Annotated in this window: 85 protein-coding genes and 3 tRNA genes (1 of these 88 running past the window's edge); 47 read left to right on the forward strand and 41 right to left on the reverse strand. The window is 51.1% G+C overall.

Translation table 11 applies throughout. The features are described from left to right. Positions 1–5 carry the 5' portion of a YajQ family cyclic di-GMP-binding protein gene (locus ACS5NO_RS26495; RefSeq protein ID WP_138991838.1) on the reverse strand. It extends 487 nt beyond the left edge of the window, so 5 of the gene's 492 nt are visible here — the first part of the coding sequence; it begins with the start codon at positions 3–5; its stop codon lies off the left edge, out of view. A gap of 153 nt (positions 6–158) precedes the next feature. On the opposite strand from ACS5NO_RS26495, the gene ACS5NO_RS26500 reads away from it, so the two are divergent. Both ACS5NO_RS26500 and ACS5NO_RS26505 read left to right on the forward strand, forming a co-directional pair. Next, a complete protein-coding gene (locus ACS5NO_RS26500) occupies positions 159–935 on the forward strand; it encodes a 3-hydroxybutyrate dehydrogenase (RefSeq protein WP_439417926.1) in 777 nt (258 codons plus the stop codon). A 126-nt stretch (positions 936–1,061) separates the two neighbouring features. Then, positions 1,062–2,327, forward strand: a complete 1,266-nt coding sequence (locus tag ACS5NO_RS26505) for a T9SS type A sorting domain-containing protein (protein WP_439417927.1) — start codon at positions 1,062–1,064, stop codon at positions 2,325–2,327. A 182-nt stretch (positions 2,328–2,509) separates the two neighbouring features. Here the strand turns inward: ACS5NO_RS26505 and ACS5NO_RS26510 are convergent, their stop codons facing one another. The 4 genes from ACS5NO_RS26510 to ACS5NO_RS26525 form a co-directional block, all read right to left on the reverse strand. Beyond that, the gene (locus ACS5NO_RS26510; protein WP_439417928.1) at positions 2,510–4,603 is read right to left on the reverse strand and encodes a ComEC/Rec2 family competence protein; all 2,094 of its coding nucleotides are present in this window, start codon (positions 4,601–4,603) and stop codon (positions 2,510–2,512) included. Further along, the gene (locus ACS5NO_RS26515; protein WP_439417929.1) at positions 4,603–5,052 is read right to left on the reverse strand and encodes a GNAT family N-acetyltransferase; all 450 of its coding nucleotides are present in this window, start codon (positions 5,050–5,052) and stop codon (positions 4,603–4,605) included. Before ACS5NO_RS26515 ends, ACS5NO_RS26510 begins: the two co-directional genes overlap by 1 nt. Before the next feature lie 186 nt (positions 5,053–5,238). Beyond that, a complete protein-coding gene (locus tag ACS5NO_RS26520) occupies positions 5,239–6,567 on the reverse strand; it encodes a M43 family zinc metalloprotease (protein ID WP_439417930.1) in 1,329 nt (442 codons plus the stop codon). Further along, positions 6,548–7,495: a PhoH family protein gene (locus ACS5NO_RS26525; RefSeq protein ID WP_439417996.1), complete on the reverse strand. Its 948-nt coding sequence runs from the start codon at positions 7,493–7,495 to the stop codon at positions 6,548–6,550. The genes ACS5NO_RS26520 and ACS5NO_RS26525 overlap by 20 nt, the downstream gene beginning before the upstream one ends. A gap of 368 nt (positions 7,496–7,863) precedes the next feature. On the opposite strand from ACS5NO_RS26525, the gene dnaB reads away from it, so the two are divergent. Beyond that, complete coding sequence (gene dnaB, locus ACS5NO_RS26530) at positions 7,864–10,521, forward strand: replicative DNA helicase (RefSeq protein WP_439417931.1); 2,658 nt, start codon at positions 7,864–7,866, stop codon at positions 10,519–10,521. Positions 10,522–10,614: 93 nt separating this feature from the next. Here dnaB and rlmD read toward each other — a convergent pair whose 3' ends face one another. Further along, entirely contained in the window at positions 10,615–12,060 is a 1,446-nt protein-coding gene (rlmD, locus tag ACS5NO_RS26535; RefSeq protein WP_439417932.1) for a 23S rRNA (uracil(1939)-C(5))-methyltransferase RlmD, read from the reverse strand. A gap of 68 nt (positions 12,061–12,128) precedes the next feature. Between rlmD and ACS5NO_RS26540 the strand changes: the two genes are divergently transcribed. After that, a complete protein-coding gene (locus ACS5NO_RS26540; protein ID WP_439417933.1) occupies positions 12,129–14,375 on the forward strand; it encodes a T9SS type B sorting domain-containing protein in 2,247 nt (748 codons plus the stop codon). A gap of 61 nt (positions 14,376–14,436) precedes the next feature. On the opposite strand, the gene ACS5NO_RS26545 is transcribed toward ACS5NO_RS26540, so the two are convergent. Beyond that, positions 14,437–14,892 (reverse strand): CHRD domain-containing protein, encoded by a 456-nt coding sequence (locus tag ACS5NO_RS26545; protein WP_114406586.1) that lies wholly within the window; start codon positions 14,890–14,892, stop codon positions 14,437–14,439. Positions 14,893–15,070: 178 nt separating this feature from the next. Between ACS5NO_RS26545 and ACS5NO_RS26550 the strand changes: the two genes are divergently transcribed. Continuing rightward, positions 15,071–15,886 carry an SDR family oxidoreductase gene (locus tag ACS5NO_RS26550; RefSeq protein WP_439417934.1) on the forward strand — a complete coding sequence of 272 codons (816 nt, stop codon included), beginning with the start codon at positions 15,071–15,073 and terminating at the stop codon, positions 15,884–15,886. Positions 15,887–15,988: 102 nt separating this feature from the next. On the opposite strand, the gene ACS5NO_RS26555 is transcribed toward ACS5NO_RS26550, so the two are convergent. Then, on the reverse strand, positions 15,989–16,681 hold the full coding sequence (locus tag ACS5NO_RS26555; protein ID WP_439417935.1) for an SH3 domain-containing protein: 693 nt from the start codon (positions 16,679–16,681) through the stop codon (positions 15,989–15,991). Positions 16,682–16,840: 159 nt separating this feature from the next. Here ACS5NO_RS26555 and ACS5NO_RS26560 point away from each other — a divergent pair. The 3 genes from ACS5NO_RS26560 to ACS5NO_RS26570 all read left to right on the forward strand — a co-directional run bounded on the left by ACS5NO_RS26560 (position 16,841) and on the right by ACS5NO_RS26570 (position 17,762). Next, positions 16,841–16,916: transfer RNA gene (locus ACS5NO_RS26560), tRNA-Lys, on the forward strand. A gap of 82 nt (positions 16,917–16,998) precedes the next feature. Further along, positions 16,999–17,074: transfer RNA gene (locus ACS5NO_RS26565), tRNA-Lys, on the forward strand. 145 nt (positions 17,075–17,219) lie between these two features. Beyond that, positions 17,220–17,762: a DUF4136 domain-containing protein gene (locus ACS5NO_RS26570; protein WP_439417936.1), complete on the forward strand. Its 543-nt coding sequence runs from the start codon at positions 17,220–17,222 to the stop codon at positions 17,760–17,762. A gap of 51 nt (positions 17,763–17,813) precedes the next feature. On the opposite strand, the gene ACS5NO_RS26575 is transcribed toward ACS5NO_RS26570, so the two are convergent. Beyond that, positions 17,814–18,209, reverse strand: a complete 396-nt coding sequence (locus tag ACS5NO_RS26575; RefSeq protein WP_439417937.1) for a DUF3127 domain-containing protein — start codon at positions 18,207–18,209, stop codon at positions 17,814–17,816. A gap of 136 nt (positions 18,210–18,345) precedes the next feature. On the opposite strand from ACS5NO_RS26575, the gene elbB reads away from it, so the two are divergent. The 3 genes from elbB to ACS5NO_RS26590 all read left to right on the forward strand — a co-directional run bounded on the left by elbB (position 18,346) and on the right by ACS5NO_RS26590 (position 20,214). Further along, positions 18,346–19,035, forward strand: a complete 690-nt coding sequence (gene elbB / locus ACS5NO_RS26580; protein WP_439417938.1) for an isoprenoid biosynthesis glyoxalase ElbB — start codon at positions 18,346–18,348, stop codon at positions 19,033–19,035. 367 nt (positions 19,036–19,402) lie between these two features. After that, positions 19,403–19,485 (forward strand) — tRNA-Leu (locus ACS5NO_RS26585). 102 nt (positions 19,486–19,587) lie between these two features. Further along, on the forward strand, positions 19,588–20,214 hold the full coding sequence (locus tag ACS5NO_RS26590) for a histidine phosphatase family protein (protein WP_439417939.1): 627 nt from the start codon (positions 19,588–19,590) through the stop codon (positions 20,212–20,214). 103 nt (positions 20,215–20,317) lie between these two features. Here ACS5NO_RS26590 and ACS5NO_RS26595 read toward each other — a convergent pair whose 3' ends face one another. Further along, entirely contained in the window at positions 20,318–24,496 is a 4,179-nt protein-coding gene (locus ACS5NO_RS26595) for a hybrid sensor histidine kinase/response regulator (protein WP_439417940.1), read from the reverse strand. A 287-nt stretch (positions 24,497–24,783) separates the two neighbouring features. Between ACS5NO_RS26595 and ACS5NO_RS26600 the strand changes: the two genes are divergently transcribed. Both ACS5NO_RS26600 and ACS5NO_RS26605 read left to right on the forward strand, forming a co-directional pair. Continuing rightward, on the forward strand, positions 24,784–25,002 hold the full coding sequence (locus ACS5NO_RS26600) for a hypothetical protein (RefSeq protein ID WP_439417941.1): 219 nt from the start codon (positions 24,784–24,786) through the stop codon (positions 25,000–25,002). 28 nt (positions 25,003–25,030) lie between these two features. Further along, complete coding sequence (locus ACS5NO_RS26605; protein WP_439417997.1) at positions 25,031–25,342, forward strand: SOS response-associated peptidase; 312 nt, start codon at positions 25,031–25,033, stop codon at positions 25,340–25,342. A gap of 5 nt (positions 25,343–25,347) precedes the next feature. On the opposite strand, the gene ACS5NO_RS26610 is transcribed toward ACS5NO_RS26605, so the two are convergent. Beyond that, positions 25,348–25,959 (reverse strand): deoxynucleoside kinase, encoded by a 612-nt coding sequence (locus ACS5NO_RS26610; protein WP_439417942.1) that lies wholly within the window; start codon positions 25,957–25,959, stop codon positions 25,348–25,350. A gap of 85 nt (positions 25,960–26,044) precedes the next feature. Here ACS5NO_RS26610 and trhO point away from each other — a divergent pair, with 85 nt between their 5' ends. Continuing rightward, entirely contained in the window at positions 26,045–27,001 is a 957-nt protein-coding gene (trhO, locus tag ACS5NO_RS26615; protein WP_439417943.1) for an oxygen-dependent tRNA uridine(34) hydroxylase TrhO, read from the forward strand. Here trhO and ACS5NO_RS26620 read toward each other — a convergent pair. Then, a complete protein-coding gene (locus tag ACS5NO_RS26620) occupies positions 26,984–27,493 on the reverse strand; it encodes a GNAT family N-acetyltransferase (RefSeq protein WP_439417944.1) in 510 nt (169 codons plus the stop codon). The two genes, trhO and ACS5NO_RS26620, sit on opposite strands and share 18 nt — an antisense overlap. A gap of 109 nt (positions 27,494–27,602) precedes the next feature. On the opposite strand from ACS5NO_RS26620, the gene surE reads away from it, so the two are divergent. Continuing rightward, on the forward strand, positions 27,603–28,448 hold the full coding sequence (gene surE, locus ACS5NO_RS26625; RefSeq protein WP_439417945.1) for a 5'/3'-nucleotidase SurE: 846 nt from the start codon (positions 27,603–27,605) through the stop codon (positions 28,446–28,448). A gap of 12 nt (positions 28,449–28,460) precedes the next feature. Next, positions 28,461–30,032, forward strand: coding sequence for a GH3 auxin-responsive promoter family protein (locus ACS5NO_RS26630; RefSeq protein ID WP_439417946.1), 1,572 nt, complete (start codon positions 28,461–28,463; stop codon positions 30,030–30,032). A 68-nt stretch (positions 30,033–30,100) separates the two neighbouring features. Here the strand turns inward: ACS5NO_RS26630 and ACS5NO_RS26635 are convergent, their stop codons facing one another. Next, complete coding sequence (locus ACS5NO_RS26635) at positions 30,101–30,742, reverse strand: LysE family translocator (RefSeq protein WP_439417947.1); 642 nt, start codon at positions 30,740–30,742, stop codon at positions 30,101–30,103. A 4-nt stretch (positions 30,743–30,746) separates the two neighbouring features. Beyond that, the gene (locus ACS5NO_RS26640) at positions 30,747–31,295 is read right to left on the reverse strand and encodes an NUDIX domain-containing protein (protein ID WP_439417948.1); all 549 of its coding nucleotides are present in this window, start codon (positions 31,293–31,295) and stop codon (positions 30,747–30,749) included. 70 nt (positions 31,296–31,365) lie between these two features. On the opposite strand from ACS5NO_RS26640, the gene ACS5NO_RS26645 reads away from it, so the two are divergent. Next, entirely contained in the window at positions 31,366–32,370 is a 1,005-nt protein-coding gene (locus ACS5NO_RS26645) for a cation diffusion facilitator family transporter (protein WP_439417949.1), read from the forward strand. 286 nt (positions 32,371–32,656) lie between these two features. Here ACS5NO_RS26645 and ACS5NO_RS26650 read toward each other — a convergent pair whose 3' ends face one another. Continuing rightward, complete coding sequence (locus ACS5NO_RS26650; protein WP_439417950.1) at positions 32,657–35,026, reverse strand: ABC transporter permease; 2,370 nt, start codon at positions 35,024–35,026, stop codon at positions 32,657–32,659. A 228-nt stretch (positions 35,027–35,254) separates the two neighbouring features. On the opposite strand from ACS5NO_RS26650, the gene ACS5NO_RS26655 reads away from it, so the two are divergent. Then, a complete protein-coding gene (locus ACS5NO_RS26655; protein WP_439417951.1) occupies positions 35,255–36,190 on the forward strand; it encodes a sugar phosphate isomerase/epimerase family protein in 936 nt (311 codons plus the stop codon). Positions 36,191–36,270: 80 nt separating this feature from the next. Here ACS5NO_RS26655 and folE read toward each other — a convergent pair whose 3' ends face one another. Both folE and ACS5NO_RS26665 read right to left on the reverse strand, forming a co-directional pair. After that, a complete protein-coding gene (gene folE / locus ACS5NO_RS26660; protein WP_439417952.1) occupies positions 36,271–37,005 on the reverse strand; it encodes a GTP cyclohydrolase I FolE in 735 nt (244 codons plus the stop codon). After that, on the reverse strand, positions 36,968–37,384 hold the full coding sequence (locus tag ACS5NO_RS26665; protein WP_150874779.1) for a 6-carboxytetrahydropterin synthase: 417 nt from the start codon (positions 37,382–37,384) through the stop codon (positions 36,968–36,970). Before ACS5NO_RS26665 ends, folE begins: the two co-directional genes overlap by 38 nt. 410 nt (positions 37,385–37,794) lie before the next feature. On the opposite strand from ACS5NO_RS26665, the gene ACS5NO_RS26670 reads away from it, so the two are divergent. The 7 genes from ACS5NO_RS26670 to ACS5NO_RS26700 all read left to right on the forward strand — a co-directional run bounded on the left by ACS5NO_RS26670 (position 37,795) and on the right by ACS5NO_RS26700 (position 44,918). Then, positions 37,795–39,075 carry a Gfo/Idh/MocA family protein gene (locus ACS5NO_RS26670; protein ID WP_439417998.1) on the forward strand — a complete coding sequence of 427 codons (1,281 nt, stop codon included), beginning with the start codon at positions 37,795–37,797 and terminating at the stop codon, positions 39,073–39,075. 119 nt (positions 39,076–39,194) lie between these two features. Continuing rightward, on the forward strand, positions 39,195–40,427 hold the full coding sequence (locus ACS5NO_RS26675; RefSeq protein ID WP_439417953.1) for a sugar MFS transporter: 1,233 nt from the start codon (positions 39,195–39,197) through the stop codon (positions 40,425–40,427). After that, the gene (locus ACS5NO_RS26680) at positions 40,427–41,503 is read left to right on the forward strand and encodes a GHMP family kinase ATP-binding protein (RefSeq protein ID WP_439417954.1); all 1,077 of its coding nucleotides are present in this window, start codon (positions 40,427–40,429) and stop codon (positions 41,501–41,503) included. Before ACS5NO_RS26675 ends, ACS5NO_RS26680 begins: the two co-directional genes overlap by 1 nt. Before the next feature lie 154 nt (positions 41,504–41,657). Beyond that, entirely contained in the window at positions 41,658–43,676 is a 2,019-nt protein-coding gene (gene ispG / locus ACS5NO_RS26685; protein WP_439417955.1) for a (E)-4-hydroxy-3-methylbut-2-enyl-diphosphate synthase, read from the forward strand. Between the two features lie 90 nt (positions 43,677–43,766). After that, positions 43,767–43,955 carry a DUF6728 family protein gene (locus tag ACS5NO_RS26690; RefSeq protein WP_150874784.1) on the forward strand — a complete coding sequence of 63 codons (189 nt, stop codon included), beginning with the start codon at positions 43,767–43,769 and terminating at the stop codon, positions 43,953–43,955. Beyond that, positions 43,952–44,305 carry an MmcQ/YjbR family DNA-binding protein gene (locus tag ACS5NO_RS26695; protein WP_439417956.1) on the forward strand — a complete coding sequence of 118 codons (354 nt, stop codon included), beginning with the start codon at positions 43,952–43,954 and terminating at the stop codon, positions 44,303–44,305. Before ACS5NO_RS26690 ends, ACS5NO_RS26695 begins: the two co-directional genes overlap by 4 nt. Before the next feature lie 64 nt (positions 44,306–44,369). Next, positions 44,370–44,918, forward strand: coding sequence for a tetratricopeptide repeat protein (locus ACS5NO_RS26700; RefSeq protein ID WP_439417957.1), 549 nt, complete (start codon positions 44,370–44,372; stop codon positions 44,916–44,918). A gap of 3 nt (positions 44,919–44,921) precedes the next feature. Here the strand turns inward: ACS5NO_RS26700 and ACS5NO_RS26705 are convergent, their stop codons facing one another. The 3 genes from ACS5NO_RS26705 to ACS5NO_RS26715 form a co-directional block, all read right to left on the reverse strand. Beyond that, the gene (locus ACS5NO_RS26705; RefSeq protein ID WP_439417958.1) at positions 44,922–46,115 is read right to left on the reverse strand and encodes a DUF255 domain-containing protein; all 1,194 of its coding nucleotides are present in this window, start codon (positions 46,113–46,115) and stop codon (positions 44,922–44,924) included. 127 nt (positions 46,116–46,242) lie between these two features. After that, positions 46,243–46,593 (reverse strand): gliding motility protein GldC, encoded by a 351-nt coding sequence (gene gldC, locus ACS5NO_RS26710; protein WP_114406560.1) that lies wholly within the window; start codon positions 46,591–46,593, stop codon positions 46,243–46,245. A gap of 164 nt (positions 46,594–46,757) precedes the next feature. After that, positions 46,758–47,510, reverse strand: coding sequence for a DUF4197 domain-containing protein (locus ACS5NO_RS26715; RefSeq protein WP_114406559.1), 753 nt, complete (start codon positions 47,508–47,510; stop codon positions 46,758–46,760). Between the two features lie 194 nt (positions 47,511–47,704). Here ACS5NO_RS26715 and ACS5NO_RS26720 point away from each other — a divergent pair, with 194 nt between their 5' ends. The 4 genes from ACS5NO_RS26720 to ACS5NO_RS26735 all read left to right on the forward strand — a co-directional run bounded on the left by ACS5NO_RS26720 (position 47,705) and on the right by ACS5NO_RS26735 (position 51,551). Further along, positions 47,705–48,958, forward strand: coding sequence for a competence/damage-inducible protein A (locus ACS5NO_RS26720; protein ID WP_439417959.1), 1,254 nt, complete (start codon positions 47,705–47,707; stop codon positions 48,956–48,958). An 11-nt stretch (positions 48,959–48,969) separates the two neighbouring features. Next, positions 48,970–50,286: a dihydrolipoamide acetyltransferase family protein gene (locus ACS5NO_RS26725; RefSeq protein WP_439417960.1), complete on the forward strand. Its 1,317-nt coding sequence runs from the start codon at positions 48,970–48,972 to the stop codon at positions 50,284–50,286. 123 nt (positions 50,287–50,409) lie between these two features. Continuing rightward, a complete protein-coding gene (locus ACS5NO_RS26730) occupies positions 50,410–51,027 on the forward strand; it encodes a hypothetical protein (protein ID WP_439417961.1) in 618 nt (205 codons plus the stop codon). Beyond that, a complete protein-coding gene (locus ACS5NO_RS26735; protein WP_439417962.1) occupies positions 51,024–51,551 on the forward strand; it encodes a 5' nucleotidase, NT5C type in 528 nt (175 codons plus the stop codon). Before ACS5NO_RS26730 ends, ACS5NO_RS26735 begins: the two co-directional genes overlap by 4 nt. A 146-nt stretch (positions 51,552–51,697) precedes the next feature. On the opposite strand, the gene ACS5NO_RS26740 is transcribed toward ACS5NO_RS26735, so the two are convergent. From ACS5NO_RS26740 to ACS5NO_RS26765, 6 genes are all read right to left on the reverse strand, one after another. Beyond that, positions 51,698–52,510: an acyl-CoA desaturase gene (locus ACS5NO_RS26740; protein WP_439417963.1), complete on the reverse strand. Its 813-nt coding sequence runs from the start codon at positions 52,508–52,510 to the stop codon at positions 51,698–51,700. Positions 52,511–52,635: 125 nt separating this feature from the next. After that, positions 52,636–53,307 carry a DUF4159 domain-containing protein gene (locus ACS5NO_RS26745; protein WP_421830884.1) on the reverse strand — a complete coding sequence of 224 codons (672 nt, stop codon included), beginning with the start codon at positions 53,305–53,307 and terminating at the stop codon, positions 52,636–52,638. A 2-nt stretch (positions 53,308–53,309) separates the two neighbouring features. Beyond that, positions 53,310–54,011 (reverse strand): 16S rRNA (uracil(1498)-N(3))-methyltransferase, encoded by a 702-nt coding sequence (locus tag ACS5NO_RS26750; protein WP_439417964.1) that lies wholly within the window; start codon positions 54,009–54,011, stop codon positions 53,310–53,312. A 29-nt stretch (positions 54,012–54,040) separates the two neighbouring features. Continuing rightward, positions 54,041–54,610, reverse strand: coding sequence for a hypothetical protein (locus ACS5NO_RS26755; RefSeq protein ID WP_439417965.1), 570 nt, complete (start codon positions 54,608–54,610; stop codon positions 54,041–54,043). A 93-nt stretch (positions 54,611–54,703) separates the two neighbouring features. Next, complete coding sequence (locus ACS5NO_RS26760) at positions 54,704–55,900, reverse strand: M28 family metallopeptidase (protein ID WP_439417966.1); 1,197 nt, start codon at positions 55,898–55,900, stop codon at positions 54,704–54,706. Between the two features lie 215 nt (positions 55,901–56,115). Next, the gene (locus ACS5NO_RS26765; protein WP_439417967.1) at positions 56,116–58,305 is read right to left on the reverse strand and encodes a glutamine synthetase III family protein; all 2,190 of its coding nucleotides are present in this window, start codon (positions 58,303–58,305) and stop codon (positions 56,116–56,118) included. Positions 58,306–58,624: 319 nt separating this feature from the next. On the opposite strand from ACS5NO_RS26765, the gene ACS5NO_RS26770 reads away from it, so the two are divergent. Then, positions 58,625–60,457, forward strand: a complete 1,833-nt coding sequence (locus ACS5NO_RS26770; protein ID WP_439417968.1) for an LTA synthase family protein — start codon at positions 58,625–58,627, stop codon at positions 60,455–60,457. A 154-nt stretch (positions 60,458–60,611) separates the two neighbouring features. Continuing rightward, the gene (mtaB, locus tag ACS5NO_RS26775) at positions 60,612–61,961 is read left to right on the forward strand and encodes a tRNA (N(6)-L-threonylcarbamoyladenosine(37)-C(2))-methylthiotransferase MtaB (RefSeq protein ID WP_439417969.1); all 1,350 of its coding nucleotides are present in this window, start codon (positions 60,612–60,614) and stop codon (positions 61,959–61,961) included. 220 nt (positions 61,962–62,181) lie between these two features. On the opposite strand, the gene ACS5NO_RS26780 is transcribed toward mtaB, so the two are convergent. The 3 genes from ACS5NO_RS26780 to ACS5NO_RS26790 form a co-directional block, all read right to left on the reverse strand. Next, the gene (locus tag ACS5NO_RS26780) at positions 62,182–63,510 is read right to left on the reverse strand and encodes an ammonium transporter (RefSeq protein ID WP_150874800.1); all 1,329 of its coding nucleotides are present in this window, start codon (positions 63,508–63,510) and stop codon (positions 62,182–62,184) included. Positions 63,511–63,578: 68 nt separating this feature from the next. Then, positions 63,579–64,796 (reverse strand): porin, encoded by a 1,218-nt coding sequence (locus tag ACS5NO_RS26785; RefSeq protein WP_114406545.1) that lies wholly within the window; start codon positions 64,794–64,796, stop codon positions 63,579–63,581. 360 nt (positions 64,797–65,156) lie between these two features. Then, positions 65,157–65,510, reverse strand: a complete 354-nt coding sequence (locus ACS5NO_RS26790; protein ID WP_114406544.1) for a 4Fe-4S binding protein — start codon at positions 65,508–65,510, stop codon at positions 65,157–65,159. A 184-nt stretch (positions 65,511–65,694) separates the two neighbouring features. Here ACS5NO_RS26790 and ACS5NO_RS26795 point away from each other — a divergent pair, with 184 nt between their 5' ends. Continuing rightward, the gene (locus tag ACS5NO_RS26795) at positions 65,695–66,714 is read left to right on the forward strand and encodes an acyl-CoA reductase (protein ID WP_439417970.1); all 1,020 of its coding nucleotides are present in this window, start codon (positions 65,695–65,697) and stop codon (positions 66,712–66,714) included. 78 nt (positions 66,715–66,792) lie between these two features. On the opposite strand, the gene ACS5NO_RS26800 is transcribed toward ACS5NO_RS26795, so the two are convergent. Beyond that, on the reverse strand, positions 66,793–67,524 hold the full coding sequence (locus ACS5NO_RS26800) for a hypothetical protein (protein WP_439417971.1): 732 nt from the start codon (positions 67,522–67,524) through the stop codon (positions 66,793–66,795). A gap of 128 nt (positions 67,525–67,652) precedes the next feature. On the opposite strand from ACS5NO_RS26800, the gene ACS5NO_RS26805 reads away from it, so the two are divergent. Both ACS5NO_RS26805 and ACS5NO_RS26810 read left to right on the forward strand, forming a co-directional pair. Beyond that, positions 67,653–68,234 carry an RNA polymerase sigma factor gene (locus ACS5NO_RS26805; protein WP_439417972.1) on the forward strand — a complete coding sequence of 194 codons (582 nt, stop codon included), beginning with the start codon at positions 67,653–67,655 and terminating at the stop codon, positions 68,232–68,234. Continuing rightward, positions 68,231–68,956 carry a tetratricopeptide repeat protein gene (locus ACS5NO_RS26810; RefSeq protein WP_439417973.1) on the forward strand — a complete coding sequence of 242 codons (726 nt, stop codon included), beginning with the start codon at positions 68,231–68,233 and terminating at the stop codon, positions 68,954–68,956. Before ACS5NO_RS26805 ends, ACS5NO_RS26810 begins: the two co-directional genes overlap by 4 nt. 27 nt (positions 68,957–68,983) lie before the next feature. Here ACS5NO_RS26810 and ACS5NO_RS26815 read toward each other — a convergent pair whose 3' ends face one another. Then, positions 68,984–69,358 carry a response regulator gene (locus ACS5NO_RS26815; RefSeq protein WP_138991895.1) on the reverse strand — a complete coding sequence of 125 codons (375 nt, stop codon included), beginning with the start codon at positions 69,356–69,358 and terminating at the stop codon, positions 68,984–68,986. A 314-nt stretch (positions 69,359–69,672) separates the two neighbouring features. Here ACS5NO_RS26815 and ACS5NO_RS26820 point away from each other — a divergent pair, with 314 nt between their 5' ends. The 3 genes from ACS5NO_RS26820 to ACS5NO_RS26830 are packed head-to-tail and all read left to right on the forward strand — an operon-like array spanning position 69,673 to position 74,707. After that, positions 69,673–70,383, forward strand: a complete 711-nt coding sequence (locus ACS5NO_RS26820; RefSeq protein ID WP_439417974.1) for a tetratricopeptide repeat protein — start codon at positions 69,673–69,675, stop codon at positions 70,381–70,383. Between the two features lie 19 nt (positions 70,384–70,402). Next, on the forward strand, positions 70,403–71,893 hold the full coding sequence (locus ACS5NO_RS26825; protein WP_439417975.1) for a S8 family serine peptidase: 1,491 nt from the start codon (positions 70,403–70,405) through the stop codon (positions 71,891–71,893). A 12-nt stretch (positions 71,894–71,905) separates the two neighbouring features. After that, positions 71,906–74,707 carry a CHAT domain-containing protein gene (locus ACS5NO_RS26830; protein ID WP_439417976.1) on the forward strand — a complete coding sequence of 934 codons (2,802 nt, stop codon included), beginning with the start codon at positions 71,906–71,908 and terminating at the stop codon, positions 74,705–74,707. Here ACS5NO_RS26830 and ACS5NO_RS26835 read toward each other — a convergent pair. After that, positions 74,701–75,498: a glycoside hydrolase family 16 protein gene (locus ACS5NO_RS26835; protein WP_439417977.1), complete on the reverse strand. Its 798-nt coding sequence runs from the start codon at positions 75,496–75,498 to the stop codon at positions 74,701–74,703. The genes ACS5NO_RS26830 and ACS5NO_RS26835 overlap by 7 nt on opposite strands. 90 nt (positions 75,499–75,588) lie before the next feature. After that, positions 75,589–76,443, reverse strand: coding sequence for an alpha/beta hydrolase (locus ACS5NO_RS26840; RefSeq protein ID WP_439417978.1), 855 nt, complete (start codon positions 76,441–76,443; stop codon positions 75,589–75,591). A gap of 157 nt (positions 76,444–76,600) precedes the next feature. Here ACS5NO_RS26840 and ACS5NO_RS26845 point away from each other — a divergent pair, with 157 nt between their 5' ends. The 6 genes from ACS5NO_RS26845 to ACS5NO_RS26870 all read left to right on the forward strand — a co-directional run bounded on the left by ACS5NO_RS26845 (position 76,601) and on the right by ACS5NO_RS26870 (position 82,341). Then, a complete protein-coding gene (locus ACS5NO_RS26845) occupies positions 76,601–77,305 on the forward strand; it encodes an esterase family protein (RefSeq protein WP_439417999.1) in 705 nt (234 codons plus the stop codon). Between the two features lie 204 nt (positions 77,306–77,509). Then, a complete protein-coding gene (locus ACS5NO_RS26850) occupies positions 77,510–77,980 on the forward strand; it encodes a DinB family protein (RefSeq protein WP_439417979.1) in 471 nt (156 codons plus the stop codon). A 51-nt stretch (positions 77,981–78,031) separates the two neighbouring features. Further along, entirely contained in the window at positions 78,032–79,063 is a 1,032-nt protein-coding gene (locus ACS5NO_RS26855) for an ATP-grasp domain-containing protein (RefSeq protein ID WP_439417980.1), read from the forward strand. A gap of 27 nt (positions 79,064–79,090) precedes the next feature. Next, the gene (locus tag ACS5NO_RS26860) at positions 79,091–80,191 is read left to right on the forward strand and encodes a carboxylate-amine ligase (RefSeq protein WP_150874814.1); all 1,101 of its coding nucleotides are present in this window, start codon (positions 79,091–79,093) and stop codon (positions 80,189–80,191) included. Positions 80,192–80,299: 108 nt separating this feature from the next. Beyond that, entirely contained in the window at positions 80,300–81,097 is a 798-nt protein-coding gene (locus ACS5NO_RS26865) for a type 1 glutamine amidotransferase (protein ID WP_439417981.1), read from the forward strand. 53 nt (positions 81,098–81,150) lie between these two features. Next, positions 81,151–82,341, forward strand: coding sequence for a hypothetical protein (locus tag ACS5NO_RS26870; protein ID WP_439417982.1), 1,191 nt, complete (start codon positions 81,151–81,153; stop codon positions 82,339–82,341). 89 nt (positions 82,342–82,430) lie between these two features. On the opposite strand, the gene ACS5NO_RS26875 is transcribed toward ACS5NO_RS26870, so the two are convergent. Continuing rightward, positions 82,431–83,330 carry a hypothetical protein gene (locus tag ACS5NO_RS26875; RefSeq protein ID WP_439417983.1) on the reverse strand — a complete coding sequence of 300 codons (900 nt, stop codon included), beginning with the start codon at positions 83,328–83,330 and terminating at the stop codon, positions 82,431–82,433. Positions 83,331–83,421: 91 nt separating this feature from the next. Here ACS5NO_RS26875 and ACS5NO_RS26880 point away from each other — a divergent pair, with 91 nt between their 5' ends. Then, positions 83,422–84,621, forward strand: a complete 1,200-nt coding sequence (locus ACS5NO_RS26880) for an aspartate aminotransferase family protein (protein WP_439418000.1) — start codon at positions 83,422–83,424, stop codon at positions 84,619–84,621. Positions 84,622–84,640: 19 nt separating this feature from the next. Here the strand turns inward: ACS5NO_RS26880 and ACS5NO_RS26885 are convergent, their stop codons facing one another. The 3 genes from ACS5NO_RS26885 to ACS5NO_RS26895 are packed head-to-tail and all read right to left on the reverse strand — an operon-like array spanning position 84,641 to position 89,768. Beyond that, positions 84,641–85,774, reverse strand: a complete 1,134-nt coding sequence (locus ACS5NO_RS26885; RefSeq protein ID WP_439417984.1) for an efflux RND transporter periplasmic adaptor subunit — start codon at positions 85,772–85,774, stop codon at positions 84,641–84,643. Further along, on the reverse strand, positions 85,758–89,045 hold the full coding sequence (locus tag ACS5NO_RS26890) for an efflux RND transporter permease subunit (protein WP_439417985.1): 3,288 nt from the start codon (positions 89,043–89,045) through the stop codon (positions 85,758–85,760). Before ACS5NO_RS26890 ends, ACS5NO_RS26885 begins: the two co-directional genes overlap by 17 nt. A 48-nt stretch (positions 89,046–89,093) precedes the next feature. Then, entirely contained in the window at positions 89,094–89,768 is a 675-nt protein-coding gene (locus tag ACS5NO_RS26895) for a FadR/GntR family transcriptional regulator (protein ID WP_439417986.1), read from the reverse strand. Positions 89,769–90,001: 233 nt separating this feature from the next. Here ACS5NO_RS26895 and ACS5NO_RS26900 point away from each other — a divergent pair, with 233 nt between their 5' ends. The 3 genes from ACS5NO_RS26900 (at position 90,002) to ACS5NO_RS26910 (ending at position 93,665) form a co-directional block, all read left to right on the forward strand. Beyond that, positions 90,002–90,481 carry a carbonic anhydrase gene (locus ACS5NO_RS26900; RefSeq protein WP_439417987.1) on the forward strand — a complete coding sequence of 160 codons (480 nt, stop codon included), beginning with the start codon at positions 90,002–90,004 and terminating at the stop codon, positions 90,479–90,481. Positions 90,482–90,615: 134 nt separating this feature from the next. Continuing rightward, a complete protein-coding gene (locus ACS5NO_RS26905) occupies positions 90,616–92,718 on the forward strand; it encodes an HRDC domain-containing protein (protein ID WP_439417988.1) in 2,103 nt (700 codons plus the stop codon). Positions 92,719–92,744: 26 nt separating this feature from the next. Then, positions 92,745–93,665 (forward strand): DsbA family protein, encoded by a 921-nt coding sequence (locus ACS5NO_RS26910; RefSeq protein ID WP_439417989.1) that lies wholly within the window; start codon positions 92,745–92,747, stop codon positions 93,663–93,665. A gap of 42 nt (positions 93,666–93,707) precedes the next feature. Here the strand turns inward: ACS5NO_RS26910 and ACS5NO_RS26915 are convergent, their stop codons facing one another. The 4 genes from ACS5NO_RS26915 to ACS5NO_RS26930 all read right to left on the reverse strand — a co-directional run bounded on the left by ACS5NO_RS26915 (position 93,708) and on the right by ACS5NO_RS26930 (position 100,362). Continuing rightward, positions 93,708–95,900: a penicillin acylase family protein gene (locus ACS5NO_RS26915; protein ID WP_439417990.1), complete on the reverse strand. Its 2,193-nt coding sequence runs from the start codon at positions 95,898–95,900 to the stop codon at positions 93,708–93,710. 166 nt (positions 95,901–96,066) lie between these two features. Then, positions 96,067–96,387 (reverse strand): thioredoxin, encoded by a 321-nt coding sequence (trxA, locus tag ACS5NO_RS26920; RefSeq protein WP_114406522.1) that lies wholly within the window; start codon positions 96,385–96,387, stop codon positions 96,067–96,069. A 74-nt stretch (positions 96,388–96,461) separates the two neighbouring features. Continuing rightward, positions 96,462–100,034: a DNA polymerase III subunit alpha gene (gene dnaE, locus ACS5NO_RS26925; protein WP_439417991.1), complete on the reverse strand. Its 3,573-nt coding sequence runs from the start codon at positions 100,032–100,034 to the stop codon at positions 96,462–96,464. Between the two features lie 16 nt (positions 100,035–100,050). Beyond that, complete coding sequence (locus tag ACS5NO_RS26930) at positions 100,051–100,362, reverse strand: DUF6922 domain-containing protein (RefSeq protein ID WP_439417992.1); 312 nt, start codon at positions 100,360–100,362, stop codon at positions 100,051–100,053. Positions 100,363–100,559 lie beyond the last annotated feature (197 nt).

Here is a 100,559-nt window from a genome sequence, read left to right on the forward strand (position 1 = left end):
GCCATACTACATCGGGTTGGTTATGAATTCATAAACGAACGGTTTTACAAAAGTAAGCGGTTTTCCGGGCCGAAGCACACATTCGGCCCGGAAAACCCCCTTTCGGTGACCAAACTATTCACGCCCTATTGTAGCTTTGGGTGCTAATTCATCCTGAAATGATACAAAAAAGAACCGTCCTGATTACCGGAAGCACCAGCGGTATTGGCCTTTCCATTGCCACGGCCTTTGCCCAGCATGGCTACAATCTGATTGTGAACGGGTTGGAAGCCAACGGCCCCCAACTGGCCGAAACGATGGCGGCAGAATTCAGCATCGACGCGGTATTTGATCCGGCCAACATGCTGGACCCGGCCGCCCTGCGGGCGATGGTCAGCCGGGCCGGGGAAAAATTCGGAAGAATCGACGTGCTGGTCAACAACGCCGGAATTCAGTACGTCTCACCGATTGACGCGTTTCCGGAAGACCGTTGGGATGCCATTCTCGGTGTGAACCTGACTTCGGCCTTTCACCTGACGAAAGCCGTCTGGCCGTTTATGAAAAATCAGCAATTCGGCCGGATCATCAACATCGCGTCGGCCCACGGTCTGGTGGCGTCCGAATACAAAAGTGCTTATGTCGCGGCCAAACACGGGTTGATTGGCTTTACCAAAACCATCGCCCTCGAAGGTGCCCCCTGCGGCATTACCGCCAACGCCATCTGCCCCGGCTACGTCAAAACCGCCCTCGTAGACAAGCAGATTGCCGATCAGGCCCGAACGCACCAGCTTTCGGAGAAAGACGTGATCGAAAAGGTATTGCTGGCCAAACAGGCTCTCAAACAGTTCATCCCCGCCGAATCCATTGCCGCACTTTGCCTGTTTCTGGCATCCGAAAGTGCGGCTACCTTAACCGGGGCGGCTCTGCCCATCGACGGCGGCTGGACGGCACAGTGATGAGGCAGAGTTGCCCGTGCTCCAGTGCGCATCTTGCAGGAATTACTTAAGAAAAAGTTACTATTATTTGCTTGTCTATGCAAGCTAATATACTTTTGGGATCGATCTATTAATCAAGACTTTCCCGTGAAAAAAATCATTTACTTTTTCGTTCTATTGGTTACATTTTTACCAAAATCCGGCTTTACACAATGTGCGCCCCCAGCTCCCTCCTGCTCGGGCTGTGTAGCCTTAACCACCGGTAATCAAACACTGGCCAGCGGCACGTACTGCATCACCACCGCCATTTCGAACCTGACCATTCCAAGCGAGGCTGTTGTCTGCATGAGTGGCGGTTCGCTTACCAATTCCAACCTGAACGGTGGCATCTTGATTTACAATTCCGGAAGCCTGTCCAATCTCAACTCCAATTCGGGGGATATCCGGGTGCAGGGCACGCTTTCCAATCCCTCGAATACCAGTTTTAACAACGTCCGGGTAATCGTTGAAAACGGCGGGGTGTTGAACATGAACTCGCTGGACATCAACAGCAGTCTGGTGGTCGATGGCGGTACGGTCAATGTAACGAATCTGACGCGGGTCAACGGCAGTGGAAGTATTTGTATGGCCAACATGGGTCAAATTCATACCCAGTATTTCCAGAACAATAGTTCCAATCAAACCACCGCCCAGTCGACCAAAGGCTGTTTGTCGATTGCTCAACCCCAGAATGGGCAAACCTTTCTGAACAATCCCCTGACCACCTCCCCGGATGTGCTGGTCTGTCTTCCCGGCACCTTTACGCCCGCCAACCTGGGTTCGGCCACGGTGTCCACCAACTGCACGGATTGCACCACCGCCATGCCCGTCACCTATGCCTACTTCCGCGCCCAGCCACTGGAAACCGGGGTTCGGCTGGAGTGGCAAACGACCAACGAGTTGAATCACCGGTTTTTTATCGTTGAACGATCCAGCAACGCCCTTGATTTTTCACCCGTCAGTGGCGAGGTCATCGACCCGTTTGGCACACAAAATGGCCGGAAAGTTTACCGGTATACCGATTTTGACGCCTTGTCCGACACCTATTATTACCGTCTGAAACAAGTCGATACGGATGGAACGGTGGCGTATTCGAAAATTCTGTCCGTCATCCTCGGGGAACAAACCACCGCGGTCCGGGTGTTCCCGAATCCCGTGGTCAATCAGTTGACCATCGGGTTTGAAACCGCCGAAACCGGGATCGTTGACATCGAAGTGGCCGACCTGAGCGGGAAACAATGGCTCAGCCAGAGTGGGAACAAAACCGAAAAAAGCCACAACCAGACGCTTCAGGTGCAGTCGTTGCCCAAAGGATTCTATCTGGTCACCATCCGGCTGGGCAACCGGTATTTTATAAGGAAAGTGTTGAAATAACGCGAACTATGAGATGATGATGCCTAACAATTGTTTAAGAAGTTGTTTGAGTGAAGGCCGGAGGCCTTCCAGGGCTCTCCTCGGGTAACTCGAACAGCTTGTAAGTGCCAGCGGCACGTAATGTTACTAGCAAATTGCCCCCTCCGGAGTCAATAATCTCAGGGTTTTCGTTGAAATAATCCTCAAAAGGTCGCCAGATACGCGCCCTGCTGACGGACTGAATGACACGGAATGCCCAGTTTTCGGGCGTCCGACAGCAACCGGTCCGTCAGCGGGGTTTTGTTGGAATCATCGAAAATCAAATGCCGGGCGGCTACGCGTCCTTTCAGTTGGCTCCAGGATTGCAACGCGTTCCGGCTGATGATGACATAATCGATCACGGCAGGTAATCGCCAGCCTTTCCGGGCAGGCAGCCGATTGATGATCAGCACACTTTTTCCCTGCCAGTGCACCAGCGTGATGGCCCGGTTCTGAAACAGAGGCAATCCGGGGTTCGTTTGATCCGGTTGCGCATATGTGATTCGGTCGACGCCCAGACTATCCCAGGTATTTCGGATGTAAAACGTCACTTCCCGGCTTTTATCCGACAGCGAATCCCGGCTCAGCAAAACCGACCTGTTGCCCTCTACAAAACTGATCGCCGACTGGTGTGGTACAAAATGAACCAGCAGCAACCGCTGGTTTTTTCGATTCAGGGTAGTCATGCCAACCGACCCGGTCAGTAAAACCGCACCGATGGCCAGCCACCAGCCGAATCGTTTTTCCCGGAACAACAGGAAAGCCGCTCCGAACAGAATAATCGCATACAACAGCCCCAGTTCAAAACTGCTGGCCATGAGTGGTTTCAGGATGGAATGCGGCAGTCGCTCCGTCCGGAGGATGCACTGGTTCAGGAGCCACATCGATGCAAACAATGCTTTTCCGACCAACAAACCCAGATACGGAATCCAGCCCACGACCAGTAACCCCATTGCCAGAATCAACACCAGAGACGAAACCGGAATCACCAGCGGATTGGCTAACCAGAAGTAGGTGGGAAACTGGTGGAAATAATACACGCCCAGCGGAAAGGTAATCACTTGCGCCACCAGCGACATGGCCGTCACTTTCCATAGCTTATCAATTAGCCAGAACCGAAAAGTCAGGCTCTGGTACAGGCTTTCGTACCAGAGGGTCAAGCCACCAACGGCCAGGTACGACAACTGAAAACCGGCTGTCGTCAACGCATAGGGATCAAGCAGTAAAATCAGGAAGGCCGATGCCGCCAGCGTATTGAGGGGACTGTTGGCGCGGCCCAGGGTTTGGCCGATGAGCAGCAGGCTAAACATAAAGGCCGACCGCAAAACCGGGGCGGAAAAACCGGTCATCAAGGCGTAGAACCAGAGCAATCCCAGCATGATCACCGCAAAGACGTATTTTCCGCCCTTTCGGCGCTTCAAAAAACCCAGCACAAAACTGACGGCGGCAAACAATACCCCCACGTGTAGCCCCGAAACTGACAGGATATGCACGGCTCCGGCCGCCGAATACGCTTGCTGCAGCTCGGGGTCGATGCCGTCGCGAATACCCAGAATCATCGCTTTCACAATGGCAAATTCCAGGCCGTTCCCCAGATGACTGGTGAAAACGCTGTCGGCCCATTCGTTTACTTTATATGCTTGTGCAGTCAACTGACTTAAAGGATGATAATCCAGAATGACTCGATCATTCGGTCGTAAATACTGCTGGTGGTAGATCCCCCGGTGGGCCAGGTGCCGTTTGTAGTTAAACTCGCCGGGATTCAGGGGCGGGTCGATCGTCCGGGGTTCCCCACGAACCAGCCACACATCGCCGTAGCGCGGTTTTTGGGCCACGGTTTTATCGATGTAGACGATGAGACGTCCGCTCGCCGGTTTCCAGGTCCGGTCGGTCAACACCTTCCGTACGTCCAGTTCCAGCCGAAAGGTTTTGGTGCGGTTTTCGGCCTGTGAGCCCACCACGGCTTCATACGCCCGAATGGGTCGGCGGAGGTGAACCAGGTTCGAAGGGTCGTTCAGCGGGGTATGCAACGAAGTCACCAGCCAGCCGATGGCACCCAGGGTCAGCCAGCCGGCGATGCCTTTGAGGACGGCATGGGGTTTGTTTCTTACGAAAAACAACATCACCAAACTCAGGAAGCCGAGCAGGAACAAGCCGGTGACAAGCCGGAAATAGTCCGAAAAATACAGATAGGCAGTTATTCCGCTCATCAGCGCCACGACGTAGCGAACAAACGGGAAGGCGTTCCAGCGCAGCATCAGGCCGGAAAGGACGAAGCGGGTAGCACCATTTTATAATGCTGGATGCCGCATTCTTCGAACATCGGACCAACGGCTTTAAACCCAAACTTCGCATACAGCGGCATGGCCGTTAGCTGGGCGTTCAGATAAACCGACTCGATGGGTTCCGGCTGCTGGCTCAACACATCGTCGAGCACCGTCCGAACCAACGCCTGACCGACACCCTTTCCCCGAAAAGGGGCCAAAACGGCAAACCGCTCCAGCTTAACACCGTTAGATGTTGTACGCCAGCGGGCGGCTCCGCAGGGTGTACCGTCGCAGAAAGCCAGAAAATGGCGGCTGCTCGTTTCAAATTCATCATACTCATCTTCCGCCCGAACGTGCTGTTCTTGAACGAACACAGCCTCTCGAATGGCAAAAACTTGCTGCATTTCAGCCGGACGGACAACCTGAATCACTTCAATCATACGGCAGGAAAGTTAGTCGGTTGACGGTTTTCTGTTCTCGGTTTTCGGTGCGGTTCCCCGCCGGGGCTAACGCATTCTTACAATATCGAATCATAAATACCGAATATTGAATCACGAAGAGACAAACGTCAGTCCCAGCGGGGAACCGCACCGAAAAACCGTAAACAGAAAACCGTAAACCGTTATTTAACGAATCAGCAACCTTTTGGACGCCGTTTCTTTATCGGTATGTACTTTTACAAAATAAACACCCCGAGCCAGCGTATCCAGCGGCAGGCTGATGGAAGAACTGGGATAATCGGTATAATTCTGGGTGCGGACGATCCGCCCCGACAGATCGGTGATGTCGACCTGGAACGATTGAAAACCGGTGAACAGCACTTCAATTGTCGATAGTTTCTGGGCAGGATTCGGAAATACATTCACCGTCAGCGATTCGGTTTGGGGCAGCGGGTCTGCCGACCGCACCACGCGCTGACGCCGGGGGCTGGCTTCGATCACCGCCCGCATCCGGGTTCGCTGGTCCTGGGTGAACAGATTCATGCAGGCATCGGGCGTATAATCGAGGTAGTTTTCGATCTGGTTGCGGGTGCGGGTGCCGTTGCAGGTAGAAAACCGCTCGGCGCAGGCCGTCGTCTGGTTGGCACTTTCGGTCGGGGGCGTGTCGTTGCAGTAATCCGTTCCGCAAACCGCATCACCCCAGGTATGAATCAGTCCCAGCCAGTGCCCCACTTCGTGCGTGGTAGTTCGGCCATACCGGTAAGTTGGGCTCGTAACGGCCCCGATGTCGCTGCCAAAATACCGGTAATCGATAATGACGCCGTCTGTCAATTCATTTTCCAGGGACGAGAGACCGTCGATGCCTTCCGCTTCCGGAAACTGGGCGTACCCCAGGTAATCGTTTCGCAGGGTCGTTACCCAGATATTCAGGTATTGATCACTGGGCCAATAGGCAATCTGCGACAACTGAACGTCGTCACCACTGGAACCGTCGTAGATGTTAAAGCTCGTTTTTTGGGTGTAATGCCGGGTAATGCCGGTGGTTTGAAGCCCGTCGGGGTCGGTGCGGGCCAGAAAAAATTCAATGCCGGTGTCGGCCCCAATCGGGTTGCTGTTGAAGCCCCGGGTGTCGGCCATCCGGCGGTAATCTTCGTTCAAAACCCGGATCTGGGAGGCAATCTGCTCGTCGGAAATGTTGGAGTTGTTGGCCCCGCCCACAAAACCGGACGAGTTGGTATGCACCACATGCACCACCACCGGAATCCGGTAAACAACCTCTCCCACCCGGGCTTTTCCGGGTTCTTCGGTTCGCTGCCGAATGAGGTCTTCAATCTTTTCGTTGAGCTTCAGGCGTTTGGTTAATCGCTGCGCATCCCGCCGTTGTAAGGTTTCTTCGCGCACATCGATGCCACAGCGTTGTGGAGTTACGGGCGTTTGCGCCCGTAACTCCGTTAGACCGATGCTGAGTAGAAATCCCAGCGTAGCAAAAAGATGCCTATTTGTCAGCCCGTTCATACGCGGAGATGATTTCTTTGACCAACCGGTGACGAACCACATCGCTGCCATCCAGTTCTACAAAGCCGATTCCTTTGATATCTTTCAGTAGTTCAACGGCTTCAATCAACCCGGAGCGCTGGTTTTTGGGCAAGTCGATCTGGGAACGGTCGCCGGTGATGATCGCTTTGGAACTTGGCCCCATCCGCGTCAGAAACATCTTCATCTGCATCGGCGTCGTATTCTGCGCTTCATCCAGCAGAATGAACGCGTGGTTGAGCGTTCGTCCCCGCATATACGCCAGCGGAGCGATTTCAATGGTGCGGCTTTCGATGTAGAGTTTCAGTTTTTCGGCGGGAATCATATCGTCCAGCGCGTCGTAGATCGGGCGGAGATACGGATCGATTTTCTCTTTCAGATCGCCGGGCAAAAAGCCCAGGTTCTCGCCCGCTTCCACCGCCGGGCGGGTGATGATGATTTTCCGTACTTCCTTGTTTTTCAGGGCGCGCACGGCAATGGCCACGGCGGTGTAGGTTTTTCCGGTTCCGGCCGGGCCTACTGCAAAAACCAGATCGTATTTCTCGGACACATCCACCAGCCGCTGCTGGTTGGCGGTTTTGGCCCGGACGATGACGCCTTTGGTGCCGTACACCAGCACGTTGTCATCGGTTTGGGGCAGCGCAACCGGCTCGCGTTCGTTGTTTTTGAGAAAGCTGCGAACATTCTCGTGGGTGAGTTTGCCGTATTTCTGGTAATGCTCGATCAGCGAGTCCAGAATGTCGGTAATACGCGTAATCTCCGGGGTCGTCCCTTTAATACGGATTTCGTTCCCGCGGGATATAATCTTGCTCATCGGGAAGGCGGCTGCTACCTCTTTGATGTTGTTGTTTTCAACTCCCAAAAAGTCGATGAGCGATACATTGTCAAGGGTGATTACTTTTTCTACCAAATCTCCGTTCATATTTTCAGTGTGACCGATCCTTATTTTCCTTCTAAATTTAGAGGATCATACGTAGTAAACAACAAAAGTTATCAATTATTATCTCCAAATCCTGCCAAATTTGTGCAAATCCTTCACGATTAATCAGTTGCCTTTTCCAGCCTCAACCCCGAATTCTATGGGTCAGCAAGGCTATAAAATCGAATTAAACCGTAAGCTAAAAACAAAAAACATTTTCACTTTTTTTTCACCCCGCCAGCCGGGGAATATGTACTTTAGAGACAACAACTTAGTGTCCTGCCAACCGTTCCGGAACCGATCGACATCCGGCCTGTCGGCTTTTCATTCTAACGCCGATTGGCTATACTTGCAATGCCATGGAGAACGATCGCCCTACCAATTCTAACTTTCGGAAGACCCCTTACATGGGCAATCGGCGTAGCCTTTCCGACGGTGTAAACCATATGTTGACCCCAACGGGGCTGGGCAAACTGCCCCCGCAGGCCATCGATCTGGAAGAAGCGGTGCTGGGTGCGTTGATGATTGAAAAGGATGCGCTTTCGGCCGTCATCGACATTCTGAAGCCGGAAAGTTTTTATAAGGAAGCCAATAACCGGATTTATAACGCGATTGTCACCCTGTTCGGAAATGCCGAACCGGTCGACATGCTGACGGTGACGCAGCAACTGCGTAAAACCGGTGAAATTGAGGTCGTTGGGGGCGGTGGCTACGTGACGGAACTCACGACCCGCGTCACCTCGGCCGCCAACATCGAATACCACGCCCGCGTCATTGCGGAAGCGTCCATCAAACGCGCCCTCATCACGGTTGCCAACGAGATTCAGCGCGACGCCTACGAGGATACCACCGACGTTTTCAACCTCCTCGACCGCATCGAGCAGTCGATGTTCAAGATTTCCGAATCCAACATCCGCAAGAACTACGCCGACATGAGCACCATCATGCGGCAGGCGCTGGAAGAACTGGAGCAGAAAAAGAACATGAAAGACGGCCTGACGGGCGTTCCGTCGGGATTCAGTGCCCTCGACCGGCTGACCTCCGGCTGGCAACGGTCGGAATTGATCATTCTGGCGGCAAGGCCCGGGATGGGAAAATGCCTGGGCAAAGGCACGAAGGTGGTCATGTTTGACGGAACGCTTAAAAAAGTCGAAGATGTTCAAGCGGGTGATTTGTTGATGGGCGACGATTCGACACCCCGACAGGTGCTTTCCATCGCCCGTGGTCAGGAGCGCATGTACTGGGTTCGCCAAAACCACGGGATCGATTACCGGGTCAATGAAAGCCATATTTTATCACTGAAACGTAGCCGCAATGAGGGGTCACATCACCGGGGCGATGTTCTGAATATTACGGTTCGGGATTACCTCACCAAATCGACCAAGTTCAAATCGAATTACAAAGGCTATAAAGTAGCCGTCGAATTTCCGGAAAAAACCGTACCGGTCGATCCATATTTCATCGGTTTGTGGCTCGGCGACGGGCACTCCTACAGTTCGCGGATTACGACGCAGGATTCGGAAATCGTGAATTACCCTCAGGAGTATGCCGCCGAACTGGAACTGGAGGTTTGTGAGTATACGCAGGAAGGGAAATGTGCGAACTACGCCATTACGAAAGGCAGCCGGGGCGGAAGAACTTTTTTCTCCCTGCAAAATGAATTACGCCAACTCAACCTGCTACAGAATAAACACATTCCGGCGAACTACCTGATCAACTCGACCACCAACCGGTTGAGTTTGCTGGCTGGCTTGATCGATAGTGACGGGCATTTTCTGGAACAATCGAATGGATACGAAATCACCTCGAAGTACCTCGATTTTGCGCAGCAGATTCAGTATCTGAGCAATTCGCTGGGCTTTCGAACGTCACTTCACGCCAAGAAAGCGTCGATTCGCAGCATCGGTTTTGAAAGTGAAGTATACCGCATTCGGATTTATGGGGATATTAACCGAATCCCGGTTCGAATCCTCCGCAAAAAAGCGCGGCACTGGGCGAGTCCGGTCGACTGGCGGGTAACCGGTATCGAAATTGAATACGATAAGGTAGACGACTACTACGGTTTTGAGATTGATGGCAACCGGCTCTTCCTCCTGGAGGACATGACCGTTACGCACAATACCGCCTTCGTCGTGAGCGCCCTCCGCAATGCTGCCGTCGATTTTGGGCAGGCGGTGGCGATTTTCTCGCTCGAAATGTCGTCGGTGCAGTTGGTCAACCGGCTGATCTCGGCAGAAGCGGAAATTGATAGTGAAAAAATCAAAAAAGGAAATCTGGCTCCGCACGAATGGGCGCAGCTTCACCATAAAATCCAGCGACTGACCGAAGCGCCAATCTTCATCGACGACACGCCAGCGCTTTCCATTCTGGAATTACGGGCCAAATGCCGCCGGTTGAAAGCCCAGCACGATATTCAACTGGTCGTGATCGACTATTTGCAGTTGATGCAGGGCGATACGTCGGGCAAAATGGGCGGTAACCGTGAACAGGAAATTGCCTCGATTTCGCGGGCCATGAAAAACCTTGCGAAAGAGCTGAACGTTCCGGTCATTGCCCTGTCGCAGTTAAGCCGGGCCGTTGAAACCCGGGGTGGCGACAAAAAACCGCAACTCTCCGACCTTCGGGAATCCGGTTCCATCGAGCAGGATGCCGATATGGTTATCTTCCTGTACCGGCCTGAATACTATGGCATTAGCGCCGACGAAGCCGGTAATTCAGTATCCGGAATTGGTGAGGTCATCATTGCCAAAAACCGGTCGGGTTCGCTGGATACCGTTCAACTGCGCTTCGTGGGCAAATACACCAAGTTTGCCGATCTGGATGCGTTCTTCATGCCGCAGACTCCTCCCCCATTCAGTGGTCCGTCGGCCGGTTTCGACGCCAAAACGTCCGGCGCGCAGAACTTCGAAAACCAGGGCGGCATTGTCAAAAGCAAAGCCAATACGTTGAACACGCCGGGCGGCAACTTCACCAACTTCGGCCACATCGACCCCAACCAGCAGGAAACACCCTTTTAAGTTAAAAGTTAAGAATTAAAAGTTAAGAGTTAGCGGTTCGGTGGTTAGCACGCGTCAGCTTACTTTTAATTTTTAACTCTTAACTTTTAACTCTTAACTCCTCTTCTCCAGCTTCACGACATTCTCGACGTGGTGGGTATGCGGGAACATATCGACGGGCTGAACGTCTTTCACTTCGTATAGTTCGTCCAGAATGGCCAGATCGCGGGCCTGGGTGGCGGTGTTACAACTCACGTAGACAATGCGTTGGGGAGCAGCCAGCAACAGATTTCGCGTCACGGCTTCGTCCATTCCCGCCCGGGGTGGGTCGGTGATGACCACATCCGGTTTGCCATATTTATTGAAAAGAGACGGTGTCAACAAGGTCCCCATGTCGCCCGCCAGAAACTCGGCGTTGTGAATTCCATTGATGGAGGCATTCACCCGCGCATCCTGAACAGCCGCTTCAATATACTCAATACCAATTACTTGCTTCGCTTTTCGAGCCACAAAAAGGCCGATGGTTCCGGTTCCGGTATAGAGATCATACACCCGCTCCGACCCCGTCAGCCCCGCCCAGTCACGCGTGATTTTGTAGAGTTCGAAGGCCTGAGCCGCATTGGTCTGGTAGAAGGATTTGGGGCCAACCCGGAAGGTTAACGGTTGGCCACTGCCATCCTCCATCTGCTCCTCGATGTACGGTTTTCCCCAATACGGAACCACGGTCTGATCCTGGTATGAATCATTCAGTTTGGTATTCAGAATATAATTCAGCGACGCAATCTGCGGAAACGTCGTTTTCAGCATGTCCATCAGTCCGGCCAACTCCTCCGGCCGGTCTTCGGCGACCTGCACCACCACCATCACCTGCCCCGTAGAAGCGGTCCGAATAATGACCGTTCGCAGAAAACCGACGTGCGTGTTCAGGTTATACATCGTAAAACCGTGCTCGAACGCATAGGCACCCACCGCCAGCCGGATGGCATTCGACGGATCGGGTTGCAGGTAACAGTGCTGAATGGGCAGAATTTTATCGAACCGCTTCGGAATGTGAAAACCGACCGCCCGTTTGTCCACCGACATCCCGGAGCGAATCTCCTCCTCGGTGATCCAGCGGCCGTCGGCGCAGGTAAATTCCAGTTTGTTGCGGTAATAGGTGGTCTGCACGGAGGGCAGGGTTGGTCGAACCGGCGGCAGTTGCACCTTCCCGATCCGGGTCAGGTGATCGAACACCTGCTGGCCTTTGAAACGGAGTTGTTCGTCGTACCGGATGTGCTGCCATTTACACCCGCCACAGGTACCAAAATGCGGACAAAACGGTTCGGCCCGGCTCGGCCCAAAGGAATGGATTTTTTCAACCACCGCTTCCCGGTATTGTTTTTTCCGGTTGACAATCCGAATATCGACCACGTCGCCCGGTGCCGCCACCGGTCCGCCCGAACGGCCTTCCACAAAGATGACTCCCTCATCCGTCCGAATCAAACATTTTCCTTCAGCCGCAACATCATCAATCCGAATCGCTTGCAACCGTTGCGACATCTTTTGGGTCTTTCCTGACATAATAAACTGTAATAAATTCTGTAAATTAAGCACCGTATTTTGGTTTCGACAACCCTATCCGTATTTGAATGAAACAGTTTTATCGGATTACAGCCTGGTGGTGTTGGTTTGTGATGGGCTGGATCGGCCTGATTTTTCCGGCTTTGGCTACACACATTGTGGGGGGTGAACTGGAGTTGAAAAGACTGACCAATCAAAACCCGTTTACCCACCAAATCAACCTCAACCTGTATTTTGACGATCTGAACGGCAATCCGCAGGCCGAAGATCCCACCGTTGTCATTTTTATTTACCGCAAAGGCGACAATGCCTTCATTGGTTCGGTCGAACTGCCACAAATCGGCTCGCAGCCCGTCGACTACACCAAACCGGAGTGTGCGTTGCCCTCGCTTCGTACACGGTTGCTGAAATATGGCGGAAACGTGGTGTTCAATCTGAATGCGTTCAACGATCCACGCGGCTATTACATGGTCTGGGAACGCTGTTGCCGCAACAATTCCATCAGCAACATCCAGAATCCCGCTCAGGCCGGTTCCACGTTTTACCTGGAGTTTCCGGCACAGCGTACCGGCAGCACGGACGTCTTCAACTCATCCCCAACCTTCCGCCCCGTTCAGGGCGATTACATCTGCATCAATCAGCCGTTTGCGTTCGATTTTGGTGCTACCGACGCGGACGGCGACAGCCTGGCCTACCGGCTCGTGACACCCTACAACGGTTTCAGCACGTCGCAAAACCCACGCCCGCAGGTGGCATTGCCCAGTTCGTCTTATCCCGAAGTCCGGTGGAGCAGCGGACTCAACCAGGACCGGGCCATTCCGGGGCCGCTGCCGTTGCGGGTCAATACCCGAACCGGACAACTCACCGTGACTGCCGGGCAGGTGGGTCTGTTTGTTTTTTGCGTTCAGGTGGAAGAGTACCGGAAAAATGCGTCGGGCGTTTATCAGCGCATCGGCCTCGTCCGGCGGGATTTCCAGTTGAAAGTCATCGACTGCCAGAAGAATAACCCACCCGCCGTGGCGATGCGGCAAACCGGGCAGTCGGCTTTTTACAAAGAAGGCACGGTATTGAAATTAAGCACCCAGGATGCCAATTGCGTGGATGTCTACGTCACCGACCTGGATGCCAACCAGAAGGTAAAGCTGTCGGTGTTGAACGGCCCGGCGCAGGGCATCACCTTTTCACCGGATGAAGTGACCATTCGCACTTCCGGCGATTCGGTTCGGACCCGAATTTGTTTCGACAAATGCCTGGCAGATGGAAAACCGCTGCAACTGGCCCTGCTGGCGACCGACGAAGGTTGTCCTCAGGGGTTGAAAGACACCCTTTTCGTCACCCTGCTGCTGGAACCGGAACTCAACCGCCGACCAGATGCGGAAACGACCCTGCCCGGCAACCAGACGACCGTACAGGCGGGAAAAAATCTCCAGTTCAACGTGTTGGGAACCGATGCCGATAAAGATATGATCACGTTGACGGCCGTCGGACGGGGTTTTACGCTCGCTCAGGTTGGCATGAGCTTCTCGGCGGTTTCGGGGCAAGGCTCGGTGAGTTCGCAATTTAACTGGAATCCGCAGTGTGATCAGGTCAAAAACACGGAATATGTCGTTGATTTCATCGTGACCGACACCCGCTGCAACCGAAATCTGCGTGACACGGTGACCGTCCGGCTGAAAGCCACACCCGCAACCGGCCGACCGCCCACGGTCCGAACCACGCTGACCGATTCGGTCGTTGAGCTGACCATTACGCACGGCGACTCGGTTCCGGCTGCGGTACGCTTCGATGCCATTGCCGAAGACCCCGATCCCGACGTGCTGAAACTGACGGCGGTGGGGCGAAATTTCGACTGGAAAAGCCTGGGCATGCAGTTTGAAAACAAAACCGGGCCGGGGCCACTGACCTCGCCCTTTGTCTGGCAACCTGACTGCTCGGTGCTACAGGGAAAAGAACAGGCCACGTTTGAACTCGATTTTATTTCGCAGGACAGCAGTTGCCCGAACCGCTACGATACGACCCGCGTCACCTTTGTGGTGAAGGACGTCCCGGTCGATTACAACATCACCATTACGAACGTCATTACGCCCAATGAGGATGGCAAAAATGATGTGTTCAGCGTTCCCAACTTACCGCTGGACAATTGCTCCGATCAGTTTCGCCGGGTCGACATCGTGAATCGGTGGGGGAAAGCGGTTTTTTCATCCACCAACCGACTCTTCCGCTGGGATGGGGAGGACTATCCACCGGGGCAGTATTTTTATCTGATTCAGTACACCAACCGGTCGTACAAAGGTACGGTGACGCTCCTCCGTTAAAACACACAAAAAAAGCGATCCTTTCCGGGATCGCTTTTTTTGTGTGTTGACCACGTCAGTTTTAGAATTCTTTCCGCATGATGTTTCCTCGAATTTCTCCAGCGGGAAACAAAGCAGTATGTAAGTTGGCATACAGCCGACCTTCCATCAAGGCGTTTTCCTGCACTTGGTTCAGCGTGCTTTTTCCGCTAATCGGACTCGTCAGGGAGGCAAATGGAATGATGACGCCACCATTCGTTCCCGGGCCACCGGGTGCCAGGTGGATGTGGCCTGCCGTCGGTGTTATGCCGGTGTAATTGATGGTGTAGCTCAGTTCCTTGGCGGCTTTGTTATAAGTACCTGTCATTGTGCCGGTTGCTGCCGAAGCGTTGCCGGGCACCTCCTGCGCACCGTTCAGGGTGGCTACAAATTCGACCGTATCATTCTTGTCGGGAGCGTCTTTAATGGGTGAGCAGGATGTCACCGTCAGGGCTGCTGCCACAAAGGCGGTCATCAGATACGCAAATGTTCTTTTCATAAATCGTAAATAGTAAATGGTCCAGATTGCTCCGCAATAATACTAACTTTGCACTAATTCTCTGCAACCTCAGGCGGGCAATACCTAGATAACTTATTAAAATGAGAAGTTTCTACCAAAAACTGATAATTATTTATCCGCCCTCCTTTCGGTTCTCATCCGGAATTTCCCCCGTTTCATGAAAGATAAAGTTGTTTTGATAACGGGTGCTTCGTCGGGAATTGGCAAAGCACTCGCTTTTGCGTTTGGCCGCGAGCAGGCTTCCATCGTCATTTGCGCCCGTTCGCCCGAATCGCTCGAAACCGTCCGTGATGAATTGCGCCGGAGCGGCATCGAAACGCTGGCGATTCAGGCCGACGTAAGCAAGGAAGCCGACGTCCGGAAGTTGATCGATGCGACCATCCAAACCTATGGCCGACTCGATATTCTGATCAACAATGCCGGCATCAGCATGCGCTCGATGTTGCAGGACGTGGACCCGGACGTGATTCGGAAAGTGATGGACATCAATTTCATGGGAACGGTGTATGCCACCCGCTACGCGCTCCCCCACATTCTGAAAACCCAAGGCTCCATCGTCGGCATTTCGTCGATTGCCGGCTACCGGGGGCTGCCGGTGCGCAGCGGTTATTCGGCCTCCAAATTTGCCATGAACGGTTTTCTGGAAGCCCTCCGCACCGAACTGCTCGACACCGGCGTTCACGTGCTGGTAGCCTGTCCGGGTTTTACGGCTTCCAACATCCGCGTTTCCTCCCTAAACAACGAAGGCCGGGTGGCGGGAGAAACGATGCGTGACGAGAGTAAAATGATGAGTGCGGAAGAATGTGCCGATCACATCCTAAAGGCCGTCAAGCGCCGGAAACGCGACCTGATCCTGACCTTCCAGGGCAAGCTGACGGTTTTCCTCAACAAATGGATACCCGGACTCATGGATCGGATGGTCTACAACACCCTGGCGAAAGAGAAAGACTCGCCGTTGAGGAAAGCGAATTAGTGAAGAGTTAAGAGTTAAAAATTAAAAGTAGGCTGACGCAAGAACAATAAGAATGCGTCAACTTTTAATTTTTAACTCTTAACTCTTAACTCTTAACTAATTTCAAATTAACCACACATTGTCCTTTCGGACGTAGTACAGGCCATCGTTCCAGAAGACGTGGAGCCAGACGTCCTGGCTGCCGAGGATGTTGACTTTGTGGCCCCGGTTGATGACATCGGCAACCGGAGCCGCCGAAGAGGGGTCGCGCCGGAGCAGAACGCGGTCGCGATTGATGATCCCGGACTGGTACCGTTCGGGCAGGTTGACCAGCAGCAGCAAGCCCGTGAGGTAAGTCAGGACGATGAGTTTATGCCGCCGACGGGCCGGTTCGTGGTTACGGAATTTCAGCCAGAAAATACCAAAAGCATAGGTTCCCAGCAGCACCAGTCCCAGCGTGATGTAGAGTCCGTACTGTTTATAGAACAGGTAAAAATAGTTCAGGTCGTCGGTTTCATAGCCTCGAAGATTATTCTGAATCGCCACATCGTGCATTTTTTTCAGGATGGCTTCGTCGGGTCGGCGGTCAAAATAAATTTGCAGGTAATAGAGCATTTTGGCCACATCGCCCTGCTTTTCCCACACGTAGGCCAGCTTCAACAGCATCGGATCGGTCGGTTTATAGCCTTTTCGTAAGTGGGATTCATAGGCCTCTACGGCAGCCGGGTAGAGCCCCGCAGCAAACAGAGAATCAGCCTGATAGAGGGTCACGGACGTCGATGCTGCGACCGCATTTCCGACCCTGAGGAACAGCACAAATGAAAAAAAATAGAGCAATTTTAAAGTGTGACCTTGCATTTTCACGTCAGAAAAGGTACTTTTGCATCGCAATTTTGGGAAGCGACCCAAAATTACAAAAGGTAAAAGTAGAAAGGTTACGGTTTATATCATTTCTTTTCATCTGCTCCTTTTTACGATCTGGTAGCTCAGCTGGTAGAGCAATACACTTTTAATGTATGGGTCCTGGGTTCGAATCCCAGCCGGATCACCAAAAAATAAGAAGTCTACAGTTTTCAGTGTTAATTCTTCAGTCGCATCGAGTTCCTCATGTCTGATCACTGACAATTGCTAACGATCTGGTAGCTCAGCTGGTAGAGCAATACACTTTTAATGTATGGGTCCTGGGTTCGAATCCCAGCCGGATCACCAAAAATACAGCGAAGACACGCTTTCTTCACGAACCTGCATCCTTTTCAGGGGCGGGATTTTTATTGCATTCCACGGCAATTCACGCTCCTGCCAACTTTTTCACCGGTCATTCGTTTTAAAAGCAAATGAATGAACCATCCAATCCATGAAAGCCCTCACACCGGCCTGCCTTTTCTTTCTTTTGATGGCAGGCGCTGCCTGCAGCTCGATTCGCGTCGTTAAAACCGAACCGGCTCCCAACTTTGCATTATCCAATTACCGTACGTTTGCCTTTTCAGACATCGAATCGACGGGCGATATTCCCCAGAGCGGTTTTTACCGGTCACAGGTCGATGCGTTGAAAACCGCCATTGAAAACCAGTTGGTGAACAAGGGACTCCGTCGGGTGGACACGAAGCCGGATCTGATGATGAACATTGGGATTGCCGTCGACGAGAAGACCCAGACCCGGGAAACGAATTTTCGCACCGATCCGCCCTATTACATCGGGCAACGTCGCTACAGTTGGCGGAGTCAGGAAGTCCCCGTGGGAAAATACCGGCAGGGAACGATCGACGTACACCTGATCGATTCGAAGCGGAATGAGCTGGTTTGGCAGGGAATTGTGGAAGGGGTTATCCCGAAGAAGCCGGAGAAGCTTCAGAAACAAATCGATGAAGGGATGGAAAAGTTGTTTTCCAAACTCTGATTCGGGTGATTTTCGGAAGAACCAAAAATCACCCGGGTGGTCAGTTTAACTTTAGAACGGGAGTCCGTTGTCTTCTTCTTCAAACGTCGTCAGTGGGCGGTCTGCCGAGCGGGGTTCCGAGCGACGGGGAGCCGCGGCTGGTGCCGGTTGCGGTTCGTATCCTCCTCCACCGCCTTCTGCTGCCTCGATCCGCCAGGCCCGCACGTCGGTATACCACCGGTCGTTGTATTCGCGGGATTCGATGCTGATGGCACATTTCATCGTGTCGCCCGGCGCATACTGCGCCAGTTCGGCGGCTTTTTCGCCCCAGGCCATCAGGCAGACTTGTTTGGGAAACTGGTCGATGGTTTCGAGTACAAATTGTTGCTTCGTCCAGGTTCCATTTTTCCCCTGACCCGATTGTTCAGGTAAAACTTTAACCAGTTTACCTACTAATTCCATTGCCATATGCTCTCTGTTAATTTCTTTTTGTTTACTACTAGCCGAATTTCTTTTCGTCCGGCGAAGGTTGAAATGAATCGTTGAAGTTACAACTTTTTGGCTTAATTTTCCCCAAAAAACCACCTCCTTGATCCCCTGAATTATGAAAATCGGAGTCTTGTTACACGGAAACGGCGTCTACGACGGCACCGAAATTCACGAAGCCGTCCTGACCTTGCTGGCCCTGGCGGAAGTGGGCGCCGAGACGGTTTGCATCGCCCCGGATGTTGACCAATACCACGCGATTAACCACCTGACGGGCGAAGAAATGCCGGAAACCCGCAACGTGCTGGTCGAATCGGCCCGGATTGCACGGGGCAACATCCGGAATCTGGCCACACTGACCGCCGACGAACTGGATGGGCTGGTGATGCCGGGCGGTTTTGGTACGGCCAAAAATATTACAAAATGGGCGTTTGAAGGCCCGCAGGGAGCGATTCTGGAACCGGTGAAGCAATTCATCCTTGACCTGATTTCGCTCAAGAAACCGATTGTCGCCCTGTGCATGAGTCCCACCACGCTGGCCAAAGCCCTGGAGGGCAGCGGAATTTCGGCCACGCTCACGGTGGGGTCGGATCGGGAAGAAAGCCCGTATGAAATCAGCGGAATTGCCGCCGGAATCACTTCGCTGGGACACCATGCCGAGATGAAAACCGTACGGGAAATTTCAGTCGATCGGGAAAACAAGATCATTACCGCACCCTGTTACATGATGGAAGCGTCCATCCTGGACGTCCGCGATAACATCCGGGCCGCCATCGATGAACTGGTGGTACTGTTGCGGGAAGAATAGATCACAGAGAGGTGAGAGAATAGACAAGAGAGAATAGAGTTTTCAAACGTACTCTTTTTGTCTATCCTCTCTTATCTATCCTCTCACCTCTCTAAAAAAACACTGGCTCTTCTATCGGGAGAAGAGCCAGGTTCAGTGCTAACCTATGATGAACGAACCAGCCCGGTAGTAGAACCACCGACCTGAACAGGGATACCAGCCTTTGTTTTTACACGCCGGCTACGACCCACTATACGTTCTGGGTCATAAAGGCACGGAGATCGCTTCACATACTGATGGTCGCATCATTTTTTAGTAATAAGTAAGGATGCCTTGGTTTTTTGAGCGCAAGTGCCTACTTTTGCATCCACAAAAAATACGGTTTTCTGTCCATGTGGTGGAATTGGTAGACACGCCATCTTGAGGGGGTGGTGCCGTCATGGTGTGAGGGTTCGAATCCCTCCGTGGACACAGAAAGGAAATAAAACCGCCAAATCAAGCTGATTTGGCGGTTTTTCTATTTCAAACTGGTGTCTTTAATGCCTAAACTAATTCAGGATAAACGTTAAACTTATGCCTACATTCTACCTCATTCGTCATGCAGAGAGTGAAGGAAACCAAAGACCGCATTTGATATGTGGCCGTTCTAACCACTACCTGTTATCCAACGAGGGAATTGCGCAATCAGAAAAGCTTGGCCGACGATTAAAAGAAGAATGTATTCAGTTTAAGCATTGGTTTTCCAGTCCTGCCGAACGAACCGTGCAAACTGCATCTATTATTGGACGTATTGCTAATCTACCTCAAGCCCTGCTGTCTGACCAACTACAGGAGCAATGGATGGGAGATTGGGAAGGTCAGCTACGAGCTCAGATATACACGGAGGAAACCGTACGGATCATGAGTGCTGACAATTGGCATTTTAAGGACCACAACGGGGAATCCCAGTTCGAGGTGGAAAATAGAATGTATGATTTTATAAGTCCACTTTTGACGTTACCTTCTGAAGTAACAGTTGGCATTGTTACGCATGGTATGGCCATAAAGTGCTTGCTGCGTAAGATACTGGACTCTTCTCCTGCGATGACTCATAAAATTCAGCTAAACAACACCTCATTGACAATTTTGAGATATACTCATTCTGACTGGCACATTGAAAGGGTTAATGACTATTCTCATCTTTTAAAATTTACAGTTTAAAAAGTTTACTAAAACCTATTTAGGACTTTCGCTTTTTGCCCCTCAATCCCCTAAAGGACAGGCAATGGGGATTTTTTCTGCTCACTTAAAACCGGTTTCTCTCCTATACCCGCTGCTGCCGCCGAACCGACGCTTTTTCCAGGGCGGTTTTCAGCACGTCGAGTAAGAGTGGTTTGGAAATGTAATCGTCCATGCCGGCTACCAGACACTCCTGCTCATCTTCTTTCATGGCATTGGCCGTCATCGCAATGATGATGGGCTGCGGGCCAGCCTGACGGCGAATGCGCCGGGTCGCTTCCAGACCGTTCATTTCCGGCATCTGAACATCCATCAAAATGGCATCATACGGTTTTTCCTGCAACATGGCCAGCACTTCGCTCCCGTTTTGAGCCAGGTCAGGTTGATATCCCAACTTGGCCAGAATGTTCAGAATGAGTTTCTGATTGGCCAGATAATCCTCCGCAACCAGAATATCGAGGGGGTTTTGCCGGGCAAACTCCTCAGACAAACTGTGCTGCACGGGGCGGAAAACCGTCGACTGGTTTTCGTCGGGCTGTTTCAGTTGCCGTTGAACCAGATCGAAGAGCTGCTGCTGACGGATGGGTTTGGTCAGAATCGCCGAAAAAAGATCCGGGTATGATTTCCGGGTTTCTTCACCCACCGAACTCAGCAGAATGATCGGGAGCCGGGGATGCTGCATCCGGATATTCCGGGCCAGTTCCACCCCGTTCATTCCCGGCATCTGCATGTCGGTAACAACCAGTTGAAACAACGGATTGGCCGACAGAAGTGCCAGCGCCTGGACGCCCGACAAGGCCGTAACCGGTACCAGCTTCCACTGCTCAAGCTGCGATTTCAGAATGGTCAGGTTAGTCTGGTTATCATCGACCACCAACACCCGTTTGCCCTCGTTTTCGGTGGTATTGAACAAAATATAATGCCGCTTGGCCTGTTGACTGACCCGGCAACGAACGGTAAATGTGAAGGTAGTGCCCCGGCCTTCCTCGCTTTCGACGTCGATTGCACCACCCATCAGTTTGACCAGCCGCTCGCTGATGGCCAGCCCCAGACCCGTTCCGCCATAGCGCCGGGTCATGGACGAATCGACCTGGGAGAACGCCTTGAAAAGCCGCTGGCGTTTGTCTTCAGGAATGCCGATGCCCGTATCCCGCACCTGAAAGGCCAGTTCCAGCTCATTGTCGTTGATGCGCTGACGAACGTCGGCCCGCACAAACACCTCGCCTTTGTGGGTGAATTTGACCGCATTCCCGACCAGATTGATCAGAATCTGACGCAACCGCAACCCGTCTCCAATCACATGGAGCGGTACCGTGTGTTCAAACTGATAGACCAGATCCAGCCCGTTTTCGGCGGCTTTTCCGGCAAACAGATCCAGCACGTCCTCCACACAATGCAGCAGGTCGATGTCGCCCTCTTCCAGTTCCAGACTTCCGGATTCAATCTTGGAAAAGTCAAGAATGTCGTTGATTACGCCCAACAGGTTCGTTCCGCACTGGTGAATGGTGTCAACGTATTCGTGCTGTTCTTCCGACAGTTCCGTTTCCTGCAACAAATAGGTCATGCCCAGCACGCCGTTCATCGGCGTCCGGATTTCGTGGCTCATCGTGGCCAGAAAAACGCTCTTGGCCTGGTTGGCTTGCTCCGCTTCTTCCCTGGCCTTTTTTTCCTGAATCTGCTGCTCGTGAATTTCTTCAACCAGGGCTTGCAAATGTTCCGACTGGGATTGGAGTTCTTCTTTTTGGTAAAGCACCTGGGCCGTCCGCTCGGTCACGATTTCTTCCAGTTTCTCTTTTTGGGCTTTAAGCGCCCGGGTTCGCCAGCGGATAATCAGGTTGGGACTGGCCAGAAATGCCAGGGCCATCAATGATCCGAACCACCAGGTTTGCCAGAACGGCGGTTTGATGATGACCCGGAAGGCGGTGCCCCGTTCATTCCAGACGCCGTCGTTGTTAGAAGCCTTGACCCGAAAGGTGTAAAAACCGGGGTCGAGGTTGGTGTAGGTAACCACCCGTTTGTGATTTTTATAGTTCCAGTTCTGATCAAATCCTTCCAGTTTGTAGGCATACTGGTTTTTTTCGGGCAGGGAATAATTTAGAGCGGCAAATTCGAAGGTAAGCGTCGATTGTTCGGCAGACAGGCTGATTTTGTTCGACCGGAGCCAGACGGGCTGGTCGAAAACGTGCAGGCTCGTGATGTAAACCGGCGGAACGTCGGGATTATCCCGCAAACTATCGGGTGAAAACACGTTCATACCCCCGATACCCCCGAAATACAGTTCACCCTGCTTGGTCTTGAAAACCGACATGCGGTTGAAAAACCCCCTTTGCAGGCCATCGCCAGCGTCATAATTGCGAAACGTCTGGTTGTTCTGATCGAAGCGGGCGAGTCCTTTGTTGGTGCTGATCCAGATGTTGCCACGCCGGTCGCTGGTAATAGCCCGAATCACTTCGTTGGTCAGCCCGTTTTTTTTTCGGAAAGCCACAAAAGTCTGTTTTCGCCGGTCGAAACGGTTCAGACCACCGTTGGTGCCCACCCAGAGTTTGCCGGTGGGGTCTTCATATAGGCTGTTGATCAAATTATGGCTGATCGTGCCGGCCACCTGCCGGTTGTGCCGGTACACTGTAAAGGTGCCGGTTTCGGGATTGAGCCGGTTTAAACCACCGCCTTCCGTCCCTACCCACAAGGTGCCGGAGTGGTCGTAGCAGAGTGAACTGATGTAGCCCTCGCTGATGCTGCCGGGACGGGAAGGATCAGGCCGGAAGTGCGTGAACTGCCCGGTTTTTTTGTCATACCGGCTGATACCGGCACCCAGCGTTCCCAGCCAGATTTCTCCTTTTTTGCCCTCAACGAGGGTGCAAACCGTTTCGTGGCTGAGTCCTTTGGCATTGTTGGTTTGCCGGAAGTTGGTGAACGTGCCGGTCGACTGATTAAACAAACTGAGCCCCCCCTTGTAATTTCCCACCCAAATATCGCTGTCGGAATCCTGATAGACACTCATGATAAAATTACTGCCTACACTGCCCGGATCGGTTGGACGGTGTTTGTAGTACTGGTATTTCTGCGTGGATTTCATCAGGACATTCAAGCCTCCCCCATCCGTTCCCATCCACAAGTTGCCCTGCGGATCCACCAACATCGACATGATGTTGGTGTTGTTCAGCGTATTCGGATTATTTTTATCCCGCCTGTAGAGCACAAATTTGGCCGGTTGGTGATCCAGAAAATTGATTCCCTGGTTATACGTACCAATCCACATGTTGCCGCTGCGATCCTGGCAAATGGCATACACCGACGCATCATTGATGCCGTCTTCCTGGTTTTCGTCGTACAGATACCGGGTAAACCTGGTGCGGTTTTGATTGAGCACACTGATTCCGCCGTTTTCGGTTCCAATCCACAAATTCCCGTGGCGATCTTCTCCGAGCGAATTCAAGTCATTGTGACTAATGGTGCCCGGATCGGCCGGGTTGTGCAGATACCGCGTGAAAGTTTCCTGATCGGGATTGAGCCGGTTGAGCCCGCCCCCTTCCGTTGCAATCCAGAGTTGCCCCTTCGAATCCTCAAACAGTTGCCGAAGTTTGTTGTGGCTCAGCGACGACGGATCGGCGGGGCGGTTTTCATAATGCTGAAACCTGTGCGTCGTGGTATCCAGCCGGTTCAGCCCTCCGCCAAAAGTCGATACCCAGATCCGGCCCGCGCGGTCGATCACCACATCCTGAACCAAATCATTGCTCAAACTGGTGGGAACACCGGGCTGATGGCTGTAGGATGTAAAGGTCTTTTCGGCGGGATTAAACCGGGAAAGCCCGCGATCGGTTCCGATCCAGAGATGACCGTTCCGGTCTTCGGCAATAGCAGTTACCCGGTTGTTATTCAGACTCTTAGAATCTCGCTCAATGCGTTTGTACGATGTAAAGCCCCCGGTTTTTTTATCAAACAGGCATAACCCCCCGGCGTCGGTACCGACCCACAGGCGGCCCTGCCGGTCTTCATAGAGGGAGCGAACGTAATTATCACTCAGGCTGTTGTGCCGGTGTGGATCATTGCGATAAACCGTAAACGAATAACCGTCGTAGAGATTGAGTCCATCCTGCGTTCCAAACCACATAAACCCCTGCTGATCCTGAATAATACAGGTGACATTGCTTTGGGAAAGCCCGTCAAGGGTGGTAATGTGCTTAAACCGTACCGGCCCCGTCTGGGCTACGGAAGCGGAAAAAACCAGGAAAAAGGCCAGCAGCGAGAGAATAAAGATTTTCATGAAAAGGCCCAGAGATTCTAAAAGTGCAATATAGGTTTATTCTTAGATACTTTATATAGCTGTCTGATAATTGCTATGTACATCAAAAATTGATCCTGATTTTCGGGATTGACCACTAGCTACATTTACGGTACGGTTTTTAAACTTTTTCACCCATTATTCCATCCTATGGCCCGGCATTCTCATCCGTGTAGCCGAGAAATTTTGTATCTTACTAATGCCCGACATCTGATTTTTCCATTTGTTATTCCGTCAATGCCCTGGCTGAACTGGTCGAATTGACAAAATTGAATAAAATCTCTCATTATCCGGATTCGTACGTTCAAGACGGAAAAATTTCCGGTTTTACTCATCCGCAGTTGCCCATTATTACGCAGGAAATCCAGCTTTTTCAATGGGGATTATTACCTGCCTGGGCCAAAGAAGACCAAGCAGCCGAACTGGCCAACATGACTCTCAATGCCCGGGTAGACTTAGATCTTCGAAAAACCGTCTTTTCGGGATAGCATCGGCTCGAAACGCTGCCTGCTGCCGATCGACGGTTTTTACGCATGGCGTCACGAAGAGAAACAGAAAGTTCCGTATTACATCACGTTGATGGATCAAAAACCGTTTGCGCTGGGCGGCCTTTATTCGGTCCGGAAAAACCGGCCGACGTTTTCGATCGTGCCTACCAATGCCAACCCGCTAATCGAATACATCCATAACACCAAAAAGCGCATGCCGCTCAGTCTGAGCCGCGAAGAAGAACGGCGCTGGCTTGACCCGGAGCTGATCAAGGCCGAAATCAAAGCACTGATGCAGCCGTTTGACGACGGGCAAACGAAAGCGAAGGTGATGACCTAATGGCTTCAATTTACTCCCAACACCCGATCAATCCGCTTAATAACCGCCCGTAAATCGTCCGGATGGTTCACATAATCCAGCTCATTTACGTCGATTACCAGCAACTTTCCGGCGGTGTAGTTGGCCGTAAAGGCTTCGTAATACCGGTTTAAATTCGCCAGATAGTCCGGGCTGATGGATCTCTCATAGTCCCGGCCCCGCTTGCGGATCTGCTCCCGGAGCTTGGGAATACCCGCGCGCAGGTAAATCATCAGATCCGGCGGACGAACCAGTTCCAGCATGTTTTCGAACACCCGGCGATACGTCTGGTAATCGCGGGGACTCATCAAACCGCTTTCGTGCAGATTGCGGGCAAAAATAGAGGCATCTTCATAGATGGTCCGGTCCTGCACCACCGACCGGTTTCCGGTATTGATCTTCAGCATCTGCTCAAACCGGCTATTCAGAAAATAAATCTGGAGGTTGAACGACCAGCGACTCATATCCTCGTAGAAATCCACCAGATACGGGTTATCCTCGACGGCTTCTTTCAGGACTTCCCAGCCGTAATGAGTGCCGAGTAGATGGGCCAGTGTCGTTTTTCCGGCCCCGATATTTCCGGTTATCGCGATGTGCATAGCGGTCATCAGTTACCCAAACGTGGACGTCAGGGATACTTTTTGTATCTTTGTGTGTGAACCAGTGACAGGAATTGTTTGTGTTATGAAGCCCTATCGCGTTTTATTATATTACTGCTATACAACCATCGAAAACCCGGAGCAGTTTCGGGATGAACACCACCGGCTGTGCATCCGGCTCAATTTGCTGGGCCGCATCATCATTGCACCCGAAGGACTGAACGGCACGGTGTCGGGTTTGCCCGCCGATTGTGACGAATACATGCGGATTGTGAAGTCCGATCCGCGGTTTGAAAGCCTGGAATTTAAGGTCGATGATTACGCCAGCCACGCGTTTCAGAAACTGAACGTGCGATTGAAAGACGAGATCGTCAATTCCGACCTGCCCGTTGACCCGCGCGTCAAAACCGGCATCCACCTCGAACCGGATGAATTCCGGCAGATGAAGGACGACGAAGACGTGGTGTTGATCGACATGCGTTCCAATTACGAACATTCCGTCGGCAAATTCAAAGGGGCCATTACGTTCGATATGGAGAATCTGCGGGAACTCCCGCAGCACATGGACGAAATCAAACACCTGAAAAACAAAAAAATCATTACGTATTGCACGGGCGGCATCAAGTGCGAAAAAGCCAGTGCCTACCTGCTCGATCAGGGATTCGAGAACGTCTACCAACTCCACGGCGGTATTATCAAATACGGCATTGAAGAAGGCGGTGAAGACTTCGACGGCAAGTGTTACGTGTTCGATAACCGCGTCGCGGTCGATGTCAACCAGGTGAATCCGGTGGTGATTTCAACCTGCTACCGTTGCGGAACCCACACGGACCGGATGATCAACTGCGCCAGCCCGGCCTGCAACAACCACGTCACACTCTGCGAAGCGTGTGGAGACGAGCACCAGGGAACCTGCGCGGATGCTTGTAAAACCGATCCGGCCCTGCGCCCCTACGACGGCACCGGCTATTACGCGAAGGAAACCCGGGGCTATTCGCCCCTGCTGGGCTACCGGAGTCAGCAATCAACCCTGATTCACTAACGGTTTTTCAAGAACGAAATCATTCATCCAGTACGGTCCAATCGGAATATCTTCTTCCCGGACCACTTCAAAGCCCAGCCGTTCGTAGAACTGCCGGGCTTTGTTATACCGGTTTACGTTCAGATACAGGCGGTTTCCGCCAGCCGCCAGGCACCGGCGGATGACTTCCTCCAGCAAAAGCCGTCCGGTTCCCTTGCCCTGTTCGGTCGGTAATACGTAGATTTTGTGTAACTTAAACCGCTCGTCGTCGGCTTCATTCCGCGAGAACGCGGCAAAACCGGTCAATTTCTGATTGGAAAAGGCCAGAATAAACTCCTGTTTTTCGATGGTCATTTGCTCCCGGAGGGCCTCCTGTGAATAAATGGCCTGAAACATGTAGGTAATCTGTTCCTGATCGAGAATGGCCCGGTAGGTCGGCTCCCAGATTTGTTCCTGTAGGGCAATGATGGATTCGATGTCGGAAAGCGTAGCGGTTTTGAACTCGAGTGACATGTAGTTTACGGTTTAGCCGCACAAAATTAACGGAAAAGAGGATAGACAAGCGGGAAAAGAGCCGAAACCCTTACCTTTGGCTTCCAGTAAACACGCAAAACGAAGTACCATGTCGGAACAAAAACCGCTGATTCTAGTCACAAACGATGATGGCATTACCGCCCACGGCATTCGAACGCTGGTGGGTTTGATGAAACAACTGGGTGACGTTGTGGTGGTTGCGCCCAACAGCCCACAATCGGGCATGGGTCACGCGATCACGATAGCCTCCCCCCTGCGCTTAAACGAAGTCGATCTTTATCCGGGAACACCCGCTTACGAATGCTCCGGAACGCCCGCCGATTGTGTCAAGCTGGCGAAACATTTTGTGTTGAAAGACCGCAGCCCGGACCTGGTCGTGAGCGGCATCAACCACGGCAGCAATACGTCCATCAGTGTGCTGTATTCGGGAACCATGTCGGCGGCCATCGAAGCCGCCATCGAGGGCATTCCCGCGATCGGTTTTTCGCTCTGTGATTACGCCCACGAACCCGATTTTTCGCATACGCACGACCATATTCTGAAAATTGCCGGACACGCCCTTGAGCACGGTATTCCCAAAGGCGTTACGCTGAACGTCAATTTCCCGGCCAAATCTGAACAGCCCTTGCAGGAAATCCGGATCTGTCGGCAGGCGGATGCGCGCTGGCAGGAAGAATTCGACCAACGCAAAGATCCCTACGGCCGGAGCTATTTCTGGATGTCCGGAAAATTTGTCAATGACGATACCGGCGAGGATACCGACGAATACGCGCTGTCGCAAAACTGCACGTCGGTGGTTCCCTGCCAACTGGATCTGACGGATTACAAGATCATTGAAACGATGAAATCCTGGAATATCAACGAAAGGAATTCGGCCATCCCGGCGCCCGCTGAACCGAATGAACTGCTCGAAACCGGTAAACAACAATCCTAACGATTTTGCCCTATGGCCTTATTAGGAAGCTTATTGAAACGGGGTATTTCGCTGACCAACGTGGTTCGGCGGAAGAAATTGAATGCCCTCAAATTACAGAAGAAAACCTTTGTCAAGCTGATCGGGAAAGCCCGTTACACGCAATTTGGACAGGCTTTTCAGTTTGAAGATATTGAGAATGCCGCCTTTTTCGAAGACGAAAAAGCGTTTTATAACAAGTTTCGGGAGATAGTTCCCATTTATGATTACAACAAGATTTACAAGGACTGGTGGCAACGGTCGATCAACGGCGAAAAAAACGTCTGCTGGCCGGGTCGGGTGAAGTATTTCGCGCTGAGTTCCGGCACATCGGAAGCAGCTTCCAAATACATTCCCGTCACCAAAACCATGTCGAAGGCGATTCAGAAAACCAGCATCCGGCAAATTCTGAGCTTGGGTCGCTACCAGCACCTGCCTTCGCAACTCTACGAAAAGGGCTTTCTGATGCTGGGCGGCAGCACAACACTGAACTACCGCGACAACCATTTTGAAGGCGATTTGAGCGGAATCACGGCCAGCCAGATACCGTTCTGGTTCCAGCAGTTTTATAAACCGGGCAAAGAAATTGCACAGGAACGCGACTGGGCCTTGAAACTGGACGAAATTACGGAACAGGCGAGTCAGTGGGACATCGGTTTTGTGGTGGGCGTTCCGGCCTGGATTCAGTTGCTGATGGAGAAAATCATTGCCCATTATAAGGTCAAAACCATTCACGACATCTGGCCGAATCTGATGGTGTTCTGCCACGGCGGGGTGTCGTTCGAGCCGTATCGGCACGGTTTTGAGCACCTGCTGGCCCGACCGATCACCTACATCGAAACGTATCTGGCGTCTGAAGGCTTCATTGCCTATCAGACACACCCCAACGCGGAAGGCATGCAGTTGGTGCTCGACAACGGCATTTTCTTTGAATTCATCCCCTTCAACGACGAAAATTTCAATGCCGACGGCGAGGTGATCGACAAACCGCAGGCGCTGATGATCGACGAAGTGGAGGAAGGCAAGGAATACGCCCTGCTAATTTCGACCTGTTCGGGAGCCTGGCGGTATCTGATCGGTGATACGATCAAGTTCGTTTCCAAAAAACACAGCGAGATCGTCATTACCGGACGAACCAAGCACTTCCTGAGCCTTTGCGGGGAACACCTGTCGGTGGATAACATGAACAAAGCCGTCGAACTGGCGTCGCAGGAACTCAACATCGATGTGCGGGAATTTACGGTCGCCGGTATTTCACACGACACCCTTTTCGCGCACCACTGGTACATTGGAACCAACGACCCGGTTGATGAAACGGTGCTGAAAAACCTCATCGACGCCAAATTGAAAGAACTGAACGATGATTACGCGGTGGAACGCCGACACGCCCTCAAGGATGTATTTGTTACTGTTTTACCCGCCACTACCTTCTACAAGTGGATGGAAGCCAAGGGGAAAATGGGCGGTCAAAACAAATTCCCCCGGGTTTTGAAGAAAAATATGATCTCCGACTGGGAAGGTTTTCTGAAAACGCAGGGTATTGAAGTGGGTTCTGCGCGGACATAACCCCTCCAGCGATTCTAACCCCGTCAGCGACCGTTTCGACGGCCCGGCGCTGACGGGGTCAGAACCGGTTATTGCTTCAACATCGCAATCAGCGGATCGTAAAGCCGGGTCCAGGCCAGTTGCAGGGAAATGAAAATGAAGACGACCCCGGTGACGCGGTTAAAGACCAGGACGACTTTGGGCGTAAAAAACCGCTTCAGTTTATGGGCAAAAACCGCCAGGGCCGATTCGGTCAGGAAGATACTGACCAGACTGGCGATCATAAAACCGTAGCGTTCCTGGTGGCTGTAGTGCAGTGAATTGGTCAGGTAAGCCGCCAGTGTGACCCAGGTAATGAAGTTGATCGGATTGATGGCATTCAGGACAAAACCCGTCGTAAAGTAGTAGAGAAAATTGCCGAAGCGGGTTTTCGGATACGCCAGCCGGGGCGTTCCTTTAAAGAGGTTGGCAACGCCCATCGCCATCAGGAGAATCACGCCAAACAGCGTTAAATAGAACTCAAATCCATCGATCTGGGGGAGAAAAGCCGTACCGAACAACGCGCAAACAACAAAAATGGCGTCGCAAACCACTACGCCAAAAGCAATCTTGATGCCCGAGCGGTAGCCATTGTCGACACTATTCTGCATCAGGGAAAAAAATACGGTTCCGAACGTCAGGCAAAGCAGAATACCCGCAATAAAACCGTAGAAAATAGCTTCAATCATCATGCGATCAGATCTGTTTCAACCGCGCTACTTTCAGCAGGGCGCAGACGCTGAGGGCATCGGTAATTTCACTATTCATCACCATGTCAACGGCGTCCGCTAAGGAAACCCGCCGGATTTGCAATTGTTCCGTTTCTTCCGGTTCGTGCGCTCCCTGGCTCAGCTCTTCCGCGATGTACAGGAAGCCTTCCTCGTCGGTGGCCGAATTGGAGGTGTGAATGCGGCCAATCATCGTCCACTTTTCAGCTTCCAGACCGGTTTCTTCTTTCAGTTCGCGCCGGGCCGATTCCAGCAGATCCGTGCCAATGGGAGCCCCGCCTTCCGGCACCTCCCAGGAATACTCATCGAGCGGATAGCGGTATTGGCCTACCAGGTAGGTATACCCATCCTGATCGATGGGCACCACGACTACGGCTTTATTCTTGAAACTGACCACCCCGTAGATGCCGGGGGTGTTGGCGGGCGTAACCACCTCTTCATGTCTGATTTTCAACCAGTTGTTGTCGTACACAACCGTTGATGTAAGCGTTTTCCAGGGATTTTCCGTAAACTCCATACCAGCAAATGTAAAGAGAAATCCTTTACAGTTTGCTACCTTTGCAGGCTATAAACCAGCCAACGGCTCCATGCAACCCAGTCAGCGAATCAAATACAAGTGGATGTCGATCTCATTGGGACTGAGTGTGACGTTGATGATTCTCAAATTCACGGCCTGGTGGCTGACGTCGTCCACGGCGGTTTTGACGGATGCCCTCGAATCTATTATCAACGTGATTGCCAGCGGGTTTGCCTTGTACAGCATTTACCTTTCCGGCCAGCCACGCGACCGAAACCACCCGTATGGTCACGGTAAAATTGAGTTTTTCTCCTCCGGTTTTGAAGGGGCGTTAATTCTTTCGGCGGGGCTTTTCATCATTTTCCAGGCCATTCAATCCTTTTCACATCCACAATCCATCACCAACCTGGACTGGGGTCTGGCGCTGATCGCGCTGACCACGGTGGCCAACGCGCTGGTGGGCTGGCTGCTGATCCGAAACGGACGCGCTACGAATTCGATCACCCTTATTGCCGACGGCCGTCACCTGCTGGTCGACAGCCTGAGCAGTTTGATCGTGGTAGTGGGCATTGGCCTCATCTGGCTCACCGGGTTGACCTGGTTCGACGGCCTGTTATCGCTCATTCTGTCGGGGGTGATCATTTTCAACGGTCTTGGCCTGATCCGGCACTCGGTGGCGGGTTTGATGGACGAAACCGACCTGGCGCTGCTGCAACGCATTCTCAACATTCTGAATCAGCACAAGCGCAGCAACTGGATCGATATTCACAATACGCGCGTACAGCGGTACGGGGCCGATCTGCACATCGACTGCCACCTGACGCTGCCTTACTACTGGACGCTGGCGCAGGTTCACCAGGAAGTTCACGAGTTTGAAGAGGTGCTGAAAGGGGAAATTGACACGGAAGTAGAAATTTTCATTCACGTCGATCCGTGTCTGCCGGAGTGTTGCCACTATTGCCGCATTGCCGACTGTCCGGTTCGGGCCCATGCGTTCTCCGGCGATGTGGAATGGACGATTGCCAACATTTCCACCAACCAAAAACACTTTGTCACGGAAGCCGAGCCGAATTGATGCGGTTCTTTTTTAAAAAAAATTTCACAAAATCCGATTAAAAAAGTTGGCCGTTATCAACTTTTTTGTAATTTTCGGTGAGAATTTAGTGCTCAAATGAGATACTTAATTCAGGTTGTATTCATATCTCGGTTAAAAAGGCCCCCGCACACGCTGCTGAGGGCCTTTTTCCTTTTTGAGTGATACTTTAGTTATACACCTCCCCAAAATAGATATTTATCAAGCGGCATTCTAAACCGGGAGGGAACTATTCGGCTTTTCCCGATCTTCCAATCCCCAGGATTTTTCAGCCATCACTTTTGAGACTTTCAGCAGGATTTTGAATGGCGGCAATAAAAGATCGGTAGCCTACCGTAAACAGTGCGATAAGCAGTGAAGCAAAAAAACCAGTTATGAAAATTCCTATTCCTGGCTCCACGCGCTCAGGAAATTCCATCAACATTCCGATACCCGCAAAATGTGCTAGTGGAGCGGCAAGTGCAAAAGAGATCATAATCAGTACTGCCGATTCTTTTGTAAACATCATCATAATATTTGAGATCGTAGCCCCAAATACTTTGCGAATCCCAATTTCTTTCGTACGCTGTATCGCCATAAAGGAAACTAATCCATACAAACCCAGGCATCCGATAAATATGGCCAGGAAAGAAGCTGTTCCGAGAATGGAAAACATTACATTATACGATCCGTACTCCCGGTTCAAAGAATCATCCATAAAATGATATTTGCAAAGGTAATCCGGGTAAACGCTTTTCCACGCCCTCTCAATACCGACCAGGGTTTCAGATGCGTTATTGGCGGAGATACTTATCGCTACGCCTGTAAATTTCTGTGGGTTAAACAGAATGCTTACGGGATCAATTTTATTGCTCATTGGCTGTGTATAAGAATCCCTGATGACTCCTCTGATCACAACGGTCTTTCCCCTCAATACATAGGTCTTCCCAATAGCGGATGCGGGATTTGCAAGGCCCAGCGTCTTGATCAAAGCTTGGTTGACCAGGACCTGTGAAGAAGTTTTGTCCATATCGGAAGACAAATTGCTTCCCGCCAACAATTTCATACGAAAGGTGTGAATGTATGAGGTGTCAGCGTAGCTGATCATTCCAGCGTGCTTTTTTTGCTTATCGATATAGATTTCGCCCATTTCGTTGCCCACGTTTCCAAAACTATAGTTGACCAGACCCGGGACTTTTTGTAATTCATACCGCAGCTTCTGATGTTGCTGCTTTTCATTCCCCCGAAGAGAGGGAATCACAACAATTTTCTTTGGATCGAAGCTGGTTGGACGATTCTTGAAATGACTGACCTGATTGATCATAATGGTCGTTACAATGATCAATAGCTGTGCAGCGGCAAATTGTGAAATAACAAGTGCTCTTCGGATCGGGAGCCCTTTGGATTTTCCTACAAAAGTTTGGGATTGCAGGGCCAAAACAGGTTTGTATCCTGACAGGATAAAGGAAGGATAAAAACCAGCCAGAAGGGTTACAAAAATAGTCACACAGGCACTAAACAGCCATGTAGAGGGATCGTTTAAAAGATTTAATTGGTAATTTACCCCGTATGCCTGATTAAGCTGCGTTAAACTTGCCTTTGACAGTACCAATCCCATAACAACAGCTAACACCGAAATGATGAAAGCTTCAGTTATATACTGTACAATGAGCTGAAGACGACTGCTGCCCATGGTTTTTCTAACGCCTACCTCCTTGGCCCTTCTCAATGATTGGGCTGTTGCCAAATTCACAAAATTAATACAGGCAATAAAAGCAATCATTCCGGCAATGATAGCCAAAATTGTCATAACCGGTACGGGGAAGTCGTAGGTAAAACTGGTGTAATCGTAATTCCTGTCGTGGTTATCTTCCAGGGGCAGCAAAAAAAATGTTGTATTTTTCGCTCTGTCCTCTCTCAGATATTTATTAACAACATTTTTGAACTGACTATCGATCTTATCCTTTTTCGTGTTGTGGTTAAACACCACATAAGTTGCTCCAGCACCAACGGTTTCCCAGTTATTGACCTGGTCTGGGACAAACATGGCCAGTGACGGATAAGATATCAGAATACTATACGGATGATCCGTGTTTGTAGGGGGCGCTTCGACAATTCCCGACACAGTCAGGTTTAGCTTATTTTCCAATACAAAAGTTTTCCCTAAGGCTTCACCTGGTCCGCCGAGAAATTTTTCGGCGAAAACATCCGTAACAACCACAGAATTCGGATTGGTTAGCGCGTCCGCTTTATTACCAGCTATCCACTTCACATCAAAGACATCAAAATAGTGCTGGTCAGCAAAAAAAGCGTATTGATCTTCAAATAGGTCGGTTCCTCTGGAAAACTGGTAAACTTGTAAACAATAGACACCGGTCACTTCTTCGAGCCCAGAAACATCCTTTCGGACAGCCTCCGCCAAAGGTGAATAATTACAACCATTAAACTGGGTTCCATTTTCAGTTTGTTGGTATAAGTTCACCCGGTAAATTCGACTCGATTTGCTGTGATATTTATCAAAGGAAGTTTCATATCTGACGATTACGAAAATGACCATACAACAAGCAACGCCGAGAGACAGGCCCAATAAATTAATAACAGCGTATAATCTGTTCTTTTTTAAATTCCTAAATGCCGTAATTAAAAAGCTTCTGAACATACAAAGTAAGGTTAACAAGGTGAAGTCAATAGTACGTTAATGGTCATTGTGAGGTCGCCCTCTATCTGTATTAGTGTATTAGATATATAGTACACCGTAAATATATTGCATTAGGAACTGATTTCAAAATCCATTCAGTTGGTCGTTAAATCAAAAGGACCTTTTTAGTATCTTTCCTCCTGATACATGTACTATTTTCGAGATTAACCCATTTAAAACGATTAACCTATGACTTCGCGTCGCTCCTTTTTAAAACAACTCAGCGTTCTGACCGCCACGGCGTCTGCTCTTCCTGCTCTGGCCGAAGCCGCTGCCAAAAAACCGTTCTTCGAGATTTCGCTGGCCGAATGGTCGCTGCACAAAGCGTTGTTCAACGAGAAAAAAATTACGAACCTGGACTTCCCGGCCCTCGCTAAAAATGAATTTGGCATCGATATCGTCGAATACGTCAACCAATTTTTCAAGGATAAAGCGCAGGATGCCACGTATCTGAAAGAATTGATGATGCGCTGCAAGGACAATGGCGTTCGGAATCACCTGATTATGATCGATGGCGAGGGCTATCTGGGCGAAACCGATGCGGCCAAACGCAACGAAGCCGTTGAAAAACACAAGCCCTGGGTCGAATGCGCCAAAACGCTGGGCTGTAAAACCATTCGGGTCAATGCTTTTGGGAAAGGGACGGCAGAAGAAGTGGCCAAAGCCGCCGTGGAAGGACTGGGAAAACTGGGCGAATTTGCCAGAACCATGAACATCAACGTGATTGTCGAAAATCACGGCAGCTATTCGTCCAACGGCCAGTGGTTGACCGGAGTCATGAAGCAGGTAAATATGAAAAACGTCGGTATTCTGCCCGATTTCGGCAATTTCTGCATCAAACGCAGTGACAATTCCGAATGGGGCGGCAAGTGTGTGGAAGAATATGACCGCTACAAGGGCGTGGGTGAAATGATGCCGTTCGCCAAGGGCGTCAGTGCCAAAACCCACGATTTCGACGCCAGCGGCAACTGTACGGACACCGACTACATGCGCATGATGAAAATCGTGAAAGACAGCGGTTTCAAAGGCATCGCCGGGATCGAATACGAAGGCTCAACCCTGAGCGAATACGAAGGCATCAAAAAAACAAAAGCGCTTCTGGAGCGCGTAGGGACTCTAATTTAGTTAAGAGTGATGAGTTAAGAATTAAAAGTTAAATGCGTCCTTGTGCCATTAACTCTTAATTCTTAACTCATCACTCTTAATTACAAAGCTGCGGTTGGTTCGCTGACGTGGCGCAGAAATTCCTGCCGGGTGGCTTCATCGGACTTGAATTTGCCGCCGTAATGCACCGTAACCGTCGAGCTGTTGACATCCTGAACCCCGCGCATCGAAACGCACAGGTGCCGGGCGTCGATCACCACCGCCACATCCTCGGTCTCCAGCACGGTTTTCAACTCATTGGCAATCTGCACCGTTAACCGCTCCTGCACCTGGGGGCGCTTGGCGAAATACTGCACAATGCGGTTAAGTTTGGACAAGCCAATCACTTTTCCACTCGAAATATAGGCCACGTGGGCGCGGCCGATGATCGGCACAAAATGGTGCTCGCAGTGCGAATGAACGGTGATGCCCTTTTCCACCAGCATTTCGTTGTACTGGTATTTGTTTTCAAACAGAGCCGCCTGCGGTTTTTTCGCCGGGTCGAGACCGCTGAAAATTTCCTTGACGTACATTTTAGCAACGCGCCGGGGTGTTCCTTTCAGGCTGTCATCGGTTAAATCCAGCCCCAAAATGTTCATAATGTGCCGAAAATGGCCTTCGATCAGGTCCATTTTTGCCTCATCACTCAAGTCAAAGGCATCATCACGCAACGGAGTTTCGATGGAAGACGCCACGTGGTCATCACCCATTTCATCGACTGTTACGTCATGAAGCAGGTCATAAGCAGGATGATGGCCGTTAGACCGGGTATTCAACGAAGTTCCGTTCGGTTTCATAGAGTCTGATTTTCAAATCCAGAGATGAATCTAGCTGGCTGCGCAGCGAATCGTAAATAACAATGGCAATATGTTCGGCGGAGGGATTGAGGTTTTTAAATTCTTCCGTATCTACATTGAGGTTTTTGTGATCAAACCGGTCCGTAACGCGGTCTTTGATTAAATCACTGAGCAATTTCATGTCCATGACGAAACCCGTAACGGGGTCAACTTCGCCTATAACCTGAACAATCAGCTCATAATTGTGGCCGTGATAATGAGGATTATTGCACTTGCCAAAAACCCGTTTGTTCTCTTCATCCGACCATTCCGGATTGTGGAGACGATGAGCCGCGTTGAAGTGTTCTTTGCGGAACACCGCTACCCGTTTTTTGTCCATTCTGTCAGAGCCGGTCGCCCGGATTTTTCGATTGATACTAATTCTCGACCAAAATGTCGTCAGAAAGGATGTCTGCAACACATTTGAGCCGTCAAGCGGTGGGATAGTCCGCCTTCAGGAAGCAATTTCAGTCAGTTTCGCAGGGATAACAGCCCGGTTTCTGATTTGGTTCATACGTATATACCGGCGATTTTAAGAAATTATTAAGCCTTTCGGAATCAACTGTAGGCAACTCCCTGGATAAAAATACAAGTAATCCCGTCATTTTTTTGGCTCTACCGATATTTTGCCTTTTTTTACGGCTTAGTCCTTAACAAACCCTTAAAGACCGAACCTCCTTGAAAACGAATCGACGTCATTTTTTGCGTTCTGCGGCCGCAACCGTTTCCTCCGCCCATTTATTTCCGACCATTCTAACCGGTGCACCGGCCCAGGACCAAAAAGTCCGGCTGGCTTTTATCGGTTTGGGTGGCCGGGGCCGCAGTCACGTCGATCAGGCCATTTACCGGAACGATGTGTCCATTACGGCCATTTGCGACATCGATCCCGATGCGATCAACCGCACCAAGGCCATGATTAGCAAGGCCGGGCGCCCCGAGCCGGCGGTTTTTGGCAAAACGGACGAAGATTTTCTGAACATGCTCAAACGCGACGACATCGACGGCGTCGTGATTGCCACCCCCTGGGAATGGCACGTGCCGATGTCGGTAGCCACGATGAAAGCCGGGAAATACGCGGGGGTAGAGGTGTCGGCGACGGTTACCCTGAAAGAATCCTGGGATCTGATCGAAGCGTCGGAAAAAAGCGGGATGCCCTGCATGATTCTGGAAAACGTCTGCTACCGGCGCGATGTCATGGCGGTTTTGAACATGATTCGTCAGGGTCTTTTCGGCGAAATGCTGTATGCCCACTGCGGGTACCAGCACGACCTGCGAACCGTCAAATTTAACGGTGGTATGGGCAAAGAAGGGGTCGAATTCGGAGCCAAAGGCTATTCCGAAGCCCGCTGGCGCACCCAACACTCCGTCGATCGCAACGGAGATCTGTACCCTACCCACGGTTTGGGGCCGGTCGCCCACTGGCTGGACATCAATCGCGGCAACCGGTTTATGTATTTGACGTCGACTGCAACCAAGGCCCGGAGTCTGCACAAATTTGTGGTGGATAAAGGCGGAGCCAATCACCCGAACGCCAAAGTCAATTTCAAACTGGGCGATATTGTTACGACCGTTATCAACTGTGCGAATGGCGAGAACATCGTGATTATGCACGATACGAACTCACCCCGCCCCTATTCGCTGGGTTTTCGGGCGCAGGGAACCCAGGGCATCTGGATGGACGATGGAAAAACCATTTATATTGAAGGAAAAAGTGCCAAACCGCACCAGTGGGAGCCTTTCAAACAATACCAGGACCAATATGATCACCCGATCTGGAAGCGCCACGCCCAAACCGCCGAAAATGCGGGCCACGGCGGGATCGACTTTTTCGTGATCCGGGCTTTCATCGAGTCCGTCAAACGGAAAGTGCCGCCCCCAATCGACGTGTATGACGCAGCGGTTTGGAGCGCCATCAGTCCACTTTCGGAAGAATCCATCGCCAAAGGCAGCAAACCGATTGAAATTCCGGACTTTACGCGCGGCAAATGGAAGACGAATAAACCCATTTTTGCGTTGACAGATGACTATTAATTCGCTAACGGCCCGATAATCAGAATAAAATTCTTAATTAATAAAAAAATTTAAAATATATTGAACGACTGCGTGTTATATTGCAGGCTCTTTCTCAATTTCTCCAAACTTCTCAAAAAATGACTCCGACTGCAACCCGGAATTCAACCAATAGCTACCTTGGGCCACTGCTCATTGTCGGCATGTTATTTTTCATTTTCGGATTTGTCACCTGGGTCAATGGGGTGCTCATTACCTTTTTCAAACAGGCTTTTCAGCTCAGCACCGTGGGTTCGAACCTGGTGGTGTCGGCGTTTTTCATTTCCTACACGCTCATGGCGATTCCGTCGTCCTGGCTGCTCAAGAAAACAGGATTCAAAAACGGGATGTCGCTGGGCCTGATCATCATGGCCATCGGCACCATCACGTTCATACCGGCTGCCAAGGCGATTTCGTATCCGCTATTCCTGGTCGGTTTGTTCCTGATCGGAATTGGCTTAACGGTTCTGCAAACGGCTTCCAATCCTTACGTGACCATCCTTGGCCCCCGCGAAAGTGCAGCACAACGGATTAGCTTCATGGGGGTCGCCAACAAATTAGCGGGCATCATCAGCCAGTTTATTTTCGGCGGTTTGTTGTTAACGGGGGCCAATGTCATTTCGGCCGAGGAATCGCTGAACAAAGTAGTGACGCCATATTTGATTCTGACGGGCGTTCTGGTGGTGCTCGCCATGCTAATCCGCTTCTCTACTTTACCTGAAGTATCCGAAGAGCAGGATGAAGATAAAGCGATAACAGCCAAGCCATTAACTACCAACAGCGTCTGGCAACATGCCAACCTTGTACTGGGCGTTTTAGCCATTTTTTGCTATGTAGGGGTCGAAGTCATTTCGGGCGACACCATCATTAACTACGGCGTTGCGCTGGGCTTCTCCAATGACGAAGCCAAATACTTTACGGCCTATACACTGTACGGTATGCTCGGCGGTTACATCCTGGGCATCATCCTCATCCCGCGTTTCCTATCGCAGCAAAAATCACTCATCATTGGCACGAGTCTCGGTTTGGTTCTGACCGTGGGTGCTTTGCTGACCGACGGGTTTACGTCCGTTCTGTGCATCGCGCTCCTGGGTTTTGCCATTGCACCGATCTGGCCGGCCCTCTGGCCGCTGTCGCTCGACCGGCTGGGGAAATTCACCAAATTAGGCTCAGCTTTGCTAATTATGGGTATTTCCGGTGGTGCGTTACTGCCCCTGCTGCATGGTTATCTGACCGACGCCGTTAGTCCGAAATTAGCGTACGCCATGATCCTACCCCTGCTAAGCTACATCTTGTATTACGCACTGGCAGGAAGCAAAAAACACACCTGGTAATGAGCCAATTAAGCGTTTCCACCCCCGGCAGAATCTGTTTGTTCGGCGAACACCTGGATTATTTGGGGCTGCCCGTCATTGCCGCAGCCATCAACCGGCGAATCCGGATTACCGGTTCGCACCGGGCGGATCGGAAAGTGGTGATTAATTTGCCGGATGTGAACGAGCGGGAAGAATTTGAGCTATCGGACGCCAGTCTGGTTTATACCAAACCGCGTGATTATTTTCGGAGCAGTTACAATGTTTTGTTACGACACGGTTACCGGTTTTCGAAAGGAGTGGAATGTGAAGTCCACGGAAATATCCCGATCAATTCCGGCACATCGAGTTCATCGGCCCTGGTGGCTTCCTGGCTGCATTTTCTGATGCGCCTGAGTGACCGTCCGCGTCTGCTGAGTCGACAGGAAATCGGGAACTTGGCCAATGAAGCCGAAGTGCTTGAATTTGGCGAACCGGGCGGCATGATGGATCATTATTCCACCGCCATCGGCGATGTGATCTATTTGGAGTCGGAACCGCACATTGAAATTGAAGAATTACGGCCCAAACTCGGTGCTTTCGTGCTGGGCGACTCACTGGAAGCCAAAGATACGCTGGATATTCTGGGTCGGCTGCGGAACGGCGTCAACGGAATTATTCATAAAATCAAAGCCGTCAACCCGGAATTCTCGCTCCATACCACGGATGTTCTGGAACTTGACGACTACCGCCCTTTTTTATCGGGCGGAGAAAATACGCTGCTGGAAGGCACGGTTTCGAACCGCGATCTCCTCCGCGAAGCCCGACAGGTGCTGGAATCAGCCGATCTGAATCACATCCGGCTTGGCGACTTGCTCAACCGTCACCACGCCAATTTGCGGGATGCCCAACGTATTTCGACAACCAAAATCGACCGGATGCTCGAAGCGGCTTTGAATGCCGGGGCGCTGGGCGGTAAAATCAACGGTTCGGGGGGCGGTGGTTGTATGTTTGTCTACGCGCCCGGCCATGCCGGAGCCGTCGCAGAAGCCATTGAACGCCAGGGCGGTGCGGCCTATATTATTCGGGTAGACGAAGGCACCAAGGTCGAAGAATAGAATAACCGACTGATTATCAACGTATATCCATCTCTTTTACTAACGTTCCGAAATGAACAATTTCGGGAAAAAGCGGGTTCTATTACTAGCTTTTGCGGGGAAAACGCGCCGGTTTTGTACCTTTGTATCCTCTTCCGCACTCGCTGTTTAGGCCATGCTTGACTTCGCAACACCGTCTTTAATACCATCCGCCGAAAAACCGGCTCTCTATTGCAACTCCTTAACCGGATATTCCCGTCGCAAAACCATCACGGTTCCCATCGGCAACATTCCGCTAGGCTCTGATTATCCCATCCGGGTTCAGTCGATGACGACCATCGACACCATGAACACCCTGGGTTCGGTCGAGCAGTCGATCAAAATGATCGAAGCGGGCTGCGAATACATCCGGATTACGGCGCCCAGTGTCAAGGAAGCCCAAAATCTCGAAAACATCCGCAAGGAATTACGCGCCCGGGGCTACACCACACCCCTCGTTGCCGATATTCATTTTACACCCAATGCCGCCGAACTGGCCGCCCGCATCGTCGAAAAAGTCCGGATTAACCCCGGCAATTACGCCGACCGGAAGCGGTTTGAAGTCATCGAATACACCGACGCGTCCTATGCCGCCGAACTGGAACGGATTCGGGCCAAATTTCTGCCCCTGATCCGGATTTGTAAAGAATACGGAACGGCCATGCGGATCGGTACCAATCACGGTTCGCTGTCGGACCGGATTCTGAGTCGATACGGCGATACACCCCTCGGGATGGTGGAATCGGCTTTAGAATTTCTGCGGATTTGTGACGATGAAAACTACCACAGTATTGTTCTTTCGATGAAATCCAGCAATCCGCAGGTCATGGTGGAAGCCTACCGCCTGTTGGTTCAGCGACTGGATGCAGAAGGCTTGAAACCGTATCCGCTGCATTTGGGCGTCACCGAAGCGGGCGAAGCGGAAGATGGCCGGATCAAATCAGCCGTTGGCATTGGCACGTTGCTGGAAGACGGTTTGGGCGATACCGTCCGGGTTTCCCTAACGGAAGATCCCGAACTGGAAGCCCCGGTTGCACAGGCGCTCATCGACCGGTATGCAAAACGGGCGGGCCACAGCCAGATTCCGGAAATCCGGCACTATCCCATTCATCCGTATCAGTATACCCGGCGGAAAACCCGCGAAGTCGCCAATTTCGGTGGGGTCAACGTACCGCGCGTGATTGCCGATTATTCCGAAATACCCGTCACCCACCACGAGCAACTCCGGCCCATCGGCCACTTTTACCTGCCCGTTCCCGACAAATGGCGGATGAATGACCTGGGTGCCGACTACCTGTACACTGGTTCTCAGCCCGCTTCGTTCATGTTACCCAACGGCTTGAAAGAAATTCTGGATTATTCGGCCTGGCTTTCCGCCACCGATCAGGTTCATAAATTCCCCTTGCTTGACACGAATACCTACCTGAACAGTCGGCAAGAACCGGGCGGTTTACACCCGCTTCTCAATTTTGTTGAAACCCAACTGGGCGAATTTTCGGATGAATTAGCTAGTGCGCTCAGTGAAGATCAACATGTGGTGCTGGTGGTTCGAACGGAAAATACCCACGCGATGGCCGAACTTCGGCGATTGTATGTCGAGTTGATCAACCGCGAAATTTTCTGCCCGGTCGTAACGCTGCGGAGTTTTCCGGACAGTCAGGGCGATTCCCTGCAACTCTACGCGGCAACGGACATCGGCGGATTGCTGGTCGATGGCCTGGGCGACGGAGCCTGGCTAGCGACCGATCAGCTTCCCGACCTGTCGCCCGATGAGCGCCTGGAGACGGCAAACCGGTACAATTCGACGGCATTTGGCATTTTGCAGGCGGCCCGCACCCGGATGTCGAAAACGGAATACATCTCCTGCCCTTCCTGCGGACGAACGTTGTTCGATTTGCAGGAAACCACGGCAACGATTCGCAAACGCACCGACCACCTGAAAGGCATCAAAATCGGCATCATGGGCTGCATCGTCAACGGACCCGGCGAAATGGCCGACGCCGATTATGGCTACGTTGGAATCGGCAAAGACAAAATTTCGTTGTACCGGGGTCAGCAGGTGATCAAAAAGTCGGTCACCGCCGAACACGCCGTCGATGAACTGATTGAATTGATAAAAGAAGACGGTCGCTGGAATGAACCGGAATCTGAGTGAGGAATTAAGAGTTAAAAGTGAAGAGTTAGCCACTCTTCATTCTCTCACCGATTTAACGCTTAATTTTTAACTCTTAACTCTTAACTCATTATGTCCAAAATCGGAGATTATTTCAAGTTGGGTGATGTCTTCCGGTATTTCTACCGGGTTTTTCAGAAACCGGACCCTAGTCGCCCGACGAACACCAACCTTCGCATGATGCACGGAATCAACCGGATTTCCATCATCATGTTTCTGTTCTGTCTGATTGTGATGATTGTCAGAGCCATCATGCGATGAACATTGAAACGCTGCGGAATTACTGCCTGAGCAAATCCGGTGCCAACGAATCGTTTCCGTTTGGTGAAGATACGCTGGTTTTCAAGGTTGGCGGCAAGGTGTTCGCCTTGACGTCGATGGATTCCCGCCCGCTGTCGGTCAATCTGAAATGTAATCCCGAACTGGCCGTCGAGTTGCGCGAGCAATACGATGCGGTTCGGCCCGGTTATCACATGAATAAAGTACACTGGAATACCGTTATCATCGACGGAACGATTCGGGAAAGTGATCTGAAAAAATGGATCGATCATTCCTACGAACTGATTGTTGCCAGTCTACCTAAAGCGGTTCGGCACGGACTGGAAAAATAGGATACGGGTTGCAAATACCCGGTTTTTCAGCTAGTTTACAGTAGTTTTCTGAAAGCTTCAGGATATGGAAGTTGCGCTGATAGGATTCTTCTTTATTTTCTACCTGGTTGTCCGGTATTTCGTGATCGACCACGACACGCAGGCGGAAAAAGACCGTCTTCGGTTTGCCGAGGGCATTACGCTCGTCCAGTTTCACCGCTACGATGAAGCCTTCGCCTACTTCGATCAGGCCGTTAAACAACACCCCAAATCCTCCCTGGCGTTTGCCTACCGGGGAAAATGCCACCTTCGGAATGAAAATGCCTATTCCGCCCTTTTCGATCTGACGGTTGCCCTGAGTCTCGACAACACCATTCCCGATTCGTATCTTGATAAAGGTATCGCTCTGTACCAACTGAATCAGTTCGGAGAAGCCTTCAAGGAGTTTGACAAAGCTGTCTGGTATTTCCGGGGTCAGCAACCCGACGCCATCCGCTGGCGGGCAATGGCCCGGATGCAGCTCGACCAGTACGGTCCGGCCCAGAAAGACCTGATCCGGGCCATTGAACTGGGTGACGAAAATTCGGCCTATCTCTTGAAGCAACCGCCGTTCTCCAACGTCATTTATTCCTGACGATCATTTTAATCGGCCAATCTGCTCCGTATTCCGCTTCGTATCGATTTTAGCGGCTTTCGCCATCTCCAGCGACTTTTGCGCGGCTTTCAACCCCTCGGCGGTTTTTTCACCCCGGCGATAGACCTCAGCCAGTTCAAAATACAAATCAGCCTGTTCGGCGGGGCTTTTTGCCTGCGGAATGGCTTTGTTGGCCCAGCGGGCTACCGTCGGCGCATCGCTGGCATCCGGGCTTTTCCGGTTGAATAACCGAATCACATACAGGTATTCCGGCGTCGAGAACTGGTTCTTAGCAATGTGATCGTCCATTCGGGAAGCGGCTTTGGTGGCCTGACCCGCGCGAAAGTAAGCGTTGATTTCGGGCAGCAGCGTGCGGTTACTGGCGACGCGTCCGTCGATACCAACTTGCTGAAGCTGGTTACGGATGGTGATGATTTTGGCGGCCGGATACTGGTTGCCCCGGCTGCTATACAACGAAGACATCAGAATATTCTCCGCCACCGTTTTGACCTGCTCCGCACCGTTGGGTTTGATAAATTGATCGAGGTGGCCGATCATGTACTGAAAAAGCGGGTTGTCGACGTCCAGAATCAGCTTTTGCAACACGAGCCAGTTCGTTGGATTTGCATACGTATTGGCGGCTTGCCGGGTGGCATACTCGTTCATCACCCGGATGTTCGTCACCGTGTCGCGCGTCACCCGGGCATACATCCCGTAATCGATCAGGAAATTCGCGGAACGCTCCCCGTCTTCAAACCGTTTCCGCATGGCCGACGACCGGATTTCCGGATTCAGGGCCGTGGTTCCGTGTCGAATGACCTCATCCGTCGAATTGTTACTCATCGCCATGTGAATAAGATCTCCCTGCGCATTGAAGTATAAAAACAGCGGTAAGGAGGGAACAAACAGGCGGTTTTTGTCCAGAAAAGCGATGGTGCTCTTATTGGAAATATCGATTTTGGTGCTGATAAAACGGGTATTGTAGAATTTCCCCACCGTTTTGTTCGCAAACGTGGGAATAAAACTTTGGCAAACGTGGCAGGTTTCCGAATACACTTCCACAAAGACCGGCTTTTTGGCTTTCCGGGCCGCACTTAAAACCGTCGTCAATGGCTCCTTTCGAAACTGCACTCCTTGCCCAACGGCCAAACCAATCGTCAGCCAAACAACGATCACAACTGAACTCAATATCTTCATCAGTAAAGGGTTTACGGTTTACGGTATTCAGTTTTCGGTTTATCGCGTCAGTTCCGTAGGGGAACCGCACAGCTCCGGCGGCCCGGCGAAAACTGAATACCGTAAACCGAACACAACCTGTCGTTCGCTATGCCTGCTTCTGCTGCTCGCGGTATTCTTCCTCCACTTTTTTGCTTAGAGCCCGGCAAAGGTTGTCGATCTGGTCGGCCATCGATTGGTCGCCCGTGGCCGTTACGATGGTGTCGGCGAGGCTGCCGAGCACTTCGACGCAAAACCGCTTCATATCAGTGACGGCCATGTCTTTGGTCCACAGATTCAAGCGTAATGTACCCTGGTTGTAATGATCCCATACCGACACCACCACCGCTTTGGTGTCACTCAGTCCTTCATTGGGATTGTCCGTCGCGTTCCAGAAAATTTTTTCGGGGATATTGTGGTCGTCTAATTCAACCGCAAAATTGATTTCTGATTTTTTCATCGTTTGCTTTTGAGTACAGTAAAAAACTCCGCCAACCCAGGCGGAGTCGTCAAACAACGATCCCACCCCCAGCGGAGTTTTAAGACTTCAAAGGTAAACATTTGTGAAACGGATTTGCAATCCTTCCCCGACGATTCAAATCCAAAAAACCTCTAAACGCAGGTTTACTGCTGCCCAAATACTTTCTTCAGCAAATCGTTGACGCGGGCCGCCGGGTTTTCGCGGATTTGTTTCTCTTCCTGGGCAACCAGCGTAAAAATACCGTCGACGGCTTTCGTGGCGGCATAATTGGTCAGATCCGGATTAACTTTGGTGGTGGCAATGGGTAGTTTGTTATAGGTGCGAACCAGATCCCCATAATACCGGGTGGCGTTGTTTTTTTTCAGCGTACTGTCGATCACCGGCGTAAAAGCCGCCATCAACTGATCCGAGGTGGTGCGCTTCAGATACTGCGTGGCGGCATTGTCCTGCCCCCGCAAAATACCGACGGCATCCTGAATGGTCATCGACGTCAGGGCATTCAGAAAGATCGGCTTGGCTTTTTTGGCCGCATCCTCCGCCGAGCGGTTGAGCGACATGATGAACTGGTCGACCTGTTTTCCCATGCCCAATTTACGCAAAGCCGATTCCACCTTCTGGGCTTCCGGCGGCATCAGAATCTTGATCAGCGTGTTTTTGTAATAGCCATCCACGGCCGAAGCCTGATCGGAGCCTTTGCTGATCCCGATCCGGAGGGCTTCTTTCAATCCATTGGCAATTTCGTCGTTGGATGAGCTTCCGCCCGAAGCGACATCACCTACTTTATCTAGAATTTGTCCGAAGATACCCTTCTTTTTCGGTTGGGTTGAATCGGACTGGGCAATTGCGGCACCGGAATAACCGGCGAGCAGGAGGGCAAAAAGGACTGTTTTTTTCATGTGCTTTCCAGGTTGATACTCTTTGTGAAACGTTCACCGATGGTTTGTCGGCAAAAGATAAACCGTTTTTTTACGTATTTTTGGCTCGAAAGACAGCGATCTGCTGTTAGTTTGTCAATCGGCCTTTCTCTATAAGACAGCAAAACTGACAAAAAGTAAAGGGTCGAGCCACAAAAACTTGTAGATTCTTTTTCATGAAACCCATCCTGGCCGAAATTATAACGATTGGTGACGAAATACTGTTTGGACAAATTACCGATACCAACACCCAGTGGATCGGGGCGGAACTAACGAAAATCGGAATCCGGACCATCCGGAAATCGTCGGTTGGCGATCAAAAGGAAGCCATTCTAAGCATTTTGGAGGAAGCTACCGAACGCGCTGATCTGGTCATTCTGACCGGTGGTCTCGGTCCCACCAAGGATGACATTACGAAAGTGACCATTTGCGAGTATTTTAACACGACCCTCGAACGAAATCCCGAAGCGCTGGCGTTTGTAACGAAGTTCTTTGAAAGCCGGGGCCGTCCGATTACCGAAATAAACGCCAAACAGGCCGATTTACCCCTCAATTGCACCTACGTGCCGAATGACTGGGGAACCGCACCGGGCATGTGGTTCAATGAAAACGAAACCATCTATGTCTCCCTGCCGGGCGTACCGTTTGAAATGAAGAACCTCATGCAATACCGGATCATTCCGATGTTGCAGAACCAGTTTGAAACGCCGACGATCGTTCATAAGATGATTCGCACGGTGGGAATCGGCGAGTCTTTTCTGGCTGAAACGATTGCCAACTGGGAAGATGCACTGCCCGCTCACATCAAACTGGCCTACCTGCCCCATTTCGGCCAGGTGCGGCTGCGGCTCACCGGAACCGGCAGCGATCCGGTGGTGCTGAAACAGGAAATCGATGAGCAGGTCGAAGCCGTTCTCCCGTTGATCCAGCCTTTTGTGTTCGGGTTCGATGACGATGAACTGGAAACCAAAGTGGCGCAGTTGTTGTCCGAAAGAAACTGGATGCTGGCGACCGCCGAAAGCTGCACGGGCGGTTTTGTGGCGAGTCAGATGACCAAATACGCCGGTTCATCCCGGTATTTCGTCGGCGGGGTGGTCAGTTACAGCAATACCGTTAAGGTCAACCAGTTGGGTGTTCAACCGGAGACCCTCAGCCAGTTCGGCGCGGTCAGTGAACAAACCGTGCGGGAGATGGCGGAAGGCGTTCGAATGAAGTTGGGTGCCAACGTGGGCATTGCCACCAGCGGCATTGCCGGCCCCAACGGCGGAACCCCCGAAAAACCGGTCGGCACCATCTGGATTGCCTGTTCCACCGAAAAACAGACCGTCGCCCGCTTGCTGAAACTGGGGCCTTACCGCGAGCAGAATATTCAGAACACGTCGGTTCAAGTCTTAAACCTTCTCCGGCAAACGTTGCTGGAAGAAAAATAAACTCCCTGCCAATGGCACTTGTTGACATGGTTATGCCCAAAATGGGCGAAAGTATTGTAGAATGCACGATCATCTCCTGGCTTAAACAGCCCGGCGACCGCATTGAAGCCGACGACTCGATTCTGGAAGTGGCCACCGACAAAGTGGACACCGAGGTGCCGTCTTCTCATGCCGGTATTCTCAAAGAAATTCTGGTGAAAGATGGTGATGTCGTGGCCATTGGTAGCCCGGTGGCCCGAATTGAAGTCGAAGGGAATGCGGAGGATCTGCCGGCATCCCCAACGCCGGACTCGCCCCCATTCGGAGAAACCGACGAACAGGATGTGGCCAGCGTAGCGGCTAAACTGGAAGATGACCTATCGCAGATTTCGTCGCGCAATCCGGAAATCCGGACCGATGCCGAAACCAGTGTAGCCGAAAACAACCGTTTTTATTCGCCCCTGGTACTGAGCATAGTCAAGGCCGAAGGGATTTCTCAGGCTGAACTGGCGTCAATCAAGGGCACTGGTGCCGAAAACCGCATTACCAAAAACGATATTCTGGCGTACGTCGAAAAACGGAAAAGCGAGCCGGTTTCGACGGGTTCTTCGTTTCCAAAAGCCGCTTCCATTACCGGCCAGAACGACATCATTCAAATGGACCGGATGCGGAAGATGATCGCCGAACGGATGGTCGAATCAAAGCGGATTGCACCCCACGTATCTTCGTTTGTCGAAACCGACATGACGGTTCTGGTGCAATGGCGCGAACGAAACAAGAAGGCGTTTCAGCAACAATACGGCGAAAATATCACCTACACGCCCTTGCTGATCGAAGCTGTCGTAAAGGCCATCCGGGATTTCCCGATGATCAATGTCTCAGTAGATGGCGATACGATCATTGTTAAAAAAGCCATCAACATTGGCATGGCCGTGGCCTTGCCTAGTGGCAATCTGATTGTGCCGGTGATTCACAACGCCGATCAGTATAATCTGGTTGGACTGACCCGGAAAGTAAACGACCTGAGCCGTCGTGCGAGAGAGAATAAACTCACCGCCGACGATCTGGCCAATGGCACCTACACGGTTTCTAACATCGGCACGTTCGGCAACGTCATGGGAACGCCCATTATCGTGCAGCCACAGGTGGCCATCATGGCTTTTGGAGCCATTGAGAAAAAACCGGCAGTCATCGAAACGCCCCAGGGCGATCTGATCGGGGTTCGGCAAAAGATGTTCATTTCTCACAGCTACGACCACCGGGTGGTCGACGGCTCGCTGGGCGGGCAGTTTGTCAAGCGCGTTTCGGATTACCTGGAAGGGTTCGATCCGGACCGGAAAATTGTCTAACCGTTCATCCCGGCATTTATACCTTTCAAGACTTAAAAATGCCATACGAAGCATTTCGTACGGGTTTTGGGTCTGCCAGAGTTGTAGTTTAGGGTCATCTTACTTAAACAACATACTATACTCATGAAATTGAAACTGGTTTTTTCCGCTGTTTTTTGTAGCATTCTCAGTTTTACGACCGTTTTCGCCCAGACAAACGCACGGGTTGATAAAATTCAGGGCATTGAAACGTACGTGATGTGCGAACCACTGCGTGCCTACGAAACCGTGTTCGAAATTGCATCCGGTGCCAAAGCCGCATCCCTGTTTACCGGCGGAGTCGTGAATGAAGGGGTTTCTGAAAAAGCCGCCCAGTTTGTTCGACGGGCCAGTAAGGATGGAAAAAAAGACAACAAAGCATTCGATGCCGTCGTCATTTCGGGCTCAAAAACCGCCATCGCCGTTAAATTCAAAGAGGAAGCCGGCGCCAACAAAGGACTGGCTAAAGTCCGAAAAATTGACGGGCTGGCCGTTTACGTCATGAACGAACCGCTACTGGATTACGAAACCGTCGTCGATGCTTCCGGGGGCGTGAAAGCCAAATCCTACTTTACCGGTGGCATTGTGAACAATTCCATTGAAGAAGATATCGAACAGTTTGTTCGTCGTGTAAAAAAAGAAGCAACCGAAGCCAAGAAGCCCATCGACGCCATTGTCTATTCAAGCGGCAAAAGAGCCATTGGCATAAAATTCAAAGAATGAAACCACGTATTGCCATTGACATGGATGATGTGCTGGCGGACACCGTCGGCAAGTTTATTGCCATCTACCGCCGTGATTTCGATACAACGGCATTGCCCACCGTATTCCGGGACAATTCGTTTCATGAACTGCTGGAAAAAGACGTTTACAAACGCCTGGCGGATTATGTTCACGAACCGGGTTTCTTTGCTGACATTCCGGTTATGCCCGGAGCCATTGAAGTAACGCAGGCACTTTCCGAAAAATACGACCTGTTCGTTACGTCGGCGGCCATGGAGTTTCGCAATTCCCTTTCGGAAAAATACGACTGGCTGGATCAGCATTTCCCGCACATTCACTGGAAAAACCGGGTCTTCTGTGGTGACAAGAGCATTCTGCGGGCCGAGTTCATGATCGACGACATGCCGTATAATCTGGTCAGTTTTCAGGGGAAAGGTCTCCTGTTCGACGCTCCACACAACCGCGATAACACAATCTTCCAACGGGTACTTTCTTGGGATGAAGTGGCGAAGGAGTTATTATGAAAAAGAGTAAAGAGGTTAGACAAGAGAGTAAAGACAGTTCCACCATGATAAAGTCTTTATTCTCTGTCTAACCTCTTTCTTCTCCAACACAAAAAATGCCCGCCAGTCTGACTGGCGGGCATTTTTTGTGTTGGAGGTGTAGGCCGTTAAGCCGACATTTTTTCGTTATGTTCCACCAGACGGTCGTGACCCGTTTCAAATTCCGGGCTGGTCACTTTTGCGGGGCGCATTTTAATGATTCCCAACGCCGACAGCAGCCGGATAACCGGGTAGGTCGGATCGAGTTCAAACCAACGCGCACCGAAGTTAGCAGCATTCGGACGTTTGTGGTGGTTGTTCTGGAACAACTCGCCCATCATCAGCCAATCGAAAAACATCGAGTTTTTAGACCGGTCGTGGTTGTCGAAGTTGGCGTAACCGTATTTGTGTCCGCTCCAGTTCACAATCGCTCCGTGGATTGGTCCCATCAGAAAGTGAATCGGCAGCAGGAAGAAAAACGCCCAGTGCATATCCAAGTAAACGAAGGCGAAGATGTAGAACAAGGAATACACGGTTCCCCAGGCTACACGTGAAATCCAGGAATCACCGATTTTTTCCAGGGCATACCATTCCGGGTAGTTGCGGTCAAATTTAGCTTCAATCGGCCGAACCCGGTTCAGGACGGCATTGTATAGATCTTTCGTTTTCCACATCATCGTAAACACGTTTTTCGTGTGGTGTGGAGAGTGCGGGTCTTTGGGAGTATCACTGAACGCATGGTGCATCCGGTGCAGAACGGCGTAAGCGCGAGGACTCAAATACGAGGACCCTTGTGAGAGATAGGTCAGGAAAAAGAAAAAGCGTTCCCATACCTTGCTCATCGTGAACATTTTGTGAGCCGAATACCGGTGCAGAAAAAATGTCTGGCAGAAAAGCGATACGTACCAGTGAACAACAAAGGCAATAAGGATTATTACCACGGGATTAAATTTGTTAAAGGTGAATGGCTAAAAACCAACTTCAGTGCAATTAGATTCTACAAATCTACAACAATAACGTCGATAGTTAACCGAATAAGACAAATTTTTATTTTTTATTTATTTTCTCAAAAAGCGGTTGTCGAATACTGTAACAGGTTGGCTCCCATGCGTAAAGCTTGCTGGCGAGCCTCTTCCGGGTCATTATAGACCGATTGGTCTTCCCAGCCATTCCCCAAATCGCACTCAAAACTGTAAAAACAGATTAAACGCCCTTCCCAGATTAATCCAAATCCCTGTGGTGCCTTCCCATCGTGTTCATGTACTTTTGGCAAGCCGTTGGTGAAGTTGAATTTCTGGTGATAAACCGGATGATTGTACGGCAATTCGATAAACGACAGTTCCGGAAATACCTTTTTCATCTCGCGCCGGATGAATTTATCCAGCCCGTAATTGTCGTCGATGTGCAGAAAACCGCCCGACATCAGATACCGGCGCATGTTTTGGGCTTCGGCATCCGAAAAAACGACGTTCCCGTGGCCTGTCATATGAACGAAGGGATACGAAAATAATTCGGGGCTTCCCACTTCCACAATGTCTTCTTCCGGAAAAATATTCATCCGCAGGTTGGCATTGCAGAACTTGATCAGGTTGGGAATCGACGTTTTGTTGGCATACCAGTCGCCCCCGCCGTTGTACTTCAATTTGGCAATTTTATACGAATACTGGGCTTTCACCGACAACGTTGTCGTCAACGTGAAAAACAAAACCGTTAAAAGAAATCCAGTAAGTCGCTTCATGTTCAGGTCGTCGTATTAATTAAATGAATCGTATGACAGGCCGCCAGAGCTGCCGTTTCAGTACGCAGCCGGGTCTCCCCTAATTTAACCATTTTGAATCCATTTTCAATTGCCTGTTGAATTTCACGCTCCGAAAAATCGCCCTCGGGACCAATCAGCACCAGGGTTGTCCGTCCCGGTTTGGCGGCTTTCAACAAAGACACCGCCGGTTCATTTTCGGGAAGATGCGCAATAAACCGCTCGTCGGCACCCTGGGTTAGTACGGTTTTGAAATCCAGCACAGGATCGATCACCGGCATAAACAACTGCAGGGATTGCTTCATGGCAGCGATAGCGATCTTCTCCAGCCGGTCGGTTTTGAGCATCCGGCGTTCGGAATGCTGGCTAACGAAAAAACTAAACTGATCGACACCCAGTTCTACCGCTTTTTCCACGAGCCATTCGATTCGGTCCATATTTTTAGTCGGAGCCACGGCCAGGTGAATCCGGTAGGGCCGGGGAACTTCGCTACGCGTGTCAACAATCCGAAAAGTACACCGGCGCGGGTCGGCGTTTTCAATGACACAGTTATGACGTTTGCCGCGACCGTCGGTCACATCAATAGACGCTCCTTTGGCCAGTCGCAGCGTTTTGACGCAATGCCGGGATTCTTCTTCGCTCAGAAAAGCGTTTGTCTCCGTTTCGGGCTGGTAAAACAGATGCATAAATACGGACGAGCCGTCAAAATTTGCGCTTACTCTTCGGGTTCGTCGTTGGTAAAGGAATACATCGTCTTGTCCAGTTTCAGCGTGTTGCTGTTGAACTGAGCAATAAAGTCTTCGATGACCTCTTCCGAAATTTCTTCCACATTCAGACAGACATCCAGACTGATTCCGTATTCAAACTCGTGATCGATTTCAATGTGTTCCTGTACTTTTACCGCTTCGGTTTCCTCGATTTCCTCGATCAACTCGGTTAAGAACAACTCAATTTCCTCTTCCAGTTCCGCGTCGATCCGGTAGTCGGGTTTCCGCTCTTCTACCGGAATGTATTGGGGAAACGATTTCTTGACCTTTTCCATGGCCATTTCATACACCAGGCTGCTGTGGTGAAGCCGCAACGTATAAATAATGGCGTCGTAAATAACTTCGTTTTCCTTATGTTTGCCAACAAACTGAACGTGAACGCATTCGCCGGAATTCAGAACCTCCAGATCGTCATCTTCATCCTCTACATAGACGAATGAACTTCCTTCCTCCTGGCATTCCTCTTTCAGAAGTTGAATCGTCGCGGGTTCAAATCCCTCATTTTTATACGTCCCCATTGCAGTAATCGTTAAAATTTGCGTGTGATCGATTGGGCAAATCTACAAACCCGCCCGTAAAATTCAACATCTAAAACCGGCAGACCGTTCAATTCACAACCGCTCGGCAGTGATTTCATACGTCTGGTAATGCCGTACAAGCGTCTGAATGGCAAAATCGACCGCCGTTGGAATGGCACTGACATCTGTTACCAGCAACTGATCTTCCGGGCGGTGAATGTTGGGCATCCGGCCTTTGGCGTCCATTGCCGTCAGGGTCATCACCGGAATTTTCCGGCGCACAAACCAGACGCTGTCAAAATCGGCCGTGTGCCATCGGCCGGGTTTGACCACCCCACGGAACGGTTTTTCTTCCAGCAAACGCTCCGCCGTTTTCATCAGCTCGTTGGTGTATTCAATAACTTCAACCGTTCCGGTATGTTTAATGACCCGCAGCGACCCATTGCCCAGCGTATCGAAGTTGACCACCACCGTTCGTCCTTTGGGCCAACTGTCGATGTGTTTGTCCAGATAAGCCCGGGAGCCAATCATCCCCACTTCCTCCGCTCCGGTCAGCACCACTTCGGTTTCCAGTCCGGGCATATACAATTGCTTCAACCGTTCGGCGGTGGCGATGGCGGCCACAACCCCCGTTGCGTTATCGCTCGCTCCGTTGGTATAGCCATAAAGCCAAAATCCGAGTGTTCCGAGTAAGGCCTGGAGCACAAAATACGCAATCAGACCGTAGCGAATCCACGGCATCCAGTCGCTGTTTACGCCCAGTTGTTCAAAGAGTACCAACAGCCCGGCCCCCAGCATCAGCACCAGCGACAGAACAAGGGTGGTATGGAAACTGTTCACGGTGCCGGTTCGGTATAAGAGCGAGATCGGAGCAGTATCGTAATGCGCCATCAAAATGACTTTCATCACCGGTTTTTCCTGGTCACCGGCATACCCAAACCCGGTTTCACGCCATCGGCCAATGATATTGTGGGAGGTTACCTGGGGAGGAAGCCGGGTGACGGGCGAAAACCGCCAGTTGAAAAACAACCAGGCCAACGTTACCCAGCCCCACGTCCAGAGCACCGCCAGCCAGCCGAGCCAGGGTGCCGTCAACAACCCGGTAACGATGCCGGCGATTAGCCAGTAAATCACCGTCACATAGGTACGGGGCGTCCGGAAGGGTTCGACCGTTACGGTGGCCTGCAGTTCCCGGAGGGCCAATGACAACCGTTCAATCGCAGACGCTTCGAAAACCGTGGCCGCCCCCCGGTGTGGCAGGCGGCTTAAATCGCGCAGCAAAGTGTCCATCGAAAACGGCATTACTAGTTCGGTTAGAGGTTGGGCCTTTACTTTCTAAACGTGCAAAACCGGTTTTTTGGTTTGGCAGGCAGAAATGTAAATAAACCACTGATTGTTGTCAAAACCGATTAATAGGATTAAAAAAAAGCCTGGTGCCGTAGCAAAACAAAAGCCTGCACCAATTGGCGCAGGCTTTATGTAACGATATGGTTGGAAAATTACTATTACTTGACGAAAAGTAACTCGCGGTATTTTACCAGAGGCCAGTCTTCATCATCGATGATGAGCTCCAGCTTGTCAACTTCGTAACGAATAACGTCAAAGAAGTCTTTTACTTCCGTAGCGTATAGCTTCGCCATTTCGGCCGTATCAGTCAAATTGTTCGCCTTCTTGCGGGTTTCCGTCATTTCTTCGACGTTTTTCTTGATGGCAATGACGCGGGCCGAAATCTCCTTGATCAAGTCTTTGATCGGCTCGGCTTGGTCAGTCATGCCCAGGTCAACCAGCGCTTTGGCGGTTTCTGCCAGTTTGTTCAGGTATTTCAGCGCCGTTGAAACGATGTGATTCATCGCCAGATCACCCACTACCCGCGACTCGATCTGTACTTTTTTGATGTACTTCTCCAGTTCGATTTCGTAGCGCGATTCTACTTCGGCATGGCTCAGGACACCTACGCGCTCGAACAATTCCAGCGATTCGGGTTTCAGATATACACCCAATGCTTCCGGTGTCGATTTGATATTCGACAGACCCCGTTTGGCGGCTTCTTCAACCCACTCATCCGAATAGCCGTTTCCTTCGAACAGAATCCGTTTCGACGATTTGTAGTAGTCTTTCAGAATCTCGACGATGGCCAGTTCTTTCTTCTCACCATTGGCCAGACGGGCATCCAGTTCCTGTTTGAAAGTAACCAACTGGGCGGCAACGATCGTATTCAGAACTGTCATGGTAGACGCCGAGTTGGCACCACCACCCACGGCGCGGAATTCGAACTTGTTTCCGGTGAAAGCAAACGGCGAAGTCCGGTTCCGGTCGGTATTGTCCCGCAGCAGTGACGGAATGCGGTTGATCCCCAATTTGTAATAGACGTTATCGCCTTTGTTGACAATCACTTCCGACTTCGTTTCGAGGTCTTCCAGGGCTTTCGTCAGCGACTCGCCCAGGAACACGGATACAATAGCCGGGGGCGCTTCGTTGGCACCCAGACGGTATTCGTTACCCGCCGAGGCAATGCTGGCGCGCAGCAGATCCGCGTGATCGTGAACGGCTTTTACCACGTTGACCAGGAACGTCAGAAACCGCAGGCTTTCTTTTGGTTTCGAGCTGGGAGCCAGCAGGTTAACGCCGGTATTGGTTCCAAGCGACCAGTTGTTGTGCTTCCCGCTACCGTTGATACCGGCAAACGGTTTTTCGTGGAACAACACTTTGAAGTTGTGTCTTTCCGCCACTTTTTCCATCAAATCCATCAACAGGGCGTTGTGATCGATGGCCAGGTTTACTTCTTCAAACGTGGGCGCCACCTCGAACTGACCCGGTGCCACCTCATTGTGACGGGTCCGAACCGGCATGCCCAGTTTCATGGCTTCAAATTCAAAGTCAACCATGTAGGCATTTACCCGGGGCGGAATCGTGCCAAAATAGTGGTCTTCCAGTTGCTGACCGCGCGCCGGAGAATGTCCGAAAACACTGCGACCGGCCATTACCAAATCCGGACGGGCATAGAACAGGGCTTTATCAACAACAAAATACTCCTGCTCGACACCCAGGGTTGGGGTTACTTTGGTAACATTCCGGTCGAAATACTGACAAACTGCCGTAGCCGCTTTGTCAACTTCCAGGAGGGCTTTCAGCAAAGGCGTTTTATAATCGAGTGCTTCGCCGGTATACGATATAAATACGGAGGGAATACAAAGGGTTTTTCCACCCGCGCCGTTGTCCATCAAAAAAGCCGGCGAGCTCGGATCCCAACCGGTGTAACCGCGTGCTTCGAAGGTGTTCCGCAGACCACCACTTGGAAACGAGGATGCATCCGGTTCCTGCTGAACCAGGGCGCCCCCTTTGAATTTTTCGATGGCTTTTCCGTCCATCGTCACATCGAAGAAAGCGTCGTGTTTTTCGGCCGTTGCTCCCGTCAAAGGCTGAAACCAGTGCGTATAGTGGGTAGCCCCTTTCGCCGTTGCCCAGGCTTTCATGGCATTTGCCACTTCGTCGGCAATGTCGCGGTCGATTTTGCCGCCGGTATCGATGGCCTGGGTGATTTTCAGATATGCTTCCGGCGACAGCAGGGAACGCATAACCTCGTTGTTAAATGTGTAGGAGCCATAGTATTCCGTTACACGTTCTGCCGGAGGTGGAACAGAGAGGGCTTGCCGACTTTGTGCAATTTCGAGAGCTTTAAACCGAAAGTTTGACATATTAGGTTCGAGGTGGTTTTTGGATTAAAAACACCCAAAAATACTGATTATTTGTTGTAATTTCCAAGAAATAACATCCGTTTTAACCTATTTTTCACGAGAAATTGCTAAAAATCACAAAAATCGGTTTTTGACTATTGAAATTCCTTCATCTGAGAAAATACCTATTTCATCCAAATTTTGCATCTACCCCAGAACAAATTGCACCTACAAAAGATAAAGTAAACCACAATTCTATAACCGTTTACATAATAAGCCATTATCCCGCCCGGAATCGTATTACCTTTGCGGTCCCCTGGTCATTGTATTTACAAAAATAATGAAGAGTCGTTTGCTTATTCTCATGGCGTATTTGACGGGCTGGACTGGCTGGTTGCTGGTGAGCCGCGTTCTTTTTTTAATGTATCAACCCCAATCCAGTCAGTTGAATGCCACGGCTGTAGCCGGTGTCTTTGCCAACGGTCTGCGAATGGACCTTTCAACGGCTGGTTACCTGACCGTTATCCCCGCCCTGCTCATCACGTTGCTGCCCAACTGGCCTTCCCAGAAACTCGCGCGATCCCTGCGAATCATCACCTTCATCGAACTGATCGTCGTTTCCCTCATTACGGTTGCTGATCTTGAGGTGTTCCGCACCTGGGGTTTTCACCTGGATATCACCCCCTTACATTATTTAGCATCACCGCGGGAAGCAGCCGCATCGGTGGCGGCTTCGCCGATTTTAACACTGACTACGCTCTTTGTGGGCATGTTACTCGTGGGCAATTATTATTTTAAACGGCTGATTCACCCCCTGGTGTTTCGGCTGAAACCGGTTCGGTGGTGGATTGCGTCGCCCCTTTTGTTGGCTGCAACGACAGCCCTGGTGATTCCAATTCGGGGTGGAACCCAACTGGCTCCGATGAATGTCAGTGCCGTATATTTCTCACCGGTCGCTTTTGCTAACTATGCCGCCGTAACCCCCCAATGGAATTTTATGCATTCGGTTCTGGAACGGAATAAATACGGCAAAAACCCCTTCAATTTTCTCCCAAAAGGGCAGGCAAACCGGACACTACAAACGCTCTTTCAGCCAGTCACCAACCACCAGTCGTTGCTGAACACCCCAAAACCGAATGTCATTCTCATCGTCTGGGAAAGTTTTACGGCCAAAACCGTTGCCGGTCTGGGCGGACGGGCCGGTGTAACTCCCCAGTTTGAAAAGCTCGCCCGCGAAGGCATCCTGTTCAACCAGCTTTTCGCCAGTGGCGACCGCAGTGAAAAAGGGTTGATCGCGCTTTTGAGCGGTTTTCCGGCGCAGGCCACCGCTTCGATTATGACTTTACCGACCAAATCGGCGAAATTGCCAACGCTGGGCGAAAAATTCAAAAAAGCCAGTTATCAGACGTCGTTTTATTACGGCGGTGAAACCGAATTTGCCAACATCAAATCTTACCTCTACCACAACCAGTTTGGCCGGATCATTTCCAAACCGGATTTTAAATCCAGCGACTGGAATTCCAAATGGGGCGCCCACGACCATGTGGTGTACAGCCGGATTCTGTCGGATCTGAGCGGAGCCAAGCAACCTTTTTTTGTATCGCTGTTCACCTTAAGCAGTCACGAACCTTTCGAAGTGCCGATGCCGACGGTATTTCCCGGCACGGATGAAGAATCGTTGTTTCTGAATTCGATGTATTATGCCGACCGCAGTTTGGGCGAGTTTATCGCCCAGGCCAAAAAGCAGCCGTGGTGGGCAAACACGCTCGTTGTGATTACGGCGGATCACGGACACCGGCTACCGGTTTTGTCAACCGACCGGGTACGGGATTTTCACATTCCCATGTTGTGGCTGGGGGGCGCTTTGAAAGCCAAACCGCAGGTCATCGACCGCATCGGCTCCCAAACCGATCTGGCGACCACCTTGTTACAACAACTGAAGATGGACGCTACCGATTTTAAATGGAGCCGGGATTTGCTGAATCCGCAAAACCGACCGTTTGCATATTTTGCGTTTAACAACGGTTTTGGCGTCGTCCAACCCAATCGGCATTTGCTGTTCGACAACAACAGCCGCCAACTCATTTCTTCCAATGGCGTCATTCATAAACAGGATATCGAACTGGGGGAAGCCTACGAAGAGGAATCCTTTCAGGATTTTCTGAATAAGTAATCTTGAAAACCCCGAAACCTGTTAGGTCTTGAAGACCTAACAGGTTTCGACAGCCTTATAAACCCGTAAGGTTTTCAAAACCTTACGGGTTTCGTTCCACCAGCTTATCGGTTTGATTCGACTGTACCGAATAGTTTTGTAATTTTGCAGTCAAATGAAAAAAATTGCTTTTTATACACTCGGCTGCAAACTCAACTTCTCCGAAACCTCCACCCTGGCCCGCATCCTGGAGCAAAAGGGATATGAGCGCGTAGAATTCAATCAGAAGCCGGATATTTTTATCATCAATACCTGCTCGGTTACGGACAATGCGGACAAGAAATGCCGGAAAATTGTTCGGGAAGCACAACACATCAACCCCGATGGCTATGTGGCCATTGTGGGATGTTACGCGCAACTGAAACCGACCGAAATCGCCACCATTCCCGGTGTGGATGCGGTTTTGGGAGCTTCCGAGAAATTTCGGCTGGCCGAATTGCTGGGCGATTTTGTCAAGGAACCGTCCGGAAAAGCTGCCGTTTATAATTCGCCCATCGAAGAAGCCGTCGATTACCATGCCTCCTATTCACTCAACGACCGCACCCGCACTTTTCTGAAGGTACAGGACGGTTGCGATTACCCCTGCGCCTATTGCACCATTCCGCTCGCCCGCGGCAACAGCCGGAGCGACACGATTGCCAACGTAGTGCGGGCCGCCCGCGAAATTGCCGCCCGCAACGTGAAGGAAATTGTGTTGACGGGGGTTAACATCGGCGATTTTGGGCAGCAACCTAAAACCGGGCAGGATGCTCAGTCGAAAGAAACGTTCCTGCAACTGATTCAGGCCCTGGATGAGGTAGAAGGCATCGAACGGTTCCGGATTTCGTCCATCGAACCCAACTTGTTGACCGATGACATCATTGCGTTCGTCGCCTGCTCGAAGCGGTTTGTCCCCCATTTTCACGTTCCGCTCCAGTCGGGTTCCAATGCCGTGCTGGCGTTGATGCGCCGTCGCTACAAGCGCGAACTCTATGCCGAACGGGTGGCAAAAATCAAGGAGTTGATGCCGCATGCCTGCATCGGTGTCGATGTGATTGTGGGCCATCCCGGCGAAACGGACGAGTCTTTTTTGGAAACCTTCCACTTTCTGAACGAACTTCCAGTCTCGTATCTGCACGTTTTTACGTATTCCGAGCGCCCCAACACGCACGCCCTGAACCTAAAACCGGTGGTCAATCCGTCTAAACGGGCCGACCGTTCGAAAATGCTGCACAGCCTTTCCGACAAAAAAAGGCGGTTTTTCTACGAGCAGCAGGTCGGCCGGGAAGCCTCCGTTCTGTTTGAGGAAGACATCGAAAACGGACAGATGCTGGGCTTCACCGAAAACTACGTTCGGGTTACGGCCACCTACGATCCGCTACTCATTAACGAAACCAAACACGTTCTGTTGACGGGCCTGAACAGCGCCGGGTTAATGGAAGTGACGGAAAGCATTGCGGAACCAGCCGTCTTACATCTTCATTGAGGGATTTCTTTTAAGGGAATTATAAATGTAAAATGGTGAATGCTAAATGTAAAAGGGAAGGATCGCATCCTCAAACCCTTTTACATTTAGCATTCACCATTTTACATTTATGATTAATTCCTTTCCCCAAAAAAAGAAGGTATCCGTCAAAGACAGATACCTTCATCGAGTACAACAAAACCACAGGCAACCCCTGTGGCTCTGTCAGTATATCTTGAGACTAAGCGTCAACTAAGAATTCGTCGTGCTGGCTAACATCCAGACCCACTTTCTCGTCTTCTTCGCTAACCCGCAACGGCAGGATGGCGTTGGTGATGATCAGCAGCAGGTATGAAGCACCGAAAGCGAAAACCGATACGATTACCAGGGCCATCAGGTGGATGAAGAACAGTTTGGTATCACCGAAAGCCAGACCTTCGTCGACAACCGCTGAGTTAACACCTTTCGAAGCGAAAATACCCGTCATCAGCATCCCGACCATACCGCCTACGCCGTGGCAGGGGAACACATCCAGCGTATCATCCAGTCTTGATTTTGTACGCAGGTGAGCCACCGTATTACTAACCAGTGAAGCGACCGTTCCGATAAAGATCGACGTTGGGATCGTTACGAAACCAGCCGCCGGGGTGATGGCAACCAGACCGACAACCGCACCAATGGCGAAACCCAAACCGGATACTTTCTTGCCTTTAGCAGCATCGAACAAGACCCAGCCCAAACCAGCCGCAGCCGCAGCCGTGTTGGTGGTGGCGAAAGCCGAAGCGGCCAGGGGCGTTGCGCCTACTGCCGAACCGGCGTTGAAACCGAACCAGCCGAACCACAGTAAACCCGTACCCAACAGAACGAACGGGATGTTGGCTGGTGGGAAGTAGCTGGCTTCCATGTGTGATTTACGGCGTTTCAGGTACAAAGCACCCGCCAGAGCAGCCCAACCGGCCGACATGTGAACCACCGTACCACCGGCAAAATCCAGAACACCCAGTTTAAACAGGAAACCATCCGGGTGCCAGGTCATGTGCGCCAGGGGCGTATACACAATCAGGCTGAACAGGATCATGAACAACACATAGGATTTGAAATTCACGCGTTCTGCCATCGAACCGGTTACGAGAGCCGGGGTAATCATGGCAAATTTTAATTGAAAGAACGCAAATACGACTAGGGGAACTGTTGCTGCCAACGGCCATGGTTTGCCATCCAGTACGCCATTGAACATGAAGAAAGTGGTTGGGTTTCCGATAAAACCCCCGATGCTTTCGCCAAAAGCCAGACTAAAACCGACTACCACCCAGAGAATACTGATGACACCCATCGCAATGAAGCTTTGCAGCATCGTCGAGATGACGTTTTTGTTGTTCACCATACCTCCGTAAAAGTAGGCCAGACCAGGGGTCATCAACAAGACCAGCGCAGCGGAAACGAGCATCCAGGCCGTATCTCCCGAATTGATGCCTTCGGTGACAATTCCCTTCGGAACGGCTGGAAAAATCACACCCAATACACTGACTATCAGCAGTAGGGCAAGCGGTAAGTAAGATGGTTTTTGCATGATACTTGAACGGTTTAGTTGTACATTAGGTTGAGAAAGGTCCCGAAAGACCAGTGTGGGGTTGCGTACTAAAACTTGTAGATAAAGGCCAGTCCCAGCGTCGATTGCGAGGATTTGGTATAAGCACCGTCGCTGTCTTCAAACTGCTGGGATTCAGCCGTGTTGCTGCCACCAGGTTTGGCGTAGCTGTCGAGCCGGAATTCCGGTTTGATCAGGAGGTTACCGTCGGCAGCCGTAATGTTGCCCGTGATGGTGATGGAGTTGACACTCGTTCCTTCGCCATTGAAATTACGCAATCCGCGCGCACCATCTTTGTTGTCAAAATATTCGTAGCGGGCGCCCAGGCCAAATTTGCCGGTGAAAGCGTAGTTCGTATAAACGGCAACCCCGCTCCAGGTTGAGGTACCCGTTTTAACCGGTGCATAACCTTGAAAATCTTCTTTCTGTGAACCGATGGCGGCATTCAAACCCAGATAAAATTTCTCCGTGATCTGGTAGGTCGTCGTCAAATCGAATACAGAATACATTCCCTTTACGGCTTTTCCCGTCGAATCCGGGTTGGCTTCGTTGCTCACAATTCCATTCAGGTAGACGTTCCAGCCCGAAACCGGTGCGAAAAACAATTGACCAATGATGCCTTTCGCCTTGTTGTTGTCTCTCCAGCTATCGACGTTGTTCACAATACCCAGCATCAACGACGCTTTGTCGCTGAAAGCGTAGGTACCCTTGATACCGGTGTGGTAGAAAGGCCCGTTGTTGAACAGGTTCGATAAAGAATAATTGTAGTTGACCGGCGCATCGATTACTTCATACCCGATGTGGGTACCGAACTGACCCACCATAATCGAGAATTTGTCGGACGTCTTCCAGTTGATGTAGGCCTGCTTGATGGCAGCAAGGGACGTACCGCCCGATACGGGTCCGATCACGTTACCATAGTTACCCAGATCAGCATTCGGACCAAAGGTCAGGTCAAGTACGGCATCGACCTTGTCAGTGCTGTACCCGATTTTGGTTTGAATCAGGCCCAGGGAAATTTGACCAGCCCGCTGATCAAAAACGCGGGCCGTACCGGCAGCCCCGAGGTTGCTGCGTGATAAAGGATTATTGAGATTACCGCTGTAAAACGAATCGATGTAGCCTGAGAAAGAAAATTTACCCTTGTTTTCAGCTTCAGGCTCTGTGGCGGCTACTTCCTGCGGCTTAGAAGTAGTCGTCGTGGCGTCCTGAGCTTTGGACAATAAGATAGAAAACGAACAACATACCAGTAAAACAGTTTTTTTCATAATTTTCTTTGGTTTGTTCGAGAATTAGCTGATTAATTAAATTGACGCACAAATATTATTACTCAATACCTAATTTGCAAGTATTTGCTAAAATTTAATCCAATTTTCCTTAAAAATGGACACAAATTGCCAAAAGTCACTTAAAACTAGAGCCATATTGGGTATTTTTAAATGAAATATGCCAATATAGCATATTTTGTAAACTGACGTTATTTTGGAATAATATACAAGTTAAACCTTAACATGTCATTCAATTAATTACTCAAATAATCCTATTTTCGTTTACGATTTCAAAACTGTAGGGCAAAAAAAATCCCGGATCGGTGATCCGGGATTTTTTGGGGGTATCTGGTGAGTCAATCAGGCCGCTTCGGCATGGAGCCAGGATTTTTTGGCCAGAAGCGTATCTTCTTCTTCCACATTGTCCGGATCGGGTACACAACAGTCGACCGGACAAACGGCTGCACACTGTGGTTCCTCATGGAAACCAACACATTCCGTACATTTATCAGAAACGATGTAATAAAATTCGTCGGATACCGGGGTTTGCGGATCTTTACCGTTGACTACCGTACCATCACCAAAATCGACGACATCCAATTCGGTTCCTCCGCCCCAGGTCCATTCGACACCACCTTCGTAGATGGCCGTGTTCGGACATTCGGGTTCGCAGGCACCACAATTGATGCACTCATCTGTGATCATGATTGCCATTTGCAGGTAGAAAGTTAATGATTCGTTGGGAACGCCTTCTTCCGGGAAAGAATCGTACCTTTCGAAACGGTTGCTGGTTAATTGTGAATGTTAATTAATCAACAAATATAATTATTTAAAGTTTGACACCAAACTATAATTTAATTTTGGCCGTTCAATAGTCCGTCCAGTATCCCGAATCAGAATGAATTTAAGCGAACGCGTTGCCACTTTTGTCCAGTTGGGAAATTTCCTGAAAGAAGCCCAAAACACGTCTGAATTGCCTGAAATCGCCGAAAAAGCCTTTTATTCCAACCACTGGTTTACGCCGGAAAACAGCCTAAGAGCCCTTCTGGCCATTGCCGATGATTACCTGAATGAAGAAAAGTTATCGGCATGGATAAAAGGTTATAACGTCACAACTGAAACCCCTAAAAATGTGGGCGTTGTCATGGCAGGCAATATCCCCGCCGTCGGTTTTCATGATTTGCTGTGTGTATTGCTGAGTGGCCATCACTTGCTGGCCAAGCTAAGTACGCCCGATTTTGTACTTATCAATTATTTAATACAAAAAATCATTGAAATCAACCCCAAATTTGCGGATCGTATCCAGGTCAGCGAGCGTTTGAACCAGGCCGATGCGTTCATCGCCACCGGCAGTTCCAATTCGGCCCGGTACTTTGCGTATTATTTCTCCAAAAAACCGCACATTATCCGCCGAAACCGCTCGTCCGTCGCCATCTTGACCGGCGAAGAAACGACGGGCGACCTGGACAAACTAGGCCACGACACCCTCGACTATTTTGGTCTGGGCTGCCGCAACGTCTCCACGCTGTTCGTTCCGGAACATTATGATTTCATTCCGTTCCTGCAACGACTGGATCCGCTCGCTTTTCAATTCACGAGCCACCACAAATACAACAACAACTACGACTACAACAAATCGATTTACCTCATCAACGGTGTGCCACACTTCGACAACGGTTTTTTGCTTGTAACTGAAAACGAAGGCCTGGTCTCACCCATTTCAACCCTCTATTACCAAACCTACGCCGATCCGGAAAACCTGGCTGGGAAACTGAATGCCCTTTCCGACCGAATTCAGTGCGTGGCCTCGAAAGACGGTTTTTATCCGGGCAGCGTTCCCCTCGGCCAGACGCAGCGCCCCGGCCTGAGCGATTATGCGGACGGGGTCGATACGATGGCCTTTTTGCAAACCATCTAATTTTAGCGGTTTAACCAAAGAAAATTCCGGGAAGTCAGCGCGTCATCCCGGAATCCGATTCATTACCTATCAGAATGGTCAGTCTTTTTCCGAAATGAGCGAGTCGGTTTTTGCGCCCACCGGCAGTTCGGGTTTCATCGAAAATAAGGTCTGAGAGGGTTTGCGGCTCAATGAAACCAGATTTTCGAAACTAGGCTTTCTTTCCGACGCCTTGTAGATCTGAACCCGATAGTCACCGGCGGGCATACTGCTCAGGTTGAAACGGTAATACCGCTGGTAACTGTTGCTAAACTCCTGACAAACCGAATAGCCCTTCGAGTTGAGAATTTCGATCCGCAATCGTTCTTCGTGCGGGTTGTAAATAAACACCTTCAGGAAGGCTTCATACCCAACGGCTGCAGGCACAACCCGTGCCATGATGCCGGCGGTCGAGGCCCGGCGTTCCGCAGTCATCAGTCGCTTGCGGTCGTGGACAATTCTCGGGTCTTCGTTGTTGGTCGGCAGGCTTACCGTTTTGACGTTGGAAGATTGCAACTGATTCCGGGTCACTTCCGTCATGGTGGCATTCAAACGTCGTACGTTGTTCTTCGTCAGTTTGACCAGTTTGTTGGAATGAATTTCCTGGTGAATCAATTGCATGTCGGCATTAAAATACCGGATGGCCGTTCCGTTGGTGCGGTAATCAGTCGAGACCTCCCAATAACCGGGACGGTCGATTGGCGTAACGTCTTCGGTAGTGGACTTCGTTTGTGCGAGTAAAGTCCCAACAGAAAGCAGGCAGAGGAGTGAACCACTTAAAATTGTTTTCATGGTGTGTGCAGAAGTTTTGTTCTGACATCTTAGTCGCACACTTTCCCCACATTGGTAACATCTTGCGCAGAAAAAATTGGAAAGCGCGCTTTTTTCGGCATATTTGGTTCCAGCAGACCCTCCTACTCATGCGGTTTTTTGCTCGTCAGCCAACCGATTCAGACCTGATTGCCGGACTAGAAGCCGGTAGTGTTCAGCGCAGACAATGTGAAGATCGTCTGTACCAGAAATACGCCTATCTAATTGCCGACGGCGCCCGTAAACACCGTTTGGGGGAAGACGACTGCGCCAGTGCCTATTCCGATACGATTCTCACCGTCATCGAGAATATCCTCGCGGGTCGGTTTGAAGGACGGGCGGAACTGAAAACGTATATTTATCAGATTTTCACCAACAAGTGTATCGACCTGATTCGGAAAAAATCAACGCAGCGGGATCGGGTTCATGATGCCATTTCGCTGGATGATTCGCTGCTGCAACTGCCCGATTCGGCCCGCTCGGTGGTGCAACAACTCATTGCCCAGAGCGATGTCGAGCGGCTGCGTAAACTCATTGGTACGCTCGGTGAGAAATGCCGGGAGATGATTCTGGCCTGGGGCGAAGGGTATTCCGACGATGAAATTGCCCGGCAACTGAATTACAACACGGCGGCAGTTGCCAAAACCAGCCGGTTGCGGTGTTTGGAACGTTTGAGGGACTTATACAAATGAACGACCTGGAACGCATCGATGACTATTTTTCGGGTCGCCTGCCGGTGGAGGAACGGGCGCGGTTTAAATCGTCTCTGGAAACCGATCCCGCGCTGGCCGAAGCCGTTGCTTTCTACCTGACGGCCCGGCAAGCGGCCCAAAACGAAGCCCGCGCCGACCGGAAAGCGCGCTTTGAAACGTTGCGGGAAGAGTCAGGCCCGGTTCGTCAGTTGCCGGCTCGTGCCTGGCTCGCCATGGCAGCGAGCGCATTGCTCATTCTCGGACTGGGGGGCTACTGGCTGTTCCAGCGTCAGACGCCGTCGGCTGCTGAACTGGCCGACCAGTATATTCAGCAGAATTTCAGCCAGTTGCCTACTCAAATGAATGGGCAAACCGACAGCCTTCAAGCCGGGATTGCCCGCTATAACGAAGGGGATCTACCGGAAGCCGGGGCGATTTTCAATGATTTGCTGCAACGCAACCCCGCCGACGACCGTGCCCGAAAGCTGGCCGGACTCGTCGCGCTCCGAACCGGGCAGTACGACCAGGCCATCGACCAATTCCACCGGCTGAGTGAACGCGCCGACCTGTTTGCCAACCCCGGTCTGTTTCTGGAAGCCCTGACCCGACTCAAACGCGGACAACCCGACGATCGTCGCCAGGCAGAAACGCTGTTAAAAACCGTCATCGAGCAGAATCTGGAGGGAAAGGCGGAAGCCGAAGTGCTGATTGAAAAACTATAGAGCCGCTTTTGCCAAACGGTTTTTCGGTTATTGCGACCGGTCGTAAATCTCGCAAATGGCCCGTAGAATTCGGTCGGGTGGTCTTTTTTTGAGCAAATACCCCGAAGCCCCCGCGCAAATTCCTTCCATCACCCGTTCGTCCAGGTCATCGCTGGTCAGCAACAACACATCGACCTCCGGAAATTCGCGATGCAGTTGCCCGTTGGCAGTTTTTCCGTGCTCTACGGAGAGTTCAATATCCAGCAGAACCACCTGCGGATTCAGCCCGCGGAGTTGGTTTTCCAATTCCTGCGTATCCGCAAACGCGCCCAGCAAAACATAGCCCGCCGTGACAGCGATCTGGCTCGACAGGGCTTTTCGAAAACTACAATCTCCCTCATAAATCACAATACGAACTGCCATACATTTCCTTGGGTTGGGGTTCACTCCCTTAGTCGGCAGAAATGGTCGTATTGGAAACAAGTTTACGGTATTCGGTTTACGGTTTACGGTTTACGGTGCGGTTCTCCAGCGGGGTTAGCGCACTGTCAACCGAACATCAAATACTGAACACTGAATACCGTAAACCAAATACCGTAAACCGAATACCGTAAATCGAATACCGTAAACCGAATAACGTAAACCGAATTTTCAGACAGGATGTTAGCCTGATCCGGCAAAAAAACGACTAAGGCGAAGACGCATTCCACACCAACCAGGACGTAAATGCATCGCCCATGATGAAAGAACTGGAACGAATCGACGACTACTTTGCAGGTCGGCTGTCACCGGAAGACCGGGATCGGTTTGAAGCTACTCTGCCCCAGAATCCGGCTCTGGCCCGATCTGTGGCCTTTTACCTGCTGGCCCGCCAGACCGCTCGTCAGGAAGCCCGGCGGATGCTGAAACCGTTGCCGGTGCGCCGACTGCCGGTGCGGTTTTTGACGCTTCTGGCCGCCTGTCTGCTTCTGGTACTGGGGGTGAGCTGGTATCTGACGGTTTGGCAAAAGCCCCCGTCGGCCCGCGAAGTAGCCGATCAGTATCTCTCCAAACGGTATGGTCAACTGCCGGTTTCACTGGATGGGCAAAGCGACAGCCTGAAAACCGGTTCTCAGTTCTATAATATGGGGGAATTCAGGAAAGCGGAAACAGTTTTTGAAAGCATTCTCCAGCGGGAGCCCACGCATCCGGAAGCGTTAAAACGGGCCGGGATTGTTTCCCTGCGGCTCGGAAACTACGACCAAGCCATCGAACGGTTTCAGCGACTTGGCCAGCAAACCGATCTGTATGCCAACCCGGGTATTTTTCTGGAATCCCTCGCCCTTTTGAAGCGCGGGCAACCGATGGATAAAAACCGGGCAAAAAAGTTGTTACTAACTGTTATTCAAGGCAATTTGGAGGAAAAGGAGGAAGCTGAGCAGTTGGTAGAAACGATCAAGATCAACTAACTAAATTTTTTATAGCCCCATGCGTATTTTTACCAGCCTACTCATCCTTTCTGTGGCTCTTTGGGCCCTGCTATCCTGCGATTTGGTTCGATCGTACCCGGAATCCGGACATCTTCCCGACCAGAACATCATTCTATTTTCCTTCGTCGATAAGAAAGACGCAAAAGTTCCCATGCCGGTTGTTAAGCAAAAGGAGATGGTCGATTCAGTCAATAAAGAGCTTTTAAGCAATGGGAAAGAGACCATAAAAATCAAACACTGGTGTCCCTGTGATAGCGCCCTCGTGTTGCTGGAAGGAAAAAACCTGGACCAGTTGATTATTAGCGGAAAAGAAATGGCATCCAGTACAGGGGGGGGCAGTGGCGTCAGTGGAGAACCTCCGTATGGCATTAAATTGAATCCCGATGGGAGCCTGAACTGGCCGCAACTGGACGAACCAGGTTCTAAAAACTACCGGCTTTCAATGCCTTACGGCCCTGTTAATGAGCCGGGAAAGGTGGTTAAAGTAATACTTCCTCCCGCGAATCCAACCGATCAACCCTTCATTATCGCGATACTGGATACGGGATTCGATGGTTCACTTTACACACCTGCCTCCAATTCGTTTTGGGTCAACACGGCCGAAGTTTCCGGTGCCGATCGCGATCATAATGGATTGGTGGGTGACCAGTTTGGCTATGATTTTGTAAACAATGCCAGTTTCCCGTACGACGACAATAACCACGGAACACTGGTGACTTCGCTTATTCATGAACAGTTCAGAAACAACCCCTGGGCTGCGGGGAAGGTCCGCTTTATGCACCTCAAAACCTTTGGTGCCGACGGCCAGGGAACGCTCTTCGATAACCTCTGCGCCCTGTCGTATGCCCGCCAAATGAACGCAAAAATCATCAATGCCAGTTGGGGATTTTACAACCAGCAGGAAAGCAAATTGATGAGTCATTTCATTCAACAACTGGATATCAAAGGGATTACCCTGGTGGCAGCCGCTGGCAATAAAATTGAACGTCTGGAGAGAAACCCACTCGGGTGGCTGACGGGAATCTACCGCAATCTGGACACCAATCCTTTCTGGCCGGCGGCATTCAGTGCGACTCGTGACAATGTTATTGCCGTTACGACCATTCATTCTGACTCAAAGGAAAGCAAAGCCAATCCCACCGTTTCACCGGAGGGTCCGTTTGAAGTTTGCCCCAACCAGAACTATTCGAATCATGCGGTCAATATCGGTGTATTGAATAACCTCAACCTGAAGGCAACGGGCCCGATCATCCCGGGCTGTGAGGTGCTCGACATCACAGCCGCTAATGCAGCGACAAAATCGGGGAGTTCCTTCGCGGCTCCGGTGGTGACGGGCAAACTGGTCAACAAACTCGGACCGGACTGGACTGGTCACAAACGGGCGGGACTGTACACCAAAATGCGCACGCTTTCTCCGACAACGCTTAAAACGGATCCCAGCCTGACCAATCGGCTAAAAGATCACTACGTACTTCGCCATGAACCCTAACGAACCTACCGCATGAGGCCAGGCGGTTTTGCCAATGCCACTCTCCTCTTCCGAACGCGTTGGGGAGGGTGGCGGTATTGTGGCTTTCTGACCGGTTTTTTCCTGTTTTTCGAGGGTCTGGGCCAATGTCCGCAGCCCGAAATGATCCGGTTGCGGTATGATAGCCTGATGACATTGGATAACAGCCAACAGGCCATGGGCTTTCCTGCGCTGGTTCGGATTTGCGACCGCTGCCAGCTCAACCGCGACTCCACCTATGCCAAGATCTGGCACAGGCTGGGCACCCTGGCTTATCTTAAAAAGGACTATCCAACCGCAATCAAATACACCCGCCGGGCCATCCGGCTGAATTCCCAGAAACGAACCAATGTCAGCCCCTCTTTTCTGGCCAAAAGCTACTTCAACCTGGGCAATATCTACCTGGACAGGCAGGATTACCAGACGGCGCGACTGGTTTTCCAGCAATTTGTAACGATGGGAAGCCGCTATCCCGAACGGTATGAACTGGTGGGACTGGCCTACTGGCATTTAGCCAATCTGTATTTTAAGGAGTCTGACTACCAAAAAAGCATCCGCCAAGCTGAATTAGGGGTTTCGTTCGCTGAACGGATCGGCAATGCTGAATTGATGGCGGCTAATCTTACCGAAAAAGCCAACTGCCTGAAAGAAATCGGCGACAACGAACAGGCTCTACAAATCGTCAACCAGATCATCCTTCTGTTTGGCACTTCGCCCGAACCGTCGGTTAAGCTGGCCAATGCGTATTCGTCCCAGGCCAGTGTGTTGGGTCGTTTGCACCGATTTGGTGAAGCCCTCAATGCATACGAAAAAGCCTATTCCGTTCATGTGCAAATCCAGAATCCAACCGGCCAGTCGGAAGTGACCTCCAACATCGGTTTTCTGTACGACAACTACCTGAAAGACTATGACAAAGCACTCCTCTATTACCGCAAAGCCCTGGAAACCATCGGCGATAACCGATATGGCCGCGTACGCATCATCTCCAACATCGGCGAGATTTACTGGCGAAAAAAGCACTACCCAACCGCCCTGAACTATTTCCAGACGGCCCTCGACACGCTGCACTTCGATGACCGGCAAAAACCGGCAGAACTGACCCGGACCATCCGGCTGACGCCCTACAAAGAATACCTGTTGACGGTGATCCAGAATAAAGCCGACACCTGGCTCGACTACGCCAAAAGCAGGCCCCGAAACCATCGTGCTTTTTTTCAGGAAGCCCTGAAACGCTACCAGATTGCCGACCAGATGATCGACATCATGCGGTTTGAGCAGCCGGGTCAGCAGTCGAAACTCTACTGGCGACAGAAAACCCACAGCATGTACGAACGGGCCATAGAAACCGCTTACCGACTGAATGACAGCGAAATGGCGTTCCATTTTTTTGAAAAAAGCCGGGCGGTTTTGCTGAGCGACAAACTCAACGAGCTGGGTGCCAGGCAGGAATTGCCCCCGCAACAGGCTCAGCAGGAACAGGATTTTCGCCAGCGGATCAACACGATGCAAAATGCATTGTCGGAGTTGAAACCCGGCAGCCGTTCCTCCGATTCAACGCGAACGGTTTTGCTGACTGAACAGGAAAAACTGGATGCGTTTCTCAAAAAACTGGAGCAGGAAAATCCGACGTATTACCGCTATAAATTCGACAATACGGTTCCGTCCCTGGCGCGTCTTCAAAACTGGCTGAACGACCGGAAATCGACGCTGGTTTCGTATTTCGTCGGTGACAGTGCCTTGTATAGTCTGGCCGTTGGGGCATCCGGCACCCGGTTGTTGCGGCAGTCCGTTCAGGACTATCAAAAGGTGGTGGGCGAATTTCTGCCGCTGTGTGCCACCGACCAGCAAAACCGGCAGTTCGGGCGGTTCTTAACGCTGAGCCATCAGGTTTACAACCAACTTCTTAAACCGCTGAATCTGACTACAGAACGCGTCATTATTTCGCCCGATTACCACTTTATCCCGTTTGAAACGCTCAGTAAATCCGCCAATCAACCCGACTTTCTCCTCAAACACCACGCGTTCAGTTACGGTTATTCGGCCACGGTTTTACTAAAAGAAATCGAACGTCCGTCGTCGAAGAGTTCGGAATTTCTGGGCATGGCACCGGTGCATTTCAACCAGGCCCTCCAGCAGGCAACACTCACCGGCTCCGGCCAGGTACTGGCCAAAATCAGTGATCAGTTCAGTCACCCGACGGTTTTGACCGACCAGGCCGCGACCCGCCGGGCATTCCGGACTCTGGCCCCGAATTACCGTGTCGTTCAGTTGTTTACGCACGCCGAAGCCGACAGCATTGGCCATGAACCCCTGTTGTACTTTGCCGATTCGACCCTGCGGTTGTCGGAACTCAGCGACGCTGGCCCCTACCAGACGCAACTCATCGTTTTGTCGGCCTGTAAAACCAGTCTGGGTGTCAACCAGCAGGGCGAGGGCATTTTCAGTCTGGCGCGCGGATTCGCCACGCTCGGGATTCCGAGCGTTCTAACCACGCTCTGGAGTGTGGAAGATCAGGCGACATACAAGCTAACGGAGCGGTTTTATCACCACCTAAGCGAGGGACTTCCGAAAGATCAGGCGCTTCAGCAAGCGAAGCTCGACTGGCTGGAAAGCGCTTCACGCACCGACCAGTTGCCCTACCGCTGGGCCGGACTCATTCTGGTGGGCAACGCCGATCCGCTGCCTGCGTTCCAAGCAACTTGGTGGTGGCTGGGGGGCGGTTTCGTTGTCATTCTGGCCCTTGTGATGGGTCGGCGATTCCGCCAGCGAAGCCGAAAACCGAAATCGGTTTATTGAAACACCCGGACAAAATCAACCGTCAGCCGCTGCGGCCAGATCGACTCATCGACGCCCTTTTGCCCACCCCAGTTGCCGCCAACGGCCAGATTCAGGATGAGGTAAAAGGGCTGATCGAGCGGCCATTGTTCGTAGCTACTGCCGGTTTCTTTTTTGGTAATCGTGAAATACGTTGCGTCGTCGATCAGGAAATCAATCTTCTCCGCTGTCCAGTCGATGGAGTAGGTATGAAAATTGTCCGTGGCACCAGGAATGACTTTGATGCCGGTTTTGTGGGTATTTTTGGTGTGGTTGTAGGCTTCGGTATGAATGGTGCCATGAATCTGGTTTTCGTTGAAACCGACGTGTTCCATGATGTCGATTTCGCCGTCGAGCGGCCATTTCAACGGTGTTTTCGCGCTGAGCATCCAGATTGCAGGCCAGGTTCCCCGCCCCTTCGGCAGCTTCGCCCGTACATCGATTCGTCCGTATTTCCACTCGGCAATCCCTTTCGTGATCAGTTTGGCGGAGGTATACTCGCGGTTTTCGTGCTTTTCCTTTCGGGCTTCGATGATCAGAAAACCGTTTTCAACGCGGGCATTTTCCGGGCGGGAAGCGCGGTAAAATTGCAGTTCGTTGTTTCCGAAACCGCTGCCGCCCACGTCGTACGCCCATTTATTGGGGTCGGGCAAACCGGCTTTCTCGAATTCGTCGGACCAGACGAGTTTGCGTTCGGCCACGGTTCCGGCCGGTTCGGGGAAATTACAGGCCATTAAGGTGGCAATGGCGACGGTTAAAAGGATCGTTTTCATGGGTTCAGTTCAGGAATCGGTTAAAAATTAGTTGCTCCGTTCCCTTGAAGGGGACTTCTTAATCCGGTTTAGGCTGGGTCCAAGTCCCCTTCAGGCCGGGCCGACGCTTCGGGATTTAGGGGCAAACGCCCAAATCAAAAATTGCGGCATCACCTGCCCCCAGGTTTCGGGGTCGTGCCGACCGTCTTTCACCTCCACATACTGCACCTCACGGCCCCAGCGAAAACCCCGGCGCTCGACTTCGGCAATCAGGTCGAGGGTGTCGGCAATGGAGTCGATAATGCCGTCGTGGTCGCGGTCGTCGGTTTCGTCCAGCGTCCCGGTTTGAAACCAGAACGCCGAGCCAACTGGCGGCTTGGTTTGCCGAACCTGCGCGTGCATAATCCGGTCACTATCATCCGAATAGCCATCGTTCAGTCCGCGCTGCCGCCACCAGAAGGAACCCGAAAACACGCCGGCTTTTCGGAACAGTTCCGGGCGATGCCAGACCAGATCGAATGCCGATAAACCACCGAGCGAAAAACCGGCAAAAACCGACTCGTTCGGATCAGTCGAAACCCGGTATTGTTTCCGTACGTACGGGAGTAGTTCGTGAACAACAAAGTCCGCATATGCACCCGCTTTGGCACCCCGGTGGAGGTAATCGGCCTGTGCGGCCACACCGTATTCCTGAATCCGGTCCCCGCAATGAATGGCCACCAGAATAAAAGGCTGGACGGCTTTCTGGTGGTAAAGGGTATTCAAAACCGTGATCATCCGGAGTCGTTCCAGATCCTGACCATCGTTAAGAAACAAAACCGGAAAGAACTCGTTTGAACCCGCGTATTCTTTCGGCAAAACGACATCCAGCCGAACGCTCCGGTTCAGGTAAACGGATACCAAACCGGTGTCGACATGGCTCGTTACGCCATCGGCAAGCGAAGCTATTTCACCAACTATACTCATTATAAGAAAGTTACCACTTATTCATCGTCCATTCATTCCGTTGAGAGGTTCCCAATTTGATCGGCTAATTACCCCAAAATTACAGACAGTTTTCGTGGAAATTCGTAAATATGGTTATCTTTCCTCCGGAATCATCAACAAAAAACCAACCGATATTTTGCAGGAACATTACAGAAAATGGTATTCGCGCCACCTGGGTCGCGACATTGAAATGCTGGTTTATGGCGACTGGGGGTATCCCGTACTCCTTTTTCCCACCACGATGGGGCGGTATTACGAAGCCAAAGACTTCAAACTGATCGAATCCGCCCAGTGGTTTGTCGACAACCGGAAAGTTAAAATTTATTGCATCGACAGCATCGACCGGGATAGCTGGTATGCCAAACACCTGCATCCATCGGTCCGGATTCAAAACCACATCTGGTACGACAAAATGGTGAACGAGGAACTGGTTCCGTGGATTCAGCACGAGTGTCAGGTCGGAAAAATCGCGGTGGGCGGCTGCAGTTTCGGCGGTTTTCAGGCGCTGAACTTCGCGTTCCGCCATCCCGACAAAGTCGCGCACCTCTGGTCGATGGGTGCCAAGTTCGACATTAAATCGTTCATGAGTGGGTATTACGACGACAACGTCTATTTTAACAACCCGCCGGATTACATTCCGAACGCCCACAACGACCAGTTTTACCAGATGAAAATCATTCTGGGGACGTCGGAACATGATTTCTGTAAACCGGATAATTATGCGATGTCGGGCATCCTGAACCGCAAAGGCATTCACCACTGGCTCGATGTCCGGCCCTGGGGCGCCCATGACTGGCCCGTCTGGCGCGAAATGTTTCCGCATTATCTGTCACAGGTATGAAGGCGGTTTACGGTATTCGGTTTACGGTTAACGGTTTACGGGGGCTGGCGCGTGCTTTTGAATGAATATCGAATACGGAATATCGAATTTTGAATAACGAAAGAAAAAATACGGCATGTGTCAGTCCGGTCAGGGAACCACACCGAAAACCGAAAACTGTAAACCGAAAACTGTAAACCGTAAACCGTAAACCACCTTCCCGTTTTGAAATACGGCTATATCGAAAACCAGCGACCGCTACAGGAGGCTTTGCAACAACTTCGAACGTACCTCGAGGAAGTTCCGGTGCTTTTGCGGGGCTACAGTGAAAAGGAATTGACCTTCCGAAATCCCGGAAAATGGTCCAAGAAGGAGATTCTGGGGCATTTGATCGATTCAGGACTCAACAACCTCAAACGGTTTACGGACGCGCAGTTTCTGCCGTCACCGTTTGTGGTTCAGCGGTATAACCAGAACCAGTCGGTGGTGTTGAACCACTACCAGCAACTCCCGCTGGAACATTTACTGACGTACTGGCAATCGTTGAATCGACAAATTTTGTATGTTACCGAAAATATACCGGAGGAAACCCTTCAAAAGCCGGTCATTCCGCCTGATGATTCGCCGACGGTTACCCTGCTGTGGCTCATCGACGATTATGTGGCACATTTAGGGCATCATTTTAAACAATTATAGTGGGCATATCCTTTATTCCGTTACGACCGATTTTGATCCCGTAAAACGCATATGAAGAAAATTGGAATCCTATTTGGGCAGGAAAACTCCTTTCCGCAAGCTTTTATCGACCGCGTCAACAGCAAAAAAGAAACCGACATCGTGGCCGAATTCGTGACCATCGACAAAGTCGTTCAGGGCGAAGCCACCGACTATGCCGTCATCATCGACCGGATTTCGCAGGATGTTCCGTTTTACCGGGCTTATCTCAAAAACGCAGCCCTGAGCGGTACGGCGGTCATCAACAACCCCTTCTGGTGGAGTGCCGATGAGAAATTTTTTAATAACGCCATTGCGACCAAACTGAATGTGCCGGTTCCGAATACCGTTCTGCTACCTTCGAAAGACCGGCCCGACGATACGAATGAAAACTCGTTCCGCAATCTGAAAATGATGGATTGGGAGTTCATTTTCAAGTACATCGGTTTTCCGGCTTATATGAAACCACATTCCGGCGGGGGCTGGAAAAGCGTGTACAAGATCTACAACGCGGAGGATCTTTGGGAAAAATACGCCGAAACCGCCCAGTTGGTGATGATGTTGCAGGAAGAAATCATTTTCGATGACTATTTCCGCTGCTATTGCATCGGCGGAACCGACGTCCGGATTATGCCCTACGAACCGCGCAACCCGCACCACCTGCGCTACGCGGCTGAGCCCAAAGTGACCGGCGAGGCTTACAAAAAACTGATGACGACGGTTAAAAACTACGTCATCGCTCTCAACCGGGCATTGGGCTACGATTTCAACACGGTCGAGTTTGCCATCCGCGACGGCATTCCCTACGCCATCGACTTCTGCAACCCGGCACCTGACGCCGATATTCACTCGGTGGGCCAGGCCAATTTTGAGTGGGTGGTGGAGGCAGCCGCTACCATGGCCATTGCGCGGGCGAAAGCCCAAAAACCGGGCGAGGACAACCTGACCTGGGGATCGTATGTTCAAAGTTCATCGCACGGTCGGCTTTTTGTTCCGGAAACGCTGGTGGAAGAACCCGTGGCGGCACCCGTCGAGAAGAAGAAGGCGAAAAAGTCCACTAAGTAATCGGTTCACGCAGCCCAACTCTGTTTCATGCCAGTATTCACGTTAGGAATCGAAGAAGAATTTCAGACGATCGACCCCGTCACGCGCGAATTGCGTTCGCATATGTCGAAAATTGTGGAGGGCGGTCAAATTCAGTTGCAGGAACGGGTGAAAGCCGAGATGCACCAGGCCGTGGTGGAAGTCGGCACCAACATCTGCACGAACATTCACGAAGCCCGCGAAGAAGTTACCTACCTCCGCAAGATGGTTCTGGATTTGGCCGACAAACAGAACCTGCGGATTGCGGCTGCGGGCACCCACCCCATTTCCGACTGGCAGGATCAGCTTATCACGGACAACGAACGCTACGACAAACTCATCGACGAGATGCGCGACGTGGCCCGGTCGAATCTGATTTTTGGCCTGCACGTTCACGTCGGCATCGAAAGCCGGAACGAAGGGCTTCACATCATGAATGCCGTGCGGTATTTTTTGCCCCACATTTATGCCCTTTCGACCAATTCGCCATTCTGGTGCGGGCGAAATACCGGTTTCAAGTCATACCGCTCCAAGGTGTTCGACAAATTTCCGCGAACGGGCATTCCCGACTATTTTTCGTCGGCGGCCGAATACGATGATTACATCAACCTGCTCGTCAAGACGAATTGCATCGACAACGGCAAGAAAATCTGGTGGGACATCCGGCTCCATCCGTTCTTCGACACCATCGAATTCCGGATTTGTGACGTGCCAATGCGCGTCGACGAAACGATTTGTCTGGCGGCCGTGATGCAGGCGCTGGTGGCTAAGATCCACAAACTCCATAAGCAGAACCTGAATTTCAGGCCGTATCGCCGGCTGCTGATCAACGAAAACAAATGGCGGGCGGCCCGGTACGGTATTGAAGGGAAACTGATCGACTTCGGCAAGCAGGAAGAGGTTCCCTACCACACCCTGGCGCAGGAACTGCTCGATTTCATCGACGATGTGGTCGACGAACTCGGCAGCCGGAAAGATGTCGAATATGTCAAAACCATTCTCGAAATGGGTACCGGTGCCGACCGGCAGTTGGCGGTTTTTCGGCAAACCAATGATCTCAAGCGGGTTGTGGATTACATTGTGGAGGAAACTTCTCACGGTTTGAGATAGTTATCTTTGATATATGATTGCCCCCAACCCCCTAAAGGGGGCTTACAGCATTTAGGAAAGCCCCCTTTAGGGGGTTGGGGGTTTACCTGTAGCTTTGAAACGTACCCAATGGAATCGATGAAAGTGGCCATTCTGGACCTGTACAACAATGTTCCGAATGAAGGCATGCGCTGTATTCTGCAACTAATCCGGAACATCAGCGAAAAAGAACAGCTTGAATTAACGCATACGGTTTTCGATGTCCGTGGCAAGAACGAAATACCCGGACTCGACTACGATATTTACATTTCAAGCGGTGGCCCCGGCAGTCCGCTACCGAGCGATGAACCCTGGGAGGAGCCTTATTTTGAGTTGATCGATCGGCTTTTTTCGCACAACCGGACCAGTAATCAAAAGAAATATCTGTTTCTGATTTGCCATTCGTTTCAACTCGTATCGCGGCACCTCGGCATCGGAACCATCAGCAAACGGCGGTCGACCTCCTTTGGTATTTTCCCGATTCACAAAACCGACGAAGGCCAAACCGATCCGTTGTTTCAGAAATTGCCGGATCCGTTTTTTGCGGTCGATTCGCGGGATTACCAATTGACCGAACCCAACTGGCAGCGCATTAGTGAACTGGATGCCAAGGTGTTGTGTCTGGAAAAAATTCGTCCTCACGTCGACTATGAAAGAGCCATTATGGCTGTCCGGTTTACCGATGAGGTGTTCGGAACCCAGTTTCACCCGGAAGCCGACGGCGAAGGCATGTTGCGGTATTTCATGAAAGATGAGAAAAAGCAGCAGATTGTCGAGAACCACGGCGAAGAAAAATACAACGAAATGGTCGAGTCGCTGCTGGACCCTCAAAAAATCGGGCTGACCGAATCGGTACTGATACCGGATTTCCTGCGCCAAACCATCTGACCACCTTAAAAACGTGGCCCGGTTTTTCAGACATCGGGTCACGTCCAACGACTATGATTCATTCGATTCGTCAGGCCTATAATGCAGCATTCAGCCCGGAAAATTACCGGGCTTTTTTGGATCAGATTGACCACGATTATCCGGGACAACTGGATTTCCGGGTGGCCGAAACCCCGGTTTTTGTCCCGCTGGCCTTGAAAAACCGGATTCTGGAAGCCTGCGATTCGATTGTTGATACGATCACCGAGGATCAGTTTAAAGCGTGGTCGGAAGCCGCCATTCCGCCCGGCCAACGGGTGCCGAACGAGAATGAGCACACCTCTTTTCTGGCCATTGACTTTGCCATTTGTAAGGATGAAAACGGTGATTTGCTCCCGCAGTTGATCGAATTGCAGGGCTTTCCGTCGATCTTCGGTTTCCAGTCTTACGTGTCTGGTAATTTCAGAAACTACTTTCCCATTCCCGACGGTTTCAACCACCTGTTCGATGTCGATTCCGACGAAACCTACCGCCAGCATCTGCGCCGGTTGATCATCGGAACGGAACCGCCGGAGCAGGTGATTCTGCTGGAAATTTACCCGGAAAAACAGAAAACCCGCATCGACTTTGCCATCACCCACGAGATGCTGGGCATCGAAGCAGTTTGTTTAACAAAGATTCAGAAAGAGGGCCGGAAGCTTTTTTACGAAAAAGAGGGACAGCGTTACCACATCAAGCGAATCTATAACCGACTGATATTTGATGAGTTAGAAAACTTTCCGGAACTAAAAACCGCTTTCTCCTTAACGGACGACGTAGACGTCGAATGGATTGGACACCCGAACTGGTTTTTTCGTATTAGCAAACACACATTGCCATTGCTGAACAGCCCGTATGTGCCGACCAGTCAATACCTGGATCAGGTAGAAACCTATCCTGATGATCTGGAAAATTACGTTTTAAAACCGCTTTTTTCCTTCGCGGGCAGTGGCGTTATGCTGAATATTTCGAAAGAAGATCTGGATTCAATTTCTGACAAAGAGAATTACTTACTCCAGAAAAAAGTCAAATATGAACCGGTCATTCAATCGCCGGACGGGTTGGTGAAGTGCGAAATCCGGATGCTCTATATCTGGCACGAGAAAGACCCGCGCCCGACGCTCCTGACCAATCTGGCGCGCTTGAGCCGGGGCGAAATGATTGGTGTTCGATTCAACAAAGACTTCGACTGGGTGGGCGGAACCGTGTGTTTTTTTGAAGAGTGAATGTAGACAGGAGAGATGAGACAAGAGAGTAAAGACCTCCTTAACGGTTTTTAGTCTCTACTCTCTTGTCTCACCTCTCCTGTCTACACTCACTTTCCGAGCCGAACCATATAACTCAGATACGGCAGTGGGCTGGTGCGAATCAGGCCGTTGGAACTGTAGACGGGTAGTAGAATCGCCGTATCGAATGCGTGTCGACGGCGGTTAAACCGCAAGCCCGCCGAAGTCAAACCGGACAGGTAGGTATATTGCGGCTCAATGGCTTCTCCCACCAGAATATTGTTCTGATTGATGAACGTCAGATCCGGCGTCAGTTTACGGACATAGCCGATGGTGACGACACCCGACGAAGCAATGCCCTGTCGGGAGAAAGTCACACCGGCTCCCACGGTTATGTTGCGCTCCGCATCCCCCACGGTCACCACGCCCTGGGCTAATCCCAGTTTGGTCAACAAGCGTTCGTTCAGACGAATACCGATATACTGAACATTCAGCGCGATGTGGGTTCGGGGCATCAGTTTGGCACCGTATTTGGCCGAAAACGTGTGAAAATTTCGGGGATTCAGGGTTTGAAAGGTCGTACCCACACTCAGGTTTTTGGTAATTCCCACATCCAGCCGACTGAACAAAACGTAGCTGCTTTGAAAATACAGGCTCTTGTTTTCGGGCATATACGCCGTGGGCATCAAAAATAATCGGAATGGAAAGCCGTTCGGAAAGTCAGGGCCGCTGCGGAGGGTGCCCCCAACCAGATCGGCGCGTTGAATCTCATGGGCTGCCAACAGCCGGTCGCCCTCCTTTTTGGTTCGGATGAGATACGAAGCACTATCCCGCCGGACGAATTGGCCGCGTATCGTGGTGCCATTTTTGAGCAGAAAATCATACGTTCCGGGAATATGCGACTGACCCGGTTCGTAGTAAACGTCCTGGGACCACCCCTTCGAAACCAGCAAAATTCCCAGAATAACAGACAGGTAGATTAGCTTCATAGGCAGGAAAATTTCATAACTATTAAAGTTAATAAACTTACCGATTTCGCCCAAGCGTTATATAGGTGTATTTTTGCACCGGCAACTAACTATTTCCTTGAAGAACAACACAGTAGTAACCCATCGGCAACTGTTTTTTCAGCACGTCGCCCAAACGTCCGACTTTCCCCTGGCTCTCGAAATCGAGCGGGCGGAGGGCATTTATCTGTACGGATCCGGCCAGCGCTATATCGATTTGATCTCCGGCATCGGCGTGAGCAACGTCGGCCACCGGCACCCGCGCGTGCTGGCGGCCATTCAGGAGCAACTGGATAAATACCTGCATTTGATGGTCTACGGCGAATATGTGCAGACGCCCCAGGTTGAACTGGCCCACGCGCTGGCTCAAACGCTGCCGGAACCGCTGTCCAGCGTCTATTTCACCAACTCCGGCACGGAAGCCATCGAAGGCACCATGAAACTGGCGAAACGGTTTACGGGACGGCGGGAAATCATTTCGTGTTTCAATGCTTATCACGGTGCCACGCAGGGCGCACTTTCCTTGTCCGGGAGCGAAAATTTCAAACGAAGCTTCCGCCCCCTCCTACCCGGCATTCGGCACATCCAGCACGGTGACTGGCAGCACCTGGAAAAAATCACCCAAAAAACCGCTGCCGTGATTATGGAAGTGGTACAAGGTGAAGCGGGCGTTCGCGTGCCGGAAGCGTCGTATCTTCAGGCGGTGCGGAAGCGGTGTACGGAGGTGGGCGCATTGCTGGTTTTCGATGAAATTCAAACCGGTTTTGGGCGGACCGGAACCTTCTGGGCCTTCGAAGATTTCGGGGTCGTTCCCGATGTGCTGGTTTGCGCCAAAGGCATGGGGGGCGGTATGCCGATTGGCGCGTTCATCAGTTCGGCCGAAATCATGAGCGTTTTCAAAACTAACCCAATTCTGGGACACATCACCACCTTTGGCGGCCACCCGGTTTGCTCGGCGGCTTCGCTGGCTACCCTGCGCGTTGTTCTGGACGGAAAACTGCACGAACAGGCCGAAGCCAAAGGCCAGTTGTTCAAGCAGTTGCTGGTACATCCGGCCATCAAAGCAGTCCGGGGCAAAGGGCTGATGCTGGCGGCCGAATTTGAATCGTTCGACGTTTTGAAACCGGTCATCGACCGGGCCATTGCGAAGGGGGTGATTACGGACTGGTTTCTGTTTTGCGACAATTCCATGCGCATTGCGCCCCCACTGATCATCACCGAAGAGCAGATTCGGGAAGCGTGCGCGGTGATTCTAAACGCCATCGGTTCCTGAAAAACCGGCTCTCCGGCGACTACGTCCGTTGTTTTACCGAACGAATGGCAGAACCGTTCCGCACTTCTTCCGTGGCGGTAGTCAGAATCTGATCCCCTTCTTTCACCTCGCCAAACACTTCGACGCTGTCTCCGTCTTCCAGCCCTTTCTGAACCGGAACCCATTCGGCCTTCTGGTTGACCACTTTGACGATGAAAACGCCCGTCGTGGCATTGATGACGGCGGATTTTGGCACCACGAAAGTCGTATTTTTGGTCGGTAATGGAATGTTTACCTCAGCAATCATGCCCGGCAGGAGTTTGCGGTCGTTGTTGATTACATCCACTTCGGTTCGTTCCGAGCGTAGGCGTTTGTCGAGCGCCCCCGCCAGCCGTTTTACTTTCCCGATGAATTTTTTATCGGGATAGGCTTTCACGGTAAACGTCACCTCGTCGTTCAGGTCGACATACCCCGTATACGCTTCGGGAACGGCAATGACCAGCCGCAGTCGTTTTTGTTCCGTCAATACGAACAGCGGAAACTCCGAACCCTTTCCCGACGGCCCGATGTAGGCCCCGGTGCTGGCGTTCCGCAGACTGATGATCCCACTGAAAGGTGCCCGGATTTCCAGGTATTTCCGCATGTCGGACACTTCCCGGTACGACGATTTGGCGGCTTCCAGTTGGGCCATGTCCGATTCTTTTTTCGCCAGCGTCTGTTCAATCATCGTCTGGGCGACGGTTCCCGGTGTTTTGGCAGCATCCACGTAGCGGTCGTAATTGGCCTTACTGGCAATGTACAACGCTTCCTGCGACTTCAGTCTCGAATGGGCAGCCGACAATTGCGCGTTCAGTTCGGGGGCTTCGGCCAGGGCCAGCAACTGCCCTTCTTTCACTTCCGTGCCCACGTCGGCATGAATGGACTTGATAAAACCGCTCACTTTGGCGTAGATATCCACATCCCGAAAAGCCATCAGTTCGCCGGGAATCTGTAGGCTCGACGAGAGTTTGCCCTTGCGCAACGCAATCACTTCCAGTGGTTGCGGCTCCTCCGCCACGGCGGTCTTTTCTGTTTTCCCCTCGCTCGAGTGGCAGCCATTCAACGAACTGACCACCAGAATGCCGGAAAAAACCGCCAATACTGAATACCCTACTCTGTTAATTAACCGATTCATATACGCCGGGAATATAATGTTTACTTTCTTTGTCTTCAGGGTCTAACGATACCGACTGGGTCGATGATTTTTCCTGCACCCAGGCAAATACCAGCGGCAAAATATGCAAAGCCGCAAAAGTTGAAGCGATCAGCCCGCCGATGACGGCCCGGCCCAGCGGGGCGGTTTGCGAACCGCCTTCACCAAATCCGAGGGCCATTGGGAGCATGCCCACCACCATCGCCACACTGGTCATAAGAATGGGTCGCATCCGCAGCGAAGCGGCTTCTTTGGCCGCCAGCAGGGCATTGTGGTTTTTCATTCGCAACTGTTCGGCGTTGGTCACCAGCAAAACCGCATTGGAAATGGACACCCCCACGGACATGATCATGCCCATGTACGATTGCAGATTGAGCGTTGAGCCCGTCAGCAGCAATAAGGCCAGGGAACCCGCTAACACCGCCGGAACAGTACACAAAACGACCAGCGACACTTTAAACGACTGGAAATTAGCCGCCAGCATCAGGAAAATTACGATGATCGCCGTTAACAAACCGGTTTGTAAACTATCCAGGGTTTCGGTCAGCACCTGCGTCAGCCCCCGGGTTTCAATGGTTAACCCGCGCGGCAATTCACCCAGATCGGCAATGGCTTTTTTAACATCGACCGTAGCCGTTCCCAGATCCATGTCATTCAGATTCGCCGTGACCGACAAAACCGGTACCGCGCCAATGTTGTCGTTTTCGCCGTACGTCCGGCCTTTTTTAATGGTGGCCACATCGCTCAGCACCGGGCGGTTGGCATTGGGTGTCACCGGAATTTCGCCAATATCGCTGAGGTTTGCCATCTTGCTCTCCGGCACCACCACCTGGACGCTATACATTTGACCACTTTTCGGATCGATCCAGACGTTTTTTTCGGTAAACCGTGACGACGAGGTCGAGGCCGTCAACGAACGTGAAATTGCCGAAATGTCCGTTCCCAACTGGGCCGCCCGGACGCGGTCGATTTCGATGTCGATGGCCGGGTAATTGACCGCCTGACCAATTTGGACGTCCCGCAGATACGGAATTTTTTTCAGACTGGCAATCACCTTGTTGGCATACTCCTCGTTTTGCGGTTTATTCTTCCCGATCACCTTCACTTCAATGGGCGTCGGCGAACCCTGGCTGAGGATTTTATCGGTCAGTTCAATTGGCTCGAAAGACATTTTTATATCCGGCAAAGCTTCCTTCATTTTGGCGCGGTATTGGTCTTTTAACTGATCCAGATCGACGTCATAATCGGGTTTTAAACTCGCCTGTAAAACGCCTTCCTGCGGCCCGGCCATGAAGAGATAAATCGGGCTGGTTGAAAACTGGGAGCTGTGCATACCCACCATGGCGGAGGTAATATCGACATTTTCTTTCCCCACCAACTGGTGCAACACATCGAGTGCTTTCAACATGGTAAGCTCCGTTTTTTCAAGCCGGGTGCCATCCGGCGCGCGCAGCCGAACCTGAAACTGTCCGGCATTGACGCGCGGTAAAACATCGCGACCAATGGTGCTCAAAAAGAAAGCCGTACTGGCCAGTGCGACCACTACATAGCCAACGGTTATGGATTTTTTATACGGAAGAGTCCACGAAATAAAGCGCACAAAATTGATCCGTAGCCGCTCGAAACGGCCAATTTTTCCGTCGTTATTAAGATCAGCCTGGTGCGCTAATTTCTGTTTTCCGGTCAGGATTCGTTCTTCTGACGACTGGGCCGCCACCGGAATCGCCTGGGCCTGTTTGGCATCGTGTTTCCCGGCTTTTCCGTTGGTTTTGATGACGTGCGCTTTCATCAGCCAGTTCGCCAATACCGGCACCAGCGTCTGGGCCATGATGTAGGACGTAATCATGGAAAACGCAATCGCCAGCGAAAGCGGTAAAAACAAAGCCCCCGGTATACCCTTCATGGTAAAGGCCGGGGCAAAAACCGCCAGAATACAGAAGAGAATCAGCAGTTTAGAGAAGGCAATTTCCTGACAGGCATCCCAGATTGCCAGCGCTTTGGGCTTTTTCATGTCCAGATGCTGGTGTATATTCTCGATTGTAACCGTCGATTCATCCACGAGAATACCGATGGCAAGTGACAAACCGCTCAACGTCATAATATTGATGGTTTGCCCGAATAACGACAGGAATAAAACCCCGGAAATAATACAGATCGGAATGGTGATAATCACGATGAGAGCACCCCGTGGATCGCCCAGGAAAAGCAAGACCATCAACCCGGTTAAAATCGCCCCAATGACGCCTTCGGTAATCAAACTTTCGACCGAATTAATAACGTAAACCGACTGGTCAAATTCATACGATAAGGTGACGTCTTCGGGCAATAACGACTGAAAATTGGGCAGTTCTTTTTTCAAATTCTGAACCACTTCCCAGGTCGATGCATCCGCCGATTTGGTGATGGGCAAATACACCGACCGGCGGCCATTTACCAGCACATAACCCGACGTAATGTCCGCGCCATCTTCCACCTGCGCCACATCTTTCAGGTACAGACTCTGAACCGATCCGGTATACAAGGGAATGTTTCCGAAGTCTTTCACCTCCCGGATGGTGGTGTTAGCCGGGGTAAAATAATTCAGATCGCCCACCCGTACATTACCGGCTGGTGTGGCCTGGTTGTTGGCCCGAAGAGCCAGAACAAGCTGATCGGGCGTCAGGTTGTGGGACCGCAGCAGTGCCGGGTCGGCCCGGATCACAATTGTTCGTGAGTTACCACCAAAGGGCGCCGGAGCTACCAGACCGGGAATGGCACTAAACCGCGCCCGGACATACACGTTGGCTAAATCCTGTAATTCGTTATTGGTTCGAATGGGACTGCTCAACACCAACTGCCCCACCGGCAGCGTCGATGCATCGAACCGTAGGATGAAAGGCGGCTGCGATCCGGGTGGAAAAATGGCCTGCGCCCGGTTGGTATACGACGACACTTCAGCGGCCGCCTGGGCCATGTTCGTGCCTTCGTAAAACGACAGTTTGATCAGCGTAAGCCCCTGAATGTTCTTGGTTTCGATGCTTTTTACCCCCGATACGTAGAGCAACAGATTGACGTACTGTTTCCCAAAAAACGACTCCATCTGGTTGGGCGTGTAGCCGCCAAAGGGGTGGGAAATGTAAATAACCGGCAAATCCAGATTGGGAAAAATGTCGATTTTGATCGTGCGAACGGCACCGACACCGAAATAAAATAAACCCGCCACCAATACCAGCACGGTAATGGGTTTGCGAAGGGCTGATCGGATTAAATCCATAACGTACTGTCCTTTGTTAGAAGTTGGAATCTACGGGAATCGAACGCACTACCGGATCTGGCCCGTAATCTTAGCCGCCCAAAACCATGCTTTTTTAGGGTCACGGTCGGCGACACTTTGCAGCAGGGAGGTGTGCATGTTCTGTTTACTCAGCAACGTCTCCGTCGTTATAAAAACTTCCATGAACGACTTCTTCATTTTGTTGGCAATGATCCTGTAGAGATCCACAAGTACTTCATTTTTCGATGCCATTGCCAGGCGGATGTGAAACTGAATATCCGCTTCGATGCATTCTTCCGGACGGTTTTGCAGGGCGGCTTCGTGCCGTTTCTCAAGATAACCGCTCATGATGTCGATGTCTTCCTGCGTTCGGTTCAGGGCGGCTTTTTCGGCAATTTTGAGTTCGAGCAACTGGCGAACCTCGTTGACATCGTCGCCCTCGGCCCGCGACAGACTCTGGTGAAACGGTTCGACGCTGTTCTGCTGGAGTTCCACGAAGGTACCCAGTCCCTGTTGCACCCGGATCAAGCCCTTGTTGGCCAGGATGCGGATGGCTTCGCGGATGGTCGAGCGGCCCACGCCAAACTGCTGCATAAGTTCGGGTTCGGAAGGCAGCCTTTCGCCAATTTTGTAGTGATTCGACGCGATTTGGTGCTGGAGCTTGTTGACAACGGCATCGGCCAGACTCTCGCGCTTGATTGGGATCGTATCGGTAGTCATCATATCATCTGATGAGTAAAAATAAGTCGTATACGGCAAAAGCGCAAGGTATGGACACAATATGATTTTTTCATTAAACCGACAGATTCGATAAGTAAAGCTTGTTAAAAGAATAGTACTATTTTAAAAACAATTCAAACCAGAAAGAGCCTCCTGTTCACCTTGAATACGCTATATTGCAGGCGGAGGCCACTTAAAATAACACTTCACATTCTCATACTTATCAAAAGTCAACCATGCCCAGTACCTACCCCGCTCCCCGTAAAAATGTTCTTTTGTTAAGTTGTATGGATCTGCGATTGCTGGACGACATCGTGCGGTTTATGCACCGTGACAACCTGGCCAATCGTTACGACCAGTTTATTTTAGCCGGTAGTTCGCTGGGAGCCAACCTGCATGGTGCCTGGAACGAGGTTCTTTTTCAACACATCGAAACGGCAGTGGAACTGCACGGTATTCAGGATGTCTATATTCTCGAACACCGCCATTGCGGGGCTTACGAGAAATTCCTGGGCGACGAAGGTACCTTTGACGATTCACCGGAAGATCAGAAAAAAGAACAGGAACTTCACAAGATCCATGCGGTTGAGTTGGCAAAACGGATTCATGCGTGGAGTGATGCCCACCAGTATACCCTGAATGTCAGAGCGCTTTTGATGGACTTGCGGGGTGAGGTTTCCATACTCGAATACCTGCCGGCATCGCCCAATGTATAGCAATCAAAAAGACTCGAAATGCATAGTCTGTGATCATTCCTTTTCGTATCTTGAGTGCCTTTCAGGAATGACCGGCGAGTTCTCAAAACTTAATGTAACTCTCTGACGGTCTTGAATTTACATTATGTTACTTTATGCCCATCATTGTTAACGAAAAGCTCCAGCTTGCGCACGACTTCGTCCTGCATACGAACCGTAATGTCTTTTTGACGGGAAAAGCGGGCACGGGAAAAACGACATTTTTGCACGAGATTAAACAGTTGACATCCAAGCGACTGGCGGTGGTGGCTCCCACCGGCGTGGCTGCTATCAACGCCGGGGGCGTCACCATTCATTCGCTGTTCCAACTGCCGTTTGGCCCGCTGGTTCCGGGAACGGCAGGTCAGGAATCCAAAAAAATAAACCGGGAAAAAATCAAATTATTCCGGACACTGGATCTGTTGATTATCGATGAAATCAGCATGGTTCGCGCTGATGTGCTCGATGGCATCGATGAGGTGTTGCGACGCTACCGCCACCGCCCGGAACCCTTCGGGGGCGTGCAGTTGCTGCTCATTGGCGACATGCAGCAGTTGCCGCCGGTGATTCGGGATGATGACTGGGCTTTTTTAAAACCGTATTATGAAACCGGCTATTTTTTCGGAAGCCGCGCCCTGCGAAAAACACCGTACATTTCCATTGAACTACAACACATTTACCGGCAATCCGACCAGCGTTTTATTGACATCCTGAACAGCATTCGCGAAAAACGCGTCACGCGTTTGCAATTGGACGAGTTGAACCAACGGTATATTGCCGATTTTTCACCGGACGACAGCGAAGGATTCATCACCCTTTCGACCCATAACAACGCGGCCCAGCAAATCAACAATCAGAAATTGCGGGCCTTAAAGACGCCCTCCCACACCTTTGAAGCCACCCTCGAAGGCGAATTTCCCGCCCACGCTTACCCTACTGATGCCAGTCTGGAACTGAAGGTGGGGGCGCAGGTGATGTTCATCAAAAATGACATTTCCCGCGAAAAGCTGTTTTACAACGGAAAAATCGGGCAAATAACCGACATCGACGACGATTTTATTTATGTAAAATGTCCCAAAGAGGTTGACGCGATCGCGGTTGATCGAATGGATTGGACGAATATTCGGTATTCTCTGGATGCGACTACGAATGAAATCAAAGAAGAACCGGTCGGTAAATTTGTTCAATATCCCCTCAAACTGGCCTGGGCCATCACCATCCACAAGAGCCAGGGGCTAACGTTCGAAAAGGCAATTATCGATGCGTCGGCGGCTTTTGCCCATGGGCAGGTCTACGTGGCGCTGAGCCGCTGTAAATCGCTGGATGGTCTGGTGCTGCGCGCGCCCATTCCCTCCCACAGCATCAAAACCGAGGTGCTGCTGGAGGAATTTCACGAACAGGTTCAATTGCAAACGCCCGACGAACAGGAGTTGTGGAATTCGAAACAAATCAACCAGGAAAACCTGCTGCTGGACCTGTTTCTGTTCGACCGATCGGAGTATTTAATCAACAAATCGCTTCGGCTGGTGGTCGAAAATGCTGCCAGTCTGGACGAAGGGGCTGAGCAAATCCTGAGTCATTTCAAAACCCTCTTTAATGAAAAAGCCGGTAGTCTGGCCACGCGGTTCCGCCAACAACTGCCGGCTTACTTTGCCGAAAGTCTCTTGCCGGAGGATAACCAGCCGTTACAAGAACGCATTCGAAAAGCGGGCTCTTACTTCTACAACCTGATCAACAACGAACTATTACCCATTCTTTATCATTATCCAACCGGTTCTGATAACAAACTGGTTCAGGAGTCCTTGCGCGAATCACTGGAAGAACTCGAAAAAGAATTGTTCATCAAAATGCATTGCTTTGAGGGTTGCCGAAGCGGTTTTGAAGCGTTAGCTTACCTGAAATCCCGCAACGAATCCGAACTGGTTTTTCAGCCAAACCGGAAATTGAAGGACCGTCGGAAAGCCGGTGAGCCATCCGAAAGCAGCGGCAGTAAAGCCGGTACCAGCCTCTACAAAGCCCTGACGAAATGGCGGGACGATCTGGCCGGGGAGAACGACAGCGCCGGATACATGGTGCTTCCCCGGAAAACGATCCTGGAACTAAGCCGCATCAGGCCCAAAACGCTGGATGAATTATTAACCGTAAAAGGGTTCGGGAAAACGAAAGTCAAAATGATCGGCGAAGAAGTCCTGAGCATTATCCGGGAGTTTACCGACTAGATTTATACAACCTGTTTATCAATACAATGACTCATCCACTTCTGTGCGACCCGGTTTCGGGTGTCTGCGAAATTCCGGATCACGTGTTAAGTGCCGGAAATGAACCATTGGCCTCAGTTTCCGACGGTACTCCAGTCGATCAAATTCACATTACGTATTTTACCGATCCGATTTGTTCGACCTGTTGGGGCATTGAACCACAGCTTCGCAAATTGAAGCTGGAATATGGCCGGTATTTGACCATCGACTATCGCATGGGTGGTTTGCTGCCTTCGTGGGACGTTTACAACAGTGGCGGCATTAGCAAACCCGCCGATGTGGCCCACCACTGGGACGAAGTTAGCCAGCATTACCAGATGCCCATTGATGGCGATGTCTGGCTGGAAGATCCGCTTCCTTCCTCCTATCCGCCCTCCGTGGCGTTTGTAGCAGCCCGGTACCAAAGTCCGGAAAAAGCCATCCTGTTTCTGCGGATCATTCGTGAAATGGTTTTCCTGCACAAGAAAAATATCACGAGGTGGGAGCATCTCGCTCAGGCAGCCTCCTGGGTTGGGCTTGATGTGGAACGGTTCCGGTTCGATTATGAACACAGTGCTATAGCCGGTTTTGAAGACGACCTGGCTTTTGCCAAACGGTTGGGTGTGCGCGGATTTCCAACCCTGTTTCTCGAAACGGCTACCCGACAAACCAAAATCTATGGCTTCAAACCGTATTCCCTGTTCGAAGAAGAACTTCACTTTCTAAAACCTGACATTCAGAAAACGGCTTTTATGTCACCGGCAATGGAGTTGTTTCACAAATTTCGCAGTCTGACAACCCAGGAATTTGCCGTTATTACCGAGCAGGATTTCGCAAGTGCCGAGAAAATACTTTCCGATTGGGAAAAAGCGGGTTCAATTGAACGCGTGTCTTCCAAAAATGGGTTTTTGTGGCTTTCTGTTAATTAGGAAGCATTCCGCCTGCGGTTTTGATCGCAGGCGGAATGTCATTTATTTTTCTCCCGGGTGATACGTTTTGCCAACATGCTGCTGAATATCTTCCGGGTAGTACCAGACGTCCTTGAATTTTCCGGCGCTGAATAGCGCGGACTGGTCATTGAAATGCGGAGAAGCCGGGTCGCTGCTGTGGCCGCCGTTGACAACCGTCCGGGCTTTCACGCGATCGCCAAACTCCACGACAGCGACAAAACTATTGCCCACACTGCCGTATCTTTTTTTCGTTCCGGGATACGTCCGTGCCCCAAACGACGCCAGCGAGCCCCAGGTGGCGGAGGTGAAGCCGACCGGAAAACTGGGCTTCTGATCATCGAAGGTTTCTTTGATTTTTCCGGTCAGTCGCTGAAACCGGTTGATGTCGCCCCAGGGAGTTTTCCAGGTGCCAAAGTCCCGGGTGAGTTCCTCCAGGACCTCGGCGAGTGCTTTCACTTTATCCTCCGGGCTTGTGTTTTTCACGACGTAATCCGTAAACGTCAAAAAGTCAAACCGCTGATTTCCTTTGATTTGTGCGCGGGCTAGGCGTTGAATCTTTTCGCCCCAGAAAACCGCCAGCGTGGTGGCCACCGAAGTTGTTCCGTACGTTTTATCCCAGTTGTTTAGCATATCAATGGCTTCGGCCAACGGTTTGGACGGTTCCTCTGACTTGGCAGAAACGTTTTTATACGCTTGCAGCAACGAAGGAATCAGGTCGTCGAAACTGGGAAGATGGGGGTCGTTGGCGGCTGCAATCAGCGTATCCAGCGTAAAAACCGTCTTCTGGCTCAACACCTGAACGGCGTTGACGCCCCGATAATTTTCGGCATCCGGCGCCATGTAGGTCGGATACTGGCTGATGGCCGGGCTGCTCGGTCCCGAAACGGAAAACGGCGTTGAATTGCAATTCTGAATCCAGCCACTGACCGGGTTTTTCACCTGAACAATCTCGGTGATGTCATGTAGCCCTTTCCAGTCCGTTTCCGGATCACTCCCATCGACGGGCTCGTTCCAGTTGAATTTCGGGTTTCGTTTCGGGATAAAATTTCCGTGCCAATACGCAATCGTTCCTTCTCGGTCCGCATAAACCGTGTTGTTGGTCGCATTACCGTTCAGCTTCATGACGTTCTGATAGCTCTTGTAATCTTTGGCCTTCGTCCGCAAATACGATTGCGCCAGTGCATTCAACGGGTCGTTCATCATGCTGATGGTGATCCACTTGTCACCGAGCTGACCCGCCACCGGACCGTGGTGGGTGCGGTAAATCGTAAAGTCTTTGTGCTTGATTTCATTCCCGGATTTGTAGGGCAACGCGATCTTTTCGGTTTTCACCGGACGCCATTCCGTGCCATATTTGTACTGGTAAATGCCGTCTTTCTTTTCAACCGTTTCCAGGTATTCGTCCATCGAATCGGCGTCACCCGACGTGTGCATCCAGCCACAATTCTGGTTAAAGCCCTGGTAAACAAAGAACTGACCCCAGGTTACGGCCCCGTACGCATTCAAGCCTTTTTTACTAACCACATGCACTTCCGACCGAAAATAGAACGAGGTGTGGGGATTAATCAGCAGCATGGCATTCTTCGATGCGGTTTTAGAAGGCGCAATGGCAAAACCGTTCGAGCCGACGGGTTCGCGGTCGGTCTTCTCAAAATCATACGCCCGTGCCGACCATTTCGAGTTGGTATAAAACGCTTTGATCCGCTCCGTAGAAATGACACTCAGGTTCCCGCCGATGCTGCCTTCGCTAAACATCAACGGCATCCAAGGCTGAAACCGGGTCAACAAGCGCGGTTTGACGTTGGGGTGTGTGGCCAAATAATAGTTCGTTCCTTCGGCAAAAGCATCCAGCAGTTTTTTCATCCAGGCCGGTGATTTTTTATAAATCGCAATTGCCTGCGTGGTATCCATAAAAAGCCGGGCACGAAGGTCGTGGTACAGCGCGTCTTCGCCGTCGACCTCGGCCATGCGGCCAATGGCGTCGATGTAATTTTCTTCCACCCGCGCAAAATCGTCTTCGCATTGTGTGTATAACAACCCGAAAACGACGTCGGCATCGGTTTTTCCGTAAATGTGAGGAATATCCCAGGTGTCGCGGGTGATGGTAATGCCTTTGGCCCGCTGCTGCCAGCGTTTGACTTCGTCGGGACGGAAAGCCTGCGTCCAGGCGGGTAATGCACTCAGGAGAAAAAGCAGGAAGAAAAGTGATCGCATCGTACAGGGTGTAAAGGCGGTATTCGTTCCTTCGTAAGATAGGCCAAAACGCGAAACCGGGCAAGCTTTGACAATTAGATTGTGACTCAATCACCCAAAATGCAAACAAAAAAGCCCAACATGGCTGTCGGGCTTTGGCAATCTATGATAAAATAGCACGCAATTCTTACAATTGGGCTACTAATTTCTGTTCCAGAACGGATTTGGCAACGGCACCAATCACCTTGTCCACCATTTTTCCGTTTTTAAATACCATCAAAGTCGGAATGCTTCGGATACCGAATTGGGCCGGAATCTGGGCATTCATGTCCACATCCATTTTCGCCACGATGGCTTTGCCTTCGTATTCACCAGCCAGTTGTTCCACAACGGGTCCGATCATTTTACAGGGGCCACACCATTCAGCCCAAAAATCCACAAGTACCGGTATATCAGAATTGATTACTTCTGCGAAGTTGGCGTCGGTTATTTCAATCGCTTTTGCCATGATTGTATCTCGATTTTTTGTCTACTTTAACTCTTATGTACGTACAATGTTTTGAATTGAAAAAAAGTTCAACACTAATTCAAACGATAGCCGACTCCATCGATCGCGTCCAATTCTTTCAGTAATTCATTTACAGGCGAGATTTTAAACGGCCTCGACAACATGCTGACGTCAACCCGGTCTTCGTCATCCGTCACGCGCAGCACCAGATTGCAGGAACCGGGATACGTCTTCACTAGATCGGCAATTTTGGCAACAAACTCGTTGTTAATCAGCTTCAAATCGAGTTGAACGCAGAGTTCCTTACTGTATTTTGTCCGGACTTCGGTCAGCAACTGAATAAAATTCGGGCGAAATTCGAAGGCGTCGGAGTTCCAGCGGTTTTGCAGTTTTCCTTTCACATGGAGAAACAATCCTTCTTCGATGTAATTGCCCATTCGCACAAAATCCTCCCCGAATAAACTCATTTCGACCGTTCCATTGTAATCTTCCAGTTTGAAAATCACAAACGGGTTTCCGTTTTTCGACTGCCGAAGTTGCTTGGTTGTCACAATACCGCCCACGGTAATTTCCCGTCCCTGATTCGCTTCGTCGAATAGTTTATCGAGCGTGCAGGTACAGAAACTTTCCAGTTCAATCCGAAATTCATCCAGCGGGTGACCGGAGATGTAAAAACCGACCACATCTTTTTCAAATTTCAACCGCTCAATCTCACTCCAGGGCTCCACAACGGGCGGTTTAGGCCGGGCAATGTTGGGTTCTCCGCCAATTCCGCCAAACAACGACTGTTGGGCCGCCGATTTTTCGGCGTGGTAATTATTGGCGTATCGCGTCAGTTTTTCAATATACGTGGCGGTTTCTCCCTCGGCGGGGGTAAAATACTGCGCCCGGTGAAATTCCTCCTGATTATCAAAGGCTCCCGCGTAGGCCAGACTTTCCAGCGTCTTTTTATTGACCGTTCGCAGATTGATCCGAATCACGAAATCGTACACATCTTTAAACGGCCCGCCTTTTTTGCGTTCTTCAATGATGGAATCTACCGCTGCGTCGCCGGTGCCTTTGATGGCCCCCAGCCCAAACCGGATTTCGCCTTTCTGGTTGACCCCGAAAAACCGCTCCGATTCGTTGATGTCCGGCCCCAAAACCGGAATGCCGATGGCTTTACATTCTTCCATGAAGAAGGTAATTTTTTCGATGTTGCCCAGTGAGCTGGTCAAAACCGCAGCCATGTATTCCGACTTGTAATGCGTTTTTAAATACGCGGTTTGGTACGCAACAAAGGCGTAACAGGTCGAGTGGGACTTGTTGAAGGCGTAGGACGCAAAAGCTTCCCAGTCGGTCCAGACCTTCTCGCAGGTCTTGATCGCCAGCTTGTTAGCCGCGCAACCATCCATAAACTTGCCCTTCATTTTATCGAGCGTTGCGCGGTCTTTCTTTCCCATCGCCTTCCGCAACACGTCGGCATCCCCCTTCGTAAAGTTGCCCAGCTTCTGCGACAGCAACATCAATTGCTCCTGATAAACCGTTATGCCATACGTATCCGCCAGATATTCTTCCATTTCGGGCAAGTCGTATTTGACTTCTTCCCGCCCGTGTTTCCGGTTGATAAAGTTCGGAATGTAGGCAATCGGGCCGGGGCGGTAGAGGGCGTTCATGGCGATCAAGTCCTCAAAACGGTCTGGTTTGAGGTCTTTCATGTATTTCTTCATCCCGTCGGATTCGAACTGGAAAATCGCGTTCGTTTCACCGCGCTGGAAGGTTTTGTACGTTTCCTCGTCGTCGAGCGGAATGTCGTCAATGTCGGTTTCGACGCCGTTGACAAACAAACCGCCGTGGTTTTGCTTGATCAGCCGCAGGCTTTCCTTGATGATCGTGAGGTTTCGCAGACCCAGAAAGTCCATCTTGATAACACCCGCATCCTCAATCACTTTCCCTTCATACTGGGTAATGATCAGGTCGGATTCTTTGGACGTCGAAACCGGCACGATATTCGACAAATCCTCCGGCGCAATGATGATCCCGGCGGCATGAATACCGGTATTCCGGATGTTGCCTTCCAGTTTCCGGGCCTGTTTCAGCACTTTTGCCTGCAAGTCATTTCCCGACTCGATCGCCCGCATCTTTTTCACGTTCTCGACTTCTTCCGGCTGAATCATCATGCCCAGCGACTCGATGGAATCCTCAAAAATTTTCTTGAGGGTCATGTTGTACGTTGGCTTGTCGGGCACCAGTTTCGCCAGCGCGTTCGATTCGGGCAGCGGCAGTTCCATCACGCGGGCGACATCTTTGATGGCCGATTTGGCCGCCATCGTACCGTATGTCACGATTTGGGCTACCTGCTGTTTGCCGTATTTTTTGACTACGTAATCGATTACCTTCTGGCGACCTTCGTCGTCAAAGTCAGTATCAATATCGGGCATGGACTTCCGGTCGGGATTCAAAAACCGCTCGAACAGCAGGTTGTATTTGATCGGGTCGATGTTCGTTATTCCGATGCAATAGGCCACCGCCGAACCAGCCGCCGAACCCCGGCCCGGTCCCACCATCACGCCCAGGTCGCGCCCGGCCTGAATGAAGTCCGAAACGATCAGAAAGTAGCCAGCAAAACCCATCTGCCGGATCACCCCCAGCTCAAACCGCAACCGCTCGTCGGCTTCGGGTGTCAAGACCCGATACCGTTGTTTGGCCCCTTCGAAGGTTAAAAATTCGAGATAATCATCCTGACTTGCAAAACCGTCGGGAATCACGAAGTTGGGCAGCAGAATGTCTCGCTTCAGTTTCAGCGTTTCGACCTTGTCGACAATCTCGTTGGTGTTATCGATCGCTTCCGGCAAATCGCGGAACAGCGTCGACATTTCCTGGGTATTTTTGAAGTAAAACTGGTCGCTGAAAAACGCAAACCGGGTTCCTTTTTTAGAACCTTCCTCATCGTTAAACTCCTTTTCGGAAGGTGTGCTCAGTTTTTCGTTCGTGTTGACACACAGCAGAATATCGTGCGCCACCCAGTCTTCCCGGTCCACGTAATGCGAGTCGTTGGAGGCAATGATTTTGACGTTGTATTTCCGGGCAAATTTGACCAGCACTTCGTTGACCTTGATCTGGTCGGGAATCTCGTGGCGTTGCAATTCCACGTAATAATCTTCCCCAAACCGGTCGAGCCACCACTGAAATTCTTTTTCACCCGCTTCTTCACCTTTTTTCAGGATGGTTTTCGGCACCGACGCCCCGATGCAGCAGGTGGACGCAATCAGCCCTTCCTTGTACTGATCGATCAGTTCCTTCGTAATCCGGGGGTACTTCCCGTAGAGTCCTTCCGTATAGCCCAGCGAACAGAGCTTGATCAGGTTTTTATAGCCCTGTGGGTTTTTCGCCAGCAGCAACTGGTGGTAGCGAATGTCCTTCTGTTCTTTGGTAAACTGCTTTTTGGTATGATCTTCAACCACGTAAAACTCACAGCCCACAATCGGCTTGATGCCCTGTTTGGCGGCTTCGGCCACAAACTCAAACACGCCAAACATGTTGCCGTGGTCGGTGATGGCGACGGCTGGCATGTTGTCGGATTTGGCTTTTTTAATTAGTTTCTTGATCTCAGCCTGCCCGTCGAGCAGTGAGTATTGGGTGTGGCAATGGAGGTGTGAGAATTGCATGCTAATGTATTTTACTTTAGTAATTCCAGGGTACCGGACTGGACTGTTGCCGTGTATAACATCGAAATTGCTCGGGCTTCAGATCAAAGATAACGCAACAAAACGAAAGCGTTTTCTTTTTTAAGTAAGCAATTTCGAGCACTTCGGCTTTCACCCGTTCAAAACCGTAGTAGTGGAACAAAGCGGTAATATCTGCCCAGAGGCCATAATTCAATACTTTCTCAATCACAAACCGGGATTTGATTTCGAAGTCAAGGTGCTCAAAATCGACATCCCAGAAAGCGGTTGGCGAGATCGCGGGGCGGTTTTTGAGAGCTTCTGATGGCATTGTTTATTGATTCTTAAATGCTCTTATTTTATAGAAAAAATTAAGATTTTAAATACCCATTCTGTATTCATCGGCAGTACTGTACGAAGGATTGTTTTAACTCCTTCGGGCTTGGTGTGCTAAGTATTTTCTGAGTAGCTCAACACCGTTGGGTAAGTCGAGCACTTCCAGAATGACGTTGGCTTGTAGTTCTTTGA

Source organism: Larkinella fluvii (genome assembly GCF_051857545.1).
Classification (GTDB): Bacteria; Bacteroidota; Bacteroidia; order Cytophagales; family Spirosomataceae; genus Larkinella.

Excerpts from the sequence above, each read along its gene's own strand:
- ACS5NO_RS26500 (WP_439417926.1), top strand. The coding sequence starts at position 159 with ATGATACAAAAAAGAACCGTCCTGATTACCGGAAGCACCAGCGGTATT.
- ACS5NO_RS26510 (WP_439417928.1), bottom strand. The coding sequence starts at position 4,603 with ATGCTGCGCTGGAACGCCTTCCCGTTTGTTCGCTACGTCGTGGCGCTG.
- ACS5NO_RS26515 (WP_439417929.1), bottom strand. The coding sequence starts at position 5,052 with ATGATTGAAGTGATTCAGGTTGTCCGTCCGGCTGAAATGCAGCAAGTT.
- ACS5NO_RS26520 (WP_439417930.1), bottom strand. The coding sequence starts at position 6,567 with ATGAACGGGCTGACAAATAGGCATCTTTTTGCTACGCTGGGATTTCTA.
- dnaB (WP_439417931.1), top strand. The coding sequence starts at position 7,864 with ATGGAGAACGATCGCCCTACCAATTCTAACTTTCGGAAGACCCCTTAC.
- rlmD (WP_439417932.1), bottom strand. The coding sequence starts at position 12,060 with ATGTCAGGAAAGACCCAAAAGATGTCGCAACGGTTGCAAGCGATTCGG.
- ACS5NO_RS26540 (WP_439417933.1), top strand. The coding sequence starts at position 12,129 with ATGAAACAGTTTTATCGGATTACAGCCTGGTGGTGTTGGTTTGTGATG.
- ACS5NO_RS26545 (WP_114406586.1), bottom strand. The coding sequence starts at position 14,892 with ATGAAAAGAACATTTGCGTATCTGATGACCGCCTTTGTGGCAGCAGCC.
- ACS5NO_RS26550 (WP_439417934.1), top strand. The coding sequence starts at position 15,071 with ATGAAAGATAAAGTTGTTTTGATAACGGGTGCTTCGTCGGGAATTGGC.
- ACS5NO_RS26570 (WP_439417936.1), top strand. The coding sequence starts at position 17,220 with ATGAAAGCCCTCACACCGGCCTGCCTTTTCTTTCTTTTGATGGCAGGC.
- ACS5NO_RS26575 (WP_439417937.1), bottom strand. The coding sequence starts at position 18,209 with ATGGCAATGGAATTAGTAGGTAAACTGGTTAAAGTTTTACCTGAACAA.
- elbB (WP_439417938.1), top strand. The coding sequence starts at position 18,346 with ATGAAAATCGGAGTCTTGTTACACGGAAACGGCGTCTACGACGGCACC.
- ACS5NO_RS26590 (WP_439417939.1), top strand. The coding sequence starts at position 19,588 with ATGCCTACATTCTACCTCATTCGTCATGCAGAGAGTGAAGGAAACCAA.
- ACS5NO_RS26595 (WP_439417940.1), bottom strand. The coding sequence starts at position 24,496 with ATGAAAATCTTTATTCTCTCGCTGCTGGCCTTTTTCCTGGTTTTTTCC.
- ACS5NO_RS26610 (WP_439417942.1), bottom strand. The coding sequence starts at position 25,959 with ATGCACATCGCGATAACCGGAAATATCGGGGCCGGAAAAACGACACTG.
- trhO (WP_439417943.1), top strand. The coding sequence starts at position 26,045 with ATGAAGCCCTATCGCGTTTTATTATATTACTGCTATACAACCATCGAA.
- ACS5NO_RS26620 (WP_439417944.1), bottom strand. The coding sequence starts at position 27,493 with ATGTCACTCGAGTTCAAAACCGCTACGCTTTCCGACATCGAATCCATC.
- surE (WP_439417945.1), top strand. The coding sequence starts at position 27,603 with ATGTCGGAACAAAAACCGCTGATTCTAGTCACAAACGATGATGGCATT.
- ACS5NO_RS26630 (WP_439417946.1), top strand. The coding sequence starts at position 28,461 with ATGGCCTTATTAGGAAGCTTATTGAAACGGGGTATTTCGCTGACCAAC.
- ACS5NO_RS26635 (WP_439417947.1), bottom strand. The coding sequence starts at position 30,742 with ATGATGATTGAAGCTATTTTCTACGGTTTTATTGCGGGTATTCTGCTT.
- ACS5NO_RS26640 (WP_439417948.1), bottom strand. The coding sequence starts at position 31,295 with ATGGAGTTTACGGAAAATCCCTGGAAAACGCTTACATCAACGGTTGTG.
- ACS5NO_RS26645 (WP_439417949.1), top strand. The coding sequence starts at position 31,366 with ATGCAACCCAGTCAGCGAATCAAATACAAGTGGATGTCGATCTCATTG.
- ACS5NO_RS26650 (WP_439417950.1), bottom strand. The coding sequence starts at position 35,026 with ATGTTCAGAAGCTTTTTAATTACGGCATTTAGGAATTTAAAAAAGAAC.
- ACS5NO_RS26655 (WP_439417951.1), top strand. The coding sequence starts at position 35,255 with ATGACTTCGCGTCGCTCCTTTTTAAAACAACTCAGCGTTCTGACCGCC.
- folE (WP_439417952.1), bottom strand. The coding sequence starts at position 37,005 with ATGAAACCGAACGGAACTTCGTTGAATACCCGGTCTAACGGCCATCAT.
- ACS5NO_RS26665 (WP_150874779.1), bottom strand. The coding sequence starts at position 37,384 with ATGGACAAAAAACGGGTAGCGGTGTTCCGCAAAGAACACTTCAACGCG.
- ACS5NO_RS26675 (WP_439417953.1), top strand. The coding sequence starts at position 39,195 with ATGACTCCGACTGCAACCCGGAATTCAACCAATAGCTACCTTGGGCCA.
- ACS5NO_RS26680 (WP_439417954.1), top strand. The coding sequence starts at position 40,427 with ATGAGCCAATTAAGCGTTTCCACCCCCGGCAGAATCTGTTTGTTCGGC.
- ispG (WP_439417955.1), top strand. The coding sequence starts at position 41,658 with ATGCTTGACTTCGCAACACCGTCTTTAATACCATCCGCCGAAAAACCG.
- ACS5NO_RS26690 (WP_150874784.1), top strand. The coding sequence starts at position 43,767 with ATGTCCAAAATCGGAGATTATTTCAAGTTGGGTGATGTCTTCCGGTAT.
- ACS5NO_RS26695 (WP_439417956.1), top strand. The coding sequence starts at position 43,952 with ATGAACATTGAAACGCTGCGGAATTACTGCCTGAGCAAATCCGGTGCC.
- ACS5NO_RS26700 (WP_439417957.1), top strand. The coding sequence starts at position 44,370 with ATGGAAGTTGCGCTGATAGGATTCTTCTTTATTTTCTACCTGGTTGTC.
- ACS5NO_RS26705 (WP_439417958.1), bottom strand. The coding sequence starts at position 46,115 with ATGAAGATATTGAGTTCAGTTGTGATCGTTGTTTGGCTGACGATTGGT.
- gldC (WP_114406560.1), bottom strand. The coding sequence starts at position 46,593 with ATGAAAAAATCAGAAATCAATTTTGCGGTTGAATTAGACGACCACAAT.
- ACS5NO_RS26715 (WP_114406559.1), bottom strand. The coding sequence starts at position 47,510 with ATGAAAAAAACAGTCCTTTTTGCCCTCCTGCTCGCCGGTTATTCCGGT.
- ACS5NO_RS26720 (WP_439417959.1), top strand. The coding sequence starts at position 47,705 with ATGAAACCCATCCTGGCCGAAATTATAACGATTGGTGACGAAATACTG.
- ACS5NO_RS26725 (WP_439417960.1), top strand. The coding sequence starts at position 48,970 with ATGGCACTTGTTGACATGGTTATGCCCAAAATGGGCGAAAGTATTGTA.
- ACS5NO_RS26730 (WP_439417961.1), top strand. The coding sequence starts at position 50,410 with ATGAAATTGAAACTGGTTTTTTCCGCTGTTTTTTGTAGCATTCTCAGT.
- ACS5NO_RS26735 (WP_439417962.1), top strand. The coding sequence starts at position 51,024 with ATGAAACCACGTATTGCCATTGACATGGATGATGTGCTGGCGGACACC.
- ACS5NO_RS26745 (WP_421830884.1), bottom strand. The coding sequence starts at position 53,307 with ATGAAGCGACTTACTGGATTTCTTTTAACGGTTTTGTTTTTCACGTTG.
- ACS5NO_RS26750 (WP_439417964.1), bottom strand. The coding sequence starts at position 54,011 with ATGCATCTGTTTTACCAGCCCGAAACGGAGACAAACGCTTTTCTGAGC.
- ACS5NO_RS26755 (WP_439417965.1), bottom strand. The coding sequence starts at position 54,610 with ATGGGGACGTATAAAAATGAGGGATTTGAACCCGCGACGATTCAACTT.
- ACS5NO_RS26760 (WP_439417966.1), bottom strand. The coding sequence starts at position 55,900 with ATGGACACTTTGCTGCGCGATTTAAGCCGCCTGCCACACCGGGGGGCG.
- ACS5NO_RS26765 (WP_439417967.1), bottom strand. The coding sequence starts at position 58,305 with ATGTCAAACTTTCGGTTTAAAGCTCTCGAAATTGCACAAAGTCGGCAA.
- ACS5NO_RS26770 (WP_439417968.1), top strand. The coding sequence starts at position 58,625 with ATGAAGAGTCGTTTGCTTATTCTCATGGCGTATTTGACGGGCTGGACT.
- mtaB (WP_439417969.1), top strand. The coding sequence starts at position 60,612 with ATGAAAAAAATTGCTTTTTATACACTCGGCTGCAAACTCAACTTCTCC.
- ACS5NO_RS26780 (WP_150874800.1), bottom strand. The coding sequence starts at position 63,510 with ATGCAAAAACCATCTTACTTACCGCTTGCCCTACTGCTGATAGTCAGT.
- ACS5NO_RS26785 (WP_114406545.1), bottom strand. The coding sequence starts at position 64,796 with ATGAAAAAAACTGTTTTACTGGTATGTTGTTCGTTTTCTATCTTATTG.
- ACS5NO_RS26790 (WP_114406544.1), bottom strand. The coding sequence starts at position 65,510 with ATGGCAATCATGATCACAGATGAGTGCATCAATTGTGGTGCCTGCGAA.
- ACS5NO_RS26795 (WP_439417970.1), top strand. The coding sequence starts at position 65,695 with ATGAATTTAAGCGAACGCGTTGCCACTTTTGTCCAGTTGGGAAATTTC.
- ACS5NO_RS26800 (WP_439417971.1), bottom strand. The coding sequence starts at position 67,524 with ATGAAAACAATTTTAAGTGGTTCACTCCTCTGCCTGCTTTCTGTTGGG.
- ACS5NO_RS26805 (WP_439417972.1), top strand. The coding sequence starts at position 67,653 with ATGCGGTTTTTTGCTCGTCAGCCAACCGATTCAGACCTGATTGCCGGA.
- ACS5NO_RS26810 (WP_439417973.1), top strand. The coding sequence starts at position 68,231 with ATGAACGACCTGGAACGCATCGATGACTATTTTTCGGGTCGCCTGCCG.
- ACS5NO_RS26815 (WP_138991895.1), bottom strand. The coding sequence starts at position 69,358 with ATGGCAGTTCGTATTGTGATTTATGAGGGAGATTGTAGTTTTCGAAAA.
- ACS5NO_RS26820 (WP_439417974.1), top strand. The coding sequence starts at position 69,673 with ATGATGAAAGAACTGGAACGAATCGACGACTACTTTGCAGGTCGGCTG.
- ACS5NO_RS26825 (WP_439417975.1), top strand. The coding sequence starts at position 70,403 with ATGCGTATTTTTACCAGCCTACTCATCCTTTCTGTGGCTCTTTGGGCC.
- ACS5NO_RS26830 (WP_439417976.1), top strand. The coding sequence starts at position 71,906 with ATGAGGCCAGGCGGTTTTGCCAATGCCACTCTCCTCTTCCGAACGCGT.
- ACS5NO_RS26835 (WP_439417977.1), bottom strand. The coding sequence starts at position 75,498 with ATGAAAACGATCCTTTTAACCGTCGCCATTGCCACCTTAATGGCCTGT.
- ACS5NO_RS26840 (WP_439417978.1), bottom strand. The coding sequence starts at position 76,443 with ATGAGTATAGTTGGTGAAATAGCTTCGCTTGCCGATGGCGTAACGAGC.
- ACS5NO_RS26855 (WP_439417980.1), top strand. The coding sequence starts at position 78,032 with ATGAAGAAAATTGGAATCCTATTTGGGCAGGAAAACTCCTTTCCGCAA.
- ACS5NO_RS26860 (WP_150874814.1), top strand. The coding sequence starts at position 79,091 with ATGCCAGTATTCACGTTAGGAATCGAAGAAGAATTTCAGACGATCGAC.
- ACS5NO_RS26865 (WP_439417981.1), top strand. The coding sequence starts at position 80,300 with ATGGAATCGATGAAAGTGGCCATTCTGGACCTGTACAACAATGTTCCG.
- ACS5NO_RS26870 (WP_439417982.1), top strand. The coding sequence starts at position 81,151 with ATGATTCATTCGATTCGTCAGGCCTATAATGCAGCATTCAGCCCGGAA.
- ACS5NO_RS26875 (WP_439417983.1), bottom strand. The coding sequence starts at position 83,330 with ATGAAGCTAATCTACCTGTCTGTTATTCTGGGAATTTTGCTGGTTTCG.
- ACS5NO_RS26885 (WP_439417984.1), bottom strand. The coding sequence starts at position 85,774 with ATGAATCGGTTAATTAACAGAGTAGGGTATTCAGTATTGGCGGTTTTT.
- ACS5NO_RS26890 (WP_439417985.1), bottom strand. The coding sequence starts at position 89,045 with ATGGATTTAATCCGATCAGCCCTTCGCAAACCCATTACCGTGCTGGTA.
- ACS5NO_RS26895 (WP_439417986.1), bottom strand. The coding sequence starts at position 89,768 with ATGATGACTACCGATACGATCCCAATCAAGCGCGAGAGTCTGGCCGAT.
- ACS5NO_RS26900 (WP_439417987.1), top strand. The coding sequence starts at position 90,002 with ATGCCCAGTACCTACCCCGCTCCCCGTAAAAATGTTCTTTTGTTAAGT.
- ACS5NO_RS26905 (WP_439417988.1), top strand. The coding sequence starts at position 90,616 with ATGCCCATCATTGTTAACGAAAAGCTCCAGCTTGCGCACGACTTCGTC.
- ACS5NO_RS26910 (WP_439417989.1), top strand. The coding sequence starts at position 92,745 with ATGACTCATCCACTTCTGTGCGACCCGGTTTCGGGTGTCTGCGAAATT.
- ACS5NO_RS26915 (WP_439417990.1), bottom strand. The coding sequence starts at position 95,900 with ATGCGATCACTTTTCTTCCTGCTTTTTCTCCTGAGTGCATTACCCGCC.
- trxA (WP_114406522.1), bottom strand. The coding sequence starts at position 96,387 with ATGGCAAAAGCGATTGAAATAACCGACGCCAACTTCGCAGAAGTAATC.
- dnaE (WP_439417991.1), bottom strand. The coding sequence starts at position 100,034 with ATGCAATTCTCACACCTCCATTGCCACACCCAATACTCACTGCTCGAC.
- ACS5NO_RS26930 (WP_439417992.1), bottom strand. The coding sequence starts at position 100,362 with ATGCCATCAGAAGCTCTCAAAAACCGCCCCGCGATCTCGCCAACCGCT.